At 40.1% G+C, this 115343-nt stretch carries 107 protein-coding genes, 1 rRNA gene and 1 pseudogene (1 of these 109 running past the window's edge); 103 read left to right on the forward strand and 6 right to left on the reverse strand.

The features are described from left to right. Positions 1 to 3: 3 nt before the first annotated feature. The 11 genes from rrf (at position 4) to RVY80_RS07270 (ending at position 13183) form a co-directional block, all read left to right on the forward strand. Positions 4 to 120: ribosomal RNA gene (gene rrf, locus RVY80_RS07220) — 5S ribosomal RNA — on the forward strand. Positions 121 to 709: 589 nt separating this feature from the next. Beyond that, on the forward strand, positions 710 to 1630 hold the full coding sequence (locus tag RVY80_RS07225) for a polysaccharide deacetylase family protein (protein WP_317330083.1): 921 nt from the start codon (positions 710 to 712) through the stop codon (positions 1628 to 1630). A gap of 137 nt (positions 1631 to 1767) precedes the next feature. After that, the gene (locus RVY80_RS07230; RefSeq protein ID WP_317330085.1) at positions 1768 to 2127 is read left to right on the forward strand and encodes a LysR family transcriptional regulator; all 360 of its coding nucleotides are present in this window, start codon (positions 1768 to 1770) and stop codon (positions 2125 to 2127) included. 546 nt (positions 2128 to 2673) lie between these two features. Next, the gene (locus tag RVY80_RS07235; protein WP_295191358.1) at positions 2674 to 3171 is read left to right on the forward strand and encodes a MogA/MoaB family molybdenum cofactor biosynthesis protein; all 498 of its coding nucleotides are present in this window, start codon (positions 2674 to 2676) and stop codon (positions 3169 to 3171) included. Between the two features lie 214 nt (positions 3172 to 3385). Then, positions 3386 to 4015 (forward strand): DUF47 domain-containing protein, encoded by a 630-nt coding sequence (locus RVY80_RS07240; RefSeq protein WP_317330087.1) that lies wholly within the window; start codon positions 3386 to 3388, stop codon positions 4013 to 4015. After that, positions 4008 to 5000 carry an inorganic phosphate transporter gene (locus RVY80_RS07245; RefSeq protein WP_295192367.1) on the forward strand — a complete coding sequence of 331 codons (993 nt, stop codon included), beginning with the start codon at positions 4008 to 4010 and terminating at the stop codon, positions 4998 to 5000. Before RVY80_RS07240 ends, RVY80_RS07245 begins: the two co-directional genes overlap by 8 nt. Before the next feature lie 299 nt (positions 5001 to 5299). Then, a complete protein-coding gene (locus RVY80_RS07250) occupies positions 5300 to 5749 on the forward strand; it encodes an RrF2 family transcriptional regulator (protein ID WP_295191366.1) in 450 nt (149 codons plus the stop codon). 102 nt (positions 5750 to 5851) lie between these two features. Beyond that, positions 5852 to 7240, forward strand: coding sequence for a cytochrome ubiquinol oxidase subunit I (locus tag RVY80_RS07255; RefSeq protein ID WP_295192365.1), 1389 nt, complete (start codon positions 5852 to 5854; stop codon positions 7238 to 7240). Next, entirely contained in the window at positions 7231 to 8250 is a 1020-nt protein-coding gene (gene cydB, locus RVY80_RS07260) for a cytochrome d ubiquinol oxidase subunit II (RefSeq protein ID WP_295191371.1), read from the forward strand. Before RVY80_RS07255 ends, cydB begins: the two co-directional genes overlap by 10 nt. Before the next feature lie 82 nt (positions 8251 to 8332). Continuing rightward, positions 8333 to 11932, forward strand: a complete 3600-nt coding sequence (gene cydD / locus RVY80_RS07265; RefSeq protein WP_317330090.1) for a thiol reductant ABC exporter subunit CydD — start codon at positions 8333 to 8335, stop codon at positions 11930 to 11932. Positions 11933 to 12007: 75 nt separating this feature from the next. After that, positions 12008 to 13183: a hypothetical protein gene (locus tag RVY80_RS07270; protein WP_317330091.1), complete on the forward strand. Its 1176-nt coding sequence runs from the start codon at positions 12008 to 12010 to the stop codon at positions 13181 to 13183. A 152-nt stretch (positions 13184 to 13335) separates the two neighbouring features. Here the strand turns inward: RVY80_RS07270 and RVY80_RS07275 are convergent, their stop codons facing one another. Together RVY80_RS07275 and RVY80_RS07280 are read right to left on the reverse strand one after the other, a co-directional pair. Then, the gene (locus RVY80_RS07275) at positions 13336 to 13893 is read right to left on the reverse strand and encodes a DUF805 domain-containing protein (protein ID WP_317330093.1); all 558 of its coding nucleotides are present in this window, start codon (positions 13891 to 13893) and stop codon (positions 13336 to 13338) included. A 212-nt stretch (positions 13894 to 14105) separates the two neighbouring features. Further along, positions 14106 to 14957, reverse strand: coding sequence for a pyridoxamine kinase (locus RVY80_RS07280; RefSeq protein WP_295190454.1), 852 nt, complete (start codon positions 14955 to 14957; stop codon positions 14106 to 14108). A 256-nt stretch (positions 14958 to 15213) separates the two neighbouring features. Between RVY80_RS07280 and RVY80_RS07285 the strand changes: the two genes are divergently transcribed. The 17 genes from RVY80_RS07285 (at position 15214) to RVY80_RS07365 (ending at position 29579) form a co-directional block, all read left to right on the forward strand. After that, a complete protein-coding gene (locus RVY80_RS07285) occupies positions 15214 to 16143 on the forward strand; it encodes an ABC transporter permease (RefSeq protein ID WP_317330094.1) in 930 nt (309 codons plus the stop codon). Further along, on the forward strand, positions 16143 to 17045 hold the full coding sequence (locus tag RVY80_RS07290; RefSeq protein ID WP_295190459.1) for an ABC transporter permease: 903 nt from the start codon (positions 16143 to 16145) through the stop codon (positions 17043 to 17045). The genes RVY80_RS07285 and RVY80_RS07290 overlap by 1 nt, the downstream gene beginning before the upstream one ends. Before the next feature lie 83 nt (positions 17046 to 17128). Next, positions 17129 to 18118, forward strand: coding sequence for an ABC transporter ATP-binding protein (locus RVY80_RS07295; protein WP_411040757.1), 990 nt, complete (start codon positions 17129 to 17131; stop codon positions 18116 to 18118). After that, positions 18115 to 19062 carry an ABC transporter ATP-binding protein gene (locus RVY80_RS07300; RefSeq protein WP_317330096.1) on the forward strand — a complete coding sequence of 316 codons (948 nt, stop codon included), beginning with the start codon at positions 18115 to 18117 and terminating at the stop codon, positions 19060 to 19062. Before RVY80_RS07295 ends, RVY80_RS07300 begins: the two co-directional genes overlap by 4 nt. Positions 19063 to 19072: 10 nt before the next feature. Beyond that, a complete protein-coding gene (locus tag RVY80_RS07305) occupies positions 19073 to 19891 on the forward strand; it encodes a serine hydrolase (RefSeq protein ID WP_317330097.1) in 819 nt (272 codons plus the stop codon). Positions 19892 to 20019: 128 nt separating this feature from the next. Beyond that, positions 20020 to 21582, forward strand: coding sequence for a peptide ABC transporter substrate-binding protein (locus tag RVY80_RS07310; RefSeq protein WP_411040759.1), 1563 nt, complete (start codon positions 20020 to 20022; stop codon positions 21580 to 21582). Between the two features lie 17 nt (positions 21583 to 21599). Further along, positions 21600 to 22538, forward strand: a complete 939-nt coding sequence (locus RVY80_RS07315) for a S66 peptidase family protein (RefSeq protein ID WP_317330098.1) — start codon at positions 21600 to 21602, stop codon at positions 22536 to 22538. Between the two features lie 124 nt (positions 22539 to 22662). Beyond that, a complete protein-coding gene (locus RVY80_RS07320) occupies positions 22663 to 23961 on the forward strand; it encodes an amidohydrolase (RefSeq protein ID WP_411040760.1) in 1299 nt (432 codons plus the stop codon). Between the two features lie 241 nt (positions 23962 to 24202). Continuing rightward, on the forward strand, positions 24203 to 25759 hold the full coding sequence (locus tag RVY80_RS07325; RefSeq protein WP_317330100.1) for an ABC-F family ATP-binding cassette domain-containing protein: 1557 nt from the start codon (positions 24203 to 24205) through the stop codon (positions 25757 to 25759). Positions 25760 to 25786: 27 nt separating this feature from the next. Continuing rightward, complete coding sequence (gene folE / locus RVY80_RS07330; protein ID WP_317330101.1) at positions 25787 to 26386, forward strand: GTP cyclohydrolase I; 600 nt, start codon at positions 25787 to 25789, stop codon at positions 26384 to 26386. After that, positions 26364 to 27206 carry a dihydropteroate synthase gene (gene folP / locus RVY80_RS07335; RefSeq protein ID WP_317330102.1) on the forward strand — a complete coding sequence of 281 codons (843 nt, stop codon included), beginning with the start codon at positions 26364 to 26366 and terminating at the stop codon, positions 27204 to 27206. The genes folE and folP overlap by 23 nt, the downstream gene beginning before the upstream one ends. Next, a complete protein-coding gene (folB, locus tag RVY80_RS07340) occupies positions 27206 to 27568 on the forward strand; it encodes a dihydroneopterin aldolase (protein ID WP_295190485.1) in 363 nt (120 codons plus the stop codon). The genes folP and folB overlap by 1 nt, the downstream gene beginning before the upstream one ends. Next, positions 27568 to 28041 carry a 2-amino-4-hydroxy-6-hydroxymethyldihydropteridine diphosphokinase gene (gene folK / locus RVY80_RS07345; protein ID WP_295190488.1) on the forward strand — a complete coding sequence of 158 codons (474 nt, stop codon included), beginning with the start codon at positions 27568 to 27570 and terminating at the stop codon, positions 28039 to 28041. Before folB ends, folK begins: the two co-directional genes overlap by 1 nt. 174 nt (positions 28042 to 28215) lie before the next feature. Next, on the forward strand, positions 28216 to 28341 hold the full coding sequence (locus tag RVY80_RS07350) for a hypothetical protein (RefSeq protein ID WP_295190491.1): 126 nt from the start codon (positions 28216 to 28218) through the stop codon (positions 28339 to 28341). 26 nt (positions 28342 to 28367) lie between these two features. Further along, positions 28368 to 28847 (forward strand): hypothetical protein, encoded by a 480-nt coding sequence (locus tag RVY80_RS07355; RefSeq protein WP_317330103.1) that lies wholly within the window; start codon positions 28368 to 28370, stop codon positions 28845 to 28847. 220 nt (positions 28848 to 29067) lie between these two features. Further along, complete coding sequence (locus RVY80_RS07360; RefSeq protein ID WP_317330104.1) at positions 29068 to 29361, forward strand: type II toxin-antitoxin system RelB/DinJ family antitoxin; 294 nt, start codon at positions 29068 to 29070, stop codon at positions 29359 to 29361. A 2-nt stretch (positions 29362 to 29363) separates the two neighbouring features. After that, the gene (locus RVY80_RS07365; protein WP_317330106.1) at positions 29364 to 29579 is read left to right on the forward strand and encodes a hypothetical protein; all 216 of its coding nucleotides are present in this window, start codon (positions 29364 to 29366) and stop codon (positions 29577 to 29579) included. On the opposite strand, the gene RVY80_RS07370 is transcribed toward RVY80_RS07365, so the two are convergent. Then, positions 29570 to 30517, reverse strand: coding sequence for an L-lactate dehydrogenase (locus RVY80_RS07370; protein WP_295190550.1), 948 nt, complete (start codon positions 30515 to 30517; stop codon positions 29570 to 29572). The genes RVY80_RS07365 and RVY80_RS07370 overlap by 10 nt on opposite strands. A 212-nt stretch (positions 30518 to 30729) precedes the next feature. On the opposite strand from RVY80_RS07370, the gene RVY80_RS07375 reads away from it, so the two are divergent. The 9 genes from RVY80_RS07375 to RVY80_RS07415 all read left to right on the forward strand — a co-directional run bounded on the left by RVY80_RS07375 (position 30730) and on the right by RVY80_RS07415 (position 38207). Next, positions 30730 to 31032 (forward strand): FtsB family cell division protein, encoded by a 303-nt coding sequence (locus RVY80_RS07375; protein WP_310746062.1) that lies wholly within the window; start codon positions 30730 to 30732, stop codon positions 31030 to 31032. Positions 31033 to 31222: 190 nt separating this feature from the next. Next, positions 31223 to 31768, forward strand: coding sequence for a S1 RNA-binding domain-containing protein (locus RVY80_RS07380; protein ID WP_295190503.1), 546 nt, complete (start codon positions 31223 to 31225; stop codon positions 31766 to 31768). 145 nt (positions 31769 to 31913) lie between these two features. Further along, positions 31914 to 32813 (forward strand): Ppx/GppA phosphatase family protein, encoded by a 900-nt coding sequence (locus tag RVY80_RS07385; protein WP_317330107.1) that lies wholly within the window; start codon positions 31914 to 31916, stop codon positions 32811 to 32813. Beyond that, on the forward strand, positions 32810 to 33991 hold the full coding sequence (gene tilS, locus RVY80_RS07390; protein ID WP_317330108.1) for a tRNA lysidine(34) synthetase TilS: 1182 nt from the start codon (positions 32810 to 32812) through the stop codon (positions 33989 to 33991). The genes RVY80_RS07385 and tilS overlap by 4 nt, the downstream gene beginning before the upstream one ends. Positions 33992 to 34012: 21 nt before the next feature. Beyond that, complete coding sequence (gene hpt, locus RVY80_RS07395; RefSeq protein WP_295190512.1) at positions 34013 to 34558, forward strand: hypoxanthine phosphoribosyltransferase; 546 nt, start codon at positions 34013 to 34015, stop codon at positions 34556 to 34558. Between the two features lie 190 nt (positions 34559 to 34748). Next, on the forward strand, positions 34749 to 36665 hold the full coding sequence (ftsH, locus tag RVY80_RS07400) for an ATP-dependent zinc metalloprotease FtsH (protein WP_317330109.1): 1917 nt from the start codon (positions 34749 to 34751) through the stop codon (positions 36663 to 36665). Between the two features lie 401 nt (positions 36666 to 37066). Continuing rightward, on the forward strand, positions 37067 to 37681 hold the full coding sequence (locus RVY80_RS07405) for a GNAT family N-acetyltransferase (protein ID WP_317330110.1): 615 nt from the start codon (positions 37067 to 37069) through the stop codon (positions 37679 to 37681). Then, positions 37678 to 37854 carry a hypothetical protein gene (locus tag RVY80_RS07410; protein ID WP_317330111.1) on the forward strand — a complete coding sequence of 59 codons (177 nt, stop codon included), beginning with the start codon at positions 37678 to 37680 and terminating at the stop codon, positions 37852 to 37854. The genes RVY80_RS07405 and RVY80_RS07410 overlap by 4 nt, the downstream gene beginning before the upstream one ends. A 50-nt stretch (positions 37855 to 37904) precedes the next feature. Continuing rightward, on the forward strand, positions 37905 to 38207 hold the full coding sequence (locus RVY80_RS07415) for an MFS transporter (RefSeq protein ID WP_317330112.1): 303 nt from the start codon (positions 37905 to 37907) through the stop codon (positions 38205 to 38207). 141 nt (positions 38208 to 38348) lie between these two features. Here RVY80_RS07415 and RVY80_RS07420 read toward each other — a convergent pair whose 3' ends face one another. Continuing rightward, on the reverse strand, positions 38349 to 39779 hold the full coding sequence (locus RVY80_RS07420) for a threonine/serine exporter family protein (protein WP_310746061.1): 1431 nt from the start codon (positions 39777 to 39779) through the stop codon (positions 38349 to 38351). A 247-nt stretch (positions 39780 to 40026) separates the two neighbouring features. Between RVY80_RS07420 and RVY80_RS07425 the strand changes: the two genes are divergently transcribed. The 61 genes and pseudogenes from RVY80_RS07425 to RVY80_RS07725 all read left to right on the forward strand — a co-directional run bounded on the left by RVY80_RS07425 (position 40027) and on the right by RVY80_RS07725 (position 109714). After that, positions 40027 to 41001 (forward strand): biotin--[acetyl-CoA-carboxylase] ligase, encoded by a 975-nt coding sequence (locus RVY80_RS07425; RefSeq protein ID WP_295190121.1) that lies wholly within the window; start codon positions 40027 to 40029, stop codon positions 40999 to 41001. Between the two features lie 22 nt (positions 41002 to 41023). Continuing rightward, a complete protein-coding gene (locus RVY80_RS07430; RefSeq protein ID WP_295190118.1) occupies positions 41024 to 41791 on the forward strand; it encodes a type III pantothenate kinase in 768 nt (255 codons plus the stop codon). Continuing rightward, positions 41775 to 42770 carry a tRNA dihydrouridine synthase DusB gene (gene dusB / locus RVY80_RS07435; RefSeq protein ID WP_295190115.1) on the forward strand — a complete coding sequence of 332 codons (996 nt, stop codon included), beginning with the start codon at positions 41775 to 41777 and terminating at the stop codon, positions 42768 to 42770. The genes RVY80_RS07430 and dusB overlap by 17 nt, the downstream gene beginning before the upstream one ends. A gap of 110 nt (positions 42771 to 42880) precedes the next feature. After that, on the forward strand, positions 42881 to 43354 hold the full coding sequence (gene greA, locus RVY80_RS07440; RefSeq protein ID WP_295190112.1) for a transcription elongation factor GreA: 474 nt from the start codon (positions 42881 to 42883) through the stop codon (positions 43352 to 43354). 35 nt (positions 43355 to 43389) lie between these two features. Continuing rightward, complete coding sequence (gene lysS / locus RVY80_RS07445; RefSeq protein WP_295190109.1) at positions 43390 to 44916, forward strand: lysine--tRNA ligase; 1527 nt, start codon at positions 43390 to 43392, stop codon at positions 44914 to 44916. 130 nt (positions 44917 to 45046) lie between these two features. After that, on the forward strand, positions 45047 to 46333 hold the full coding sequence (gene serS, locus RVY80_RS07450) for a serine--tRNA ligase (protein ID WP_317330114.1): 1287 nt from the start codon (positions 45047 to 45049) through the stop codon (positions 46331 to 46333). 9 nt (positions 46334 to 46342) lie between these two features. Next, complete coding sequence (fsa, locus tag RVY80_RS07455; protein WP_295192341.1) at positions 46343 to 46987, forward strand: fructose-6-phosphate aldolase; 645 nt, start codon at positions 46343 to 46345, stop codon at positions 46985 to 46987. Between the two features lie 132 nt (positions 46988 to 47119). Continuing rightward, positions 47120 to 48082, forward strand: a complete 963-nt coding sequence (gene glpX, locus RVY80_RS07460; RefSeq protein ID WP_317330115.1) for a class II fructose-bisphosphatase — start codon at positions 47120 to 47122, stop codon at positions 48080 to 48082. 330 nt (positions 48083 to 48412) lie between these two features. Beyond that, a complete protein-coding gene (gene murA, locus RVY80_RS07465) occupies positions 48413 to 49675 on the forward strand; it encodes a UDP-N-acetylglucosamine 1-carboxyvinyltransferase (RefSeq protein ID WP_295192339.1) in 1263 nt (420 codons plus the stop codon). Between the two features lie 121 nt (positions 49676 to 49796). Beyond that, positions 49797 to 50870 carry a rod shape-determining protein gene (gene mreB, locus RVY80_RS07470; RefSeq protein ID WP_399416904.1) on the forward strand — a complete coding sequence of 358 codons (1074 nt, stop codon included), beginning with the start codon at positions 49797 to 49799 and terminating at the stop codon, positions 50868 to 50870. A gap of 308 nt (positions 50871 to 51178) precedes the next feature. Continuing rightward, the gene (locus RVY80_RS07475; protein ID WP_317330116.1) at positions 51179 to 52522 is read left to right on the forward strand and encodes a phosphodiester glycosidase family protein; all 1344 of its coding nucleotides are present in this window, start codon (positions 51179 to 51181) and stop codon (positions 52520 to 52522) included. Between the two features lie 99 nt (positions 52523 to 52621). Next, entirely contained in the window at positions 52622 to 52906 is a 285-nt protein-coding gene (locus RVY80_RS07480) for a biotin/lipoyl-binding protein (protein ID WP_317330117.1), read from the forward strand. Positions 52907 to 52918: 12 nt separating this feature from the next. Further along, positions 52919 to 54916 (forward strand): SpoIVB peptidase S55 domain-containing protein, encoded by a 1998-nt coding sequence (locus tag RVY80_RS07485; RefSeq protein ID WP_317330118.1) that lies wholly within the window; start codon positions 52919 to 52921, stop codon positions 54914 to 54916. A gap of 68 nt (positions 54917 to 54984) precedes the next feature. Then, positions 54985 to 55746 (forward strand): MlaE family ABC transporter permease, encoded by a 762-nt coding sequence (locus RVY80_RS07490; RefSeq protein ID WP_317330119.1) that lies wholly within the window; start codon positions 54985 to 54987, stop codon positions 55744 to 55746. A 15-nt stretch (positions 55747 to 55761) separates the two neighbouring features. After that, positions 55762 to 56517 (forward strand): ABC transporter ATP-binding protein, encoded by a 756-nt coding sequence (locus RVY80_RS07495; protein ID WP_317330120.1) that lies wholly within the window; start codon positions 55762 to 55764, stop codon positions 56515 to 56517. A 2-nt stretch (positions 56518 to 56519) separates the two neighbouring features. After that, positions 56520 to 57800 (forward strand): MlaD family protein, encoded by a 1281-nt coding sequence (locus RVY80_RS07500; protein WP_317330121.1) that lies wholly within the window; start codon positions 56520 to 56522, stop codon positions 57798 to 57800. Positions 57801 to 57839: 39 nt separating this feature from the next. Further along, positions 57840 to 59315 carry a TolC family protein gene (locus RVY80_RS07505; RefSeq protein WP_317330122.1) on the forward strand — a complete coding sequence of 492 codons (1476 nt, stop codon included), beginning with the start codon at positions 57840 to 57842 and terminating at the stop codon, positions 59313 to 59315. 257 nt (positions 59316 to 59572) lie between these two features. Then, positions 59573 to 63877, forward strand: a complete 4305-nt coding sequence (locus RVY80_RS07510; RefSeq protein WP_317330123.1) for a translocation/assembly module TamB domain-containing protein — start codon at positions 59573 to 59575, stop codon at positions 63875 to 63877. 205 nt (positions 63878 to 64082) lie between these two features. Beyond that, entirely contained in the window at positions 64083 to 66254 is a 2172-nt protein-coding gene (locus RVY80_RS07515; protein WP_317330125.1) for a BamA/OMP85 family outer membrane protein, read from the forward strand. Positions 66255 to 66450: 196 nt separating this feature from the next. Further along, positions 66451 to 66948, forward strand: coding sequence for an OmpH family outer membrane protein (locus tag RVY80_RS07520; protein WP_295192324.1), 498 nt, complete (start codon positions 66451 to 66453; stop codon positions 66946 to 66948). A 143-nt stretch (positions 66949 to 67091) separates the two neighbouring features. Then, a complete protein-coding gene (locus RVY80_RS07525; protein WP_310746280.1) occupies positions 67092 to 68072 on the forward strand; it encodes a hypothetical protein in 981 nt (326 codons plus the stop codon). A 10-nt stretch (positions 68073 to 68082) separates the two neighbouring features. Then, on the forward strand, positions 68083 to 68553 hold the full coding sequence (locus tag RVY80_RS07530; RefSeq protein ID WP_295190061.1) for an OmpH/Skp family outer membrane protein: 471 nt from the start codon (positions 68083 to 68085) through the stop codon (positions 68551 to 68553). Positions 68554 to 68597: 44 nt separating this feature from the next. After that, positions 68598 to 69629, forward strand: coding sequence for a UDP-3-O-(3-hydroxymyristoyl)glucosamine N-acyltransferase (gene lpxD, locus RVY80_RS07535; protein WP_317330126.1), 1032 nt, complete (start codon positions 68598 to 68600; stop codon positions 69627 to 69629). A 7-nt stretch (positions 69630 to 69636) separates the two neighbouring features. Next, the gene (locus RVY80_RS07540; RefSeq protein ID WP_295192320.1) at positions 69637 to 70542 is read left to right on the forward strand and encodes a lysophospholipid acyltransferase family protein; all 906 of its coding nucleotides are present in this window, start codon (positions 69637 to 69639) and stop codon (positions 70540 to 70542) included. 129 nt (positions 70543 to 70671) lie between these two features. Further along, positions 70672 to 71511 (forward strand): UDP-3-O-acyl-N-acetylglucosamine deacetylase, encoded by an 840-nt coding sequence (gene lpxC / locus RVY80_RS07545; RefSeq protein WP_295192373.1) that lies wholly within the window; start codon positions 70672 to 70674, stop codon positions 71509 to 71511. Then, entirely contained in the window at positions 71508 to 71933 is a 426-nt protein-coding gene (fabZ, locus tag RVY80_RS07550) for a 3-hydroxyacyl-ACP dehydratase FabZ (protein WP_295190621.1), read from the forward strand. Before lpxC ends, fabZ begins: the two co-directional genes overlap by 4 nt. Positions 71934 to 71950: 17 nt before the next feature. After that, on the forward strand, positions 71951 to 72763 hold the full coding sequence (gene lpxA, locus RVY80_RS07555; RefSeq protein ID WP_295190618.1) for an acyl-ACP--UDP-N-acetylglucosamine O-acyltransferase: 813 nt from the start codon (positions 71951 to 71953) through the stop codon (positions 72761 to 72763). Positions 72764 to 73012: 249 nt separating this feature from the next. Further along, on the forward strand, positions 73013 to 73837 hold the full coding sequence (locus RVY80_RS07560) for an LpxI family protein (protein ID WP_295192318.1): 825 nt from the start codon (positions 73013 to 73015) through the stop codon (positions 73835 to 73837). Between the two features lie 21 nt (positions 73838 to 73858). Then, on the forward strand, positions 73859 to 75001 hold the full coding sequence (gene lpxB / locus RVY80_RS07565) for a lipid-A-disaccharide synthase (RefSeq protein ID WP_295192316.1): 1143 nt from the start codon (positions 73859 to 73861) through the stop codon (positions 74999 to 75001). Continuing rightward, positions 74994 to 76727 (forward strand): lipid A export permease/ATP-binding protein MsbA, encoded by a 1734-nt coding sequence (gene msbA, locus RVY80_RS07570; RefSeq protein ID WP_295192313.1) that lies wholly within the window; start codon positions 74994 to 74996, stop codon positions 76725 to 76727. Before lpxB ends, msbA begins: the two co-directional genes overlap by 8 nt. A gap of 2 nt (positions 76728 to 76729) precedes the next feature. After that, positions 76730 to 78034, forward strand: a complete 1305-nt coding sequence (locus tag RVY80_RS07575; protein WP_295190606.1) for a 3-deoxy-D-manno-octulosonic acid transferase — start codon at positions 76730 to 76732, stop codon at positions 78032 to 78034. A 30-nt stretch (positions 78035 to 78064) separates the two neighbouring features. After that, positions 78065 to 79177 carry a tetraacyldisaccharide 4'-kinase gene (gene lpxK / locus RVY80_RS07580; RefSeq protein WP_295190603.1) on the forward strand — a complete coding sequence of 371 codons (1113 nt, stop codon included), beginning with the start codon at positions 78065 to 78067 and terminating at the stop codon, positions 79175 to 79177. Between the two features lie 41 nt (positions 79178 to 79218). Continuing rightward, positions 79219 to 79953: a 3-deoxy-manno-octulosonate cytidylyltransferase gene (kdsB, locus tag RVY80_RS07585; RefSeq protein ID WP_317330128.1), complete on the forward strand. Its 735-nt coding sequence runs from the start codon at positions 79219 to 79221 to the stop codon at positions 79951 to 79953. Further along, a complete protein-coding gene (kdsA, locus tag RVY80_RS07590) occupies positions 79950 to 80768 on the forward strand; it encodes a 3-deoxy-8-phosphooctulonate synthase (RefSeq protein WP_295190597.1) in 819 nt (272 codons plus the stop codon). The genes kdsB and kdsA overlap by 4 nt, the downstream gene beginning before the upstream one ends. Before the next feature lie 12 nt (positions 80769 to 80780). Continuing rightward, complete coding sequence (locus RVY80_RS07595; RefSeq protein ID WP_317330129.1) at positions 80781 to 81752, forward strand: KpsF/GutQ family sugar-phosphate isomerase; 972 nt, start codon at positions 80781 to 80783, stop codon at positions 81750 to 81752. After that, complete coding sequence (locus RVY80_RS07600) at positions 81752 to 82273, forward strand: KdsC family phosphatase (RefSeq protein ID WP_295190592.1); 522 nt, start codon at positions 81752 to 81754, stop codon at positions 82271 to 82273. The genes RVY80_RS07595 and RVY80_RS07600 overlap by 1 nt, the downstream gene beginning before the upstream one ends. 16 nt (positions 82274 to 82289) lie before the next feature. Next, on the forward strand, positions 82290 to 83222 hold the full coding sequence (locus tag RVY80_RS07605) for a lysophospholipid acyltransferase family protein (protein ID WP_295190589.1): 933 nt from the start codon (positions 82290 to 82292) through the stop codon (positions 83220 to 83222). Then, a complete protein-coding gene (gene lptC / locus RVY80_RS07610; protein ID WP_295192308.1) occupies positions 83209 to 83751 on the forward strand; it encodes an LPS export ABC transporter periplasmic protein LptC in 543 nt (180 codons plus the stop codon). The genes RVY80_RS07605 and lptC overlap by 14 nt, the downstream gene beginning before the upstream one ends. An 11-nt stretch (positions 83752 to 83762) precedes the next feature. Next, positions 83763 to 84485: an LptA/OstA family protein gene (locus tag RVY80_RS07615; RefSeq protein ID WP_295190583.1), complete on the forward strand. Its 723-nt coding sequence runs from the start codon at positions 83763 to 83765 to the stop codon at positions 84483 to 84485. A 9-nt stretch (positions 84486 to 84494) separates the two neighbouring features. After that, positions 84495 to 85214: an LPS export ABC transporter ATP-binding protein gene (gene lptB / locus RVY80_RS07620; RefSeq protein ID WP_295190580.1), complete on the forward strand. Its 720-nt coding sequence runs from the start codon at positions 84495 to 84497 to the stop codon at positions 85212 to 85214. A 16-nt stretch (positions 85215 to 85230) separates the two neighbouring features. Beyond that, the gene (locus tag RVY80_RS07625) at positions 85231 to 86319 is read left to right on the forward strand and encodes an LptF/LptG family permease (protein WP_295190577.1); all 1089 of its coding nucleotides are present in this window, start codon (positions 85231 to 85233) and stop codon (positions 86317 to 86319) included. A 21-nt stretch (positions 86320 to 86340) separates the two neighbouring features. Next, a complete protein-coding gene (locus RVY80_RS07630) occupies positions 86341 to 87519 on the forward strand; it encodes a DUF3084 domain-containing protein (protein ID WP_317330130.1) in 1179 nt (392 codons plus the stop codon). A 225-nt stretch (positions 87520 to 87744) separates the two neighbouring features. Continuing rightward, positions 87745 to 88305: a RuvC family protein gene (locus tag RVY80_RS07635; RefSeq protein WP_295190571.1), complete on the forward strand. Its 561-nt coding sequence runs from the start codon at positions 87745 to 87747 to the stop codon at positions 88303 to 88305. Positions 88306 to 88376: 71 nt separating this feature from the next. Next, complete coding sequence (locus tag RVY80_RS07640; RefSeq protein ID WP_317330132.1) at positions 88377 to 89249, forward strand: YitT family protein; 873 nt, start codon at positions 88377 to 88379, stop codon at positions 89247 to 89249. Positions 89250 to 89263: 14 nt separating this feature from the next. After that, positions 89264 to 89857, forward strand: a complete 594-nt coding sequence (lepB, locus tag RVY80_RS07645) for a signal peptidase I (RefSeq protein WP_295190565.1) — start codon at positions 89264 to 89266, stop codon at positions 89855 to 89857. Between the two features lie 669 nt (positions 89858 to 90526). Then, on the forward strand, positions 90527 to 91789 hold the full coding sequence (locus RVY80_RS07650; protein WP_317330133.1) for an S-layer homology domain-containing protein: 1263 nt from the start codon (positions 90527 to 90529) through the stop codon (positions 91787 to 91789). A gap of 288 nt (positions 91790 to 92077) precedes the next feature. Then, on the forward strand, positions 92078 to 92461 hold the full coding sequence (locus RVY80_RS07655) for a helix-turn-helix domain-containing protein (RefSeq protein WP_317330134.1): 384 nt from the start codon (positions 92078 to 92080) through the stop codon (positions 92459 to 92461). Beyond that, complete coding sequence (locus RVY80_RS07660; RefSeq protein WP_317330135.1) at positions 92448 to 93005, forward strand: transposase; 558 nt, start codon at positions 92448 to 92450, stop codon at positions 93003 to 93005. The genes RVY80_RS07655 and RVY80_RS07660 overlap by 14 nt, the downstream gene beginning before the upstream one ends. A gap of 224 nt (positions 93006 to 93229) precedes the next feature. After that, positions 93230 to 93979: pseudogene (locus RVY80_RS07665) on the forward strand (S-layer homology domain-containing protein). A 415-nt stretch (positions 93980 to 94394) separates the two neighbouring features. Further along, entirely contained in the window at positions 94395 to 95672 is a 1278-nt protein-coding gene (locus tag RVY80_RS07670) for an S-layer homology domain-containing protein (RefSeq protein WP_317330136.1), read from the forward strand. Positions 95673 to 95838: 166 nt separating this feature from the next. Further along, positions 95839 to 96651: a Cof-type HAD-IIB family hydrolase gene (locus RVY80_RS07675; protein WP_317330137.1), complete on the forward strand. Its 813-nt coding sequence runs from the start codon at positions 95839 to 95841 to the stop codon at positions 96649 to 96651. Between the two features lie 20 nt (positions 96652 to 96671). Then, entirely contained in the window at positions 96672 to 97586 is a 915-nt protein-coding gene (gene rapZ, locus RVY80_RS07680) for an RNase adapter RapZ (RefSeq protein WP_317330138.1), read from the forward strand. 15 nt (positions 97587 to 97601) lie between these two features. After that, positions 97602 to 98951, forward strand: coding sequence for a gluconeogenesis factor YvcK family protein (locus RVY80_RS07685; RefSeq protein WP_317330139.1), 1350 nt, complete (start codon positions 97602 to 97604; stop codon positions 98949 to 98951). Between the two features lie 15 nt (positions 98952 to 98966). Then, positions 98967 to 99932 (forward strand): DNA-binding protein WhiA, encoded by a 966-nt coding sequence (gene whiA, locus RVY80_RS07690; protein ID WP_317330140.1) that lies wholly within the window; start codon positions 98967 to 98969, stop codon positions 99930 to 99932. A 94-nt stretch (positions 99933 to 100026) separates the two neighbouring features. After that, the gene (locus tag RVY80_RS07695; RefSeq protein ID WP_317330141.1) at positions 100027 to 101292 is read left to right on the forward strand and encodes a hypothetical protein; all 1266 of its coding nucleotides are present in this window, start codon (positions 100027 to 100029) and stop codon (positions 101290 to 101292) included. A gap of 214 nt (positions 101293 to 101506) precedes the next feature. Then, positions 101507 to 102457, forward strand: coding sequence for an aspartate carbamoyltransferase catalytic subunit (locus RVY80_RS07700; RefSeq protein WP_295191292.1), 951 nt, complete (start codon positions 101507 to 101509; stop codon positions 102455 to 102457). Beyond that, entirely contained in the window at positions 102441 to 103730 is a 1290-nt protein-coding gene (locus RVY80_RS07705) for a dihydroorotase (protein ID WP_317330143.1), read from the forward strand. The genes RVY80_RS07700 and RVY80_RS07705 overlap by 17 nt, the downstream gene beginning before the upstream one ends. Further along, a complete protein-coding gene (gene carA, locus RVY80_RS07710) occupies positions 103727 to 104794 on the forward strand; it encodes a glutamine-hydrolyzing carbamoyl-phosphate synthase small subunit (protein ID WP_317330144.1) in 1068 nt (355 codons plus the stop codon). Before RVY80_RS07705 ends, carA begins: the two co-directional genes overlap by 4 nt. Before the next feature lies 1 nt (position 104795). Next, the gene (gene carB, locus RVY80_RS07715; RefSeq protein ID WP_295192281.1) at positions 104796 to 107990 is read left to right on the forward strand and encodes a carbamoyl-phosphate synthase large subunit; all 3195 of its coding nucleotides are present in this window, start codon (positions 104796 to 104798) and stop codon (positions 107988 to 107990) included. A 6-nt stretch (positions 107991 to 107996) separates the two neighbouring features. Next, positions 107997 to 108764, forward strand: coding sequence for a dihydroorotate dehydrogenase electron transfer subunit (locus RVY80_RS07720; protein ID WP_317330145.1), 768 nt, complete (start codon positions 107997 to 107999; stop codon positions 108762 to 108764). After that, positions 108764 to 109714 (forward strand): dihydroorotate dehydrogenase, encoded by a 951-nt coding sequence (locus RVY80_RS07725; protein WP_317330147.1) that lies wholly within the window; start codon positions 108764 to 108766, stop codon positions 109712 to 109714. The genes RVY80_RS07720 and RVY80_RS07725 overlap by 1 nt, the downstream gene beginning before the upstream one ends. 405 nt (positions 109715 to 110119) lie before the next feature. Here RVY80_RS07725 and RVY80_RS07730 read toward each other — a convergent pair whose 3' ends face one another. Continuing rightward, positions 110120 to 111010 carry a LysR family transcriptional regulator gene (locus RVY80_RS07730; protein WP_317330148.1) on the reverse strand — a complete coding sequence of 297 codons (891 nt, stop codon included), beginning with the start codon at positions 111008 to 111010 and terminating at the stop codon, positions 110120 to 110122. A gap of 213 nt (positions 111011 to 111223) precedes the next feature. Between RVY80_RS07730 and RVY80_RS07735 the strand changes: the two genes are divergently transcribed. Further along, complete coding sequence (locus tag RVY80_RS07735) at positions 111224 to 111391, forward strand: hypothetical protein (protein WP_295192273.1); 168 nt, start codon at positions 111224 to 111226, stop codon at positions 111389 to 111391. 17 nt (positions 111392 to 111408) lie between these two features. Here RVY80_RS07735 and RVY80_RS07740 read toward each other — a convergent pair whose 3' ends face one another. Further along, entirely contained in the window at positions 111409 to 112083 is a 675-nt protein-coding gene (locus tag RVY80_RS07740; protein WP_317330149.1) for a YigZ family protein, read from the reverse strand. A 312-nt stretch (positions 112084 to 112395) separates the two neighbouring features. Here RVY80_RS07740 and RVY80_RS07745 point away from each other — a divergent pair, with 312 nt between their 5' ends. From RVY80_RS07745 to ffh, 4 genes are all read left to right on the forward strand, one after another. Next, positions 112396 to 112911, forward strand: coding sequence for an ECF transporter S component (locus tag RVY80_RS07745; protein ID WP_317330150.1), 516 nt, complete (start codon positions 112396 to 112398; stop codon positions 112909 to 112911). 112 nt (positions 112912 to 113023) lie between these two features. Continuing rightward, the gene (locus RVY80_RS07750; RefSeq protein ID WP_317330151.1) at positions 113024 to 113839 is read left to right on the forward strand and encodes a vWA domain-containing protein; all 816 of its coding nucleotides are present in this window, start codon (positions 113024 to 113026) and stop codon (positions 113837 to 113839) included. Between the two features lie 154 nt (positions 113840 to 113993). Continuing rightward, positions 113994 to 114317 (forward strand): YlxM family DNA-binding protein, encoded by a 324-nt coding sequence (ylxM, locus tag RVY80_RS07755; protein ID WP_295191141.1) that lies wholly within the window; start codon positions 113994 to 113996, stop codon positions 114315 to 114317. A 1-nt stretch (position 114318) separates the two neighbouring features. Continuing rightward, on the forward strand, positions 114319 to 115343 hold the 5' portion of the coding sequence (gene ffh / locus RVY80_RS07760; protein ID WP_295191137.1) for a signal recognition particle protein. The gene runs 328 nt beyond the window's last position; only the first 1025 of its 1353 coding nucleotides appear in the window; it begins with the start codon at positions 114319 to 114321; its stop codon lies beyond the right edge, outside the window.

The raw sequence follows: 115343 nt of genomic DNA on the forward strand, positions 1-115343 counted from the left end.
AGATTCAGTGGCGATAGCTACGAGGCTCCACCTGTTCCCATCTCGAACACAGTAGTTAAGCTCGTAAACGCCGAAAGTACTTGGCTGGCGACGGCCTGGGAGGATAGGAAGCTGCTGATTAAGCGAAAAAGAACGCTCACCCTTATAGGGTGGGCGTTCTTTTTTGCCTAATCCGTAGGCACTTTCAATCCTTCTAGTGTCGTTCCAGCCCATTTTGTAGCTATATAATCTATATTATATTCACTATAACGGCCTGTAAGGAGGGAAATAGGGACCAGAGGAGCCATGCGATGTATGCGACCATTGCATCGCTTAGTTCCGAGCGTAAGATTTCTCGAAGAGAAATCCACAGCGAGGAACATACTGAGTTGTCGAACCGTAACTAGGTTATTTATAACGAAGTGACGCATTGAGTCATTGCATCACTTTCCCACACTGAGCGAAGCGAACGGCGGGTGATAGGGACCGTAAGCTCGTAAACTACTACCGCAGCAACGAGCGAAGCAACGTTGCGGACAGCACAAAGCTTTCTATCCGACCAGGCTTGCCCTACTCTAAAATATCTCATCCTTTCATATTCCGTATGCCTCATTGCGTCTATATTCTTGTATTTATCGCCACACTATGATATTCTCAATTAAGATGTTTTAGTAATAAAGAATCTTAACTTAGTGACTAAATATAGACACAAAATAGGGAGTGTTTTCGTATGCTTAGTTCAAATGATGTTGGTTATGATAATAAATTGAATTATCGAAAGTGCGATGTCAAAAATAAGAAAATAAAGCGCCGTTGTATTTTCACTATAACGGCTATAATTGCAGTAGTATTATCGTTTATAGTGGTGTTCCTTGGGTGCTGGACTATATCTAGCTATTATAAAATTGGTGGTGTACCTGTGATGAATTATCATGCTGTTAATGATATTAGCCATTCTTCACTTGTAGTAACTACCAGTGATTTTCGTGATGATATGAAGTATTTGGCAAATAATGGTTACACTAGTATAACCATGGATGAGTTATATAATTATTTAGTTCATAATGAATCCTTGCCTGATAAACCAGTATTAATTACTTTTGATGACGGTTATACTGACAATTATACGAATGCCTTTCCTATATTAAAGGAATATCATATGCAAGCAACGTTGTTTATGATTGGTGATGCTATTGGCACAGATCGTTTTTTATCAGCGGAGCAATTAAAAGAAATGGATGCTAATGGATTTCATATAGAAGCTCACACGTATTCACATAAGCGCTTAACCAATCTTGATGATATGACATTACAAGCCGATTTAGCTAAATCTAGAACTGTTTTAGAAAGTCTTTTACAGCGTCCCATACGATATCTTGCTTATCCACAAGGATTTAATAATGAACTAGTACAACAACGTACAAAAGATGCAGGCTATTTAATGGCTTTCACAGTGGCGCCAGGAACGGTTAAACCTGGAGATAATTTATTTGCTTTAAATAGATTATCTATATTTGAAGGTCTTGATCACTGGTGGATTTTGCGACTACGTATGCATGTACCAGAAATCATTAGAGTGACTTGGCATTTGAGGGATATATTGAAAGATAATGGATTTGTATTTTTATCCCAATTAGTACCTTTATTCTAAATTTGGGGTCAATGGTTTTCATTTCTATATATAATTATAATTTCGACCGCTATTGGTAATACTAATGGCGGTCGTTTGTTGTTGAAATATCGTGTATAATAAAACAATATAAGTAAATTTACAAATGAGGTATCACTATGGATGAAAGAGATTGGAGTATATTATTAACCTTGTATGAAGAGAAAAATATTACAAGGGCTGCTAAAAAATTATTCATTTCTCAGCCCTCATTGACAAGCCGCATTCACGATATAGAAGCACGTTTTGGCGTGAAAGTAGTAGTTCGGAGTAAACAGGGCGTTACTTTCACCGAAGAGGGAGAATATCTTGTTCAATGTGCTCGTGAGATGATAGAGAAATTACGAAGTATTGAACAGACTATCCAAGGTTTTGGCACTGATGTTAAAGGAACAATTCAATTGGCAACTACTGGATTGTTTACAAAACATGAGTTGCCTTTAATTATAAAGGGTTTTTTGAATTATATCCAAATGTAGAATTTAAAGTTAGGACGGGGCTTAGTGAACATATTTTAAGTCTGGTTAGTGAAGATAGTAGTGATGTAGGTTTTGTCCGCGGTGACTATGATTGGAAATAAATGGCTTAGGATACGCTTTTTTACCAGATTCACTGATACAAGGTGAAGAATTTGAGTGTATTCCCATGATACAAGCAGATGGCAAACCTTTGCTACGTCGCACATGGATGATGTATAAGTCTAGTCAGATTAAATCGGCGGCTACGAGAACCTTTATAGAGTTTATGTTAAGTTACTATCATCATTAAAATAACTGATTGAAACCATATGTGTTTCGTATTATCTTTTTAAATCATTATATAATAGAATTATATTAAGCTTTAGATAGTCCCTATATACATGGTACATTTAGTTTGCCTAATGGCGAGCTAGATACTTGCACAGTACCATGTATATGGGGACTATTTTTATTGTATAAATTTGATATATAATGGATATATTCTAATAATTTATAACAGTATAGAGTGGCTAGGCCACATAGTGTTGAAAATAAAGCGAGGTTGTTATGTCTCAAGAAGAAATTAAAGATAGACCTTTACGAGTATGTGTCTTAACTGTATCTGATACTCGTACGGTGGAAACTGATAAAGGGGGAAATACGGTTATTCAGTTTCTTGAAGAAGCTAATCATATAGTCGTAGATCGAAGTATTGTAATCGATGATTATGATCAAATCCGGTCGACTATGATTAAGTGGTTAAAATACGGTGATATTGACGTTATTATTAGTACTGGAGGTACCGGTATTGCTAAACGAGATGTGACTATAGAAGCTGTAGATAGTTTAGTTGAAAAAGCTATCCCTGGATTCGGTGAAATTTTTAGATACTTGAGCTATACAGAAGATATTGGTACACGTGCTATTGCATCTCGGGCCACAGCAGGGATAAATGGTAACACTATTTTGTTTGCCATACCAGGATCTGTAGGGGCAGTGACATTGGCTATGACTAAACTCATTATTCCTGAAATGGCTCATTTTGTAAGAGAGGCAACCAAGTAAATATATTAGTATTGTCAAAATAAGGTAAAAGCGAAGTAAAACGGACTGAATATGTCAAATGATAAAAATAGATAAAGTATATAAAACTGATAACATTAGTTTGTAAAATTATATGTAATCTCTAAGACTATCTATTTTTTCTATGCTATAATGAGAATATCAGTGACAGATAGTTACGATTTATTGATGGGACAAATTCTATCGGGAGGTTTCCATGGCTTTCAAACTAAAAGGGAAAGAAGAGAAATTCTTTGGCATTTTAGAAGAACATGCACAATTATGTCAAGATGCAAGCTTAATTTTGTTATCTGTTTGTAAAGGCGAGCTTGATAAAGCAGCAGGTTTTAGGGACATTGATGTAAAAGAAAAACGTGCTGATGAATTAGTGAATGAAATAGCAGAGCGTTTGCGTAAAACTTTCATCACGCCAATGGATCGTGAAGATATTCAATTATTGATTGAGCAATTAGACGATACAATTGACATTGTAAAGGATATTGCAGATAAAATGTTGATGTATCAAGTAGGAATAGCTAGTGAAGGTGTTGTACGTTTAGCGGAAATCGTTGCAAAATGTTTGAAACACATTAATAAATGTATTTCTTATATGGATAGTCTCAAGAAAAACTATATTAAGGTTGATGGACGTGTTCATGAAGTAATTCGATTGGAATCTGAAGCAGATACAATTTACCATGAAGAAATGGCAAAATTATTTAAAGAATGCTCTGATCCTATTGAGATTATCAAATGGAAGGAAATTTTGGCAGCTATGGAAGATGTTATCGATGGTTGCGAAGATTTGGTGGGAACATTCCGCCGGGTTGTGTTAAAGTATGCTTGATCATTATTTAGTTTGGGCCGTTGTATTTTTAGCATTAGCGTTTGATTATATCAATGGGTTTCATGACACCGCTAATGCCATTGCAACGTCTGTTTCTACTAGAGCGATTAATCCTAAAACGGCTGTTATGATGACGGCTGTCCTAAACTTTTTAGGTGCGATGATTAGTACTGGTGTCGCCAAGACAATTGGTGGCGACCTTGTTATGGATGCCAAAATGATTGACAGTGGCGTCATTTGTGCTGCTTTAATTGGTGCCATTGCATGGAATTTATTAACCTGGTGGTGGGGCATTCCAAGTTCTTCCTCTCATGCGTTAATTGGTGGCGTTATTGGTGCAGTTGGTTTCTCTGTAGGCTTTGATGCACTTAATGAGGCCGGTATCATTAAGATTTTTCTATCTTTAGTTATTTCCCCAATTATTGCAATGGTGGGCGGGTTCATTATTATGAAAGTCTTGCTATTGTTATTTGGTAGATTTTCACCGATAGCTTTGAATGATCGATTCCGTACGATGCAGGTTTTATCTGCAACGTTAATGGCCTTCTCTCATGGGTCTAATGATGCTCAAAAAGCTATGGGGATTATTACATTGACTTTGTTAAGCGGTGGTTATATCGACACTCTTGATGTACCAACATGGGTTAAAATTTCCTGTGCTATGGCTATGGCCCTTGGTACTGCTGCAGGTGGGTGGCGTATTATTTCCACAATGGGGAATAAAATCTTCAAAATGGAAACTATCAATGGCTTTGCCGCTGATTTAAACTCTGCTATTACCATTTTTACAGCTACATTTTTACACTTGCCTGTTAGTACAACACACGTTGTGAGTGGTTCTATTATGGGGGTAGGATCTTCTAAACGAGTGAAAGCTGTTAACTGGGGTGTTGCTCGTTCTATGGTTATGGCATGGTTTGTAACCATTCCATTATCTGGTTTGGTAGCAGCTTGCACATATTGGATTGGTTCTGTAATTTTCTAATATTAATACAAATATTTTGATGAGTGTTTGTTGTCATCATCGATAGAGTTCGCGTGCTATACTTAATCTTCTATTTTCAAGAGATTAAATATAGTGTTTAAGCGGACTCTATATTTTTTTCTTTCATAGTAAAAAGAATGATTTTTAATGCCTGTAAAGTGTGTATAAAGCTAGTAAATTGGTGAAAACTTTAAAACATTACAATTGCAGTTAAAACATTACAATTGCAGTATTATTTTATTTAGTTTATACTAATACTAAGCAAAAGAAGTATCCTAAGAGGAGAGGTAGGGGATGTAATGAGATTGAATCAGGCGACTGACTATGCGTTCCGCATGGTGTTGCATATGGCCGTATTACCAGAAGGCTCTAAAATAACTGGTGGTGTACTCGCGAGAGAACAAGTAATACCTGAACGGTTTTTATTAAAAATTATGAGAAGTTTAATTGCTGCAGGTATTATGAAGTCCTATCGAGGTGTAGATGGTGGCTTTTCACTTAACAAAAAGCCTGAAGACATTACATTGTTTGATGTAATTGTAGCTATTGAAGGTGATACATATCTAAAACGATGCTTGTATGATCAGAATAGCTGCTCTAAAGCTTGCTGTGGACATTGCTCTGTGTATGAAGTAATGGCCCAGATTCAGCATAATTTGACGAAAGATTTAAAAGCAGTAACCTTTGATAAATTAGCTGCTCGGGAAGTCGAAATTGCTGGTGAAGCATCAGTTTGTAATTGTCAATAATACCATTTTCACTAATAGTCTATAAACACTTGTTTGAGGCTTTCTTGTATTTTTATTTGCTACAAAATAAGTATTGTATTTAGGGTTTTAAGGAGGACGATTATGTTTGAAGCAGTGGACTTAGCTCGGTTGCAGTTTGCTCTAACATCTATCTATCACTGGTTATTCGTACCTTTCACATTAGGGATGACTGTGATTGTAGCGATTTTAGAGTGGACATATGTATCCACAAAAAATGAAGTGTACAAAAAAATGGCGAAGTTTTGGGGGAAATTATTCCTTATTAACTTTGCAATGGGTGTTGTAACTGGTATCGTACAGGAATTCCATTTCGGTATGAACTGGGCAGAATACTCTCGTTTTATGGGTGATATTTTTGGCGCCCCATTGGCTCTAGAAGCATTAACAGCATTCTTCTTGGAATCTACATTTATGGGCGTATGGATTTTTGGTTGGGATAAATTGTCCTCAAAAGCACATGCTACTGTTGCTACATTAACAGCTCTTGGCACTAATTTATCTGCATTTTGGATTCTAGTAGCTAGTTCATTTATGCAACATCCTGTGAGTTATGTGATTCGTAATGGCCGTGCTGAGATGGTAGACTTTTTGACGATTGTTCAAAATGGTTACCTTCCAGGTCAATTCAGCCATATCGTATTGAATGGCTCTATGACAGCTGGTGTTGTTATTATGGCTATTAGTGCATGGCACCTATTACGTAATAATGCCACTGATTTTTATGCTAAATCTGCTAAATGGGGGATTGTAGTGACAATCATTGCTGGTATATTAGGGGCTGGTGCTGGTCATTTCCAAGGTCAATACATTACAAAAGTACAACCAATGAAAATGGCTGCTATCGAAGCATTGTGGGAAACTCAAGATCCAGCACCATTCTCCTTGGTGGCTAATATCGATACAAAAGCACAAACAAATACAAGTGCAATTGAAATTCCAGGGGGCTTGTCCTTCTTGACTCAAGATTCCTTTACTAGCGGTAAAGTAGAAGGGATTAAAAATCTACAAGCAAAATACGAAGCAGAACATGGTCCTGGTAATTATACACCAGACGTACCTTCTATTTTCTGGTCCTTCCGTGTAATGGTGGGTGCTGGTTCTCTTATGATTTTAGTAGCATTACTTGCATTGCTTAAAGTTAAAACAGGTACTTTGGCATCTAGTCCAACTATGTTGAAAGCAATGTTCTGGATGTTACCATTACCTTATCTTGCTAACTCCACAGGCTGGTATGTAGCAGAAGCTGGTCGCCAACCATGGCTTGTATATGGATTGCAATTAACAGCTGATGGGGCATCTAAATCTGTAACTGCTCCTGAAATTTTGACTACAATCATTGGTTTCACATTGGTATATGTTGTAGCCGCTATTGCAGCGATTTATTTAGCTGTAGAGCATATTAAAAAAGGTCCAGAAGGTAATCATGCTCACGATGTAGTAGAAAAAGAGGAGGCAAGATTATGGAACTAATTACTAATAACCTTAATGTTGTCTGGTTTATCCTATTATGTGTGCTGTTCGCAGGATTTTTCTTGCTTGAAGGCTTTGACTATGGTACAGGCATCTTGTTACCATTCATTGGTAAAACTGACGTTGAACGTCGTCAAATGATTAATGCATTAGGTCCAGTTTGGGATGGTAATGAAGTGTGGATGATCACTGCTGGTGGTGCTATGTTTGCATCTTTCCCACATGTATACGCTACACTATTTAGCGGGTTCTACATGGCTCTATTCTTGATGCTTGCAGCATTAATTATTCGTGGTGTATCTTTTGAGTTCCGTAGTAAAAGTCCAAATTTGCTTTGGAGAAAAGGTTTTGACTACTGTATTTTCTTCGGCTCTTTGATTCCTGCTTTATTATGGGGTGTAACTGTTGGTAACTTGATTCAAGGTACTCCAATTGATGAATCTATGACATATGTAGGTACATTCTTTGACTTGTTGAGCCCTTACACATTATTGTGTGGTGTAGCCTTTGTATTGGTATTTACATACCATGGTGGTTTATTTACTTCTATTAAAACAAGTGGCCCAATTTCTGAACGTGCTCGTGCAGCATCTTTAGTTGTAGGTGTTCCCACTGCTGTTGGTGCATTAGCATTAGTTGGTGCAACCTATGCCTATACTGATTTATTTGATAGTACATTAGGAATTGTAGCTTTTGCGGCAGCTATCGTGTTTTTCCTAGTATCTTGGGGCGCAGCACGTACTCGTAATACTAAAATGGGTTTCCTATTTAGCTCTTTGACTGTTATTATGGTAACAGTAGCATACTTCGCTGGTTTATTCCCACGCATTATGGTTTCTAGTTTAAATCCTGCTTGGGACTTAACCATCACGAATGCATCTTCTTCTCCTTATACATTATTGTTGATGACTGTGGTAGCATGTATCTTTGTTCCAATTGTACTTGTTTACCAAATCTGGACATACTGGATTTTCCGTCATCGTGTAAGCGAAAAAGATCTACATTACTAATTGGCACATGATTAGCATGATCCAATTAATTAGGCGTGCTCATTGAGCACGCCTTTTTTATAGTTTATTTGAAAGGATTTACATGCTGAATCGGTTAGCAATTAAAGAAATAAAAAACTGCAAGTCTCAAACTATTATGCTGGGACTCACTAGCTTACTAGGGAGTATTTCCATCGTTGGTCAAGCTTGGAATTTTGCAAACCTTATTAATAATTTTATATTCCATGAGGCTACATTGGAATCTGAAACAGATAACATTATAGGCTTAGCTGTTTTCGTGATATTACGCCTCATATTTCATTATTTACAAGAAAAAGTAGCCAATCAATTGGCGCATGCCACGAAGGCTTCTCTACGTCATCAAGTATTGATACATATGTTTAGCCAAGGCTTACAACATAGAGAATCCCATGGGGATATGATTCATCTAATTGCAGATGGTCTAGACCAAGTAGAGGCATATATTGCTCGCTACATTCCACAAATATTATATGCTGCAATAATACCTCTCGTGATGGGGGTTGCTATTATCGATTCTGTACCTTGGATTGGTATTATCTTACTCTTAACGGTACCACTTATTCCGTTCTTTATGATACTTATCGGCAAGCAAGCCGAGAAAATGAATCAAGAGCAGTGGGAGCGTATGAGTTTCCTATCAGGTCATTTCCTTGATATGCTACAAGGTTTAGCCACTCTGAAGGTGTTTGGTCGTTCCAAGGAGCAAACGTCTGTTATAGGTCGTTTATCTGGAGAATTTAGGGATTCTACATTAAGGGTGCTACGAGTGGCCTTTTTGTCAGCCCTAGTGCTTGAATTGGTGAGTACTATCAGTACTGCACTAATCGCCGTATATCTAGGGGTAACTTTGCTTTATCGAGGCATTGAATTTCTACCAGCCTTCTTTATTTTGCTATTGGCACCAGAGTTCTATACACCATTTAGACAATTAGGTGCTGCCTTCCATACGGGCATGGCAGGGCAGAGTTCATTACTTAAAATTGATGAATTTTTGCAGAGCCCAGGGCAATTGCACGAAGGTGGTTCCATCGAACTAGCGGATCCTATACATAGTATCGAATATAAAGAGTTATCATACACGTATCCCCATAGTCACAATGGTGTTTCTGACATTACTATTTCTCTTACGAATGCAGAGCGTGTGATGCTTGTCGGTGAAAGTGGTGCTGGTAAAACTACGTTAGCCCATCTCTTAGCTGGTTTCCTAAAGCCAGAGAGACATACTTTGTTTGTCAATGGAGTAGATCTTTGTGATATATCCATGGAGTGGTGGCGTGAACAACTTGTGTACGTATCTCAACGACCACATATTTTTAAAGGAACTTTACGTGAAGCTATTACGTTTGGCCTTACTGTATCCGATGAGGACCTTATTGAGGCTTGTAAAGCTGCTGAAATTTATGACCTTATCCAATCTAAGGATGGACAATTTGATTTTGAAGTTGGCGAAGGTGGATTAGGTCTCAGTGGTGGGGAAAAACAACGGATTGCTTTAGCTCGTGCTTTTCTCAGGAAAGGTTCGGTTCTTATCCTTGATGAAGTAACAGCCCACTTAGATGTAAAAACGGAAGAGTCGATTTCTCGGGCATTACAGCGTTTAATGACAGGTAAATTGGTATTACTCATTGGACATCGCTTACAAACTATGTCCTGGGCTAATACACTATATGTTTTGCGTCAAGGGAGAGTAGAAGAATCTGGAACTTACGATGAGCTTATTGGTAAACACGGGTATTTCTATGAATTGATTAAGGCCGGTACAGGACGATTTGTAGAGGATATGACAGAAAAGCAGGATACTGTGGAACGTCAATCTGTAGTAAAGGGCTCTCTTAATACGAACTCTCTTGCTAATAGCAGGCCTAATACAGTAACGTCCTATCCTATAAGTGTAAAACCAGTTGTAGATACGGTTTCTAAGCAGTCCTCTTTTATGGGAAAATTAGGTCTCTTATTCTCCGTACTAAGTCCGGCTAAATGGTCTTTAGTATTAGCCTTTATTTTCTCCTTCCTTACTGTATTTATGAACGTAGGTTTATTAAGTACATCTTCCTGGTTATTGGCCAGTGCCGCATTACATCCTGGCATTCACTACCTCAGCATCTCCATCGTAGGGGTTCGATTCTTTGGCATTAGTCGTGCCGTATGTCGTTATTTTGAACGATATACATCACATCATATGGCCTTTCAAGGGTTATATGGACTTCGTGTATGGTTCTACGAGCATTTAGAGCCTTTAGGTCCTGCCATATTTAAACGATTTGGTGCAGGTGACTTGCTTGGTCGTATTATGTCAGATATCGAAGTCTTACAGTTTTTCTATTTACGTGTATTAATTCCACCTATGGCAGCCGTTGTATTGACAATTCTTGTCATGATGGGCGTAGGATATATTTCGACAACCTTGATTTGGATTGTATTAGCTGCATTTGTTATAGGCGCAATTTTGATTCCTATCTATGTGTATCAATTTAACAAAAAATCCTTAGTTACTGTAGCAACTGTACAAGGGCAGGTAAAGCGGGAGATTACGGATATGCTTGATGGATTGGGGGATATTATTGCCTACGGTCAACGTCAGCATGCTTATGAAAGTATTACAAAGGCCTTTCAAGTAGCTGAGGATGCAAAACATAGAATTAGTGAGGGCACAAATCAGGGAAATATCTCTTTTATGGGTCTCGTTCAAGTGACTATGATTATTACTGCTATAGTGGCAGCAGGTGTCCTTGAAGGTACGTGGGCTAGCGTGTATGTAGCTGTGGCTGCTATCGGTGTACAGGCTTGGTTTGAAGCATTACAGCCAATGACTATAGCCTTGCATCATGGTTATGAGAGCGCCGTAGCAGTAAATCGGTTGCATACGTTAGGTACATCTAGACCAGCTGTAGTAGAGGCGACGAATCCTTTACTGATAGATAGCGGGGTGCAAGCTATAGATGATATTGTGTTAGATCATCTATCCTTTGGCTATGATGATACAAAGGTTTATAATGATTTATCTATGACTATCAAGTCTGGGGAGTCTGTAGCTATCGTTGGTGCTAGCGGTTCGGGTAAAACAACGCTTATCAATATTCTAGAACGATTTTATGACTATGAAGGTTCTATTCGGGTGAATAACCATGATTTAAAAGACTATGATATTGAGTCTTGGCGAAGTCAAATTAGTGTTATTTCTCAAGATACGTATATTTTCCATGCTACGGTAGAGGAAAATATACGTTTAGCGAATCCCTATGTAGAGGAGTCCGTATTACGCGATGCTATTGAATGGGCATCATTAACAACGCTTGTCAATCGATTACCCAATGGATTGCAGACTGTCGTTGGTGCTGGTGGAATGGGCCTTAGCGGAGGGGAACGTCAGCGTATCGCTTTAGCTCGTATGTATTTACGTCAAAGCCCAGTACTATTGCTTGATGAACCATTAGAAGGCCTTGATCAGGTAACTCGTAATGACATTCATCGCAAATTAATGACTTTCATCAAAGGTCATACAGCCATTTATATTACACATCATTTGGAAGGTATTGACCAAATGGATCGTATCGTATTTATGGAACAGGGGCAAATTATAGAATCTGGCACATATGAAGAACTCATTGCATTACGTGGTAAGTTCTGGGAATATTGTTGCTTGTCCATGGCTCGAATTTAGAGCGAGTGTATTCTAAGATATAGCAAAATGTGGTATAATCCATATGTTATAGGACATATTAACCCTGGAGGGGCTATGAATACATTTTTCGCCAATCTCAAGTCGTTACTGACTGATGGTGAAAATTCTCAGGATCATACAGTCGAACAAAATACACCCGTAGTTAGGGACGATGTGCCTGTACAGCGTGAATTGTTCGATCATCAAGTACTGACCATAGAAGAAGATGTGATCAATCGCATCCTTCGTGCTAGCATTCGTAAGCACTGGTTCTTTTATTCCGTGACCTTTGAATTTGAGCCAAATAATCATGTGTTCCTATCCATTATTTCGAAATGGGGGAATGTGATTAATGTGGAGTATACAATTGAAGACTTGTGGTTTGATGATTATACATCGTCATTTGCCATTAAATTAGATACCAATAATATAGATACAGGCGGATTTATTTTAAACTCTATTCTTCATCTCATCGGTAATTGGAGTCTCAATTTATTTGGGGTATTCTTCAATCCTATTGAGCTCGGTGAGAATGGATCAACACTTCGTTTTGAGAAGAATGGTATTATCCAGTTTGATCTCAATAAAGATACGAGTTTGAAAAAAATGATTCCGTTCCCAGAACGTGAAGTGGGGAGTAAAGGTCCAGTATTACTGGCTAACCCTAAAACGAGTCAGTCCATACTGCAATTGGACTATTATTCCTTCCATGATGAAGTGGATACTTTTGTGGCGCCTGATGTGCCCACAAAAACGAGCTGGTTACGTTCTGTTGATATTGCAGCAGTGTTGTTGTTGCCAATGGGGGTGTGGATTACATTCCTCATTTTGCATCACTATTTGCCAACGGAAACGCTAGACTTCTCATTCTCCACGTACTTTTTGATTTCACTGGGGATTTTTGTCATTTCCTTCTTGGTGATGAATATTCCGCGATACATTTATATGTACTTTGATTCGCGAAAACATTGGCAAAGTGCATTTGTGCACAACAATATTAAAATACAAATGCGTAAGCTTCATCGTCGTATTTTCACATATCAAGCATCATTGACAACGGATTGTGAAATGACAGAGGCTGTTGAAAGCCAAGAACGTATTAAAAATTTGTTATTACAAATTCGTGATAAGCGATTTCTTGTGCAACGCCTCAAATTGGCTGATGATGACCGGGACAGAAAACAAAAGGTAAAATTTATCATCGCCTATATTGGCTGTACATTATTTGAATGGATGCTGTTGGTGAGATAAATAAAGACTAACTATTGCATCTATATACATTAATGAAATGGAAATCTAAATATAGTAAAAAACCTTGCTACTCAGATGAATAGCAAGGTTTTTTTATAACTCGTATATTATGTTGTAGCTCCGTCGTGGGACTGAATCAACATAGTACAAATTTATTTGTTTTTAGAAATAGCAGCTTTACGGTGGGCTAAATTTTCTTTATCCCGTCTTTGTTTACGTCTAATAGATTCTGGGGGCAATCCAAATTTATTTTTTCTTTTATCACCTGGTAGAATCATTAATAGAAAAGACACAAATGCTAAAATACTATGCAAGATAATCGATGTAGAAGGCAATGCATTATAGGTATACACAAAGGTAATGAAAAACGGCCAAATTAATGCTGGTAAGGCGGGGGCATTTAAATCCTGTAGTCGTCTTGCGAGTACTGTACAGAGCAATGGAAAAATTAATGCTTGGCAAAGTCCAATAAAGAGTCTGAGCCCCCAATAGGCAGGTAATGTAACGATGATATTAATCATATTTTGATAGAAACTACCTAGTATATGAAATACAATCATCAGTCCCATATAGCCAATGATGAACTGCACTCGATTTATGCGTCCCTGTAAATTAAAAATAGGGATATTTAATTGTCGTCCTTGATAGGCAATAAACATACCAATAAAACCGATTACTAATGCACGGCCTATGGCGTAAACGATAACCATATATACTCCCGAATATTACGTGTCATATACAAACAGTCCAATACATTCTATCAGTATAACATAAATGAGTAAATTCTGTACAATTTGGCCGATTTTCATCGAGTTTTACGATGAAAGACCCCATACATAATCTGTATGGGGTCTTTCATCATTGTAGCGCTATATGTCTTGTACAATATGTTGAATAGTATAAGTTAGGGCTACTCCATTAATTAGGTACGCTCTGGATTTGGTAAACTAATTAATTCTGGTAACATTAATTCAAAGGCGATGCCGTGTTGCATGCTTTTGATATTGTCTACGGTAGCTTGAATGGAATGCGTTGTAAATGTCATGGCAATACGAGCTGCTTCATATGGTGTGTAGCCGCGCATGACACAGCCAGCGAGGACGGATGTAAAAATATCTCCTGTGCCGGTGGCTTTCACAGGTACAAGGGGAATAGATAATTTTTGTAAATCATCATGAATGCCGTCGTACACGGCCACAACAGCATGCGTTTCTGATGGTACGCTTGTCATAATGACCATGTCTGGTCCCATATCGTGTAGTAAACGACAACGGCGTTTTAGTTCATCGTCGCTGATTGGATCAGTGGAGAAGGAGATATCTAGGAGAAAGCAGGCCTCAGTATAGTTGGGTTTTAAAATGTGGGCATGGGAAATGAGTTGACGCATAGCATCTACCATGGTTGGTGTATAGATGGAATAGAGGTGGCCATCATCCGCCATAGCTGGATCGACGATGACCATTTGGTTTTCCTTGCCAAATCGTGCAATAGCCTCCTCAACGAGATGTATTTGTTCTGGTGTTGCTAAAAATCCGCTCACGATAGCTTGGAAGTCAACGTGATTTTTTTCCCAACAATCCATAAAATCTTTGAGGTGGTCGGACAAGTCGACGAGTTCGTGGTAAGGATATTCTAAATGGTTGCTGAGCACTGCAGTGGCTAATGGCACTGCTTGTGTTTTGAGAGCACTTAAAATCGGGAGCATCACGGTCAGTGAGCAACGACCGATGGAGCTCATATCTTGTATAGTTAATATGCGTGGCACAGTATTCATGGATTACCTCCTAATAAACATTAGTTTTATTGTAATTCATAGGGCATGGTGTGTAAATACAGAAGGTCACATTATAAGTGAAATATTCAAAGTTTTACATTTATAAACTTGAGAAGTTAGAGAAAACCCTTTTTTACAACGAATGTATAAAATGTATATGTTTTTATGTATACATGCGCTAAATAACTGTATTATTAGGTAAAGCATGATAAAATAAGGTGTATCTATATACATACTAATAGAAAAGAGGATGACTATGGGTCGTTACATATTACAGCGCTTAGGTAGCTCATTAATTATCATATGGATTATTATTACCATCACATTTTTGTTGATGCACGCCATTCCAGGCGGTCCTTTCACGGCGGAGAAAAAATTGCCGCCTCAGGTGAAAGCCAGCATTGAGGAAAAATATCATCTCAACGATCCGTTGTGGAAACAATACACGGATTATATGGGGCGCATCGTGCAATTTGATTTGGGGCCGTCCTTTAAATATGAGGGGCGTTCCGTCAATGAAATTATCGATGAATCCTTCCCCGTGTCGGCACAACTTGGTTTTGGTGCCTTGCTAGTGGCCATTATCGGTGGTATTACAGCGGGTGCCATCAGCGCCATGAGACCTAATTCTTGGATTGATTATCTCGTGACCATTGGGTACACCTTAGGAATTTCGGTGCCTACATTTATCATTGGTGCATTGCTCGTATATTGGTTGGGATTTACTTTCCACTGGTTCCCTGTAGCTTTGTGGAAGGGACCGTCCTATATGGTATTACCGGTATTGACACTAGCGGCGCAACCGATGGCATTCATTGCGCGATTGACACGTAGTGGTTTGCTGGATGTGTTTGAACAAGAATACATTAAAACGGCTCGAGCAAAAGGCCTAAGCCAATCTGAAATTTTATTAAAGCATGCCCTAGGAAATGCGATTTTACCGGTTATTACCTATATTGGACCATTGGCGGCGGCATTGCTGACCGGTAGTTTTATTGTGGAAACGATTTTTGCCATACCAGGATTGGGCCAATACTTTGTTACATCCATTTACAATCGTGATTACACGGTGATTTTAGGGATTACCGTATTTTATAGTGCTCTCGTAGTGGGACTTAATTTGGTAGTAGATATGATTTACCCAATGATTGATCCACGGGTGACGATGCAGGAGGATAAGGATTAATGGAAAATACAGATTTTTTACCATTACAACGAACTGATGCCTCGGCGGAGTCCGTCTATGTGGCGAGACCGAGTGCATGGTATCGATTGCAACAAAATAAATTAGCCTTAGTAGGCTTAGGGATTATCGTTGTTATGATTATCCTGGCTATCGTAGGGCCTATGTTCTCTAGCTATACTTATGCGGAGCAAGATTTGATGGCGGCCAACCAAGGCCCTAGCAGTGCCCATTGGTTTGGAACCGACACATTGGGGCGTGATCTCTATACACGTGTTATGTATGGGGCACGTATTTCCTTAACCATCGGTTTTGTGGCAGCCCTAATCAATTTAGTGATTGGCGTGATTTATGGTGGTGTGTCGGGCTTCTTCGGTGGCAAGGTAGACCGCGTTATGATGGGCATCGTGGACATTCTTTACGGGATTCCACTATTACTATATGTCATTTTATTGATGGTGGTCCTAGAACCAGGCTTGACGTCTATCTTTATTGCCTTGGGCATTGCCTACTGGCTCACAATGGCTCGTATTGTGCGTAGCCAAATCATCAAAATCAAGAAGGAAGAATACGTTATTGCCGCTCAATCCATGGGTATTCCTTCATGGCGTATTTTATGGCGTCACATTTTGCCTAATTGCGCGGGACCTATCATTATCACTATGACACTAGCCATTCCAGAGGCTATCTTTACAGAGGCCTTCTTGAGCTTTATCGGCCTTGGCGTGAGTGCGCCGATGGCTAGTTGGGGCGTCTTGGCGGCAGAGGGCATCAATAGTATGCGCAGCTATCCATTCCAATTGATTTTTCCAGCCTTAGCGATTAGTATTACCATGCTAGGATTCGCCTTCTTTGGGGACGGACTTCGTAACGCCCTCGATCCAAAGGGAGGTGACAAATCATGATGAATGTAGATATGCACGCTAATCGTGATGCGGAATCAGTTGCGTCAAACATGATGCAACCGAATATGAGTGGTATGGAACATATGAATGAACATACTGATGTACTTGTTAACGTAGATAATCTCTGTGTCACCATCGATACATTCCGCGGTCCATTACAGGCGGTGCGCCATAATTCTCTCACCGTTCGAGCCGGGGAAATACTCGGCATCGTTGGCGAGTCCGGCTGTGGTAAATCTGTAACGGCCAATGCTCTTATGGGTTTGTTGCCCCTACGAAATACGGTTGTGACGGCGGATACGCTTATGGTGGATGGTCATGATTGTCGCAATTATACGGAATCCGACTGGAATACTCTTCGCAGCAGTACGGTGGCCATGGTGTTTCAGGATCCTATGACTGCATTGAATCCAATTTTATCTATCGGCACTCAATTATACGAGGTCATCACTCGTACGCCAGCCTATGGTGAAAGTTACGACAAACGAGCTATAGCCATCGATTTATTAACTAAAATGGGGATTTCTTCCCCAGAAAAACGATTAAAACAATATCCTCACGAATTAAGTGGCGGCATGCGTCAACGCGTAGTCATCGCCATGGCGTTAGCGGGTAAACCAAAATTAATCTTGGCCGATGAACCGACGACGGCCCTTGATGTGACCACAGAGGTGCAAATTTTAAAACTATTGCAACAATTGGCGAAGGAAGAAGGAATCGGTGTTATCTTTATTTCCCATAATCTTCGTGTGGTAGCACAACTTTGTGACCGCGTTATGGTTATGTATGCCGGTCAATGTGTAGAATCAGGTTCTGTAGAGGATATTTTCCTTAAACCGTCTCATCCCTATACACAAGGTTTACTACGGTCTTTACCACAAGGAAAAGCACGAGGCGAGCTCGTGGCTATCGAAGGGCAACCACCAGATGTGTATGTATTGCCAACTGGTTGTGCCTTTCACCCACGGTGTCCAGATGCTATGAATATTTGTGCCAAAGAAGAACCGTTAATGTCTGGTCAAGTGCAACATGTATACCGGTGCTGGCTTGCGAGAAAGGAGGCATCACTATGAGTTATTTATGGGAAACCAATCAATTAGTGAAAACCTTCTCGGCTGGTTCTAGTTGGGGTCAAAAACAACAGGTCTATGCGCTGCAAGGTGTTAGCCTCTATCAGAATCAAGGCGAAACCTTGGGTATCGTTGGCGAATCTGGCTGTGGTAAATCTACCTTTGGTATGACATTGATGGGATTGCACCAACCTACCTCGGGAACTATTACCATGAATGGACAGGTCATTAATCCTGTCAGGAATAAACAAATTATTCAACAGACTATGCAAATGGTGTTCCAGAATCCCTATGCATCCTTAAACCCACGCATGATGGTGCGGACGATGTTAGAGGAACCTTTATTGGTACATACCAATCTATCCCAAGCGGAACGTCGTGACCGCGTAAATGAGGTGCTTTCACAAGTGGGAATGGGACCAACACAGGGCGAGCGTTACGCTCATGAATTCAGTGGCGGTCAGCGTCAACGTATCGGTATTGCTAGGTCTCTCATTATGAACCCTAGTTGCATCATTTGTGATGAGCCTATTTCAGCGCTGGACGTGTCTATCCAAGTGCAGATTATGACGCTCTTGGAACGATTACAACAGAATCAACACATGTCATACGTGTTCATTTCACATGATTTGAACATGGTGCGATATATTAGTCATCGCATGGCCGTTATGTACCTCGGGGCTGTGATGGAGGAGGGTTCGGCTGAGACGATTTACGCACGACCCCTACATCCCTATACCAAGGCGCTCTTGGCGGTGAATGGCCCGGTTGTACCACATATGCCATTTGGCCAAATTTTAGAAGGAGAACCGCCAAATCCAATTAGCCCACCTAAGGGTTGTTTATTTAGCGGGCGATGCCCTGAGGTTGAGCCTCGTTGCCTCACTGAACGGCCAACGCTCAATACCGTAGATGGCCGACAAGTGGCTTGTTTTCATTGTGAATAGGAGAATTCATATGGAACGCATTTTAGCTGGGAAATCCTTGGAACACGCGCTGCAGGCGCTCATTGATGAGCGTGCGCCTCAAGGCAAGGTTTCCTATTTACTAACAACATTGGAGGATGACGAGAATATGCGCATCGTTGCAGCCCGTCATGAATCCCATATTCATACAGGGGCGAGCATGGTGAAAGTCCTCATTATGGAGTATTTATTCCACCTCTCTCGTGAAGGTCAACTCGATTTGGCTGATTCTATTTCCTTGAGCAAAACGCCTCGTGTAGAAGGGGCAGGCGCATTGCAAGAAATTAGTTCTAAACATAGTTTCACCTATCTCGAGTATTGTCGTCTCATGATGGTACTCAGTGACAATTGGGCTACGAATATTTTGATTCAAGCCCTTGGTATGGAAAATATTAATGCTCATGCAGAAAAACTAGGCGTATCCAATGTGACTATCAATCGCATGATGATGGATATTGAGGCACAACAAGAGAGACGGGAAAATACCATTTCTGCTCTCGATTTGGCGTTATTGTATCAACACATATATAATCTTCGCGATGAAAGCCTTTATGGTAGTGAAATGTGGAATATTCTTGGTCGTCAACAATATCGCGATGTGATTCCATTCCATTGGGGAGACCATGTGAAGTTTTATCATAAAACAGGTTCCTGGGATCAAGTGATTCACGATGGTGGTATTTTGCAGACTTTGCGTGGCGATTTCTGTATTATCGTCCTAATTAGTGATGTGCCAAATGATACGGCAACAGAGCTAGGTGCTGCCATGGGTAAAACCATTAAGGAATTTATTGAGGAAGCATTGCCATGAGTGTATTACGTAAATTACGAAATATAATGGTAGGAGACCAGTTGGCACGGACACAGAAATGCTCAGGAACAACCGCATCAGGGTCCGTTATACGTGGTCATGTATGGCGAAATCTATTGGTAGTAATGATGGCTAGTACTTTGCTATTAGTAGCCGGTTGTGGGCAGCAGCAAAGTTCTAAAGATAGCAAGGTCATTCGCTATGTATTGGAACAAGAACCGTCTACATTAGATCCTGCCAAGTCGCAAACATTACCAGAGTCCACGGTGCAATTGCAACTCTTTGAAGGTTTAACTCGATTGGATGAGCAAGGTGAACCACAACCAGCAGCGGCTATGTCGTGGGAACTTTCACCAGATGGAACGGTGTATACATTCCACATGCGACCACATATGAAATGGTCCAATGGGGATGTGTTAACAGCGCAGGATTTTGAATATGCTTGGAAGCGCGCCTTGGACCCTAATGAGGATGCAGGCACGTCGTACATGTTATATCCAATCAAGAATGGGGAGGCCTATAATTCAGGCGAGGCTAAAGCTGATGACGTAGGAGTGAAGGCCGTTGATGATAGCACATTAGTGGTTACCCTAGAACAACCAACACCGTATTTCTTGAAATTATTGGCCTTCCACGCGTTCTATCCTGTGAACGAACAGGTAGCGAAAACACATCAATACTGGGCCTCCAAAGGGGAAACCATTGTCGGCAACGGACCCTATAAAGTAACGGAATGGCGCCATAATGGGTACATTAATTTCGCAAAGAATGAAAATTATTGGGATGCTAACTCTGTCGTGACAGATGTGATGAACTGGCCTATTAGTGAATCCCAAAGCACGCGCCTCACCCTCGTTGAAGGGGGCGAAGCGGACATGATGGTGGAACCACCTGTGCCGGACCAACATCGATTGGAAAAGGAAGGTCTATTACAAATTGGTCCTATGCTTGGTACCTATTATTATGTGTTTAACGTGACGGCGGAGCCATTTACGGATGCTCGCGTGCGCAAGGCCTTTGCTATGGTTATTGATCGCAAGGCCATCGTAGATAATGTGGTGCATGGCGGAAAAATTCCAGCCTTTGCCTTTGTACCACCAGGGATGTTGAATCCTGCTACAGGGAAGGATTTCCGCGCTGAAGGTGGTCCATTGGTGACTGAAAATCTAGAGGCAGCGAAGGCACTCCTGAAGGAAGCCGGTTATGATGAACATCATCCTTTGCCACAAGTATCGATTTTGTATAATACCAATGAAATGCATAAGGCCATTGCCGAAGCCGTACAGGCGACGTGGGCCAAGGCCTTTGGTGTCAATGTATCATTGCAAAACCAAGAATCCAAAGTATTCTTGGCGAGCCGTGAGGAAGGGAGATATCAGGTGGCCCGTGCGTCCTGGATTGCGGACTTTGGGGACCCACAAAATTTCCTAGAGGTATTCTCCGCATCAGATAATGATGCACAGTTCCACAATGATGCGTACAATGACTTGATTAATAAAGTTCGTTCCACACAGGATGGATCATTACGAAATCAATATATGCACGATGCGGAACAAATGATGTTTGACGAAGGCCTTGTGATGCCAATTTACTATACAACACAACCGTATGTATCGAATGGCAAGATTAAGGACTTCTATTGGACGGCGCTAGGTTTGATTGATTTCAAGAAAGCCTACCGCGTGGAATAAATACATGAGGATTAATTATGGAATGGGTATTACCCAAGAAGCTACAAAAAGGCATGACACTAGGATTTCTAGCGCCGGCTAGCAGTAGTTCAGAAGATATAAAGCACATAGAACATGTGGCTCATGACTGTGGATATAAGGCCGTATTTGCATCATCCTGTACGTCTAAGGGCCTCTATGGTGGTGAACCAGACGAGCAAGCCGCTGAATTTAATGAGTTCATGACAAATGATACTTGTGATGCGGTCATAGCTCTTCGTGGTGGTTATGGCACGATGCGCTATGTGGAACAACTCGATTATGAGGGCATCCGCAAGGCTCGAAAGCCATTTGTGGGATACAGTGATTGCACGGCATTACACATGGCCATTGGTCGTTACAGTCGTCTCGTTACCTATCATGGTCCTATGGGCGTAGATTGGAAAGAGGGTCGCGACGAGGATATTAAACATCTCTTTGAGTGTCTCGAAGGGAAATTGCAGGTTGTAGAACCATTACCAGAACCACCGAGAGGCGCCATTGGCGTTGAGCTCGGCGATGGTATTTTGCGAGGCGGTAATATGACACTGCTCTCCATGCTGATGGGCACACCTTATGGATTTGAACCCGATAGCTACGAGGGCACTATTTTATTTCTTGAGGATGTGGGGGAAGCGCCATATAAACTAGATCGCATGCTACAACAATTGCGGTTGAGTGGGATGCTGTCTCATATCAAAGGACTGGCCTTGGGGACTTTCACAGATTGTGAAGGAGATGATGACGAGGCCGATTATGATATTGGTTATGAGGCTCTTCGGTACATGGAGCAGGATCGACCTGACCATTTGCCAAAGCCCTTCGTGTGTTATGTGCCGACCGGTCATGGCACGCCACATCAGACGCTGCCATTAGGGGCGCACGTGCATTTTAGATATATTTCGAATACATTGGTGATTTCGCCATATTCCAAATGATGACATATTGCAAATGATGACATAATGCGATGGGGCAAATGTCCGCGCGTTTGTTACAGTCATCGTGATGTGATGAATTGTAATAGGGGGAAAAGACCATTTTTACATAGAACTGTGAGATATGATGACATTATTTGAACGAGAGCAACAGGCTTGTAAAATCATTGACTCCATGCGTCAGGAATTAATTGGCATTGCCAAATACCTTCATGAAAATCCTGAGTTGGGCCAAGAGGAGTACAAGGCGGTTGCGAAAATTAATGAATTTTTTGAAAGCAAACAATTCCAAACGGAAATTGGATTAACCGATTGTCCAGAATTAAAAACGGCCATGCGTGCTGATGCGGTGGGGATTCATTTGGTGAAAGATGACACTGCATTAGCGGATACAGCTGGTGCACAAAGTGAGGTTTCTACCGCAGAGGGTATTACTGTAACAGACGTAGCGGATATTACTGCAACAGGTACAGTAGATGGACAGATGGATGATGCCTCTGAAATCTATAAAATGGCTTTCTTAGGCGAGTATGATGCTCTTCCAGGACTCGGTCATGGCTGTGGTCACAATTTGATTGCCCTTATGAGCATGGGGGCAGCCGTAGCATTCGCTTGTGTGGCAGGTTCTAATTGGCAGACTACATTCTTTGGTTGTCCTGCAGAGGAAACCATTGGTGGCAAGGTGTACATGGCGGAAGAAGGTCTTTTTAAAGGCTATGAAGCAGCCCTCATCATTCATCCTGGTGGAGATAATGAAATCGGTGGCACGTCCTTGGCGACGCATCCACTTGAGGTAACGTATCATGGCCGCTCTGCGCATATTGCGTCTCTAACGGACTCCGGCATCAATGCATTGGACTGTGCCGTGGATTTATATCAGGCTGTGAAAGAATTAAAGAAAACATTCCCACCACATGCTATCGTAGGAACAATCTTTACAAAGGCTGGGGAGGCACCTAATGTGGTGCCAGATACAGCGACATTGCGCATGACTGTGCGCGGTGGTACCGTAGAGGATTTAGAGAACATTATTTTGCCAGCCATCAAGAAAGAGGCACAACGCATTGCGGATGAATATGAAGCAACAGTGGATATGCATCACTATGAACCTCTATTCAAAGATATGCGCCAAGATCCAAGACTATTACAAATCTTTGGACAAACTATGATGGAGTTTGGCAAGCGTCCACGTGTGTTACCTGATGATGAAGCCGATGGTAGTACGGATGTGGGCAATGTGTCCTATGAAATTCCAACGGCGCAACCAACATTGAGCATTGGTTCCGGTCTTGAGGCGCACACACCAGAGTTCGCCTGTGCAGCGGGTTCCGACTTTGGATTTGAACAGGCCATCAAGGGCGCTAAAATCATGGCCATTACAGCATTACGCTTTGCACATTATTGTGTAAATACTAATACAAAATAATGTAAACGATGTAAATCTGTTTGTGTGTTGCTGTTCCCGCGTGTATGCTATAAATGGCCTTGTCATTAGGTGAAGACTTTGTAAAATCTAGGGCTGATTTTCTAGGGCTGATTTTTGACATACATTTTTGACATACTACATTTTTGACATACACTGTGTAACAATGTAAAATAGATAGGTAAATAAGAACGTTCAAGAGCCGTCTTTCACAAGACGGCTTTTATTCCAGTGGAGACAAATAATGAGTGTATTAACAGTATCCCATGTGACACATGGATTTGGAGCTCGACAAATTTTAGATGATGCCTCCTTTAGATTGCTCAAAGGTGAGCACGTAGGTTTGATTGGCGCCAACGGCGAAGGCAAGTCTACATTCCTAAATATTATTACCGGCAAATTGCCACCTGATGAAGGTAAAATTGAATGGTCCTACCAAGTAACGGTGGGCTATTTGGATCAGCATTCTGTGCTTGAAAAAGGTATGACCATTCGTGATGCATTGCGTCAAGCCTTTGATGATCTATTTGAAATGGAACAAAACATCACGGATGCCTACGATGAAATGGGCGATTGTGACGAAGATAGAATGAACAAACTCCTCGAACAAGTAGGGGAATGGCAAGAAATCCTCGAGCAACGTGGTTTCTATGAAATTGATGCGGTCATCGAACGCGCTGCAGCAGGTTTAGGCCTTATGGATATCGGTCTTGACCGCGATGTGACAGAGCTCAGTGGTGGTCAACGTACAAAGGTATTGTTAACAAAACTATTGCTACAAAAACCGACCATTCTATTATTGGACGAACCGACAAACTATTTGGACGTGGAACATATTCATTGGTTGCAAAATTATTTGCAAAACTATGAAAATGCATTTATCTTGATTTCCCATGACATGGAATTCCTTAATTCCGTAGTCAATGTCATTTACCATATCGAGCAAGCGGTCCTTACTCGTTACACCGGAGATTATAAACAATTCCAAGCGGCTTACGAGGTTCAAAAGGCGCAGGCTGTGAAAGCTTACGAACGTCAGCAACAAGAAATTGAACGTATGGAGGATTTCATCCAACGTAATAAAGCGCGTGTAGCTACACGTGGTATGGCAAATTCTCGGGCTAAACGTTTGGAGAAAATGGAAGTCTTGGAAAAACCAAAGGAATATATCAAACCTTCCTTTGGCTTTAAAGAGGGGCGCACACCAAGTCGCTTTATTGTAGAGGCCTTTGGTTTGGAGCTAGGCTATGATGAAGCCTTAACGCGTCCAGTGGACTTTCAGATTGAACGCAATAAAAAAATCGCCATTCGTGGTGTTAATGGTTTAGGGAAAACCACATTGTTAAAAACAATCCTTGGTTTGATTAAACCTGTCAGCGGTGAACTCGTAAAAGGCGATTTCCTGCAGGTTGGTTATTTTGAACAAGAGGATAGTCCTCAAAATAATGTAACGGCCCTAGATTATATTTGGGAAGCCTACCCATCGATGACGAATGCTGAAGTGCGTGCTGCACTAGCGCGTTGTGGTCTCAACAATGATCACATTACGTCACAAATGCGTGTGCTTTCAGGGGGCGAAAATGCAAAGGTACGCCTCTGCAAATTGATGCAAAATAAATATAATGTTCTCGTGCTCGACGAACCGACGAATCACTTGGACATTTATGCAAAAGAAGAATTAGCAAGAGCCCTTAAGGAATTTAAAGGGACTATTATAGTCGTTAGCCATGAACCAGAATTCTATGAAAACTGGGTAACCGATGTATGGAACATCGAGGATTGGACAACGAAAATCGTATAAGAAGGGAGCGTATGGCAATCGTACAGATTGCCATTAGATACCATGAATCGGGATGCCAAAGAAGCAATAGCTGCATTTTTACAAGCCCTCCAAATCGATACAACGACGCCGGAACTGGCTAAAACGCCGGAACGCGTGGCGTCCATGTACGAAGAATTATTTCAGGGTGTACAACAACATACGAAAGACATTTGGGGCGAGGTATTCTCGACAGATTACACAGGTCTAGTGGCCGTTACGAATATTCCTTTTTACTCTATGTGCGAGCACCATTTATTGCCGTTTTTTGGCACCGTAGATATCGTCTACCAACCAAAGGAAGGTCGCGTGGTGGGGCTCAGTAAATTTGGCGATGTGGTCAATGTCTTGGCGCGTCGACCTCAATTACAAGAGCGATTAACGAGTCAAATCGCGGATGCTATCGAACAAGATTTGATGGCGGATGGCGTTTTCATTCGCATGAAAGCAACGCAATTGTGCATGTTGATAAAAGGTGAAATGCAACAAGGTACACAAGTGGTTACCATAGAGAGTCGAGGCATATTACAAGAAGGCGGCCCGCTTCGGGATGAAGCGATTGCCCTTATGGGAGGAATACAGACGGATGTTCAAACGCAGACATTATAAATGGAACGATGGTAAAGAGCTACAATTACATGACGGCACATTAATCATGGGAATTTTAAATGGCACACCAGATTCATTTTCTGATGGTGGTTTATACAACTCCGTGGACGCTGCCGTGCAACATGTGAAAGATATGATTGTAGATGGTGCGGACCTCATCGATTTAGGGGTAGAATCCACTTCTACATATCGACCAGGATTTACACCACTCACGGCAGAGGAGGAAATCGAACGATTGGAATCATTACTTGAACCAGTTCTCGGGGCATCTACTGTACCAGTATCCATCGATACATACCACGCTAAAACGGCAGACTACGCCTTTAGTAAAGGAGTCCATATATTAAATGATATATGGGGACTTCATTATGACCGCGATATGGCAGACGTCGCTGCGAAACATCGTGTGCCTGTGATTATCATGCATAATAGCAATGACACTGATTATGGCGATATCATTGAAGACATGAAAGCCTTCTTCTTTACCGCTGTAGACAAAGCTTTAAAAGCGGGCATTATGCCACAAAATATTTGGCTCGATCCAGGCATTGGTTTTGGCAAAACAGAGGCTCAAAATATTGAGGTTATGCAACGATTGGGTGAAATTACAGCTCATGAATTCCCTGTATTATTAGCGCCTAGCCGTAAACGTTTTATTGGTGCTATGCTTGGTAATGTACCACCAGAAGAACGCGACGAAGGAACGGTAGCTACTTGTATCACTGGCGTGTTCCAAGGTGTTGATATGGTGCGCGTACATAATGTGAAAATGCATAAACGTGCTCTAGCTGTGGCTGATGGATTATTACGAGGTGAATAATGGACCGTATCGTACTTAAAAATATGGGCTTTTATGGCTATCATGGTAATTTAGAATCCGAACAATCCCAAGGTCAACGTTTTTATGTGGACGTTGAGGTGAAAACGGATTTAACCAAGGCCGGCCAAACCGATAATTTAGAGGATTCCATTAATTATGTGGAAATCTATAATACCGTTAATGCCGTGATGACAGGGGAACCTCGTCACTTGTTAGAAAAACTTGGCGCTTTAATTGCCGATGAATTGTGGAATAACTATAAGGGTATCGTAGGGTTATCCGTTACTGTCCGAAAACCGTCCGTGCCTATCGCAGGCATGTTAGACTACGTTGAGGTTATTACCACACGAGGCCAATTCTAATGTACACCTATTACATTAGCGTAGGCTCTAATCTCGGTAAACGTGAGGGGTACATTCAAACAGCTCTTGATACATTGCAAACTGTGGACGGCGTCATGTCCGTTATATCATCAACACTGCTGGAAACAGAACCGTGGGGCAATACTGATCAAGGTGTGTTCCTCAATGGTGTGTTCCGTTGTGAAAGTACCATCGAACCAATAGATATGCTCCATCTGTTGCAAGGCTTAGAACAGGCGGCCAATCGGGATCGGAAGGTGCACTGGGGACCTAGGACGCTGGATTTGGATATCATATTGGTTTTTGATGAAAGTGGAGCATTACTTCAAGTTAATACGCCTGAATTAATCGTGCCACATCCATATTTCTGGGAACGAAATTTTGTGCTTGAGCCATTGGCGGAATTATGGCCGGAATTTTCTTATCAAGGGCAATCGATAAGGCAACGTGCTCAGGAGCTACAGGAGGCATAAGATTCGCTATGAGTAAAATAGGAAAAATCTTATGCTCCAGTATGTAACATTTTTACAACTTAAAGAGAAGTGGGACCATATGGGCCAATATACGAAAAAAGACCATTGAATGGCAGTTATTAGAACTGGCTTCAATGGTCTTATCAACCATGGCGTTGGGGCCTCGATGAGGAAATGCCAGAGGAAGTGACTGTATCCAATTACGATAAAGATTCCACCTATGCATTAAAATACGGTAAAATTTATCGCGCTACTGATTTTGTGAAAGACTATGAATCCTACCAAGCTGCTAAAAAGTAGTAGATGGTATTTGAAGGGAATATAGTATGTTGAACAAAAAATTATTACAACGGTTAACGGTAGCAGGTTTAATTGCGGTCACTACCATAGGATTCGCAGGTTGTGGGGACGAGAAAAAATCCATTACACCTGAACAAGCGGTAGCACAAGCAGAGCAACAACAATTAGCGGAACGTAAAGCGGTACAAAGTATTGTGATGGATGGAGCACAATTAAAAGCCATTATGGAGGAATTAACCAATCGTCCTGAATTAAAAGGTAAAGCACTTCGCGTATTTCAAAGTGCAGAGTTTGATATTACAAACAAACGAATTGATATTCCGCTCCTAAAACCAGATTCACAAATGGACGTTGTCAATTATACATATAATTTCGATACTAAAAAATGGGGAGATCCTACACCAGTTAAATTAGAAAAAAAGGCTACTCCTGAACTCGTGATGAGTTTTTGCATTGTGAAAGCCTCGCAATATAAGTTAACGCTTATGATTGCGAGGCTTTTATAGTTAACTTTTTAATCGAGCAATTGAGTGCATTGTTCCGCTAATGACTAACTATTGTTCCGATATTATGAAATGATTGTGGAAAATGGACCGATATAGTAATGGGGATTAGAATATTTATCGAGCATGTTAATCTGACTACAGAAAAAATAACTTGTATTGCGAACTGTACTGCAAACTGCGTTACAAAAGCGTACAATATTAGTAAGAAGAAGGTGTTTTCATGAAAGACTCAACAGTAAGCGCTCGTGTTGAATATGCTGTTAAAATAGAAGCTAAAGAAATATTACGTCAGTTGGGCATTCCTGTTTCTGTCGTCATTAATTCCCTCTACCGACAAATTATTTATAAGAACGGAATTCCTTTTGCATTAACGATTCCAACTAGACCTAAAGCACTAGATGAATATACAAAAGAGGAATTGGATGAAAAATTAATGCGTGGCTATAAAGAGGCACTTGCAGGACAAGGAGAACCTTTTGAAGCTGTATTTGATGAGCTTGAGCGAGGTCTGTAATTATGGACATCTATAAAATTGTTATTACGCCAACTGCTAAAAATGATCTTATAGAACTTAAGCGATATATTAACGAAGTGATTTTAGCACCTGAGACGGCCAAACAATATATTCGAGCAATAAGGGTGGCAATTCAAAAGTTGTCATATACAGCTGGAGCAATGCCTCTAATATATGAAGAGCTATGGAGAAGCAAAATTGTCTTTATTTACATTTGATTCGCTTTTTCCACATGTTCCTTAATCACAGAACAGGAATGTTGGAATGCTTCTAATTCTTCATCAGTTAAATGTAATTCAAAGATTTCTTCGATACCGTCCTTGCCAATAATAGCAGGTACAGATGCGAAGATACCGGTTACGCCATATTGACCATCAAGGTAGCAAGAGCAAGGTAATACTTTCTTTTCATCATGGAAGTAGGCACGGATTAATTCAGTGACAGCACTAGCAATGCCAAATTCGGTAGATCCTTTACCTTCCAATACTACATAACCGCCAATTTTAACATCGTCTAATACCTTAGCATGATCAAGCTCAGGGAATCGATGTGGCATTTCTTCTTGCAATTCTGTTAATTTTTTGCCGCCCACAGCCACATGAGACCATGGAATCATAGCGCTACCGCCATGTTCCCCCATGCAATAGGCCGATAGGGAACGACGGTTTACGTTTAAGCGAGTGGATAATTCCTTTTGGAAACGAGCGGAATCAAGGGCTGTACCAGAGGAAATGATTTTGTGAGCTGGATAATCAAGGTGTTCGCGTAGGTAGGTTACCACCACGTCCGCAGGATTGGAAATACTGATGATGAATCCATTGAAACCAGATGCTTTGATGCGAGGGATAACGTCCTTTAATACCTCAACGGTGTTACCGAGACTTTCAAGACGATCTTGATAAAAATCAGGTAATGGACCAGCACTGAATACGAGAACATCGCAGTCTCCACATTCCTCAATAGGGCCAGCTGTAGCCGTTACATGATGTGGTAGATAGCTGACTGCATCCATTACGTCAAGCGCTTGTGCTTGTGCTTTTTTTGTGTCGATATCCATCATGTATAATTGATTGACTTCGCCTTGTAATGCCAAAGAAAATGCTACGTGAGAGCCTACGTGCCCTGTACCGATAATGCCGACCTTGCGTAATGAAATAGACATAGAATTACCTCCGATTTCTCAACATATGAGGGCCTAATGTAGAAAATGAAATTAGGTCCAAAATTTACATAGAATTGAATAAATTTATTATAGCATATAAGCTGATTTATGGTATAATTTATAAACGTTCATAGGTATAGACAAACTACATGTGGACCTATGATTTTAGTGAAAGTTTAGCACTGGCATACTGGAGCGTGACATACATGCCTGAAAAACGTCGAGATCGACAGCAAAAAGTACAACAATTACAACGCCAACGAAGGTTGACTATCATAAAATGGGCTGTGTTTGGGTTGATGGCACTTTATTTAGTGGTACAAGGTTATAACCTTGCCGTACTATACCAAGAAAAGGCTCACGTTGAGCAACAATTACAAGAGTTGCAACAGCGTAATGAAGAATTGGAAAAGGAAAAGGCAAGTTTACAGGATCCATCGAATATTGAAAAGGTGGCACGTGATGAATTGGGGTTGGTAAAACCGGGAGAAGTTCCGTACGTGAAGTAAAAATAGACTAGGTTATAGTCTATGGGGTATCTGATAAAGGCCTATATTTTATAAATTACATAGGCATAATATAGGCATAATTTTTACGATGTTTGTCATTGACATGGCCATTCATGCCACATATAATGGCAAATATAGTTTATTATATGTTCTAATAATAAGCACCGTAACATGAGTTGTAGGAGGCTACATGGCAATCGAAGTTGGTAACATTCTTGACGGAACAGTAACCGGTATTACGAAATTTGGAGTGTTTGTTGATTTAGGGGAGAAACAAACAGGTCTAGTTCACATTTCAGAGGTGGCTCACGGCTACGTAGAGGATATTAATGATGTTCTTAAGGTACAGGACCCTGTGAAAGTGAAAATTTTATCTATTGAGGGTAATAAAATTGGTTTGTCTATTAAACAAACACAAGCAAAGCCTCAATCAGAACGTCCTCGTGAACGTTCTGCAAAGTCTTTCCCGAGTGATCGTCCTAAATTTAGCAATGATAGACCTAAATTTAATAGTGATAGACCCAAGTTTGAACAAGGTGACCGCCCACAAGAGCGTCGTGAATCTAATGGTAATCGTGAATACGCTGATCGCCCACGTCGCGCTAACAATAAACAAAGCTCTGCATCCTTTGAGGAAAAAATGAAAATGTTCCTTAAGGACAGTGATGAACGGTTACATGATTTGAAACGCAACACAGAGTCTAAACGTGGTGGCCGAGGCGGTCGTCGCGAATAATTTTAGTGATAATTGCTCTGTTTTGTTAGTTTGAGATGGCAATGTGACGAGCAGTACAATTGAATACATAAATGAGATGATGCAATGCATCATCTTTTTTATTATAATGAAAGAATGAAATAGGATTAATATGATAGGAGTAATCATGAAAGATATAGAGAACGGTACGAAACTAGCCATTATAGACATGGGCTCTAATTCCATTCGTTTGTTGTTAGGGACTTTCACAAATGGAGAGTGGCACAATGAACCAAAAACATTATGGACCACACGTTTAGGTAAACGAACTACAGAAGGCTTGTTAAGCGATGAATCCATCAGCGCATCATTGACAGCATTAGGAGAGATTAAATCTGTTATTGAGGCCTATGGAGCTACCGCAGTCCATGGTTTTGCCACAAGCGCTGTGCGCGAAGCGCCTAATGGACAAGAATTTATGGTGGAAGCAGCTAAGGTGTGCCCTATGGAATGGTCCATTTTGAGCGGTGATGAAGAAGCCATTTGGGGCTTTAAAGGGGCTCTCGTAGATCAATTACCATCAGGAAAACATTATGCCACTATCGACATTGGTGGGGGCAGTACAGAACTTGCCTTGGGTTCCAAGGACGGTGTGTATTGGAGTAAATCTTATCCAGTAGGTGCAGTGCGCTTTCAACATATATCTGAAGATGGACCACAACGCGTGTGGGAGGAAACTCAATTTATGTGGGACCCTATGCCCATAAAGGGGGAATTTGACGAGTTCGTTGCCATTGGTGGGACAGCTACCTCATTGGCGGCCATTGATTTAGGCCTTACAGAATATGATGGTACCAAGGTGCAACATCATAAAATGACACGGGAACGCGTGGAAGGGCTCGTAATGGATCTTCGCTATATGTCCCGTGAGGAACGTCTAGAGGTACCCGGATTGCCAGCAGGACGCGCAGATATCATCGTGGTGGGCGCTGAAATTTTGACATCCTTCATGGATGCCTATGAGGTACCACATGTATTCGTCAGTGACAAGGACGGTATGGAAGCATTGCAACAAGAATTACTATGACTGAATCTAAGGAATACATTCAAAGAAATATGAGCAAATCTAAGGAATACATTCAAAAACAATTTCATAGAACCGTATCAGAAACGCTGAAATCACACAATCTATTTCCTGATGGTTCTCGTATTTTGATTGGCTGCTCTGGCGGTGCTGATTCGCTTGCATTGGTGAAAGCCCTTCAAGGTGTGGCAAAACATCGTCATATGGATTGGGAGTTGGGTATCATCACTATCGACCATATGATTCGCCCTGAATCCGCTGATGAGCTAGAGGGGGTACGTCGATGGGCAAAGGAGTGGAAGGTTCCGTTTTTTAGTAGTGCCGTAGATATTCCCGCGCTAGCCAAAGAACGTCAAGAATCTTTAGAAACGGTGGGGAGAGATATTCGTTATATAGAATTTCAATCTGTTGCTGATGAAGAAGATTACGATTATATCGTTGTGGCCCATCATAAGGATGATCAGGTGGAAACTATATTGGCTCATCTCATTCGCGGTAGTGGCCTCAAGGGATTACTTGGTATGGATGTTATACACCAAGATTATGATCACGAAGTGCCCATCGTACGACCATTACTAGACGTTACAAAGGCGGAGATTAGGGAGTATCTAGGTACTTATGACATAGTGCCTTTCGAGGATCCTAGCAATGACGATATTACGTACACACGCAATAATATTCGTCACCAGGTGGTGCCTGCATTGCAGGCTATTAATCCGAATATTGTGGAAACGCTCTGCGGATTTAGCGGGCGTATGCGTGATATAGATGCATATTTAGAGGAACAAGCCAAGACTGTTGCAAAACGTGTTGTGACCTATAGTGATGAAGATTTAATCACGATAGCACAGTATAAAATGGCCATGAATATAGCAACTACGGATCGATTGCGACCAGGCGAACCTATTATTACCAATGATAAGGGCATCTTATTGGCCAGCATTAATCGTAGGGAACTGCGTAAGGAATCGATTGTCATGCAAACACAAGTATTGCAACAGGTGTGGTCAGCGGTGGAAGCTTTCACTAATGTAGATGTCACATTGAGTGCGACGCACATTAAACAATTATTGGATATTGTGAAGACAGGAGAACCGAAAACTTTCACCATAAAAGGGATTCATATGGTGGCTCAATGTGATACAATATGTGTATATGAAAATATGGAAAACATTCGATAAATGAATTTTGTGGAGGTTATGATGCATAACGACGTAAAAGAGATTTTATTATCTGAAGAACAAATTGCAACGCGTGTTCAAGAGTTAGGGGCGGCGATTGCTGTTGATTATAAAGACCAAGAAGTTGTTCTGGTTGGTGTTTTGAAAGGTGCTGTTGTATTTTATGCAGATATTGCTCGTGCTATCGGCGAAGACATGGACGTTAAACTAGATTTCATGTCTTGCTCTAGTTATGGTGATGGCACAACAAGTACTGGTGTAGTTCGTATTTTGAAAGACTTAGATCGTTCCGTGGAAGGTAAACATGTGCTCGTTGTAGAGGATATCGTGGATACAGGTACAACATTGCATTATTTATTAGATAATTTGAAAGCTCGTGGAGCAAAATCCGTTCGCTTGGTGGCATTGCTGAACAAACCAGAACGACGTAAAATGCCGGTACATGTAGATTACGTTGGTTTTGAAGTGCCAGATTATTTCGTGGTTGGATATGGTCTTGATTATGCAGAGAAATATCGTCAATTGAAATACATCGGTATTTTGAAAGAAGAAGTATACCAAGCATAAGAATAGTAAAGACCTATGAAAATGTGAATGCTAGTATGATATAGTGGCATTTCCTTGTACTATGATAGGATTTTATGAAATAGATAGGCATAAATTGAATATTTATGATATAATAGATAAGTCCATTCACATTTGGATGCACTTATCGAATTTTGAGGAATAGAATAGTTTAAATGAAAGGGGTAATACATTGGGTCGATTTGCTAAAAATATACTCCTGTATTTACTGATCATAGCAGCCTTTGTCATTGCCATTGACGCGTTCTCTACGCAAGGCACTGCCAAGTCTGAAATGAGTTACACTGGATTTATTCAGCAGGTACAACAAAAGAAAGTTGAAAAAGTAACAATTACGAACGATCACGCTATCGTTGGTACATTGAAAAACGGAACGGCATTCAGTTCCTATGCGCCAAAGGATGATTCCTTAATTAAAATATTACAAGATAATGGCGTTGAAATCACAGCGGCTCCTCCAGAATCTCCATCTTGGTGGATGACGCTTCTTACTTCCTTATTACCAATCGTAATTTTGGTAGTATTCTGGTTCTTCATCATGCAACAAACCCAAGGTGGTGGCGGTCGTGTCATGAACTTTGGTAAAAGCAAAGCAAAATTGCTCGGTGAAGACAACATTAAGGTTACATTCAATGATGTAGCTGGTGCAGAAGAAGCAAAACAAGAATTAGCAGAGGTGGTAGACTTCTTGAAGGATCCATCTAAATTCACAGCTATCGGTGCTAAAATTCCAAAAGGTGTTCTACTATCTGGACCTCCAGGTACTGGTAAAACTTTATTGGCGAAGGCCGTTGCTGGTGAAGCAGCTGTTCCATTCTTCACAATTTCCGGTTCTGACTTCGTAGAAATGTTCGTTGGTGTCGGTGCTTCTCGTGTGCGTGACCTCTTTGGTCAAGCGAAAAAGAATGCGCCTTGTATCATCTTCATCGACGAAATCGATGCGGTAGGTCGTCAACGTGGTGCTGGTCTTGGTGGCGGTCATGATGAACGTGAACAAACATTGAACCAATTGCTCGTTGAAATGGATGGCTTCGATGCTAACGAAGGTATCATCACTATTGCCGCAACAAACCGTCCTGACATCTTGGACCCAGCGTTATTGCGTCCAGGTCGTTTTGACCGTCAGGTTATCGTTGGCCGTCCTGACCTTCGTGGTCGTGAGGCTATTTTGAAAGTTCACGCTCGCAACAAACCATTGGCGGATGACGTAGACTTGAAAACCATCGCTAAAAAGACTCCAGGCTTCACTGGTGCTGACTTGAACAACTTATTGAACGAAGCTGCCTTGCTCGCTGCCCGTAATAACAAAAAAATTATTACTATGGCAGAAGTAGAAGAAGCTAGTGAAAAAGTTAGCATGGGCCCAGAACGTCGTAGTCATATTGTTAGCGATAAAGAACGTCGTTTGACAGCTTACCATGAATCTGGTCATGCTATCGTAGCGCATTTGCTTCCTGATGCAGATCCAGTTCACAAAGTAACAATTATCCCTCGTGGTGGCGCTGGTGGTTACACTATGATGCTTCCAACAGAGGAGCAAAATTACGCAACAAAATCTCAATTGTTAGCACGTATTCGTGTAGCCTTGGGTGGCCGTTGTGCAGAAGCGTTGATTTTGAAAGAAATCAGTAACGGTGCGTCTGGTGATTTACAAACGGTAACCAATATTGCTCGTACCATGATTACACAATGGGGTATGAGTGATACGCTTGGTCCTATCGTGCTTGGGGAACATCAAGAACAAGTATTCTTGGGTCGTAGCCTCGGTCATGAACGTAACTACAGTGAAACTGTAGCAGCTAAGATTGATGAAGAAGTACATAATTTAGTAGCCTCTGCGTATAACGATGTTATGAACATGCTTGCTGAAAATGAACAATTCTTGCACAATATGGCAAATGCCTTGTTAGAAGAAGAAACTATCGATCATGTAGCAGTGGAAAACTTGTACAAATATGGTACAAGTAAAGATCCAAATGCAACAGATGATAATAAATCTGCTTTAGAGGCAGCTGGAATCATTGTTCCAGAATCTATTGAAACTCCAGTAGCAGAAGCAACTGTAGTGGATGAAGAAGAAACTAAATAACTAATATACCCGCTATATACCTACTAGGCTCCGAACGCTAAGGCGTTAAGTCGCTACGTAGGCATATAGCGGGTATTTTTTACTTACATTGAGATAAAACGGTTGTGTAGAGATTATTTAGTTTCTTCTTTTTTCCGCAGAGTTTTATCTGAATAGGCGTTTCAAAAGGATTCGGTCAATGTCTCTGTAGCTGCCTATAAAGTAGATTCATTAGAGGGGAGACAAATGGGGATGCACCAGTCGCATCTAGGGTAGAGGCTGTCTAAATGGCGGTGAAGAATGGGGGATAATTTAGGTACAGGAATTTATTGCTATTCTGCTTTCACAATGAGGAAATTGCTATAGACAAATGTGTGTATAGAATGTACTATTGGGTGTATATATTATGAAGGAGTGAGGATATGAGTCAAATTTCATTGGATAATGTAACATTTCGCGTGGCGTCAGTAGATGATGCACAGGCGTTATTAGATATATATGCATATTATGTAAATGAGACGGCCATAACGTTTGAGTATAATGTACCAAGGGTTGAGGAGTTTCAGGGACGAATTCGTCATACATTACAGCGGTTCCCGTACATTGTGGCAGAGCTTAATGGTAAGATTGTGGGCTATGCTTATACGGAGTATTTTAAGCCTCGTAGTGCTTATGATTGGGCAGTGGAGACGACGATTTATTTGCAACATGATTTACAAAAGATGGGGCTCGGTAAAAAATTATATAGTTTAATTGAGGAGATTAGTCGAGCACAACATATTATTAATTTAAACGCTTGTATTGGGTATCCCATTGAAGAGGATGCGTATTTAACAAAAAATAGCGTGCAATTTCATGAGTATTTAGGTTATCGTTTGGTGGGCGAGTTTGTGAAATGTGGTTATAAATTTAATACGTGGTATAACATGATTTGGATGGAAAAATTTATCAATGACCATCCAGATCATCCTGAAACAGTTATTCCGTTCCTAGAACTACCTGATGACGTATTTTGCGAGTTAGGTATTGCACGATGAGCGAAAACATTCTAAGTAAACAAAATATATCGCCACAGTTTTCTAAATGGTGGATTTTGCTCATTGCCATGGCCGGGGCGGCGTGGGCCTTTGCGGTGTATGGCATTGCTACCATTGCTGGGGCCTTGTTGTCAGGCCTATTGAGTAATTATTGTGATAAGGCAAATTGTTAGGATTTTACTATGGATTCCGTGGAATATGGGTATTGCTATATCTATTCGTGATGCCTAAAACATTTGTAACTGCCGTCCTATTTAGTTTTGGCCTTGGTATGACAGGCGATGCTACTGTGTCACCTACGTCGGGTTTGATGCAGCAAATATTCCGTTGGAAATGGATTGCCACATTATTAGGTTTCTTATTCCTGTACCATCAAATTGGTGCCTTCTTGAGTGCTTGGATTGGTGGTATCTTTGTTGATGCCACGGGTACTTATACGGTGGTGTGGTGTCTAGATGTGGTCGTCTGCTTGTTTGCCAGTGCGGTTAGTTTTATGATTCGTGATGAAAGCTTGAAAACAGCATAGTTTGTGATATAGAGCCTTGAAATCTTATATGGTCTTGAGTTCTTCGGAGTGGTAAAATATAACCGCCCTGTAGTATAGCAGTAGTTGCTAGCCTACAGGGCGGTTTGTTTATCATATGCAGTTGAACGAATTCTAATGTAATTAATCAATTATATCAGGATTAATTAGCTTATCAATAATATGACCAGCAGTATCTTTATTTTTAGAAGCATTAATGATTTCATATTTTTTCTTTTCCTCAAATTCGTGACGGCTACGGAGTAATTCCTCTAATCGAGCCTGTTTTCGTGTATCTAAATAGCGTTGGGCCAATACATTTGGAATGGCTACACCAACGGCAATGGCGATAATGGTAAGCACCCCAGTTACACCGTTTTGTATAGTGTGCAATAGCCCTGCTTCATTTAGATTGCCAATATGCAATATATCAAACAAGAAGCGATATAGTAGTACACCAGGCATAAGGGCAATAGCAGATGGCACGATGAGAACCGGTCCGGAGGTGCGTAACAACGGTGATAATCGCATAAAGATAATACTCATTACCGTAGCACCTACAAAGGTGGCGCCAGGAATGGCAAAGGCGAAATCAACGAGGAGCATGTTGCGGACACTGACACAGATGACACCACCTATACCGATATAAACAAGTACACGATAGGGTACATTGAATAACACTGCAAATGATGCGGCGGCCATAAATGATCCTATGATTTGCTCTATAGTAATAAGGTGTGGTTTGATATCTACATAGGCAAAACTTGGAACGGGACTGAAATGCAAGGCCATAGCCATACCTAGGGTCATAGCACTAACAATGAGAATTGTCCGAATACCGCGTGTAACACCAGAGAGAATATGGTTATTGATAGTATCAATAACGGAATTGATGAGAGGAACCCCAGGAATCATAAATAGAGTACAACATACGAGGGTATAAAGTAATGCTGTTTGATCGATAAAACTATAGCTGAGATAGGCTGACCCCATGGCGGTGAACGCACCACAAGCAATACTGACATAACTATCAAAGCCAATTTTCATACAGAAGGCTCGCGTGAAATAACCGAGGAGCGAACAAATAAAAGTCATAACAGCTGCGATAATTTCTCCACCAAATAAAATGGCGAGGCCACTGCAGCCGAGGGCACTGAATACACCTTTCACCCAATTAGGGTAAGAGCTAACCGAGTCAGGTAATTTATTTAATAATCTCTCGTAAGTGGTGAGGGAATAGTGGCGTTCTAGAGCACGCCAGGTTAGTTTTGATACGGCGCCGACCATGGCCATGTTGGGTTCATGTTTTGGAGTTTTACGGAATACCGTTAATGTCGCGTCATGATGCCGGAGGTTAATCATTAATGTTGTGTAACTGATGTGAATGTTTAAATATTCTTGGGGAATGCCTAGAAATGTAGCCGATTTTAACATTTCATCGGTAATTCGCTTAGTATCAGCGCCACATTCCATTAGTAACTGGCCAACGGTGAGTAAAATATCTAATTTTCTATGAATGTAGGTAAATGGCGTTTCTAGAACGGCATTTTTTTCTTCTAATGTGAATTGTTTCATGTATTTTACATCCTTAGGTGATACTGTTCAACGTATAAGAACTAATGAAAAGGGACGAGTCCGATCAGATGGATTCTATGTGAGTTGAACAGAAGTATGCTTTCATGTAATGGCTCAAAGTATTGTTTCAAGATATATTTTATTATACATGAAATGACCATGCATGATAACTGATACTTGCATTTTATAATCTATAACAGTACAATCGTATTGTAAACCATGGTTGACAAATAAGGAGGTCAATTCTATGCGTGATGAAGTACTAGAGTTTTTGAGAGAAAATCAAGGTGGTTTTGTATCAGGCCAAGATATGTCTGAAGCGTGTCATGTATCTCGTACAGCTATTTGGAAACACATAAAAGCATTGCGTTCTAAAGGTTATAAAATTGAGTCCTACACGAAAAAGGGGTATCGTTTGCTAGAGGAGCCAGATTTGTTGAGCCCCTTGGCTATGAAAAAGGTTTTAGATACGGATGTATTTGGTAAACGATATGTATATATGGATATTACAGAGTCTACCAATTTAGAGGCTCGTAAATTAGCACAGCAAGGTGCCGAAGAGGGCACTGTGGTGGTTACAGAGGAGCAATCCGCAGGCCGAGGTCGTCTATCGCGGGGTTGGTATTCTCCATTTGGAAAAGGCATTTGGTTCAGCATTATTTTGCGCCCTGAATTCTTGCCATCTGAAGCAGCTAAATGTACGTTGATGGCTGCCGTAGCATTGACTAAGGCCTTTCATAAAATGGGACTTTCTGCAGCAGGTATCAAATGGCCAAATGATATTCTTGTAAATGGGCGTAAATTAGTGGGCATTTTAACAGAAATGTCTGGTTCTATGGAAGAAATTAATTACATCGTCATGGGGATTGGTATAAATGTAAAAACGACACAAGAGGAATTACCTGAGGAGTTGAAGCACATAGGTACATCTTTGGCGATGGAAGGCATTGATATTGAACGTACAGAAGCTTTCAAAATTATACTTGGAGAGCTGGAACAACAATATTATGAAGTACTATCTAATGGATTTGAAGGTACATTAGAGGAATGGAAGCAGCTCAGTGTGACCTTGGGACAAGATATTGAGGTTCGTGCACCGGATCATACCTATGAAGGTGTAGCTATGGATCTTGATACCGATGGTAATTTGCTAGTTAAGGTGGCAGATGGTACAATAAAACGTATTGTGGCTGGGGACGTATCCATTCGTCCTAAGAAATAATTTATAATACCTGGAGGACTAGATGTTATTAGTAATAGATGTAGGGAATACGAATATCGTATTAGGCGTGTATGACAAGAAAAAACTTGTAGGCCATTGGCGTATTTCCACCGACCGCGTTCGTACTACTGATGAATATGGAATGTTGATGATGAATTTATTTTTCCATGACCGCAAGGTGGATGTGAAAGATATTAATAATATCATTATTTCTTCAGTAGTTCCACCTGTTATGCCGGCATTAGAGCGTGTGTGTACACGATATTTTAATGTAAACCCTATCATCGTAGGACCGGGTACAAAAACTGGTATTGCTGTAAAATATGACAATCCTCGTGAAGTTGGGGCAGACCGTATCGTCAATGCGGTGGCTGCTTACGAAAAATACGGTGGACCTCTTATTGTTATTGATTTTGGTACTGCTACAACATATTGCGCTATTTTAGAAAATGCTGATTATGTAGGTGGTGTTATTTCCCCAGGCGTAACAATTTCTGCAGAGGCGTTATTCCAACGAGCTGCAAAATTACCACGTATTGAGGTGAAAAATCCAGGGCAAGTTATTTGTAAAAATACCGTGTCCTCCATGCAATCTGGTATGTTTTATGGGTATGTGGGCCAAGTAGAGGGCCTTGTAGCTCGTATGAAATCAGAAATGCCACCGAATGTAACAGTGGTAGCCACTGGTGGATTGGCGCAATTGATTAGCAGCGCTACCGATTGTATTGACCATATTGAGCCTATGCTCACACTAGAAGGATTACGTTTAATTTATGAAAGAAACAAATAATACTACTTGGCACATCGGTTCTGTTCGAATCGATGGACAAGCTATTTTAGCCCCTATGGCGGGCGTGAGTGATATTGCTTACCGCTTGCTTGCGAAGGAGCAAGGGGCTGCTTTGGTGTGCACCGAGATGGTGAGTGCCATGGGCATTAAATACAAAAATGAACATACTCATGAACTGCTTCGTATGGAAGCTGTGGAACATCCAGTGTCCATGCAAATCTTCGGATCTGATCCTGAGGCTATTGCTATCGGTGCGAAGGTCGTAGAGGAGGCCGGTGCGGACATTGTGGATATTAATATGGGGTGCCCTGTGAAAAAGGTCGTATCCAGTGGTGATGGATCTGCTCTCATGAAAACACCGGACCTTGCAGCACGGGTGGCTGAGGCCGCTGTGAAAGCAGTTGGTGTTCCGGTGACCGTGAAAATGCGTCTTGGTTGGGATAATGACCAAAAAAACGTACTTGATTTTGCAAAACGCATCGCAGATACAGGTGTAGCTGCTATTGCTATTCATGGGCGTACGAAAGAACAAATGTATAGTGGACAAGCTGATTGGTCCTATATTAAGGCCGTGAAAGAAGCTGTATCAATTCCTGTCATCGGTAATGGTGATGTGGTGGATGCATTGAGTGCAAAAACTCTATTAGATACAACTGGGTGTGATGCGGTCATGGTGGGGCGTGGTGCCCAAGGTAATCCGTGGGTATTCAAGCAAATCCATCACTATTTAGCCACTGGTGAATTGTTGGACTTACCAACTCCAGTGGAACGCATAGAAATGTTGATGAAACATTTTGATTTGCTCTGCCATTACAAGGGTGAAAATCTTGGAGTTCGAGAAATTCGGACACATGCTGGTTGGTATATGAAAGGTCTTCCTGATTCAGCGTACTGGCGCAATAAAATTAATGCGGTACACACGAAAGAATCCTTTATGGAACAAATTAAAGAATACCATGAAAGACTGCATGAAATTTGACAATCCCTATACTGTTTTATATAATAGTAAAGACAATTTGTAACTTGTGAAAAAAGGTGTCATCGTATATGACACTTTTTCTTATTAGATAATAGAAAGAGTGAGAAGTTATGGCAGCAGTAAAAGAAACATTACTAACCGCTGAAGGTTTAAAGAAACTTGAACAAGAATTGGCTCATTACAAATCTGTACGTCGTATTGAAGTAGCAGAACGTATTAAAATTGCTATTGAATATGGTGATATTAGTGAAAACTCTGAGTATGATGATGCAAAAAATGAACAAGCTTTCATCGAAGGTCACATTTCAGAACTTGAAAATAAAATTAATACCGCTAAAATTATAGATGAAGCAGTAAAAAGTGACGTTGTATCCGTAGGTAGTAAAGTAACTGTTTTAGATACTATGTACAACGATGAATTAGAATATGTTATCGTAGGGTCCTCTGAAGCAGATCCTTTCAATAACCGTATTTCTAATGAATCTCCAGTTGGTGCAGCTATCTTGGGTAAACGTGAAGGTGATGAAGTCGAAGTGACTACACCTGACGGCCCTGTTACGTTCCGAGTATTGGCTGTCCAATAATTGTAATTCCCTGAATCTGGCTAGGAGACATGACCATGAGCGAAGAAACAAAAGTGCAACAAGTACAAGAAGATTTAAATGATCAAATGCTAGTGCGTCGCGATAAATTAGCTGAATATGAAGCAGACGGCGTTTATCCATTTGGACAACGTTTTGTTGTTAATGCACATGCAAAAGATATTAAAGATGACTTCTTGAACTTTGAAGATCAACCAGTCGTATTAGCAGGTCGTTTGATGACAATCCGTTCTCACGGTAAAACTGCATTTGCTAATATCCGTGATTTATCTGGTGATATTCAAGTATATTTCCGTAAAGACGTATTGGGCGAAGATGAATATAAACATGTTAAAATGCTTGATATGGGCGATATCGTAGGCGTGGAAGGTCATGTGTTCAAAACACACATGGGCGAAATCACTGTGAAAGTATCCAAATTGACATTATTGTCTAAATCTTTACGTCCATTACCTGAAAAATGGCATGGTTTGAAAGATACTGAGCTTCGTTACCGGCAACGTTATGTAGATTTGATTGTAAATCCAGAAGTTCGTGATACATTCGTAAAACGTACACAAATCGTTGCGAAAGTACGCGAATACTTGAATAGCCAAAAATTCATGGAAGTGGAAACCCCTATGATGCATGCTATCCCTGGTGGTGCTGCAGCTCGTCCTTTCATTACACATCATAATGCATTGGATATCGATATCTACATGCGTATTTCCCCAGAATTATATCTAAAACGCCTTATCGTTGGTGGTTTAGAACGCGTATATGAAATCAACCGTTCCTTCCGTAATGAAGGTATTGATAATCGTCATAACCCTGAGTTTACCATGATGGAATCTTACCAAGCATATGGTAATTATGAAGATGCTATTCGTTTGACTGAAAATATCGTGGCGTACTGTGCACAAGAAGTGTTGGGCACTACAAAAATCACGTACCAAGGTACTGAAATTGATTTGACTCCACCATGGAACCGCATTACTATGTCCGAAGGCATCAAAAAATACACTGGCGAAGATTTTGATGCAGTAGAAACATTGGAAGAAGCTCGTGCTATTGCAGATCGTTTGAACGTAGAGTATGGCCCTAACGATGGTATTGGTAAAATTCAAAACTTGTGCTTCGAAGATTATGTAGAAGAAAACTTAATTGAACCAACATTTGTATATGGTCATCCAAAAGAAATTTCCCCATTGGCGAAATTGAACCGTGAAAAACCATTAACAACTGAACGTTTCGAAGCATTCATTTATGGCCGTGAATTGGCCAATGGCTTCTCCGAGTTAAATGACCCAATCGATCAAAAAGAACGTTTTGAAGCACAATTGAAAGAACGTGAAGCCGGCGATGACGAAGCGCATCGTATGGATAACGATTATGTAACAGCATTGGAATATGGTTTACCACCAACTGCTGGTCTTGGTATCGGTATCGATCGTCTTGTTATGTTCTTAACAGATTCCGCATCCATTCGTGATGTATTGTTGTTCCCATTGATGAAACCAGAAGTGGCAGCTCCAGTGCAAGAAGAAACAACTGAAGAAGAGTAAGAATTTACTAAGTGTAGCTTGTATGAAAACGCATATAAGCTACACTTTTTTTGTGTCTTATGGTAAACTTAAATGTATTGATACTGAAAAGAGCCCAATGGGGCATAATGAAAAAAAGAGGTTATTGATTATGTTAGACATGAAATTTGTCCGTGAGAATATTGAAGCGGTACAAGCAAATCTTGATAATCGCCATACAAAAGGTGATTTAGACACATTTGTAAAACTCTATGATGAACGTAAGGAAATTATTCTTGAAGTAGAAGAATTAAAAGCATTACGTAATAAAGTAACAGAAGAAATTAGCCAATTAAAACGCAATAAAGAAAATGCAGACGATAAAATCGCAGAAATGAAAAAAGTAGGCGACAAGATTTATGAATTAGATCGTCGTGCTCGTGAAGTTGAAGAAGGCCTTCGCAATGTAGCATTGATGTTGCCAAATATGGTGGATGCATCCGTGCCAGTAGGTGCTGACGAAGAGGATAATCCTGAAAACCGTAAATGGGGTGAACCTCGTCAATTCGATTTCCCTATCCAAGCACATTGGGATCTTGGTGAAAGTTTAGACATTCTTGATTTTGAACGTGCTGGTAAATTGAGCGGTGCTCGTTTTACTATCTACAAAGGCATGGGCGCTCGTTTAGAACGTGCATTGATTAACTTCATGCTTGACCTTCATGTAGATAAACATGGTTACACTGAAATGATGACACCATACATGGTTACAGGTGAAACATTGACAGCGACTGGTCAATTGCCTAAATTTGCAGAAGATATGTACCAAGTAACCGGTGATGATGCAGATTACTATTTGATTCCAACAGCAGAAGTTACATTGACCAACTACTATCGTGATGAAATCTTATCTGAAGAAGATTTGCCAAAATATTTTACAGCTCACACTGCATGTTTCCGTGCAGAAGCTGGCTCTGCAGGTCGTGATACTCGTGGTCTTATTCGTCAACATCAATTTAACAAAGTTGAAATGGTAAAATTGGCGAAACCAGAAGATTCTTTCAAAGAATTGGAAGCATTAACAGATAATGCAGAAGAAGTATTGCGTTTGTTGGAATTGCCACATCGCGTAATTACATTATGCACTGGTGATATCGGATTTGGGTCCGCTAAAACATACGATGTTGAAGTATGGATGCCAGCACAAGATAAATATAGAGAAATTTCCTCTTGCTCCAATATGACTAATTTCCAAGCTCGTCGTGGTAATCTCAAATTCCGTCGTGGACCAAAAGGTAAACCTGAATTCGTTCATACATTAAATGGATCCGGTTTAGCTGTAGGGCGTACAGTAGCGGCTATTTTGGAAAATAACCAACAAGCCGATGGTTCGGTTCGTATTCCACAAGTTCTTGTGCCATATATGGGCGGTGCAGAAGTTATTAAACCTGCTAAATAAGGAGATACTATGAAATTTTTTATCGATACTGCAGAATTTGAAGAAATTAAAGCGGCCTATAAATTAGGTTTCGTCGATGGCGTTACAACAAATCCGTCCTTGATCGTTAAATCTAAACGTAATTTACAAGAAGTTATCAAGGAAATTGCTGCTCTTGTAGAAGGTCCAGTAAGTGCAGAAGTTATTGCTACAGAAGCACCTGATATGGTCAAAGAAGCGCATGAACTTGTAAAGCTTGGCGACAATGTTGTTATCAAAGTACCAATGACTCCAGAAGGTTTAAAAGCCGTTGCTATTCTTTCCAAAGAAGGCATTAAAACAAACGTGACATTGATTTTCTCCGCGAACCAAGCATTGTTAGCAGCTCGTGCAGGTGCCACATATGTAAGTCCATTCGTTGGTCGTATTGATGATATTAGCATGGATGGTATTACTCTTATCGAAGATGTCGCTGAAATTTTCATGGTTCATAATATCGAAACAGAAATTATCGCAGCTAGCGTACGTACACCAATTCACATTACACAATGTGCAAAGGCTGGTGCGCACATCGCTACTGTACCATATAAAGTATTATTACAAGCTATGAAACATCCGTTGACAGATGCTGGTTTGGCACGTTTCCTAGAAGACTGGAAACAAGCTAATCAATAAAACTACTAAAAACACAGTAACCTAACAACAATAGCTAGGCTATAAGAGCGGTACTAATCTACATGATTAGACCGTGCTCTTGTGTAATGTAATAGGTAGATAGATCTACCACTCATTTAAGGAGGCCCTATTATGGATCGTACATTATCTTTGGAATTTGCTCGTGTCGTTGAAGCGGCAGCTCTTCGCAGTGGTCGTTTACTTGGTCGTGGTCAAAAAGACGCAGCTGACGGTTTAGCCGTAGATGCTATGCGTCAAGCGTTTGATTCCGTAAATATCTCTGGTACAGTAGTTATCGGCGAAGGCGAAATCGACGAAGCACCTATGCTTTACATTGGTGAACATGTTGGTGCCGGCGGTCCAGAAGTAGATATCGCTGTAGATCCTATTGAAGGTACAAACCTAATTGCTAAAGGTCAAAATGGTGCTATTGCAGTTATGGCCATTGCTGAAAAAGGCGGTTTGTTACATGCGCCAGATATGTACATGCAAAAATTGTGTGTAGGCCCTCGTGGTGCTGGTGCTATCGACTTGAATCTATCCTTAACTGAAAACTTGAAAAATATCGCTAAAAAAATGGAACGCGACGTAGAGGACTTAACAATCGTTATGCTTGATCGTGAACGCCATGCTGGCCTTATGAAAGAAGCGCGTGATCTTGGTTGCCGTATTCGCCTCATCACTGACGGTGACGTTAACCCAGCTATGGAATGTTGTATCGAAGGTTCCGGCGTACACGTTGTTGTAGGTACTGGTGGTGCCCCTGAAGGCGTATTGGCAGCAGCGGCATTAAAATGTGCTGGTGGCGATATGCAAGCTCGTTTATTGCCTGAAACAGAAGCAGAAATTCAACGTTGCCATGATATGGGCATCAAAGATACAAATGCGATTTTGACATTAGATGATCTTGTTAAGAGTGATGATGTTATCTTTGCAGCAACAGCGATTACACAGGGGAATTTGTTGAATGGTATTAGCTACTTCCCAGGTGGCGCACGTACACATACCATTGTGATGCGTGCTAAAACAGGTACAGTTCGTTTCCTTGATACAATTCATATGGATAATAAACTAAAAACTTTAAAGGCTAAATAAATTGTAGGTTGAATGATTTAAATACGTCTTCCATAACACTTAATGAGCAATGATATATTTTGTGATTGCTCCTGTGATAGGGCCGAGATCCTCTCGATTCTCGGCCCTATTTCTGTGTTTCCTACTATATGTTGTGTAAAAGCTGGAGAAATTGGGATTATATGCTGGGCTTTTACTTGCTGAACAATATGTAAACATAGTATACTAAATAGAAGGCTTTTTATATTATTCGATATAAATTTATATACAACAAACTAAAATAGATAGTTAAACTGACACTATAATCGCTCGTTTGGTGTTAGGTATGAAAAATGACTAGGAGGAATTCTTTTGGAAAAGCTAATTATACAAGGGGGCAATCGCCTAAAAGGTCGTGTTCGCGTAAGTAGTGCAAAAAATGCTGTACTACCTATCATTGCGGCCACTATGTTGGGTACTACCCCAAGTACATTGCTTGAAATTCCAAACTTGGAAGATGTAGGGACAATTTGTAAGGTTATCGAATCCTTGGGGGTGAAGGTAACTTTCAAAAAAGAAAAAGATGAAATCATTTTTGATGCATCGGAATTAACTGCTATTGAGGCACCAGAAGATTTAGTACGTCGTATGCGTGCATCCTTCTTGGTTATGGGACCATTGTTGGCTCGTAAAGGGGAGGCAAAAATATCCCTGCCTGGCGGTTGCGCTATTGGCGCTCGTCCTATCGATTTGCATTTGAAGGCATTTGAAGCACTAGGTGCAAAAATTGAAATTACAGAAGATTATGTACATGCTACTACACCAAATGGTTTGCAAGGTAGTCAAATTTACCTCGATTTTCCAAGCGTAGGTGCTACTGAAAATGTAATGATGGCTGCTTGTATGGCAGAAGGTAAAACCATCATTGAAAATGTTGCAGAAGAACCAGAAATCGTTGATTTGGCGACATATCTTAACAGTATGGGTGCTAATATTCGTGGTGCTGGTACAAATGTCATTCGTATCGAAGGCGTGAAGGAATTGAAAGGCGCTGTTCATACAGTGATTCCTGATCGTATTGAAGCTGGTACGTATCTAATTGCTGCGGCTATGGCTGGCGGTGACGTGTATGTAGAAAATGCATTGTCTGAACATTTAAAACCAGTGGTAGCAAAGCTAAAAGAAGCTGGTGTAACCGTAGAAGAAGACATTGATGGTATTCGTGTTGTCAGCGATGGTAAACTAAAGGCGGTGGATATTAAAACATTGCCGTATCCTGGGTTCCCAACAGATATGCAAGCGCAATTTATGGCATTGACTACGATTGCTCATGGTACAAGTACTGTTACGGAAACTGTTTTTGAAAACCGTTTTATGCATGTTGCGGAACTACGTAAAATGGGTGCCCATATCGATATAGATAATCGCAAAGCGATTGTAGAAGGTGTGAATGGCTTACATGGTGCAGAAGTAAATGCTACAGACCTTCGTGCAGGTGCGGCCCTTGTTTGTGGCGCATTATCTGCTGAAGGAGAGACGAAAGTAGGACGTTTACATCATATTGATCGTGGGTATGATGATTTTGTAGGTAAATTACAAAGGTTAGGTGCGAACATTGTTCGGATTGACGAATAAGAAGCGTGTAGCAAAATCTGTTGGTGGGGATGATAAGTCTGCAGTTCAATCAGATGAGTCGGTTCAAGCGAAACGTAAGCTTAGACGAAGACCGACAACGATTGCCAAGACAACACCTACCATGACAATGAAACGCAATAAATCTGATACAGAGAAGTCAGCATCATTTCTAAGTAAGTTGCAAGGTGGCTTTGCCTATGATATTGGTATCGACTTGGGCACTGCCAATGTGCTGATCTATGTTAAAGGGAAAGGTCTCGTTCTTGATGAACCTGCGTATGTAGCGAAGGATGTTAAAACAGGAGATATTCTTGCTGTAGGTCAAGAGGCACGTCTTATGTTAGGGCGTACACCGGAAGGGGTGGAGGTAATTCGTCCATTACAGGCAGGTGTAATTGCTGATTATGACACGACGGAATTTATGCTTCGCTATTTTATCCGTTCTGTAGTTCCTGCATCGAGTTTGATGAAGACTCGCATCATTGTATGTGTGCCATCAGGTAGTACACCGGTAGAGAAGCGTGCTGTATTAGAGGCATTGCTCCGTACCGGCGCTAAGAAGACGGTGCTCATTGAAGAACCACTAGCTGCAGCTATGGGCACAAATCTTGATGAAGCTACACAAGTGGGGGCTATGGTTCTCGATATTGGTGGGGGAACCACAGATATTGCAGTGTTATGTGACTCTGGTGTAGTGGTGAGCGAATCCTTGCGTATTGGTGGGGATGTATTTAATGAATCTATTGTTCGCTATATTAAACGAAAACGAAAACTTGTTATCGGTATTTCTACAGCGGAAGAAATAAAAATGGCTATCGGTACTGTAGATCGTCGTGCTAAGGAGACCTCTATCGAGGTGCGTGGGCGCGATACAGCTACAGGCTTGCCTAAGATGATTGAGGTTAGCTCTCTAGAGGTGCAACGAGCCTTAGAAGCTCAAATGATGACGATTTTAGAAGGTATCAAAGATATTTTAGAGAAAACGCCACCAGAATTAGTGGCTGCTATTGCAGATCATGGGATTATTTTGACTGGTGGGGGCTCTCTCATCGATGGATTTGATCGTGTTGTGTCCCGATCTATTGGGATTGCAGCGTATCTCGTAGATGATCCACGATATGCAGTTATTAGAGGTGTAGCGAAGGCCTTGAATGAGATGTCTGCCTTGAAAGATACTCTAGAAGGATTACAATAAATTATAGTAATCGGTATCCAATTACTATAATTGGATACAAGCTAGTTGCACTTCTTAGTCATGTGTTTGTATGAAAAAATGATATATGAGCGGCACTATATGTTCTTCTTGTCCTTGAAATAAGCAAGAAAATGTATGGACCGCTCATTTTTCTTTCATCACCTTGTGATACAATATAAAGACAAATAAATATATTCTATGCGTGTTATTGATTTTTCACTAGAAGATTACGGTATGTTTATGGGCCACACTGATGACTGTCGATAATGCTGCATATTACAATTTTAATAGAAAGGGACGGTATGACTATGAAAAAAAGTATGTTAGTCGCCACACTGGCACTAGCGTTGTCAAGTTTTGCCTCCTTAAACGCCCTTGCAGGCGATTTAACGGGTATTCGCGTATCCAATTCCGATGGATACAGTCGTGTAGTTATGGACTTAACTAGTGAAGCAAAAAACTATACAACGAATTATAATAAAGAAACACATGTGCTTACATTCCTACTCAAGGACACTACGAATAAAATGGCTAAGCCCATCGAACAAAATACAACAAAAACAGGTGTCCTCACAGGTGTTGGATTACAGTCTAAGGATTCACAGTTACAATTGAATTTGAATGCAAACCAAGACGTGAACTATAATGCATTTGTGTTAAAAAATCCCAATCGTTTGGTAGTGGATTTATTCTCCAATTATGCACAAAAAACGACAAAATCTATTAGCCCGAATATCAATCTCGTGAGATGGAATACAAATATGAAAGAGGGGATGGTAAAAGCCGTAGCCATTACAGCTGATGCTACAGTACCGTTCAAGGTAGGTGTAGATGCTAATGGTAAAACATTGGGGCAAATCAGTCAGTCATATAAGGTGGCTGTAGGTGCTAAAGGTAAAGGGATTTCCTTCGGAGACAGATCAATTGCTCCAGGTACAACTATCACATCGGCGAAACAATTAGAGGGCGTGGCATCTTTACGATATAACCCACAACGGGGATATTCTATCGTGGATAAAGTGCCACGCGTCGAAGGGCAGACTCAAAAAGCTACGTTAGCTGTAACGAGTGTAGACGCACCACGGGTGGCTAACTCTTTAATCTTGTACACACCGTCTTATGGTAAAAATACAGGTACTAATAACTATGGCTATGAGTTGACATTAAAGAGCAATAAGGTCACATCTACTGGTGTGGGTAATTCATCCATCCCGTCAGATGGATTTGTATTGTCGGGTCATGGCACAGCTAGCACTACGTTGAAAGCGATTAAGGTAGGTGATACTTTAACGTTGAAGACCACAGACGAATTGGCTCAAGTTAGTGCAGATGGAATGACAATCCTTCAAGGTGGTAGTATAGTTTTAGAAGATGGCAGAGCCGTAGGTAAATCGAATGATGGCAACAAGGCTCGTACTTTTGTAGGAACTACTAAGGGGCGAGGGCTCGTGATTTTGACGATAGATAAACAAGAACCTCAATCTGTGGGGGTAACATCTGCAGAGGGGGCTAAATTATTAGCTGATCTAGGTGCCGTAGAGGGCCTAGAATTGACGAATCAAGGTGATGTAGATATAGCAGTCAATAAAGAAATGGTGAACCAATCGGGTGCTGCACCTACATTGTATGAACAAATCTTATTGTTGAAATAAGTATTTTACATTGTATACTATGTAATTGCCTTTGAATATAATTGATAAATACTGTATAATAGTACTATTACAAAAATAAATTTAAGGAGGGAGATCGTTATGAAAAAATTATTGTTCGCACTAGCTGCAATTAGCGCTCTTGGTGTGGCAACTGTAATGGCGGCCCCAATTGAGCATCATACTGTTTTAACTGGTAAAGTATCCACTGTAGTGGCTATTGGTACACCTGTAACTGAAGGTCAAACATTGATTACTGTTGAAACATTGGCGGGCCCTATGGCTGCGTCTAAAGCCGTTGTAAATGGTATTGTAACAGCTGTAAATGTGACTACTGGTACTGATGTAACTCGTGGTCAAGTTGTGGCAACTGTTGATAGCAAATAAAGGAGAAATAGAATGAAAGTAACTCATTCTTGGCGTCGGTATAGAAAGAGTATACTGGCGCTTTTCTTCTGTTGGTCTATGTCAATGGCGCAGGCCGTAGATTTTATGCCTGTGTCCGAAGTACAGACTGGCATGGAAGGAATAGCAAAAACTGTGTTGGTAGGTGACGATATTTCTACATTTAATGTGAAGGTGTTAGGTGTAATGGAAAATCGTGGGCCTTCTGGCGACTTGATTTTGGCCAAATTCTCTGGCCCTGTAATGGAACAAACGGGTGGTATCGCTCATGGCATGAGTGGTAGCCCGGTGTATATAAATGGCAAGCTCGTTGGCGCGGTGGCCTATGGTTGGGGCTTTGCTGATGGTACGGTGGGTATGATTACACCTATTGAAGATATGGTGAAATTGTGGAATATTCCGTATGAAAAAAATCTCAGTAATTCGTGGTCTGATGACCGATTAATTCCTATGGGAACGCCTCTTATGGCTTATGGATTTGATGCAGATTCCATGGAGTATATGAAGTCTAAATTACCTCAATACGGTTATGAAACATATGATACGGCTAGTGCTACCGGCGATAATGTGAAGAAACCATTAGTACCAGGTGGTTCAGTAGCGGCCCTCTTAGTGGATGGAGATTTGAAATTAGGTGCTATTGGTACTGTCACTTATGTAGATAATGATCAAGTAGTAGCTTTTGGACATCCCTTCCTAAAACATGGTGAATCTGATTATTTTATGCATAATGCAAGTATTTTCACTGTTGTTAAAAGTGTGAATTCTGCTTTTAAATTAGGCTCCATGGGTAGTGAGGTTGGTACTGTAACAGAGGATCGTGGTGCAGGTATTGCCGGTAAAACTGGTGTCATTGCCCATGGTATTCCGTTGAGATTCCAATTAGCTGATTATGATATGGGACGGGAACGCAATACATCTGTGAAGGTTATTGAGGATCCTGAGATGACCCCTACATTAGCGGCAACCTCATTCTATAACTTCTTAAATAAAACATTGGATCGTAGTGGATCTGGAACGGCTACGGTAAGTTACAAAATTACACCGAGGGATAACAAATATAAACCGTTGACGCGGACGAATATGTTTTACTCCTCTGAATCCATTAGTGAAAAAAGTGTAGATGAATTCTACAATGTTGTTGATGTATTGATGAATAACAGATTCATCGATTACGAAATTATGGATATTCAGGTGAAAGCAGATGTTACTAAATCTAAGGTGACTGCCAAAATTGTTGATGCTACTGCTTCTCCTGTAGTGGTAGCACCTGGTGATACGATTGTGGTTGACGTGAAATTAGAACCTTTCAGAGGTGAAGTGGTAACAAAAGAAGTATTCTTTAAGGTGCCAGAGGATCAAAAAATCGGTAAAGCAACATTGGAGGTACGTGGTGGTGGTGTAGTGCCATTACCATATGTATTGGAAAAGCAAAAATATAATTTAACCGATGAAATTATTCGTCGATTGAAAACGTATAAGGATTTTGATGAATTATTCAAAGAAATCCAAGATACAGATACGAATAATCAAATCGTCGTGGAATTCCTTGAAGACGGTGTGAGTATGGTTAATGATGGTTCTAGTGCTAAAACTGCTAAAAAAGCAAAATTGGAATCTGTAGAGCGTAATCCATTACCTGGGGATATTAAAAAGGAACCAACTGCTAGTGAATCCTTGTCTAGCGACAAAGACGAGAAGAAACAAGAGAAAACGGCTGTTGACACAGAGTATATCATTCAAGGCGATGGTCAATTCTCCATTGATGTAATGAGCCCAGCTAAACGTGATAAAGTGTTGGCAAAACGAGCTAAAGAAGCGAAGCAGAAAGCAAAATTAGAAAAGAAACTCGATAGAGATGCTTCTAATACTGTAAAAGCTAGTGATGATAAAGGTTCTAGTGTTAATAGTTCTGGCACTAACAATTCTAGCTCTAACGATTCTAGTGAAAATGATGCTAATAATAAAGCGTCTGGCAGCCACGTATCCTAAGATGCATTATTAGAAAATTTGTGAATTATGGTATAATTAAGGAATATTCAGAATAAGGGAGGTTTCTAGTGAACTGGCTAGAGAATATAGGCCGTTTTACCATGAAACGGTTTGAACAAACAGGGGATGCCATGATGTTATTGTGGCAAACACTGAAACAACTGAAAATGATTAATTTCCTTCATGTACTACAACAAATGGCGCATCTAGGGGTGGATTCACTGCCTATTATTAGTCTTACTTTGCTCTTTGCTGGGGCTGTAATGACATTGCAAATTGCTGATGTACTAGTTCGCTATGGTGCACAAAGTACGGTAGGAGGCATTATGGCTGTTGCTATGGGCCGTGAATTAGGACCAATCCTTGTAGGTGTAGTTCTAGCTGGTCGCGTGGGGGCCGCTATTACTGCTGAAATTGGCACCATGAAGGTGACTGAACAAATAGATGCGCTCCGTGTGATGGCTACAGATCCTGTAGGATACCTTGTAGTGCCACGGGTCGTGGCATGTATGATTATGGTACCTATTTTGGCATTTTATGGTGTAGTTATTGGTATTGCCGGTGGTTATTTTGTAGCGACGGCGATAAAAGGACTTTCACCATCTACGTATTTGGACTCCATCCAAATGTTTTCAACTATTTCTGATTTTACATTGGGACTGGTGAAGTCTAGTATTTTTGGTGCTGTTATTGCCTTGGTTGGTGCCTATAAAGGGATGAATACTAAAATGGGTGCTGAGGCGGTTGGTTTCTCTACAACGAGTTCTGTGGTCACTAGTATTATTTTAGTATTCGTATTGAATTACTTCTTATCTAGTGCATTGTTTTAATTAGAGAGTAGACTGATGATTGAATTACAAGATGTGGTAGTAGCCTATGATACACGGGTTATCTTGGATCACATTAATTTAACCATTCCTGATGGTGAAACCTTGGTCATCCTTGGTGGCAGTGGCAGTGGTAAAAGCACGCTGTTACGCCTCCTTATTGGATTACAACGACCTACATCAGGTAAGATTTTTGTGGATGGCACAGAAATCACTTCATTAAATGAAGAAGAATTTAATAAAGTCCGTCTTAAGATGGGAATGGTATTTCAATACTCAGCTCTATTTGACTCCATGACAGTAGGGGAAAATGTAGCATTTGGATTGAATCAACATTCTTATAAATCCAAAGACGAAATTAAAGCTATTGTGGCAGAACGTCTCGACTGGGTAGGTCTCGGAGGGTATGAAGATTATATGCCTAGCGAACTATCGGGGGGGATGAAAAAACGCGTTAGTTTAGCTCGCGCCATTGCACAAGATGCTAAATTTATTCTTTATGATGAACCATCTTCTGGTCTTGATCCCATTACATCTGGAACTATTAGCATGCTTATAAAAGGAATGCAATCGCGTTTGGGCTGTACGTCTATTGTGGTGACTCATGATATGCAATCTGCTTTTTATGTGGCAGACCGTATTGCACTACTGGATAAAGGTAGATTTATCGAAGTGTCTAGTGCAGAGGAGTTCAAACACTCCACTAATAAAAAAGTACAACAATTTATTAATGGTAAAGCAGAAGAATTGACGATTTCTGCAAGGGGAGTATAGATATGAAGTGGACAACGGAAGCGAAAGTTGGCGCTTTTACAATATTGGGCCTCATACTATTTGTGAGTTCTATTGTATTCGTAGGAAAAATGGATATTTTTGCCAAACCAGAAATGGCGATTACTGGTCAATTTGAGCAAGTTAATGGTTTAAAAACGGGGAATCAAGTTAAATTATCTGGTGTTGCTGTAGGTACTGTGGATTCCGTGGAAATCGTTCCTGGTGGTGTGGCAGTAGGTATGAAAATTAATGAAGGAACCGAAATTCCTAGTGACTCTAAATTTATGATGGGCGCTGACGGATTATTAGGGGACAAATTCATCCAAATTTCACCTGGCAAGTCTAAAGTATATTTACATGATGGCGATTCTGTTCGAGGCGAAGGTGCAGATAGCATGGATAAAGCTATGCAAAGCGCTCAAAAGTTGATGGAAGGTACTGAAAAAATGTTAGAATCCATCAATAATATCATTGGTGACCCTCAAACACAAGGTGCATTGCGTCATACATTGCAATCGACATCTGTTGTGGCCGACAATGCCGTAGCGATTACACAAAATATGGCGGACATGACGGCTCAACTTAATGCAGCGACACAACAGTTTAATGCCGATGGTCAAGCTGGTGCTGATATGCGTGGTATTGTGACAAATTTGAAAGAAACCACTGATAAGGTGGATAATATGGCTCGTGCGATGGGAGGTGTTGTAACGGACCCAACAGCGGCCGAGAATATTAAAGAAACACTGCACAATACAGCACAAATTTCTGCACGTATTAATAAAATTGCGGGTGGCAAGGCCTACGTTTCGAGTACTACCTCCTCCAATGGTAATGGTGGTACTGCCACAACGGAGGGGCAAGATTCCGAAAAAAAGTCGCAATTAAGTACTGAAACATCAGCAGATTTGTTGTATAATAATCATCAAGACGAGTATCGTGTGAATGTGCGATTCCGTTTGTTTACTAATAAAACACTAGGTGAATTAGGCTTTTCTAATATCGGTGATGGTACAGACTTTGACTTGAACGGTGGTAAATATATTGCTGACAAATGGTCTATTCGTGCCGGTTTGTTTGAAAGTGAACTTGGGTTTAGTCTTGATTACGGTCTTGGTGGCCCATTCTCCATTTCTGCAGCCATGTATGATTTAAATCATCAAAAATATCGAATTCGCAGTGAATTTAGATTAGCACAAGATACATATGGGATACTACAAATGACAAGACCATTTGGTTCTGACAATGGTGGTACATACTTTGGTATAAAACAAGTTTTTTAACATTCCAGAATATAGATTCTAAGTATGGAGGTTTTTTCTATGAATAAAAAAGCACTTACACTAGCCATTTTATTCTCAATGGCTACAACAGGTGCCTTTGCGTCTGATCTCGTAACAACAACTGTAAATAACAGTGGTAAATTAAGCAAATTGCAAGAGCAAGCAGTGCTTTTGACACAAAAACAATTGGCTGATAAAGCGGCAAAAGATGTAGCTACATTCCCATCTGCTTTGGCTTTGAACGAAGTGAAAACAGTGGATTTGGCATTGAAAAATAACCGTACTGCTAAACAATCTATGTGGGCTTATGAAGCTGCAAAATCTACTGTAAGCGCCACGGCGGCTAGTAAAAATCCAAGTGTAGGGTATTCTTACAGTGCTACTCGTGCTAGAGGCGCTACTGATGCATCTTCCGTGACTGAACGTGGTACTAACGGTTTTAGTTTATCCGTTCCTGTATACACTCCAAGTGTAGATGCAGCTATAGATGGTGCTCGTTATGACCGTGAAAGTGCTGGGGCTAGCTATGAAGAAGCCTTGCAAACAGCAAAATTAACGGCTATTAGCGATTACTATACATTGATTATGTACCGTAATCTCGTTGATGTAGCGCAACAATCTGTTCGTGATTATGATGGTCACGTGACTAATGTGCAAGCCCAATATAATGTTGGCTTGGTGGCAAGCTCTGATGTATTAGCCGCTAGAACTAACTTAGCAGATGCTCAAACTACTTTGATCACTCGTCAAAATTCTGCTGACGTAGCTGAAACTGATTTGAATATCGTTATTGGCTATCCTGTAAGTACAAGCATTGAAACGGCAGATAAAGAAATGCGCTATTTACCTTATAATGTAACATTGGAACAAGCTAAGGCTTATGCGTTGTTGCATCGTGCTACACTAGTAAAATCTGCTATGGATGTAAAATCTGCAGAAGAATCTGTAAAACAAGCAAAAGCAGGTTACTTGCCAACTGTATCTTTGACAGCGGGTAAGAATTATGCATCTGACGATAATTACCGTGGTACTAGTAATAATGGGTGGTCTGTAGGTGCTAATGCTAGCCTAGATATCTGGGATGGTGGTTCAACTCGCAATACTATTAAAGTGAGAGAAGCTCAATTAGAAAGCGCGAAAGAAGCAAATTTAGCAGCCGTAGATGGTGTGCTTTATGACGTGCAATCTGCATATTTGAACTTGCGTGCGGCAGAGCAAACGATTTCTAGTACAAAAGTTGCTGTAGAAGAAGGTCAAGAAAGCTTCCGTATCGCATCCTTACGTTATCGCGCTGGCGTTGGTAGCAACTTGGATGTGTTGGATGCAGAAACATCTTTGACAACGGCTCGTAATAACTATGTTCAAGCGTTGTATAACTACAATATCTATGTGGCTACATTAGAACAAGCTGTAGGTGTTCCATTGGAAACACCAGTTGGACACGGGGCTCCGTTAATCGCAAATAGCGATTCTGTTAACACATTGGCTAATTTAGCTGCTCAAGTAACAAAATAATATACATTAGGTCGTTGAGGCATTGCTTCAATGACCTTTTTTATCGTTTGCAAGACTCTCGTAATAGTAGATTATAGGTGTTAGAGATGCAAATTTTAATGGCTTTCATGAAGATAGCATGAACATTGAGAAAAACTATTACAATTTCCTTGAAGTCCTATGGTTATGCGTGTTTTTATGCTATTATAATGATGTAGATATAGAAAATTTATGCATACAATGCATAGTTTGATAAATTCAGATGTAGGAGTTCTTTGATGACACGGAAACAATTGTCTCTCATAGGGGCAGCGGTGCTAGGTTTAGGTGCTCTAACGAGTATTGGCATAACGGCTAAACCAGCGGCAGAAAATTATGTAGCACCGCTTGTAAAAGAACAAATAAATACGTCTATTAATGGCAAGGTAAATTATGATTCTTTAACAATTGGCATGGATGGTACTGTGTGGCTAGAGAATGTAGTGGTAAATGATACAGCGGGGCATAAAATTGCTACGGCACCAACTGTAGAAGTGGGCCTAAATGTGTTAAAAGCACCGACATTGCTTTTTTCTGATGCTGAGGCGATGTCTTTGATTTCCTCTGTTACTGTGGAGAATCCTGATGTTCATGTATGGCAGTTATCGGATGGCACATGGAATGTGCAACAATTAGTGAAATCCTCATCTACTAGTGATTCATCATCTTTTACCGGTTCTGTGATAGTCAATGATGGTACAGTAGCAGCGCGGCTATCTGACGGTACACGGTATGAAATGGAAGACGTAGACGGTACTATTTCTTTGCGTGATAATCCTGTTGTCGATGGTGCTGTGAAAGCTGTATTTGACGGCGAAGAAATTACGGCTCGTGGCAATATTAATACAAAAAATCTTAATGATTTTGCTGTGTATGTACAGGCTGATTCCATTAATGCAATTCATGTTAATCAATTATTAAAATCTAGAAATGATATTTCCATTTCTGGTGGATTTATTGATGATGTACATGTAAATATCAAGAGTGACGGCAATAATGGATATACTATGTCCGGCAATTTAAACCTCACTGATATTGATGGTGCCTATGTAAATGGTGGTACTAGTTATGCCATTACTGAGGGACAAGCTCGTATTATGCTTAATAAGAATCAGGCTATTATTTCTGCTAGTGATGCTCTAATTAATGGAGAAGAATTTCAAGTTGATGGTGTTATTGAATTAGCAGATGATACGAATTTAAACCTCACTGTGTTAGCGGATCAAGCTAGCTTATTGGCATTGGCACCTGATCAAGGTATTGATGGATTAGCATCAGCCAATTTACAAATTACAGGTACTACGGTATCACCTAAAATTAGCGGGCACATATTGGGTGAAAATATTTCCTATAATGGCTTGGTCATCGATTCTGTGGAATCTGATATTTCTTATACAGAAGGCAAAGCCGATTTAGGGAATTTAGAAGCCTATATGGGTGATGGTGTTCTAGCTGGGCGTGCTACTTATGATGTGGATAATACTGATTTTGAAGCACAATTAACAGCAGAAGCTTTAGATCTATCTGCTATTACAGCCGCTGTTGATATTTCTGCAACGGGCACTGTATCTGGCCTTGCTCACGTGAAAGGTCGCCAAAATCGTGTCACAAGTATTACTGGTGATGTGTATGGTGAAGATATTACCTACAGTGGTGTTGCTATCAGTCAAGCAAGGGCTACTTTCACCGGAGATGGTGAAAACTACACGGTGAGTCAAATTAATGCGCTTATTGGTGAAGGTGAATTTACGGCATACGGAACGTTACAAAATGGTGAGATGAACCTAAGTTTCAATGCTAATGCAATTCCAGCGGCATTGGCTAGTCAATATTTGAATAACACTGTAGATGGTAATATAACAGCTTATGGCACTGTTTCGGGTACTACGGATAATCCAACGGCAGAGGCCCATATTTCATCTAATGAAATTCATATAGCCGATGCACGGTATGATCAAATTTTGGCAGACGTGACATTACACGACCATGTGGCCACTATTTCCCGTGGGATCATTATTGATGGAGAGGGCGAATATACGGTGACTGGTACAGCTAGACTTGCTGGGACTAGAGCTCTCGATTTGTCTGTAAAAGCAGATAAGGTACGTCTAGAAAATGCCATTCGACCATTTGTAGAGTTTCCAATTACTGGTTGGGTAACAACGGAAAATCATATTACTGGAACGATAGATTCACCAGTGGTTAATGGCTATGCACATATGTGGGATGGCTCGATACAAGGTAAGCTCGTAACTGATTTATATGCAGATTATAACTATCAAGGAGATGTGTTGACCGTTACCAACGGTAAGGCACAAGCCTATGGTGCTACGGCTACAGCATATGGCACTATGGTAGGAAGTAACTTGAATTTCACCTTTGATGGGGACCAAATTGATTTAGGCCGTTTGCTCACAAATGAAGATATTAAAATTGATGGATATGCTGATGTAAAAGGTACATTAACTGGCACATTAGATAAACCGATGTTTGATGGTAGTGTTGTATCTAATGCGTTGCAATTGAACTCAGTGCCTATAACAAATGTTAAGGGGAATGTTTATGTAGATCCTAGTGTAGTAAATTTGCAAAATTTCTCGTTTACAGAAGATAAGTTTGGCAAATACACCGTTAAGGGTGGTGTTATGTTAGATGAACCACATCGCTTGTTTGGTACGATACAGGTAGAAACAGCTAGTATTAATAACCTCATTCATATGCTACAACAAGACACAGATAGCTTTGATGGACAGCTAAATGGTGAAATTGAGTTAGGTGGTCAATTAGATAATCCAAGTCTTGATGTAAATGGCACGATTACAGACTTTAGTATTGATGGCAATGTCATTGGTAATGCTGTAGTAGATGCAGATTTAACAAATCGCAAGTTTACGATTCGTAAATTACAGCTACCTGTGGAAGATGGATTGATTGCCGCCGGAGGTGTAGCTGATTTAGATGGGGATGCAGATATTCAGATTGCTGCCAATCGTGTGAATATTAAACCATTCTTACCATTAGTAAGTAAAGATATTGATGCAACTGGAATTGTTTCATCGGTCATTAACATTAGTGGTAAAACCAATAATCCAAAAGCAGAGTTATCAGCAGAACTTGAAAATGGTTCTTTAAATGGTATTGCATTGGATAAAGCATTTGCCTTGGCAACAATGGAAAACAAGGTTATTAATGTACAACGTATCATGGGGATTCGGGATAAATATCAAGTAAGCGCTTATGGTAAAGTCCCATTGGCAGCATTGTATACCTCGGGCTATTTACCTCCAGGGGATAATAAAGCAATGGATCTCACTGTTGATTTTAATGAAGCTGATCTTGCCGTTGTTCCATTGATGACAAACGCTGTTAAATCTGCTGAAGGACCGTTATCTGGTGCCGTTCATATTACTGGTTCTTATGATGATCCAGAGGCAACCGGGACTGTTACTGTTAGAAATGGTACCATGAAAATTGATACGATTGGTAATCCCATGGAAGAGATTAATGGGAATTTAATTTTCACGGGTAAACAAATGGACTTCCAATCTACTTTAAATATGGGAAAAGGTAATGCTGGTCTTGCTGCGAAGGTGACTTGGAATCATAGGGCATTAACATCTTATAATGCGGCTGTACAGCTTGATAAACTAGACCTAGCTAATGAATATGTAAGTGGCCCAATTAATGGGGAACTTTATATCACTGAGATGAAAGGGATTCCAACACTAACAGGGACTATTAATCTTGAAAATAATCAATTTAAGATTCCTCTTTCCTTTGAAAGTAGTGGCGAATCAACTAATCTTGGCCTCGATGTGACTGTACACGCGGGTAAAAATGTTAGATTGTATGATAAATTGCTATACAATATGCTTATCACTGGTGATGTACGATTCAAAGGTTCTACCAACAGACCAAATCCAGATGGATCGTTTAAAGTAGAGTCAGGTATCTTTAAATATTTAAATCATACATTTAATATCACTAAGGGAAATGCGAATTTTGAGCGTGGTTCGTTCTTGCCTAGATTATTATTAGAGGCAACAAATACAACTAGTAGCTATGATATTAAATTGGGTGTTTCTGGTACAGTGGATATGCTTGATATGACATTAACATCAGAGCCACAATTGTCCAGAGAACGTATTATATCTTTGTTGACCTTTGGTCGAGGGGCAGAAACGAATAGCAGTGCTGTCTCTAGTCAAGATGCCAATAATTTATTTGTTTCAGGTTTACAAATGCTGACATTTGGCTATGTACAAGATGCAGTGCAAAATTCATTGGGCCTTGATATGATTAATATCACTACGGGGTCATTAAATCCTGATGAGCCTGTAGATGGGGACATATCTGGTAATTATAATATTGAAATAGGTAAATATATCATTCCTAATTTGATGGTAACCTATGGCCAAGGTGTGAACAATAACATGAATAAATATGGTATTAATTATAAAGTGGACAAACATTTGAACTTTGCTGGTTGGCGGACGAATGATAATGGTGGTTATTTTGGTACTACTTGGACGCGTCAATTTTAATTAGCTTCTATGCAGGAATGTAAAATGGGATTGTAATGTCCTAAAGGGACGGAATAGGAACTTTTAGGACATTATGAAATATTATGTTTAGGTATCATACAACTTTCATAAAAGTTTGCTATAGTAGTACTCAATGCAAAGTGGATATGATATAATAACAAGGATGTATTACTCTGATTATGAAAAGAGTTTTTAGGAGGAATTTATGCTTACAAATAAAGCCTATAAGCGTATGCTAACAGCATCTGTGCTGACAGCAGTTATGGGGCTAGGTAGTGTGTATGCTGCAGACGTGCAAGCTGGATACACACCTGATATGACAACTACAACGACAACACAAACTGCAGATGTAGTTGATACAGCAGAAAAACAAGCTGTATACAATGCTACAGAAGGTAAAGTGTTAGATAAAAAAGCACAAGCTGAAGAGGATGCTCAAGCAGCAATTACAGCAGCTCGTGGTGATACTACTATCAGCCAAGACGGTACTGTAGTGCAAGGTACAGATGGTACTGTTGTAGTTAACAACTCTCAATTATCTACTGATGATAAGCAAGTAAAAATGGTATCTCGTGTTACCGCAGATACGGACCTTGATCGTGCTAGTGAAACAGGCCAAAATCAAGCTATTGCTACTGTAGAAGCACAATACGTATCCTCCGCTACGGAAGAAACAGTTAAGCCATTTGCTGACCGTGTTATCACATCTCTTGATATTGACGGTGTGGATGAACAAAATAAACCACAATTGTTGGCGTTGCTCACAGAAAAAGTAGGCGATAAAATCTCCTATGAAGGCGTTGTGAAAGACATTCAAAACTTGGGTAATACTGGTGTGTTCTCCGAAGTAAATCCTGTGTTCACAAATGTTCCTGAAGGTACAAAAGTAAGTTATAAATTAACAGTTAATCCTATTGTCAATGGTGTTACATTTGAAGGTAACTCTGTGTACACTACTGAAAATTTAGTTAATTACATGGCGATTCAACCTGGTACAGTGTTGAACTCCATTTACGTAGGTCAAAAAATTCAAGGCATTAATGCAGCCTACGCTCGTGACGGCTATATGTTAGCGCACGTAGCAGGTATTCGCGTTGATGATGCTGGCCTCGTTCATGTGGCTGTAGTGGAAGGTGTTGTAGAAGACATCATTCCTGCAGGCAACAAAAAAACGAAAGATAAAGTAATTACTCGTGAATTCGTTCAGAAAAAAGGCAAACCTTTCAATAAATTCTTGGTACGCCGTTCTGTAGAACGCGTTTATAACCTAGGTTATTTTGATGATGTTAACGTTCGTATGTTGCCAGGCAATGATCCTGACAAAGTTATTATCGAAGTTGACGTATTGGAACATAAAACTGGTACTGTTACATTAGGTGCTGGTTATTCTGAATCCGATGGTTTCGTTGGTATCATCGAATTTGGTGAAGATAATTTCCGTGGTACTGGTGATAAATTTAAAGTTCACTGGGAAATCGGCGGTTCCGATAATTACAAAAACGTTCAATTCTCCTACTTGAGACCTTGGATTGATAGTAAAGGTACATCTCTCGGTTTCACATATTTCAACCGTACAGATGAATACACTGACTACAATGAAAATGGTAATGAAGTAGCTGAATATGATAAAAAATCCCAAGGCTTTAACGTGTCCTTCGGTCGTCAAACAGGCGAGTACACTCGTGATTATTTGACATTGGAAACTCGTAAAGATGAATACGAATGGGATGATGACGATAGCTCCGGATACCGTTATGATCGAAATCGCGACTATGCGGGAAATAAATTGTACGATTTTGCAAATGATAACTACCTTGATAATAACTTTGGCCGCATCAACAGTGCTACATGGCAAAAAGTATATGATTCCCGCGATAACATCTATGATCCAAGTCGTGGTAAACGTATTTCCTATACAGCACAATGGGCTGGTCATGGTTTAGGTGGTGACTTCGACTTCTACAAATTTACTGCAGAAGCTCGTATGTACCGCAAATTGTCTGAAAAAGTAACTTTGGCATTCCGTGGCCGTGTTGGTTTCATCCAAGGTGATGCACCATATAGCCAATTGTTCACATTAGGTGGCGCAGACTCCTTGCGTGGTTATGAAGATGACCAATTCCGTGGTAAGAAAATGTACAATGCTACATTAGAGCTTCGTATGCCAATCGTTAAGAAGGTTACAGGCGTTCTCTTCGCTGATATCGGTGATGCATGGGATGCACCAAATGTAACTTGGTATAATAGCAAAAAAGAATTTAATGTTGGCGTAGGTGCCGGCGTTCGTATTACAACTCCGATTGGTCCAGTTCGTCTTGACTATGGTGTTGGTTCTGACGACAATAAATTCCACTTCAGCTTTGGTACACAATTCTAATAGCAAGATATTTATGGTGAAAGCCTCGTGAGGGGCTTTCACCAATATCCATATTAGGGCGAAAATTTTTTCATTCATAATTTTAGTTTGCTATGAGTTAGACAGATATGGATGAGATGATTTTCCTAGGCTATACAAAATGCCTATATTGTAAGAACTGATATATAATTCGATTAAGAAAAGAGGGCATTTTATTATGATGCGTATGATGAGCAACAAACATAACGTAAGAATCGTGTCTATCATTGTAGCCATAATCTTCGTTGTGGGTATTGGTGCATTGGCTTATACACAAATGGCTACGCCAGGTGTGAGTGATTCTGGCAATAGTTCTGTAGGGATTGTAGATCCAAGTAAAATTCAATCTGCTGAAAATCCTTTATACGTAGCAGCTGGTAAAGAATATCAAGAGTATTCTCAAAAATTGATTCAAGAGGCACAAGCTAAAATGGCAGCAGCTGCTGATGATCAAGCGAAAGCACAAATTAAACAAGAAACTGATGCTGCTTTAGAAGCAAAAGAAGCTGAATTGATGAAAAATTTAACTGATAAAACTGATGAAGCTGCAAAAGCAGTAGGTGAAGCAAAAGGTTTATCTGTAGTCATGAGCAAAGGTGCTGTCGTATACGGTGGCGTTGATATTACAGACCAAGTACTTCATAAATTAACTAGCGAGGCTAGTGCTAATAAATAATATAAGCTTCTATGACTTTAGAATTAAACGATTATATGCTGTACTTGTATAGCAATCAGGCGTTAAATTGATGTGATATTCGGATGTTTGTAATATGGACAACGGTTTGGCTTAGCTATTTCTTGCTCTAGGAAAGGGGAATTATGACAAAGAATTTAAAATTAATATTGCTTGCTGTGATTCTCCTTGCAGGTATTATGGCCATGTATGCAGGCTATAGTTTTGTTAAAAATCGTCAAACTTTAGGTTTACATAAAGGACCTTCCATTGGTGTCGTACAAATGGAGGAGCTAGCAAAGTTAAATCCATCGTATGGTGATTATGAGCAAGCTAAACAAGAGTTGGCACAATTACAAGCACAATATGAAGTTGAGCAGAAGGCATTGAATACAAAGTCGATGATGCAGGCTGAACAATTGAAGGCATTGAGTCAAAGTACAGATGTAACAGACTCTGTGAATATTGAATTAAAAACAAAAGTTACAGCTAAAGAAAATGAAATGAATGCACAGTTAGCCGAAAAACGCAAAGAGTTAATGAATAAGTATATGGCTGAGGCTAAATCGACTCCTTCGGAGAGTGATTTGGAAATTGTAAATTTGCAGCTAGATTTGTTCACGTATTTGCGCCGTATACCAGTTAATCCTGAAGCAAAAGCAAAGGTTGATGCAGAACGTAGTGCTAAAGAAGCTCGACTAAAGGAATTGTTAGCGGCTAAAGCCCCAGAACAAGGTCGTGATTTTACATCCATTCAAGCTCGCATTAATGAGGAATTAGCACCAGTCGTGGAAGCCGGTCAGAAGGAATTAAATGACTATGCAGCTTCGTTGCAACAAGAGCTCATGGCTAAGCGTGATGAAATGATGCAAGCAAAGGCGCAAGATATTATGACAAATACTCAATTGCCAGAAGCGGCAAAATGGAATTCTGAATGGAGCCAGCGCTTACATGATAAAGAGGCAGAGGTAGAAGCTTTGCATGAGGCTATACTAGAGGATATTCGCATGCGTGTATCCGTAGTAGCAAAAGAGCAAAGCCTTGATTTAGTTGTAATCGATCAAATTAGTAACATAAAAGGTCTAGATATTACAGATGCTGTAAAGGCAACGTACTTGGCCCAATAAGGAGATAGACATGAATAAAAAAATGATGAGAACAATAGCAATTTCTATGATGTTAGTAACATCTGTAGGTTTTCTTGCTGGTTGTGGATCCACACAACAAGTTGGTTATGTAGACGTAGCTAAAATTGCTAGCGATACTACAAAAGGTCAAGAAATTGATAAGAATCTTCAAGCTAAGAACCAAGAATTGATGCAAAAATTACAACAAGTAGCAGCAGCTGGTGACGAAGCAGCTACAGCACAAGTACAACAAGCTAGTGAACAAGAATTTTATAACTACCGTGTGGCACAAAATAAAGAATTCAAAACAGCTGTAGAAAATGCCACAGCAGAAATCGCTAAAGAGAAAAAACTAGATGTAGTATTTCAAAAGGCTGCTGTTGTTAATGGCGGTGTAGATGTAACTGATGATGTTATCAACAAATTAGGTAAAGCTGCAACGACTAGTACAGATACAGCCACTACTGCAGCAACTAAATAATACACTATAGATTCATCCATCTTAGACAGGGAAGGGGTTACCAAATGCAAAAGACAGTCAAAGAACTAGCACAATTGGTACAGGGGACAGTGTGCGGTAATGGTGAGGTTGTCATCGAAGAAACCCGAGGTTTAGAACAAGCATCACCCAATGCTATTACATTTGCCATTGGTGATTATGTAGAGTATGTAAGCCAGTGTAAAGCCGGTGCAGTTATCGTGGAGAAAGAGGTACCCAATGTATCAATTCCACAAATTATTGTAGATAACGCTAAAGTGGCATTTGCTCAAATTTTAGAATTATTCCATCCGCCAGTAGTAGTGCCAAGAACAATTCATGAAACCGCTATTATCGGAGAGAATGTAACTATTGGTAAAAATGTAGCTATTGGCGCATATTGTGTCATCAATGATAATGCTGTGATTGGCGATAATGTTACTATCCATCCGTATGTGTATATTGGGCATAATACTCGTATTGGTGAGGACTCTGCCATTTATGCGGGTGCTATTGTTCATGAAAACTGTAGTCTTGGTAAACGTGTAGTCTTGCGTGCGAAAGCTGTTATTGGTGGCGAAGGATTTGGTTTTGCTACCGAGAATGGTGTGCATACACATATCCCTCAAGTAGGCAATGTTGTCCTTGAAGATGATGTAGAAGTAGGTTCTTGCTCCTGTATCGATAACGCTACAATGGGATCTACCTTAGTGCGTCGTGGTACAAAAATTGACAATCTTGTTCACTTGGGCCACAATGTTGAAATTGGAGAGGACTGCTTCCTTATTGCTCAAGTAGGTATTGCAGGTAGCACAAAATGTGGTAATCACGTTATTTTTGCTGGTCAAACAGGGTGTACTGGTCATATTACAATTGGTGATAATGTTACCTTTGCGGGTAAAACAGGTATTGTTGGCAATGTACCATCCAATGGTTTGTATGCAGGCTATCCAATGAGACCACATAAGGAATGGTTGAAATTATCTGCTTATGAAAGTCGACTCCCGGATATGGCTAAGACTATTAAGCAATTACAAAAAGAAGTAGAAGCGTTGAAAGCACAGCTAAAGGAGAGATAATCTATAAATGTATAGGTTTATGAAGTTGTTTAGCGCGTTTATATGCCTCTTGCCAGAATCCATACAGTATGGAATTGGTGTGATTCTTGGTGAGTTAGGATGGTTATTATGTCCGCCTAAACGCAAGAAATTGGCCATTGAGCAGATATTGTTTTGTCGTATAACGGATGATTTAGATGAAGCTAAACGTATAGCAAAAGCTAGCACGACAAGGTTTGGTCGTATGATAATTGATGTATTGCGCTATCCAGAAATTAAAGATGGTGCTTACAAGAATATGATTGAATTTGTCGGTCGTGAACATCTTGATGATGCTAAGGAAACAGGTAAAGGTGCTATTGTTGCAGCTATGCATAGTGGTAATTGGGAGCTTCTTGGCGGTGTGTTGGCTTCTGAAGGGTATCCCCTGATTTCTGTAGCGATGCAACAAAATGGTGATGCTGATAAATTCATCAATGAATACCGCGCTATTATGCATCAACATGTGACATATAAAACGGGCATGCGAGAAATGATTGGAGAACTTAAAAAAGGTGGTTTTATTGGTTTGATTATGGACCAGGATCCAGGTAAAACTGGTGTGTTAGTTCCATTCTTTGGCTATGAAACACTGACGGCAACTGGGCCTGCTGTTTTGGCTCGATTGCAGGATGTACCAATTATTCCGGTTACGATTCATTATAGCCCATATAAAAAGAAGCATGTTATTACCGTCGAGGCTCCTATATATGCGGAGCATACCGATGATAAGAAACGAGATTCTGCGGTGACAACAACTAAACTAAATGAATTTATGGAAGATTATATTCGTCGACATCCAGAAGATTGGTTCTGGCTACATAATCGATGGAAATGGACACGTAGATGTTATGGAGATAAAATTGAAACTCCACCAGAAAATTTTTCTAAATAAAACAAGGGTGTGTAGGGGAAACTTTACATGCCCTTTTGGCTTTTACCTTGTAATGATTGTATAAAATACGGTATAATACTTATTGGTGTATAGTAAATTCTGGATTAGTTAATAGTGAAAGGACTCCCAATACGGATGCCACAACAAACAATTAAAAAGGCAATTCAATACAAAGGGAATGGCCTTCATAGCGGCGAACCAGTAACAATGGTGTTCAAGCCGGCGCCTGAACATACAGGAATTGTATTTGTTCGGACAGATATAGAGGGTGCTCCTTCTGTAAAAGCGCATATAGATAATGTAACAAATACAATGCGTGCTACCACATTGGAACATGGTGAAGCAAAAGTATTTACTGTGGAACATGTGATGGCGGCATTTTCTGCGATGGCAATCGATAATTGCTTTATCGAGTTAGATTCTCCTGAACCACCTGTTGCTGATGGTAGCAGTGCTGTGTTTGTAGATTTGATTTTACAAGCCGGTATTGAAATTCAAGCAGCAGAACGTCAGGTATATAGTGTGCAAAAATCTCATGCTATTTATGATGGTGATCGTTTTATTGCTATCTTACCTTACGATGGATATCGCATGACTTTTACATCTATCAATACTCATCCTTTATTGGGCACACAACAATGTGATTGTGAAATTACGCCGGAAAATTTCCAAAAAGAAATTGCGGCAGCTAGAACCATTGGTTTTATGAAAGAATTAGAACAATTACAAGCTGTGGGCCTAGCTAAGGGTGGGACGTTAGAGAATGCATTAGTCTATGATGATAAAAAATGTTTATCTGTTCCTCGCTTTGATGATGAATTAGTAAGACATAAAGTATTAGATGTTATCGGTGATTTGTTCTTGCTTGGACCAATCAAAGGACATGTAATTGCGTTGAAATCAAGTCACGAGTTAAATTCACGTTTATCTCGTAGTATTATGGAAGAAATAAGGGAGACACAACAATGATTCTTAACCATGAAGATATTTTAGAGATTTTACCACATCGCTATCCTATGCTTTTAGTGGATCGTATTATTGAGTTAGAACCTATGAAAAGAGCTGTAGGTATCAAGAATGCTACATTTAATGAATTATTCTTCCAAGGTCATTTCCCTGGTAATCCTGTAATGCCTGGCGTATTGCTTACAGAAGCGATTGCACAAGTAGGCGGTATTGCATTACTCTATCCTAAAGAAAACAGAGGTTTAACACCGATGTTTACGGGTATTGATAAAGTGCGTTTCCGTCATCCTGTAAAACCTGGTGATACAGTTCGTTTGGAAGCGGACATTGTAAAAATCAAAGGCCGTATGGGCAAAGTGGAAGGCCGTGCATTTGTAGGCGATAAACTTTGTGCTAGTGGCGAATACATGTTTGCCCTTGTGTAATAAAGGAGTGATTAGTAATGATCGTAGTTGGCATGGAGAATGCTGAGGTTAATATTCACAGCACTGCCATAGTTCATCCTAATGCTAAGCTGGGCAAAAATGTTATCGTTGGTCCTGGCGCGGTTGTTGGTGAAAATGTGGTCATCGGAGATGGCACGAAAGTTGGTGCAAACAGTATTGTCGGTGGGTGGACAACTATCGGTAAAAATTGTGAAATTTTCCCTAATGCATCCATTGGATTAGAACCACAAGATTTGAAATTTAAAGGCGAAAAAAGCTTTTGTAATATTGGCGATGAAACAGTAATCCGCGAATTCGTAACTATTAGCCGTGCAACTGGTGAAGGTGAAGAAACTCGTATTGGTAATAACTGTTTGTTCCAAGCATGTACTCATGTAGCGCATAATTGTATCGTTGGTAATAATGTTATCATGAGCAACTGTGCAGGTCTTGCTGGGCATGCTATCGTAGAAGATCGTGTTGTTATCGGTGGCTTAGCTGGTATTCACCAATTCGTTAAAATTGGTCGCAATGCAATGGTAGGTGGTATGGCTAAGGTTGTACAAGATATTCCTCCATATGTGATTGCAGATGGTCAGCCTGCTCGTGTTATTGGCCTAAATTCTGTTGGCCTATCTCGTGCCGGTATTTCAGAAGAAGTCCGTCGTGATTTGAAGCAAGCGTTTCGTATTATTTATCGTTCTGGATTCAGTTTGTCTCGTGCCATTGAAGAAATGGAAATGCAATTGAACTCCTCTGTAGAAATGGAAAACTTGTTGCGTTTCTTGCGTAATGCTGATCGTGGTATTATGCGTACACGAAGAGACTAATACAATTGTATATGAATATGCCCATAATACGGCATATATATGTGTAGTAGGCACATATTGCACCCCATTTTATCTGATGATAGAGTGGGGTGATTTGTTTTATAAAATTAAATTCAAAATATAGTGTTATTGTCCTTAAAATATGGTGTGAAAGCACTATAAAATGTAGTAAAATATTGAGATTTATAGTAAAATATACTGTATGTAAGTATGTCTAATCGTCATGGTAACAACATTGGAGGTGTACACGTGGCAAGAGTTGGATTAATCGCTGGTATCGGCATATTGCCAGTGGAGTTTATGCGTGCAGCCCATTTGTTGGGACATGAAGTCGTGGTGATTGCTGTTGTATCCGATTACGATACAACATTAGAACAAGAAGCAGATGTTTTTTATCACATTAGTGTGGCAAAGGTTGGTAAAATCTTTAAAACACTACAGAAGGAACAGGTTAAAGATATCACCATGTTGGGAAAGGTAACGAAGGAATTATTATTTAAAGGTCTTACATTCCCTGATATGAAAACATTGTCTATTTTAAATAAATTAAAGAACCGTAAAGATGACACCATTATGCTTGCCTTGGTGGACGAGCTAGAAAAAGAAGGTTTTACCATAGTCGATCAAACAACCTATTTAAAACCATTTATGCCAGCTGTAGGGGTGCTTTCAAAAAAACAACCTACTCAGGAACAATGGGAAGATATTAAGTTTGGTTTCGAATTAGCTAAACATATGGGGGGCCTAGATATTGGTCAAACCGTGGTGGTTAAGCATAAGGCTGCTATGGCTATTGAGGCTATTGAAGGAACTGATGCATGTATCAAACGGGGCGGTGAGCTTGGTCGTGGTGAATCGGTAGTTGTTAAAACGGCAAAACCAGATCAAGATGTGCGCTTTGATGTGCCTGCAGTGGGACGTAAAACATTGCAGTCCATGATTGATAGTGGCTGTACAGTGCTCGCTGTAGAGGCGGAGCGAACCATTTTTGTAGAACAAGAGGCTGTTCTAGATATGGCTAATAAAAAAGGTATTGTCATTTGTGCCGTTGATGAGGCATTTGTTGGGAAGTAATACATTTAGAAAGGGCTAGTTATGAAGATTATGTTTTCTGCCGGAGAGGCCTCTGGTGATACACATGCAGCTAGCGTTGCGAAAGCATTGCGAGAACTATATCCCAATGTGGATATGCTTGGTATGGGCGGTACGCTCATGGAACGGGCGGGCGTTCGAATTGTGTATGACATTAAAAACTTAGGCATTATCGGTATTGTAGAAATCATAAAATCTCTACCTAAATTTTTTGAACTGAGAACTTTTTTAAAGAGAACGATGATTAAAGAAAAACCAGATGTTCTCGTTTGTGTAGATTATCCTGGTTTTAATATGAAACTTGCCAAAGTCGCTAAGGAACTCAATATTCCTGTGGTGTACTATATTGCTCCTACTATTTGGGCGTGGCATAAAAGCCGTGGCAAAGATATTAAAAAATATGTTACAAAGGTAGCTTCTATTTTTCCTTTTGAAGCTGACGCATATCGTGAATTTAATTGCGATGTAGAATTTGTAGGCCATCCATTGGTGGATATTGTGAAGCCAACTATGACAAAAGAGACATCTCTAGAATTCTTTGGGGCTCGTCCTGAGGCAAAGAAGATTCTACTCATGCCAGGCAGTCGGAAACAAGAGGTATTATCTTTATTGGATACAATGCTCCAAGCCGGTGAACAGTTAATGGAAGCACATGAGGATATTCAATTTTTCCTTCCTCGTGCTCATACAATTGATCGTGAGGAATTAGAAGCCTTTATTGATGCTCATCATGTGCCAGTGACTATTACAGAGGAGCATACTTATGATTTGATGCAAATCTGTGATGTATGCCTAGCGGCATCTGGCACGGCAACATTAGAAACGGCGATGATGGAATTACCAACAGTTCTTTTGTATCAAGTGTCTCCAGTGACTTATGGTTTAGGGAAAATGCTGGTGAATCTTAATTTTGTAGGTCTACCAAATATTATTGCTGGTAAACAAGTGATTCCTGAAATTCTACAAGGGGATGTGAATATTACAAAAATTTTGGCTTATGTAGAGCCTTTATTAACAGATGCAGCAGCTAATGAGGCTATGCGTAGTGATTTACGAGCTGTCCGCGATGCACTTGGTGCACCAGGGGCAGTGAAACGCGTAGCACAAGTGATTGGCTCATTAGCTGAGGAGAAAATTCATGAATAATAGTTATGGTCGTTTATTATATTTTGTAAAGCCTTACATGAAGCGCATGATTTTTGCAATATTTTGCATGATTGTAGCTACAGCGGCTTACCTCGTGGTGCCGTGGCTCATTAAAAATGTAGTAGACCAAGTACTAACTGATAAAAATTTATATATGCTGAACCTCGTGGTTATCGCTATCGTGTTGATATTCCTTATTCGTGGCTTTGCTACTTATGGACAGACTTATAATATGTCTTATATTGGCGAACGAGTTATCATTGATGTGAGAGAGGCCATTTTTACACATTTACAGCGTTTGTCATTATCTTACTTTGACCGTCATAAAACGGGTGTTATCATGAGTAAATTGACAAATGACGTATCTGCATTGCAAACAGCAGTGGTAAGTAATTTAGTATCCCTTATTACGGAATCTGTTACGCTTATTGGGTCCTTGGTATCCATGCTCCTCATCGACTGGAAATTGACCATTGTAACTTTCGTCGTAGTGCCAGTTGTGTTACTAATTATCAATGTATTTGGTAAAAAATTACGTTATGCAGGTCATGATGTGCAAGGGCGTATTGCAGATATTACGGCATTGCTACAAGAAACAATTTCCGCGATTCGCGTGGTAAAATCCTTTGCTCGAGAAGGTTTTGAAATGGACCGCTTCCAGGTTGAAAACGAACGCAATTTTCGAGCTGTTATGAAAGCTACGAAGTTGACGAGCTTATTAAGCCCTATGGTTGAGTTCTCTGCATCAATTGCGATTGCTATCATCCTTTGGTATGGTGGGTATTCTGTTGTGACTGGCACTATTACTGCTGGTTCTTTGATTGCCTTCTTGATTTATGCCATTAACTTATCTAACCCTGTAAAACGCTTGAGCCAAGTATATGGTGCAATTCAAAAGGCTTTGGCCGCAGCAGATCGGGTATTCGAAGTATTAGATACAAAATCTGAAGTGGTAGAAAAAAGTAAGGCGAAAGAATTACCAACTGTACGAGGTGATGTTGATTTTTCCCATGTAGATTTTGAATATTCTCCGGATAAAAAGGCATTAAAAGATTTTACCTTATCAGTACATGCGGGTGAAGTTGTTGCCATAGTTGGTCCATCTGGGGCTGGCAAAACAACATTAGCTAATTTGTTGCCTCGATTCTATGATGTATCAGCAGGTGCTATCAAAATTGATGGACATGATGTGCGTGATGTTACTTTCAAATCATTGCGTGAACAAATTGGTCTAGTACCACAAGAAACAGTGTTGTTTAATGCGACGATTAAGGAAAATATTTTATATGGTCGTCTAGATGCTACTGATGCAGAAGTATACGAAGCTGCTAAAGCGGCGAATGTATTAGAATTTGTAGAGAAGTTGCCAAATGGATTAGATACAGTAGTAGGGGAACGAGGTAGTTCCTTATCTGGCGGTCAACGTCAACGGGTGGCTATTGCTAGGGCTATTTTGAAGGACCCCAAAATATTGATTTTAGATGAAGCTACATCTGCTCTAGATACAGAGAGTGAAAAGCTTGTACAAGAAGCGCTTGATCGTTTAATGCATGGCCGTACGGCTTTTGTTATTGCGCATCGTTTAAGTACAGTTAAAAATGCACATCAAATTATTGTGTTAAAACAAGGGGAACTAGTTGAACGTGGTACCCATCAAGAATTATTAGCTATGGAAGATGGCCTATATAATCATTTGTATTCCGTTCAATTTTCAAGTAAAGGATAAGTATGTATTGGATCTATAATGTACTGCTCATTATCTATTGGATAGGGCTTATACCGGTAATTTTATACCGTTTAGCCTTTGAAGAAGGTTTTTATGAGCGTATTAAACAAAGTGCAGGCTATATGCCAGTGTCACTATTAAAGAAAATTGAAGAGCGTCGTGCTATATGGATTCATGCAGCGTCCGTTGGTGAAATTGTAGCCACTAGTCCTTTGGTAAAAGATATTAAGCGGGAGTTTCCAGAGGCGGTAGTAGTTGTATCTGTGGTTACTGCTACAGGCCATGCTATGGCTCATCGTATTATTCCAGAAGCGGAAGGGATTATCTTCTTTCCCCTAGATTTGCCATATTTAACGCGTAAAATTTTGCATATTATAAAACCTATTACTATTTTGCTAGTAGAAACAGAAATATGGCCAAACTTCTTGCGTATTGCACAAGATGAAAAAATACCTGTTATGATGGTCAATGGTCGTATCAGTGACCGCAGTATGCGTCGATACAAGTTTATTCGTTCTTTCACTCGTGAAATGTTGCGTTCTATCAGTCGATTCTGCATGCAATCTAAATTTGATGCGGACTATATCAATCAATTAGGCGCACCTATCGTGAATATTACGGTGACAGGCAATATGAAATATGATCAAACCTATGCGACTGTTACGGCTGAGGAAAAAGCAGAGCTATTAGATGAATTTGGTTTTGGTAATAACCATCCCATTCTCATTGCTGGTAGTACTCATAAAGGGGAAGAAGAAGCCTTACTGGATACATTCAAACTAGTTTTACAACAATACCCACAAGCACGCCTACTCATTGCGCCACGTGAAATCTATCGCGGTCATGATGTACAAAACTTAGCCAAGCAATATGGTTTAAAAGCTATTTGTCGTAGTGACATGACCGAACCTGTTCATGAAGAAATTCCTGTGGTGGTATTAGATACGATTGGTGAATTAGGTCGTCTCTATAGTTTAGGTGATATTATTTTTGTAGGTGGATCTCTTGTTAAAACGGGTGGTCATAATATTCTTGAACCAGCAGCACACGGTAAGCCTATTGTAGTAGGTCCGCATATGTTTAACTTCAAGGAAATCTTTAGTTTGCTAAGTTCTCGTGATGCTTGTGTGCAAGTACAAAATGCTACGGAGTTAACAGCTATGGTTTTGAAACTATGCAGTGATAAGGAACTATCAGAGAAAATGAGTGCTAACTGCCTTCAAGTAGTTCATGAAAACCGTGGTGCTACACAACGTAATACGCAAGAACTGCGAAAATTATTTGAAGTATTCCATATTATTCCTTAATATCTTTGTTACCATGAAAGGGGAAACCTCATGAACGGTGAAGAAATTTTCAAAGATATCGTCAGTGGAAATAATGATACCATTCTTGGCGATGTAGCTCGTAAAGGGCTTGGATGGCTCAGCAAGGCTTATGAAAAAGGCGTGACGCTTCGAAATGATAAATTCGATGCAGGAAAAGGCGTAACACGTGTAAATGTACCTGTTATTAGTGTTGGTAATATTACAGCGGGTGGTACGGGCAAAACACCTATGGTTCGATTTATCTGTGATGCACTCATTAAACAAGGTAAGCATCCAGCTGTATTGAGTCGTGGTTATCGTGCTGAGGATAATAAGAAGAATATTGTCATTTCTAATAATGGAGAAATGCTAGTAGAACCAAGTATTAGTGGTGATGAAGCATGGCTACTGGGGAAAGTGCTACCTCATACTGGTGTAGTCATCGGACGTGAGCGCGTAGCGTTGGCTCATATTGCTATTAATGAATTAGGCGCAGATATTCTTGTGATGGATGATGGTTTCCAACACAGAGCGCTTGGTCGAGATAAAGACATTGTTCTTCTTGATGCATCGAATCCATTTGGTTATGACTATGTATTGCCTCGTGGTCTGTTACGTGAGCCATTGGAGGGATTAAAACGAGCTTCTATCATTGTGCTTACTAAGGTAGATCAAGTAACATCAGGTGTGATTGCATCTATCAAAAAAAGATTACAACAACTTGTGCCTGGAGTTCCTGTATTTGAGACAACTCATATGCCACAACGTGTCTGTACCTTAGAGGAATGGACAAATGGTGAAGAGGGAAGACCCGTTGATGCCTATATCAACCAACCTATTATGGCGTGTAGTGGAATCGGTAATCCAAAATCCTTTGAACTCACATTAAAAGGTATTGGTTACGATGTGGTACACATGTTGTCCTTTGGAGATCATCATGAATTTTCTAATGATGATGTAGTTGATATGTGGAAAATGGCCTTTGCTAAACAGGCGCAAGCTGTGATTATTACGGAAAAAGATGCCGTAAAGCTTAGCCAATTACGGGCGATTGATGATTTTAATTTGCCCATTTATGTATTGTGTATCGGCATTGAATTTATCAGTAATGAGCGAGATTTCATAGAACTTTTACATAATTAGTGTATAATAAAAAAATGTATATAAGGGAAGGAGCGAATATCATGAAATTTGCATGTGTTATACCAGCTCGATATGCTTCTACGCGTTTACCTGGTAAACCATTGGCAGATATCGCTGGTAAACCTATGATTGAACGTGTGTTTGATCAGGTAAAACTTGCTATAAAACCAGAAATGGTGATTATAGCCACCGATGATCAACGCGTATATACTACAGCAGAACAGTTTGGTGGTACTGTAGTGATGACCAATCCGAATCACCCCACAGGCACAGATCGACTAGCTGAAGTAGCTGAACAATATACTGATATTGATGTTATCATCAATGTGCAAGGTGATGAACCATTAATTGATGCGGCCATCATTGATCAACTAGCATCTCTCTTTGATGAAGATCCTACATTGCAAATGGCTACGGTGGCAACACCGTTATTGGAGGAGGAATATGATGAACCTTCTGCAGTAAAGGTTATTTGTAACAATCGTGGTGATGCTATGTATTTCTCTCGCTCCTTGATTCCATTTCCACGCCACGATTTTGTGAAAGCCCCATTAAAACATATTGGGATTTACGCATATAAACGTGATTTTTTATTAGACTATGCAAAAATGGCACCAACAGCGGCAGAACAAACGGAGTCTCTTGAACAATTGAGAGCTCTAGAAAACGGCCATACTATTCGTGTCATTATTACAGATAAACGTTTTGTTGGTGTGGATACACCAGAAGATCTAGTACGTGTCAATAAAATATTTGCACAAAAGGAGAATAAATGAAAACAGTTCAAATAGGTGATATTACAGTTGGTGGTGGCAAAGGCTTGTTCCTATTGGCTGGCCCATGTGTTATCGAAGATTATGATCGCACATTAGCTATTGGTAAACGTGCGAAGGCTATTTGTGATAAATTAGGGGTTCCGTATATATTCAAGGCATCCTTTGACAAGGCGAATCGCTCTAGTTTTAATTCCTTCCGTGGCCCTGGTATTGAAGAAGGGCTAAAAATTTTAAAGAGTATTAAAGAAGAATTACAAGTACCTGTAGTGAGTGATATTCATTCTATTGAACAAATCGAACCTGCTGCAGAAGTTCTTGATATCCTTCAAATTCCTGCATTCTTATGTCGCCAAACTGATCTCGTATACGGAGCTGCTAAAACAGGCAAATGCGTAAACGTGAAAAAAGGCCAATTTATGGCCCCAAAAGACATGGAAAATGTATTAAATAAAATGAAAGAATCCGGTAATGAAAATTTGATGCTCACAGAACGTGGGTTCAGCTTTGGTTACAATAATTTGGTAGTGGATATGCGTTCATTCCCAATTATGAGATCCTTTGATTATCCTGTTATCTTTGATGCTACTCATAGCGTTCAATTACCTGGTGGGGCCGGTACATCTTCTAGTGGTAATCGTGAATTTGTACCAAACCTTGCACGCGCAGCGGTAGCAAGTGGTGTAGATGGTTTATTCTTTGAAGTTCATGACAATCCAGCAGAAGCATTATCTGATGGTCCTAATATGTTGTATTTAGACCAATTAGAAGAAGTGTTAAGTGACTTAATTGCCATCGATAAAATTGTGAAGAAATAAGGGGTTTCTGTCATGAACATATTAGATCAAGCGGCATCTGTGCTTCGTCAAGAGGCACAAGCCATTGAGCAGTTAATAGAAACATTAGACTCTAGTTTTGTGAATGCTGTTAATATGATTCTTGAGTCAAAGGGTCGCGTGATTTGTACTGGTATGGGTAAATCTGGCCATATAGCTACAAAAATTGCGGCTACATTGGCTAGCACTGGCACACCAGCATTCTTCTTGCATCCCGCAGAAGGCGTACATGGTGACTTGGGTATGGTAACAGACAATGATGTGGTCCTAGCATTCTCCAACAGTGGAGAAACGGGTGAAATCATTTCTATTTTACCTTCCTTACGACGTATTGGAGCAAAACTAATTTGTGTTGTAGGTAATGCAGATTCTACATTGGCTAAAAATGCAGATATTGTATTATTGGCTAAAGTAGAACGTGAAGCGTGTCCATTAAATTTGGCGCCTACGACAAGCACTACGGTGGCATTGGCATTAGGAGATGCCTTGGCGATTTGCTTGTTGGAACAACAGCATTTTACACCAGAAAACTTTGCTATTTTCCATCCAGGCGGTTCTTTAGGACGGAAATTATTGCTCACTGTTAAAAATATCATGCATGGTGGCGCAGATAATCCAGTCGTTCATAAAGGGTCTACAGTGCGCGATGCATTGTTTGTGATGACTGATAAAGGCTTGGGTGCTACCAATGTGGTGAATGAATCCGGTAAATTAATTGGCTTAGTAACGGATGGCGATGTGCGTCGTGGCCTAGATTCAGGCAGTAATTTTTTAGAATGGCCTGTTGAGGACATGATGACAAAAATGCCACGTACTATTACACAAGAAAAACTAGCTGCAGAAGCTATGCATATGATGGAAAAGAATCAACCTCGTCCTATTACGGTGTTGCCTGTGGTAGACCAAGAGGGGCAATGTCTCGGTATCGTGCATATCACTGATTTACTTCGTCGAGGCATTGTATAATGGATATTAAATGGCTTGTACTAGATGTAGATGGCGTATTAACAAATGGTCATTTAATCTATACCTCTCATGGAGAGGAAATTAAAGAATTCCATGTGAAAGATGGGCTAGGTCTTACGGCAGCTCGTAGCTGTGGTATTAAATTAGCCATCATTACAGCTCGTGTGTCACCTATGGTAGAGCGACGTGCTACGGAACTACATTTTGATGCGCTCCAAATGGGAGAGGGCAATAAAACGAATGCTCTTCGCACTTTATGTGAACAGGAACAGATTGACTTATCCCAAGTAGCTTATATGGGCGACGATTTAAATGATTTAGGCTCATTGCAATTAGCGGGACTTGCTATTGCACCAGCGAATGCAGCTGCTGAAGTAAAATCTGTAGCAGATTATGTAACGACTGCTGAAGGTGGAGCCGGTGCGGTTCGCGAAGCTGTAGAATATATTTTAAAAGAACAAAACATGTGGTCTCAGGTTGTGGAAACATATAAACAAGAGGCGCATATGCAAGGTCAATAGATTGGAGGTGAGCAGAATGGGAAATCATTGGCAATATAATGTGTTAAAGGGTTTGAGTTGGTTAGTGTGTCAACTCCCATATAAAGTCATTTTGCTCATAGGTGCCTTTTTAGGTCCTGTATATGGACTGATTGCGAAAAAACAAAAACTAAGAGGCATTGAAAATGTTAAAATTGGCATGAATATGAATACTGAAGAATCCAGTCAATTATTGGATGAATTATTCAAAAATTTAGGACGTTCCGCTATGGAAATACTTTACATGCCCAATTTGACAAAGGACTTTATAGGTAAACACATTGAACTCCGTGGTGCTGAGTATTTAGATGCAGCATTACAAGAAGATAAAGGTGTCATCATACTAACAGCCCATGTGGGTAACTGGGAATGGATGGGGGCCGCTTTAGCAGCAAATGGATATCCAGCTACAACAATTGTTAAGAAACAACCAAATGCACAATTTACTCGGTTGATGAATGAATTTCGGGAAATGGTTGGCTTAGAGGTGTTTGCTCGTGGTGGTTCAGAAATGATTAAAGCTGCCAAAGCCTTGAAGAAAAAGAAATTGCTTGGCTTCTTAGCAGACCAAGATGGATACATTCATGGATTGCCAGTACCATTCTTGGGGCAAGAATCATCTGCTGTAGTAGGTCCTGCCACATTTGCTCAAAAATTTGGTTCCCCTGTAGTACCTGTATTTGCATCTCGTAAACCAGAAGGGGGCCATATTGTTCATATTTTGCCACCGCTTTATTATGTAGATTCAGGTAATCAAGATGTGGATATGTATCGTTTAACAGAGCAATGCTGTCAGGTTACAGAGAACTTTATTAAAGAACATCCTACTGAATGGTTATGGTTCCAACATCGTTGGAATACAAAATCTGATGAAATTATTGATTACGATAAAAAAATGGCAATTCGGGAGTTGGCGCATGAAAAACAATAAAAAATTAATAGCAATCGTAGCAGCCCTCGTGATTGCTATTGGAGGTTTTATTGCCTATCTAATGAGTAATAGCGGTGAGGCCGAGCAGCAGACTAAGGTTCCAACGGGACAATTAGTCAATTTCTCTGGTGCAGATCTGCGTGAAGAGAAGGACGGTAAATTGATTTGGGCTTTGTCAGCTGAAAAAATTGAATACGATCCAAAAACAAAAGCTGTAGTATTAACTAATATGAAGGGTACTTTCAATCAAAATGATGTAGTCACACAAGTTACGGCGCCACATGGTAAAATGACTGGCGATCGTAAGTCCATTGATATTGATGGTGGCATTCAAGCTACAAATTCTGAAGGAGCTACATTTACGACAGAGGCATTGCATTTAGATAATGTAAAAAAAATCTGGACATCTCAAGGTGCTTTTATTTATAAAGGCAAAGATGTAACCATTACTGGTGATAAAGTATCGGCAAATATGGCATTACAACAATTAAAAGTTGAGGGTAATGCAAAATTAACTAAAGGCGAATAGTGAGGATGAGTATGAATATGAGAAAAAAAGCAGGTCTATTAGCAGTAGTGGCGATGTTGACGCTCTCCATTTCTGCGGGTGCTGCTGATAATCCAAATAATTTAATGATTACTGCAGATAGTTTGTCCTATGATGGTACCAGTGGTAAAGCTGATGCAGTAGGTAATGTTGTTATTACGCAAGCTGACAAAACAATGACCGGTGCTTCTGGTTGGTATAATGTAAAAACTAGAGAGGCCGATTTAAATGGTGGCGTTAGTATGATTGGTACAGATATGGCTATGGCCGCTAGCTCTGTGCATAGTTTTAATGACAACCAATTCCAAGCTAAAGGGAATGTTCATTTGCAACGCCAAAACCGTCAAATTTATGGTGATACAGTGGACTACAATACGGCTACTGAATATGGTTTAGTGACGGGGAATGCTCGTCTCATAGCGGATGGAACTACACTTACTGGTAATACTGTAGAGGGGTGGATGAAGGAAATCCGCGCCGTAGCTAATGGCAATGTGACCTTTGATAGTCCAGCTCGTAATGCGTCGGGTTCCGCAGATCATGCAACATATACACAAACACCTAATCAGGATGATGGGGTTGTATTGCTCACAGGCAATGCAAAGGCTGTACAAAATGGTAATGTTATCAATGCACCAGAATTAAAGGTGACGCTGTCCGATAATTCTGCAGAAACAATGGGTGGACGCAGTACATTAATTATTGTTCCACGATAAGGAAGAATTATGTTTATAGAAACAAAAGACTTAGTAAAAACATTTAAAGGGCGTAATGTTGTAGATGGTGTCAGCATTCGCGTAGACAAAGGCGAGATTGTAGGCCTTTTGGGACCGAACGGTGCTGGTAAAACAACAACCTTTTATATGATTGTTGGTCTGGAAACACCTTCCGCTGGTTCTATAGCAATTGATGGGCACAATATTACCCATATTCCTATGCATAAACGTGTATTGGAAGGGATTGGTTATTTACCACAAGAAGCATCTATTTTTAGATCCTTATCTGTAGAAGACAACATCCGTGCTATGTTACAGACGACGGATAAGAAAAAAGATGAAATTGAGTCCATCGTAGAATCTCTTGTCAAAGAGTTTCATATTGAACATGTTCGCGATCGCTTAGGTATGCAGTTGTCTGGTGGTGAACGTCGTCGTGTAGAAATTGCTCGTTGTTTAGCACTAGAACCGAATTTTATTCTCTTAGATGAACCATTTGCTGGTGTTGACCCAATTGCGGTGGCGGATATTCAAGATATTATTCGTCAAGTAAAAGCACGGGGAATTGGTATTTTAATTACTGACCATAATGTGCGTGAAACATTAGGGATTGTAGATAAAGCCTATATTCTGAACAGTGGTAATATTATGTTAGAAGGATCTCCTGATGAAATTGCGAACAGTAAAATTGCTCGCCAATTCTATTTAGGTGAGAACTTTAGAATATAGGGGGTGGCACAATTACATGCGTATATTAGATTCATATATTTTGAAAGCTTTCGTTGGGCCATTCTTCTTTGGTGTATTCGCCTTTACGAGTATCTTCGTAGGTACAGGTACTCTATTCCGTATTGCACAATATATTACAGAGTATGGTGCTTCACTGTGGCTCGTGACAAAGGCTTTTGTACTAGCTTTACCTAGTATTGTTATTTTGACATTTCCAATGTCAGTATTGTTGGCGTCACTTATGACGTTTAGTCGTTTGAGTGGCACTAGCGAAATTGTAGTTATGCGGTCCGGTGGGCAGAGCTTTTTACGATTAGCTATGCCGGTGTACATTGTTGCTATGGTGATTTCCTTAGCAGCCGTAGCCTTTAATGAATACGTAGTGCCAAAGACAAATAACATGTACCAAACCATTGTACGTGAAGAAATTAAGAAAAATGCTACACCACAATCACAAGATCATATCGTATTAAAAACGATGGATGGTGATAATCTTGGTACATTAATGTATGCTCGTAGCTATGATAGTACGACAAAACAATTAAAACTAATCACGGTACAACAATTCACTAATGGTGAATTAACACAAGTAGAAAATGCGGATACTGCGGTATGGAATGGTCAAAATTGGATTATGCATTCTGGCATTATCTATGATTTGGCTGCTGATCAAGGTGTAGAACGAACTATGAAGTTTAAAGAACAGATTCTACCAATTACATCAGACCCTAAATCTATAGAGAAAGATCAACGTGAACCATCTGAGTTAACCATTAAGGAATTGCGACAACAAATCAAAGCCTACAAGGCGGGCTATACAAATACGAATAAATTAGAAATGGAAATGTACCAGCGTTTTACGATTCCATTGGCTAGCTTCGTATTTGCTTTGGTAGGGGCACCACTGGGTTTACAAAAAACAAGATCCAGTTCCTCTATTGGGTTTGGTATTAGTATTTTAATTATCTTTATCTACTATGGTGTAATGACCTTCACTGCTGCTCTTGGCAAAGGTGGCGCAATGCCAACATTATTAGCTGCTTTGAGTCCAGATTTGCTAGGAATTATAGCAGGTTTATATTTAAACTGGCGTGTTTCCAAATAATAATAAAGAAAGGAGCATATGATGTTAGTTGGTATACGAATTCTAATTATTATCGCCATTATGGGTGGCCTCATCGCATATATGGGCGATAAGTTAGGTACTAAAGTCGGCAAACGTCGTATGTCTCTATTTGGATTGCGGCCTAAGCATACATCTATCATCGTTACTATTGTTACTGGTCTACTCGTTGCAGCAGCCACTGTTGGGGTACTCACCATTACTTCTGATAGTGTTCGTACTGCATTGTTTGGCATGGATAAACTAAAGGCTGAAATGGCGGATCTTAGTTCTGCAGTAGAGGCTAAAAATAAGGAACTACAAGAACAGCAAGCAAAGCTCAATAAGAGTCGAGCAGAGTTAGCCAGTCGTACATCCGAGCTAGAAACGGTTAAATCCGAAGTGCAAGCTACACAAGCGGAAGTGGAGGAAGCACGTGCTGCTCGTGATTCTATGGGCGAAGAGCTCGTATCTATCCAACAAGCTTATTCTGAAGTGAATAACCAATTAGCTGACTTAGAGGTTACAAAAATGAATATGGAAAGTCATATTGCGTCTTTACAAGTGACCCAGAAGCAATTGGAGTCGGGCATTACCCAATTACGTGAAGGAACGATTCTTTTCCGTGTTAATGAACTATTGGCACAAGCTGTTGTCCGTCCAGGCCTAAGTGCTGCGGATAGTCAAGCAACGATTACCAATATTTTGAATGATACTAATGGCCTCATCCTTCGTCGTCTAGGCCTTGATGAATCTAAATCTGTTGTATTTGTGAGCAGAACAAATATTCAAGAGGCTACAGATGCATTAGCCAATGCACAAGTGCCAATGGTAGTACAAGTTATAGCAGCGGGTAATGTGATTGTGGGCGAGCCAGCGGTAGCTGAAATTCATGTATATCCACAAAATCTGATTTACAAACAAGGTGATATCATCGATAGTACTGTGATTGCAGCCGGTGGTAATGCACAATTTAGCCTAATTAATTTCCTTCGAGAGGTTAATTCTAAGGCTAAGTCTGAGGGTATTATACCTGACTCTCTCTCTGGGGATGTGGGGAATTTGCCAGCCGATGAATTATTTACGGCTATTAAACGGATTGACTCTATGTCAGGCAATGTGAAAGTAGATGCTGTTGTATCAGCTGATACATATTCATCAGGGCCAGTACCGATTCACTTGCGTATTACACAAGTCGATTAATCGTACATTAGCCATTGCTGTTTAAATTATATGATTCCAATAAAGTATATCTCATATAGTATGTATAGTTAGCACGCTTAAAAGGGTGAATTGAATTTTCAATTTGCTCTTTTTTTCGTTGTTGTGGTCCCGTTGATATCACTGGAAAGGGTTTAAACTATGATACAGAGTTTAAATATGATAAAATAAAGAGCACGACAAATAGAAAAAGGAGTTTGAAAATTCATGAGTAAAGCCTATGTATTGGCGGTGGATCCTGGTAATGATAAGACTGGATTAGCCAAACTTTCACGAGATGGTGAGTTAGTAGAACGAGCTATTGTTTCTACAGATAATTTACCAGAAGAAATCGATAATCGATTAAAGAAGCCAAGCACTATTGAACATGTTGTATGTGGCAATGGTACAAATCATAAGCACATTTATCCTCTTATACAAGAGGCAGCACGTCAACATAAGGTGACAACGAGTCTTATTGATGAATCCTATAGTACAGAAGAGGCAAAAAAGTTATACTGGGAATTTAATCCTCCTAGAGGATTAAAAAAAATGGTGCCTCAAGGTATGCGTACTATTCCTGAACCAGTAGATGACTTAACGGCCTTTGTCATTGGTACTCGATATATTAATAAGGAAATTAAAATAGCGGAACGAAAAGCCGCAGAAGAAGCTTTGGCAGCACAGCGCCAAGCAGAAAAACGCAAGGCTCAAGAAGCCGAGGCGGAAGAAATAGAATTTGAACAAGATGTGTTAGAGCACTATACAGATCAAGAGGAAAATAAATAAGTATATAGTAAATATATGTAATGAATCCTACTGACTAGCGGATTCTGAACTGCATATTGGATGGAGGTTACATGAGTAATGAAAAATCCCGCCGTAATTGGCGGAGTATCATCATGCGATGTGTGATGATGATTATTGGTGCATTAATTTATACGATTGGTCTAGATTTATTCTTAGTACCAAATAATATTATTGACGGTGGTGTGGTGGGTATTTCCTTGATGGCAGCCACACTATCTGGATATTCTTTCAGTATTTTCGTTGTATTAATCAATTTACCGTTTCTGTATTTAGGATATCGAGTGATTGGCAAGAGTTTTACACTATCTACTTTGTTTGCTATCGTGTGGATGGCTATATTCTCGCTATTTGCCCATGATGTTGCGCCAGTAACGACAGATCCATTTCTGGGGGCCATCTTTGGGGGCATTATCCTCGGTATAGGGGTAGGTTTGATTATTCGCAATGGTGGTTCCTTAGATGGTTCCGAGGTTGTAGCCATAATTTTTGATAACCGGAGTAGTTTCTCTGTTGGTGAACTCGTAATGGGCATGAACCTTGTTATATTAGGGGCCGCTGGTTTTGTGTACAGCTGGAATAGTGCTATGTATTCTTTGATTGCCTACTTCATTGCGTATAAAATGATTGATGTAACAATCACTGGCCTTGAGGAATCCAAAGGTGTTATGATTATTACGGATGAAAGCAACTCCCAAGCAATTGCAGATGCATTAAATGCACGTCTCGGTCGTGGGGTTACCGTATTATATGGTGAAGGTGGTTATTTAAAACAACCAAAACATGCATTGTATTCCGTAGTAACGCGTTTGGAAATTACTAAATTAAAAGATATCGTATATGAGACGGATTCAAGTGCTTTCATTACCATAAGTGATGTGCATGATGTATTTGGTGGTCAATTCAGCAAGAAAAATATTCATTAAATAAAGGAGCTAATATGTCTGATAAACATAGTAATATAGGCAATACCGTAGTCAAAGAAATTCTAGATTGGATATATGCCATCGTATTGGCATTAGGTATTGCTATGATTATTCATATATTTATTATTCAACCCACACGCGTATCTGGGGAATCGATGGAAAATACATTGCAAAATGGTGAATACCTAATTGTAACAAAATGGACTCACGTAATGAGAGAAACACCTGAGTATGGTCAAATCGTTATTATTGATAGTCGTGTGAATCGTGAAAGAACATGGGCTGATGATATTGAAGAACCTTTGATGAACTACGTAGCTGTTTTTAATAAAGATGCACAAGGTAGTGATGTTTGGGTAAAACGCGTTATTGGTCGTCCTGGTGACACATTAGAATTTAAAGATGGTCACGTATGGCGTAACGGTGAGGAACTACAAGAGGATTACACAAAGGATGCTAAAATGAATTATGTTCGTTCTACTCCTGTGAAAGTCCCAGAAGGCTATGTATTCGTGATGGGAGATAACCGTAATCACTCTAGTGATAGCCGATTCATTGGACCTGTGCCTGTAGATCATGTGCTTGGTAAAGTGGCATATGCTTTTTAGTAACAATATATTTGTTAGTGTATTTGTAGATGAAATATTGTGAAAGCTTAGATTACAATCCTCAGGATAGAAATAGTAGTTTCTGTTCTGAGGATTTTTTACGATTTATAGTTAGAATTTTACTGTGGACAAAATGAGGATACATATATTGATACTAGAGCGGCATATCGAGAAAAATCGTTGGTATAATCTTCGAAACACTATACTATATATGGTGGCTTAAGTTTTTTTGTTGAGAATGAAATGAAAAACACATAGATTTATTTATTATGATTTTTGATTAAATATACTGGTTTATATAAGTGGTGTTAAATAATTAAGTAAGTTTTTTGTAAAAATGTTTGTAAAATCAAATTTATATTCTTATAAAATGATTTTTGTTACATCTCTATAAATAGGCATTAATAAGGGAAATAAAGTGATTATGAGTTTAACATGAACGTATAATTTATAATTTTATAGAAAAATAGACTTTACAGTTAAAATAAAGAATGCTAATATCATCTTGCAACGAAGCACAGATACTTATGTGACGAACATAGACTGAGAATACATGGCGAGGAAACGTGGAAACTCCCAAGGTGATTTTCAAATCTCTGAACGAAACATGATGTAAATGAGCGGGATTGCCAATTTATATTATATTTTTTCAGAAAGAAGGAATTCACAATGAAAAAACAATTCGCAGCAATCTTTGCAGCAACAGCAGTATTGGGTGTAACAACTGCATTCGCAGCTAACCCATTCTCCGATGTAACTCCAGATAGCTGGGCATACCAATCCGTATCCCAATTAGCTAGCACTGGTATCATTAATGGTTACCCAGATGGCACTTTCAAAGGCCAAAACAACATCACTCGTTATGAAATGGCTCAAATGGTAGCAAAAGCTATGGCTAACCAAGACCGTGCTAACGCAGAACAACAAGCTATGATCAACCGTTTGGCTGATGAATTCGCTTCCGAATTGAACAACTTGGGCGTTCGTGTAGCAGCTTTGGAAAATAAAGTGGGTAATGTAAAAGTAACTGGCGATATGCGTTTACGTTACCAAGGTAATGAAAATGAAGGCGTATTAAAAGAAAATAGTAAATCTAAATCTTTATTCGATATGCGTGGTCGTGTACAATTCAATGCAACAGTTAATGAAAATACAGACGCAGTTGTTCGTGTAACTTCTGGTGATATGGAATTTGGTGATTCTAAGTCTAATGATGTTGAAGTTGATCGCGTTTATGTAACACATCGTTTTGGCGATAATGTTAAAGTAACTGCAGGTCGTTACAACCAAGTTATTGGTGCTGGTTTAGCATATGATGACACATTTGATGGTATTAATGCAGTAATCGGTAACGAAAAACTAAGCTTAGAAGCTGCTCATGGTTATATGGTTGATGGCGTAATTAAAGACCATGAACTTGATACTGATGAGAATGCTTCCATGACTTATCTTGCATTAAAAGGTAAAGTTGGTGAAGCAACTACAGTTGGTGGTTTCTGGTTGAACGTCAACAAAAACTTCGATGATAAAGCATACTTAGGTGATGAAGCATATGGTTTCAATGTAGATGCTAACTTCGGCAAAGTTTGGGTTGGTGGCGAATGGATCGATGTTAAAGATGCTGACGATTCCTCCGCATGGGTAGCCGGTATCGGTTATGGTGCGTTTGACCAATCTAAACAAGGTACTTGGGATGTAAAAGCTCAATACTTCGACCAAGACAAAAAAGCTCCAATCGTATCCTCCACTTGGAACCAATTCTATGATGCAACTAACACATGGGGAGAAGGTTATAAAGGTTGGATGGCAACTGTAGACTATGCATTAGCTAAGAATGTTGGCTTGTCTGCATACTATGGTTTCTCTGGCGAAACTCAAGATGGTAATGATCTTGGTGATTACTACCGCGCTGAACTTAACTACCAATTCTAATTTAGTAGTTACAAACTATACACCAGAAAAAAGAACCTCTTCGGAGGTTCTTTTTTCTGGTTCTATAATTAATGTTGGGGTGACACAGACTACTGTGTTACCTCAGCATTATTTTTTTGCACAATTAAATAGGCATATGATACATCTTCGTTTACAATTAAAGTGACCAAACCCAATTGCAAAAGAGATATCAATATGCCTATCACTCATTTTACAGAAAAGTTCTTCAAACTCAAAGCAGAATTTATAAAAGATCATATAATCAATGAATCAAAGCAAGAATATATATTGGATGTTCAGATTCCTGTAAAAGCACATAAATGCCCTTGCTGTAATGAGAAAACGACACAGATCAAAAACTACCGGTTACGAAAGGTTGAACTAGGAATTCAATACAACTACACTATTATCGCTAGATACAACCATAGACGATACATATGCAAGAGTTGTGGTAAAAGCTTCTCTGAAAGCAATCCGTTTGTTAAGAGATACCAACAACTAAGAACATTGTTTAAGCATTATTTAATCGAGTCTTTAGGCGAAATACTGTCTTATACGGCTATTGCTAAACGTTTTAATGTTTCAATTACAACTGTAATTCGCTATTTAGAGAAAATGAAATTGGCGAAACCAAGTAAATTTCCCGTCGTATTAAGTATTGATAAAATTTAAAGGGAACGCTGCTGGGCAAAAGTACCAGGTTATTCTTACAGATCGACAATCGGGAACCATAATAGATATACTTCCTAAACGTGATACTAAAGCCATAGAAGAGTATTTAAGAAGCTTTAATCGTAAAAAGAGACGTGCTGTAAGATTTGTTGTAATCAAGCTAACTGAGATATTAAATGCATTTTATGATATATGGATGGCATATAATCTCAAATTGCGATTTGGCTGGCTTAAAAGGACCTACGGCAAAGATAAAATCGATAACTATATTAGCCATTGGCTAGAACGGGTAAGAGCATCCAAGCTAGATGAATTTAGCCATCTACTAAAAACATTTAATACATGGCGTATGCCTGTAGTTAACGCCTTTCTATTACCATTCTCTAATGGTTTTACAGAAGGTTGTAACAACAAAATTAAAGTACTAAAACGCATAAGTTATGGTCTACGGAACTTCGAACGATTCAGAGTACGTATCCTTATTTTAGGTGCAAAAAATGGCACCAGTTGCAAAAAAGCAACTGATGCCAAAAAGTGTGCATAGTTGAGGTCACCTCAACATTTGACAGAGAACCTTTTTTCTTCTCAATTAAAAATCTAATTGACAGCGCTTTATAAAAATAATGTACTTTGCTTACAAAAAAATGTATATAGGGAGAATGAGATGACTAGGGGGCGCTTACAAAATACTGTACATGAAGGCGTTTGGATTTTTTATGTATTGTTTTTGGAAAGAAGGTTATTTAGTATGAAAAACAATTTGCAACAATCTTTGTAGCAACAGCAGTATTAGGGGTAATAACTGCAATCGCGGCTAATCCATTCTCCGATGTGACTCGAGATAGCTGGGCATACCAATCCGTATCCCAATTAGCATCTGCTAGTATAGTTAATGGTTATCCAGATGGTACTTCATAAATTCGATGATAATGTAGCTGCTTATGGCTATATGATGACTGGTACACAAGGTAATTCTATTCACACTAAATCTCTTGGCAAAGAAGAAAATATCGGAGCTACAGTAATCAATGCTAATGCTAAAGTTGGCAACGCTTTTGGTTTAGGTGCTTTCTATGCTAAATTACAAGACGGTAATGCTTGGCTTAATGGTGTCAAAACACCTGTAGAAGAGCAAGATTTTTATGGTTTCAATACTTCTTATAATTCCAATAAAGTATTTGTAGCTGGTGAATGGTTGAAATCTGATGATTATTCTAATTCTACAGCTTGGGTAGCAGGTATTGGCTATGGTAGTTATAACATGAGCAAAGCTGGCACTTGGGATGTGAAAGCTCAATACTTTGATGCAGAGAAAAATGCAGCATTAGTTTACCCAGCTTGGGATGTAGCTTATGATTTGACTAATACTCATGATGGATTCACAGGGGGTTGGCAATTGCTCGTTATGCAATTCAAAATAATGTAGGCTTAGTTGCATACTATGGCTTTAGCAATAAAACTCAACATGATGTAAATCTTCCTGATTATTATCGTGCAGAACTTAACTACAAATTCTAATTTGTTAGTTGCAATGAAAGAAACCTCGAAAGGGGTCTCTTTTTTCTAGTATCCCAAAATACATATACAGTCAATATACATATTGTAAAAATAGAACTCTATAATTACAGTTGCTTAACTTAGTTTATATCTATATTTTTGAATATTCATGTATTATAAATATGACTCTACATATAGTAGTTGACGATTATACCTTACAAGATATAGATAGAATAAGGACTTATGGGAAAAAGTTATAGAAAAAGCCTTTACAAAAATATACAAATCTTATACAATGATGAAAACAGGGACGTTTTCTATGGAATATGTATTGAATAGTATGAGGAAACATGGACACTCTACAATGAGGATACAGTTCTATAGCAAATGACTTGTACAATTATGTTATTTGTTTTTGTAGAAAGAGGTAATTCTCATGAAAAAACAATTCGCAGCAATCTTTGCAGCAACAGCAGTATTGGGTGTAACAACTGCATTCGCAGCTAACCCATTCTCCGATGTAACTCCAGATAGCTGGGCATACCAATCCGTATCCCAGTTAGCTAGCACTGGTATCATTAATGGTTACCCAGATGGCACTTTCAAAGGCCAAAACAATATCACTCGTTATGAAATGGCTCAAATGGTAGCAAAAGCTATGGCTAACCAAGACCGTGCTAACGCAGAACAACAAGCTATGATTAACCGTTTGGCTGATGAATTCGCTTCCGAATTGAACAACTTGGGCGTTCGTGTAGCAGCTTTGGAAAACAAAGTTGGTAATGTAAAAGTTACTGGTGATATGCGTCTTCGTTACCGTGGTTCTGAAGAATCTGATAAGGTTCTAAACAATGATTCGGATGTAACAAAGCGTACAAAATATGCTTACAAAAAACATAGTAAATTTGACTATCGTGGACGTATCCAATTCAATGCAACTGTAAATGAAGATACTCAAGCAGTTGTTCGTTTAAGCTCTGACAACATTGAGTTTGGTGACTCCGATACTAATGGTGTTATGATTGATCGTGCTTATGTAACTCATAAATTTGGTGACAATGTAAAAGTAACTGCAGGTCGCTACCAACAATTAATTGGCGCCGGTTTATTATACGATGACACATTTGATGGTGCTAATGTAAAAGTTGGTAACGAAAAAGTTCAATTAGAAGCAGCTTATGGTTATCTTATTGAAGGTAACAGTGCAAAGTATAATTTTGATAAGAATACCGAAGATACAAATACTGGATTTACATATGTAGGATTAAAAGGGCAAGTAGCTAATAATACTACATTAGGTGGTTTCTGGGGTTCCTTCAAAGGTAAGATCGATGACGATGTTTACGGCTTCAATTTAAATGCTAACTTCGGTAAAGTTTGGGTTGGTGGCGAATGGACTGACATGGACAATACTAAAGATGCTCAAGCATGGGTAGCTGGCCTTGGTTATGGTAACTATAACATGGCTAAAGCTGGTACTTGGGCGGCTAAAGTTCAATACTTTGATCAAGAATCTGGTGCAATCATTCCTAGCTCCACTTGGAACCAAGCTTACTATGGTAGAGATGTAGATGCTAAAGGTTGGATGGCAACTGCTCAATATGCATTACAAAAAAATGTTGGCTTAGCAGCTTACTATGGCTTCAACTGGGAAACTCAAAAAGGTGCTGATCTTGGTGATTTCTACCGTGCAGAACTTAACTACAAATTCTAATTTGTTAGCAGTACACTTTAATCAGGTAGATCTAAGTTCATATGTAAAAGAACCTCTTCGGAGGTTCTTTTTTTATGCAATATACTGATAAAATGCTATAATAATAGAATACAATTATTTTCAGTCGATACGGGATATCGATACTTTTACAATGAGGAAAATAGGTATGACAATGAAATTTACAGATACTCGTTTGTTAGCAATTGATCTCGATGAGACTTTGCTGCGTTCAGATAATACGGTATCTAATTATACAAAAGAGATTATGAATGCTGTTCGTGGTCGTGGAATAGATATTGTACTTGCTACAGGTCGTATGTATCAGACGGCAGAGCCCGTAGGTAAGGCCCTGGGACTTGGTAATGTACCGATGATTTTGTTTTCCGGCGGTGTGATTCAGGAATTAGAGTCCAAACATATGATATTTGAACGGACGGTACCTCTAAAGGCAGTTCATGAGGCTTTCACCATTGCAAAGTATCATAATTGGCATATGCAGTCCTATGTGAACGATCGACTGTTATGTCATCATCAAAATGCACAATCTGACCTATATGAACGTCAAACGGGGGCAAGGGCAGAGTTTTTAGGTGATTCATTATATGATATTCAAGAGGAGCCAAATAAGCTCATTGTTATCGAAGAGCCTGAGCATATTGATACCATCATTTCCGAATTAGGACCTACCGTGTATGAGTATGTGGAACTCGTACGTAGTCAGGCCAATTTCTTAGAAATTTTACCTAAACATGTTTCAAAAGGGCTAGCATTAGAACATCTAGTGCAACATCGCGAGTATGATACTAGTCATGTTATTTCCTTTGGTAATGCTGACAATGATGTATCTATGTTGTCACGTACAGGCTATTCCGTGGTAGTACAGAATGCAACGGCCTATGTGAAATCTGTAGCGAAGGATCGATGTGGGCATCATGATGAAGATGGTGTGGCTCATTGGATTGAGGAACATATATTATAAGAATTTAGGGAGAAAGAAGTATGGATACATTTCGTTTGCTCATTGTGACAGGTATGTCCGGAGCAGGAAAAACTCAAGTATTACAAGCATTAGAAGATATGGGATACCTTTGTGTTGATAATATTCCTCCCGTATTAATTCCAAAATTGAGTGATATTTGTCGTCAAGGTGGAGACCGTACGAGTCGTGTGGCCCTTGTGGTGGACATTCGAGGCGGGGAATTTTTTAAGGCCTTGTCTGAATCATTAGATACGCTGAAAGAAATGAAAGTGCCTTATGAAATAGTCTTTATGGACGCAACGGACGAAACATTGATTCGTCGATATAAAGAAACACGCCGTAGTCATCCGTTGGCTCCAAGTGGTCGTATTACTACAGGTCTCAAAAAGGAACGAGAAATACTTGATTCCGTCCGCCATCGTGCCGACTACATTATCGATACGACGAACATGAAAACGTCCAAATTAAAGGACTATTTGAAAAAACGATTTACCCAAGTAGAATCTGGTAGGGGCATGTCCATAACGGTAGTTAGTTTTGGATTTAAATTCGGTATTCCTCTTGATAGCGATATGATGTGGGATGTTCGTTTCTTGCCAAACCCATTCTACATTCCAGAATTCCGAAATAAAACCGGTCGAGTGAAGGAAGTAAATGATTATATTCATTCCTTCGAGATTACGGACGAATTTAAGGAAAAATATTTTGATACCATTGATTTCCTCGTACCTAATTATGAAAAAGAAGGTAAAACACAATTTGTGGTGGCTGTAGGCTGTACTGGTGGCATGCACCGTTCTGTGGCTATGGCTGAGGCGTTATATGCACATTTGCTGGAAAAAGGATACCGTGTGTCCATTGAGCATCGTGATATGATGAAAAATAACGTAGAAGAAGACTATAATCCTCATGAAGTGGAAACGTCTCTTGCATAATAGACTGGAGTAATTATGACTCGAAAACGATGGTTCCGGTGGTTAATTCCGGGACTCAATATTAAGCGATGGCTCGCCCTCTTTTCCGTAGGGGTAGGGTTACTCATCATCGGTATTTCTTTGATGTTTAACTATCAATGGCTCGCTGTAGTGGAAGACTTTGTGCTTCAATATTCTTTTGAATTAACAGGTTTTTATAATTATAATATCCTCATTGGTACCGGCCTATTTTTGTTGGCCTTTGGTATTTTGCTGATGTTAATCGGCACTAGTAAGGTTATTAAAACGATTATTCGTGCTGTCTTACCTGTACAAAACAGTAAGGTGTCGGATATGATTTTCCAAAATATCCGTTTAGAAAAAGGACCTAAAATTGTCGTTATTGGTGGTGGAACAGGGCTCTCTAACTTATTGCGTGGGTTGAAGGTTCATACCAATAATTTGACGGCTATCGTAACAGTAGCTGATGATGGTGGATCTTCTGGACGTTTGCGGGAGGATTATCAAATGATTGCCCCTGGGGACTTGCGTAACTGTTTGGTGGCGCTAGCTGAACAAGAGGGCGTCATGGAGGATATTTTTAAATTCCGATTTGATGGTAATGGCGATTTAGCAGGTCATAGTTTTGGCAATTTGTTTATTACAGCCCTTACCCAAGTGCATGGTGGTGATGTGGAGGAGGCCCTCAAGGCCGCTAGTAATTTGCTCCGTGTACGTGGTCGTGTTATCCCATCCTCTACGGAATTAATTAAACTAGTAGCAGAATTGGCAGATGGCTCTATTATCGAGGGTGAAAGTAACATTCCTACCGCTAACAGCCCTATTAAACGCGTCTATAGTCAACCAGCTAATCCGAAACCGGAGGGCGCTGCATTACAAGCCATTGATGAGGCTGATGCTATCATTCTTGGCCCTGGTAGTTTGTATACTAGTATCATTCCAAACCTCTTAACCGATAAAATAGCGGAACATTTACGTGCCAGCAAGGCCAATAAAATTTACATTTGTAATGTCATGACGCAACCCGGTGAAACCGATGGATACAGCGTGGCGGATCACGTAGATGCGCTGCTTCGTCATGGCGGTGAGGGAATTGTGGATACTGTTCTTGTTAATGAAAGCGAACTCACACCAGCTATCATTGAAAATTACCGCAAGGTAGGATCCACACCAGTTGAAATTGACTCTGACCGATTGAAAGCTAAACATATCCGCACTGTGAAGGCGAATCTTGTAGATAACAAAGATACTGCTATTCACAATCATGATCGCCTTGGTAAAGTCATCATGGATATTGTATATGCTATGAAATCAGATATGGAACCAAAGGTACTAGAATATTATTTACAACGTGATGATCATTAACAGAAAGGAGTCCCTATGTCCTTTGCAGAAGATGTGAAAAATGAGTTGTGTTCCTATGAATTTGATACTATTCGTGAATCTAAAGAAGACATTGAATTAGCAATGAAAATCGAAGCCTCTTGCTTGTTGCGCATGGGTGGCTCCATTTTGTTGGGCATGCGGGGCTCTGTAGGGATTCGATTAGCCACAGCCAATAATGCAGTAGCGCGACGCTTGCTTGGTACTTTGCGTAATACCTATGAATTACAGACTAATGTATTAGTACGGCAAGGTTTAAATTTACGTAAGAAAAATATGTATACCCTTACGGTGGAACCCAGTGAAAGAGGGCGTGCAGCTTTAGAATCATTAGCCTTGTGGCCAGTAACGGAACAAATTCCACGGACTTGGTTAAAGGGCATGGAGGCTCGTCGTGCCTTTCTTCGTGGCGCCTTTCTTGGTGGCGGTTCTGTGAATAAACCACAAAGTGATTATCACCTAGAGTTTATGACGGGAAATGAAGCCTTTGCTAAGGAAATTATATATGTATTACGCCTTTTTCACATTGCGGCACGCATGACGGAGCGGAAGGATGAATATATTGTATATTTAAAGGATGGCGATTCCGTTACGAGTTGTCTTCAAATTATGGGTGCCCCATCGGCATTGATGGAATTTGAAAATGTGCGCATCGTAAAAACAGTACGAAACCAAATTAATCGGCAAGTGAATTGCGAAACTGCGAATTTACAAAAGGTTGTAGATGCAGCGGTGCGACAAATTAATGCTATTCGTATTATCGAAGAGCATCAAGAATTATCTGATTTACCAGTGAAGTTACGGCAAGTAGCGATATTACGCAAGAAAAATCCTGAGGCTAGTTTAAAAGAATTAGAAGAAATCATGGATGGAGCTCTGTCGAAATCTGGGATTGGTCATCGGTTAAAAAAAATTGAGGCTCTGGCATTAGAGTATGATTCCCATGGGTTAGATGAAATATAAGGATTAAGGAGTGGTCAGAGATCACTCCTAATTATATGAAATGAAAAGTTACGAAGTTATAGAGATTCGTACTTGAAGGATAGAAAGGGATAGAATGTTTTTTAAGAAATTAGGGAAATGGATTACTACAATTATTGCTATGACAGGGACTTTTATGGGTGGTGCTCATGCGAAGAATATTGACCTTGTTAATTCTGGTTATTTTGGGTTTACCCCATTGCCAGTGTCTGTTGTGAGTGATCGATATACCTTGTTACTGTCAGATAGTCCGGAGTACGTTGGTCCAGAAGGTGGCGTATTGAGTGCAGGAACGCTAAAAGGACTAGGCAGGATTTACTTTTACCATGTAAATGACATGGTGGAGGATCATAAAATTGCCATTGTACTAGAAAATAAATCGGGTAAACAGAATACGGTAACCATTCATCGGATGCTCAAGACAAAACCGACAGAGGATTATTTTGCAGTGGGGCGTGAGTTATCCAAGCTCGATTTAGAGCAACCACTCAGTTCTGTATTAGGCACAAATCCATATGTAACACCAAAGGAAAAGAAAAAATTCAAAAGGAAGCAAGAAACAATTACCTTACAACCGCATAGTCGCCAATTGATTTTCAAAGACCTTGAAAAGGTTCATGTAAAAAAAGATAATTTGTTCTCAGGCCTCGTTGATTTCACATCTACTGATGAAGTGTATGCGCGCGTTATGATGTTACCGATGAAGGTGAAATCTCTAGGGGCCGCCTACACGGCGAAGGAATTACCTATTGATGAAGTTCGTTTGCGCGGCACTTATACAGGCATGCTACGAACCTTGGCGGTTAATAGCGTGTATGATTCTAGTCTTGGTGGCGCCTATGTAGAGGTGGCTAATGACCGGGAGGATCCATTTATTCAAGGTGTGGATGAAATGAATCACAATGATGCAGTGACTGACCGTGGTAATTATGGCGTATCTTATGATATGACATTGTATACAAAGGGGAATGAACCATTCCGTTTGTACTTTAATCCATTAGGTGGCGCGTACTCTGGTTCCTTTACGATCAATACGACACATTCTAAAAATAAAAATGCTAAGGTGACAACAGAAACGTATCAAGTGGGTGGCGGTGATGTGCCATACCTAGGTCATCAAACGGTTCTGGATTCTATGCAAATGGGATCCTATCACGGTGGTGATACATTGCACATTCAATTTATGCCAGCTGGCGCATCCAATTTGCCAGTTCGTTTCTTGTTGATTCCAGAGGCTCTTGTAGTGGACAAGTTTGAAATTCCTGTAACCCACTATGTGCCGGAAACACCAACGGTCGATAATACGGATGTAGGTAATGTAAACTTAGCGGATTTACATTGACTTTCACCAGTAATTTCAGTACAATAGATACAGGATAAATGCATAACATGGTACGAGAGACCATGGCATTTCACAACACCTTTTAAATTGGTCCAGAGAGGCTAGTAAAGGAACATAGTTATAGTGCCCGTAATGGGTTTCTTTGTGTAAACTATCAGACCTTTTGCCTCGGCAAAAGGTCTTTTTTACTAGTCAGATGCGTTAGGAGGCAATAATGGGACAAGTTAGCTTGAAGGGCAAACACTTATTGGGTTTGCAAAATGCAACGCCAGAAGAAATCAAATTGATTTTGGATGTGGCGAAAAAAATGAAAAAGGTTGTTTTGTCTGATGATAAAAAAATCCCTTATTTAAAAGGTAAAGCCATTATTAACTTATTCATGGAACCAAGTACACGTACACGCAGTTCTTTTGAACTTGCTGGTAAATATCTTGGTGCCGACGTTATCAATATTACGCCCAGTGGTAGCTCTATGGGCAAAGGTGAAAGCTTCCGCGACACACTATTGACATTGTCCTATATGGGTACAGATGCCATCGTAATGCGTCATAAAGCAGAAGGTGCACCTCTCTATGCTACGAAGGCAGTAGATCCAATCATCATCAACGCTGGCGATGGTGCTCATGAACATCCAACACAAGCCTTGTTAGATATGTTTTCTATTATGGAAAAGAAAGAAACATTAGAAGGTAAAAAAATTGTTATTGTTGGTGATATTTCCCATAGCCGTGTAGCGCGCTCTGACATTTACGGTATGACCAAAATGGGGGCGGACGTGCATTTGGCTGGTCCACGCACAATGGTATATCCAGAACTTGAAAAATTAGGCGTTACCGTTCATCATGACGTGCGTGAAGCTGTTGAAGGCGCTGACGTTGTGAACGTCCTACGCATTCAATTAGAACGTATCAATGCGGCTCTATATCCAACAAACCGCGAATATGCACGAATTTTTGGTATCAATCAAGACGTATTGAAATTGGCAAAAGACGATGTAATGGTATTGCATCCAGGCCCAATGAACCGCGGTCTCGAAATTTCTCCTGATGTAGCATATTGGGATCAATCAATGATTCAAGAACAAGTACGTAACGGTGTGTCCGTTCGTATGGCAGTATTGTACTTAACAATTCATGGAGGTGACGGTAGTGAGCTTGCTGATTAAAGGTGGCACGGTAGTCAATCCGGCAAAACAACAAAATGAAATCGCTGATGTATTAGTGGAAAATGGTAAAATTGCAGCCATTGGTCAAAATCTTGAGGCTCCTAATGCAGAGGTATATGATGCGACAGGTCTTATCGTAGCGCCTGGGTTAATCGATATTCATACACATCTTCGTGAACCTGGCCAAGAGGCGAAAGAGGATTTCCATTCTGGTACACAAGCGGCCGCTGCAGGCGGTTTCACACGGGTTGTGACAATGGCGAATACAACGCCTGTAGTGGATAATGCACCACTTGTGCGCGGTTTGCAAAAACAAGCGGAATTAACAGGCGTGGTGAAAGTAGAATTTATCGGTGCTGTATCTAAAGGGTTAGAAGGTAAAGAGTTGGCTGAAATGGGAGATATGGCTGAGGCTGGCGTTGTGGCTTTCTCTGATGATGGTCATTACGTAGAAAGTGCTGCGTTCATGCGTCGTGCGCTTGAATATTCGTCCATGTTCAATAAAATGGTTATCGACCACGCAGAGGACGTAACTATGTCTAAAAATGGTCATATGCATGAAGGCATTGTGTCTTATGAATTAGGTGTTATCGGTCGTCCTGCAGCAGCGGAAGATGTAGCGGTGGCTCGCGACATTTTGTTATCTGAAATGACTGGTGGTCATATTCACATCGCTCACGTAAGTAGTAAAAACACTGTAGATATGGTGCGACGTGCAAAAGCAAAAGGTTTGAACGTTACTTGTGAAGTAACGAGCCAACATTTATCTTTCACAGATGAATATTTACGCGAGTATAATCCAGCTTTCAAAATGGCACCGCCAATTCGTTCAGAAGATCATCGTCAAGCATTATTGGACGGTTTAAAAGATGGCACTATTGACGCTATCATCACTGACCATGCACCACATGCATTTGAAGAAAAAGACCAAGAGTTCTGCTGTGCACCGAATGGTTTCAGCGGCCTTGAAACATCCTTGGCTGGGGTCATCACAAATGCCTATGGCGACGGTAAATTAACCATCGACCAAGTGGTATATGCTATGAGTACTCGTCCAGCTGAATTGATGCGCCTCGATGCAGGTGTTCTTGAAGTCGGTAAAGATGCAGACATTACAGTATTTAGTACTACAGAACAATGGACTGTAGACCGAAATAAATTCTACACAAAAGGTAAAGTTAGCCCATTCGATGGTATGACTGTAACTGGTAAAGCAAAATTAACAGTAGTTAATGGCGAAGTTGTTATGAAGGAGGGAGTCGTACTTCAATGAAAGGTAAATTAGTATTAGAAGATGGTTCCGTATTTGAGGGAACTATCCTAGGCGGCGCCCCAGTAGTTGGCGAAGTTGTGTTTAACACAGGGATGACAGGATATCAAGAAATTTTGACTGACCCATCTTATGCAGACCAAATCATTACATTGACCTATCCACTCGTGGGAAATTATGGTACGCTCAATGCTATCACACAAGGGCCTAAACCATATTGCCGAGGCCTCATCGTTGGCGAATTATGTGACTCCCCATCTAACTGGCAAAATGAAGGTTTATTCAGTGAATACCTTCGTTTACATGGCATTCCATGCCTATATGATGTAGATACTCGTGCTATCACTCGCGCTATTCGTAGCCATGGTGTTATGAAAGGCGTGCTCGTACGTGCTGATTTTCCTGATGAAGAAATTCAAAAATATTTTAAACAAGAATTGCCAACAGACCAAGTTATGCGTGTTACTACAAAATGGCAAGGTATTCGTGGCGATAAAAATGCTGAATTTCATGTAGCAGTTATGGATTACGGCGTAAAAGAAAATATTTTGAAATCCTTAGAAGTAGCTGGTTGCCGTTTAACAATCTTCCCTGCAGATTCCAAAGCAGAAGACGTATTGGCAGTTAATCCAGATGGTATCTTCTTGTCTAACGGCCCTGGAGACCCTCAAGATCTTGGTTATGCTGTAGAAGAAGTAAAAAAAATGTTCGGCAAAAAACCAATCTTTGGGATTTGCATGGGGCATCAAGTTTTGGCACAAGCATTTGGTGCTAAAACATTTAAATTGAAATTCGGTCATCGTGGCTCTAACCATCCTGTACAAGACTTACGTACAAAACGCGTGTATATTACATCTCAAAATCATGGTTTTGCAGTAGATGATACAACATTACCTGATTATATAGAAGTAACACACCGTAGCGTGAATGATAATACTGTAGAAGGTATGCGTCATAAAGAACTAGATATCTTCTCCGTACAATATCATCCAGAAGCGTCCCCTGGACCTACTGATAACTTGTATTTATTTGATGAATTTGAAAATATGATGAGAAAGGGCAAATAAGATGGAAGCTAAAAAAGTACTCGTAATTGGATCAGGCCCAATTATTATCGGTCAAGCAGCTGAATTTGACTATGCAGGTACACAAGCTTGCCGTTCTTTGCGAGAAGAAGGCTACAAAGTTGTCCTTGTAAACTCTAACCCAGCGACCATCATGACTGATACTGACATCGCTGATCGCGTATATGTAGAGCCAATCAGTCTTGAATTCGTAACAGAAGTTATTAAAAAAGAACGCCCTTGGGGTCTATTGGCAACATTAGGTGGTCAAGTAGGCTTGAACATGGCTGTTCAATTGTCTGAAGCAGGCGTATTAGAAGAATACGGTGTAAAACTATTAGGTACTACACTAGAAGCGATTAAACATGCGGAAGACCGTGAATTGTTCAAAGAAGCAATGAACGAAATTAACCAACCAGTGCCTGAATCCGATATCTTTAACGATTTGGAAGAAGCCGTAGCCTTCGCTAATCGCATTGGTTATCCAATCATTATCCGTCCAGCCTACACATTAGGTGGTACTGGCGGCGGTATTGCTCATAACGAAGATGAAATGTATGAAATCACTCGTCGTGGTTTGAAACTTTCACCAATCCACCAAATTTTGGCGGAACGTTCTGTAGCGGGCTGGAAAGAAATTGAATACGAAGTAATGCGCGACAGAGCAGATAATTGCATTATCGTATGTAATATGGAAAATATTGACCCAGTAGGCGTTCACACAGGCGATTCCATCGTTGTGGCACCAAGCCAAACATTGAACGATTTACAATACCAAATGTTGCGTACTGCATCCGTAGATATCATTCGTTACCTAAAAATCGAAGGTGGTTGTAACGTACAATACGCGTTGAACCCAGATAGCAACGAATACATTGTTATCGAAGTTAATCCTCGTGTATCCCGTTCCTCCGCATTGGCATCCAAAGCAACTGGTTATCCAATTGCAAAAGTAGCGGCAAAAATTGCTGTAGGCATGACACTTGATCAAATTACAAATGCCGTAACAGGCGAAACAAAAGCATGTTTCGAACCAACATTGGACTATGTGGTAACTAAATTCCCACGTTGGCCATTCGAAAAATTCAACTTGGCTGACCGTACATTGGGTACACAAATGAAAGCCACTGGCGAAGTTATGGCTATCGACCGTACATTGGAAGGTTCCTTGCTCAAGGCTATCCGTTCCTTGGAAATCGGTTTAGACCATATTGAACTCAAAAAAATCTCTCATGAAAATATTGAACAATTGATAGAGCGTTTACATTTAGTCGATGACGAACGCATTTACGTAGTAGCAGAAGCATTGCGTAAAGGTATTAATGTAGAAAAAATTCACTACATCACTAAAATTGACACATTCTTCCTAGAAAAAATCAAAAATATCGTCAATGTAGAAAAAGCGTTGGCGAAAGATGGTTTAACACCAGATGTATTGCGTACAGCAAAACGCTATTCTATGACTGATGCGGTTATCGCTCGTTATGCGAACACAACAGTAGACGAAGTATTGAAAATGCGCGAACAAAACAACTTGTTCCCAACATATAAATACGTAGATACTTGTGCAGCAGAATTTGAAGCGCATACACCTTACTACTATAGTGCCTACGCGCAAGAAGACGAAGTAGTACCACGCGGTGAAAACAGCGTTGTAGTTCTTGGTTCCGGCCCTATCCGTATCGGCCAAGGCGTAGAATTCGACTACTGCTCCGTACATTCCTCTTGGGCGTTACGCAAAGCAGGCATGCAATCCATCATCATCAACAATAACCCTGAAACAGTAAGTACCGATTTTGATACATCTGATAGCTTGTACTTCGAACCATTAACAGTGGAAGACGTTATGGAAATCATCCGTAAAGAAAAACCTGTGGGTGTTATTGCTCAATTCGGTGGTCAAACAGCAATCAACCTTGCGGGTCCTTTAGCACAACGAGGCGTTAAAATCCTCGGTACATCCGTAGATAGCATCGACATGGCGGAAGACCGTGAACGTTTTGATGATCTATTAGCTGAACTCGGTATACCTCGTCCAGTAGGTGCTCTTGTAACATCTGATAAAGAAGCGCAAGAAGCAGCTAAAAAATTGAAATATCCATTGATTGTACGTCCTTCCTACGTATTAGGTGGCCGTGCTATGGAAATCGTATACAACGATAAAGAACTTGATGTGTACATGAAAGAAGCCGTAGTGGCATCTAAAGAGCATCCAGTATTGATCGACCGTTACATGGTAGGTATGGAAGTGGAAGTTGACGCTATCTCTGATGGTACAGACGTTTGCATCCCTGGTATCATGGAACAAATTGAACGTGCCGGTGTTCACTCTGGTGACTCCATGGCGGTATATCCAGCACAACATTTGAGTCAAGACATCATCGACCAAATCGTTGATTACACTCGTCGTATTGCAATCGGTCTAAATGTAAAAGGTGTGCTTAACATCCAATACATCGTGGCTGACGGTGAATTAAACGTAATCGAAGTTAACCCACGTTCCAGCCGTACCGTTCCTTTCATCAGCAAAGTAACTGGTATCAACATGGTAGAATGTGCGACACGCATCGCATTGGGTGAAACATTAGATTCCCTAGGATTACAAAAAGGTTTAGTGCCTAATAAACCATACGTGGCTGTAAAAGCACCAGTATTCTCCTTCTCCAAAATGGGCCTTGTAGAAATCGCCCTTGGACCTGAAATGAAATCCACTGGTGAAGTTATGGGGATCGGTCGTACCTACTCTGAAGCCTTGTTCAAAGCCATCAATGGTGCGAATATGAGAATTCCTGAGGATGGAACTATTATGATGACTGTGGCAGACCGCGATAAAGAAGAAGCTAGCCAATTGGCAAAAGGCTTCATCGAATTGGGTTACCATATCGAAGCAACTGGTGGTACTGGTAAATACTTCCAAGACCATGGCGTTAACTGTACAGTAGTTAACAAAATCTCCGAAGGTGATGACAACTGTGCAGACCACATTCGTCAAGACAAAGTTGACCTTGTATTGAATACATTGACAGCTGGTAAACGTCCTGAACGCGAAGGGTTCCAATTGCGTCGTTTGGCGGTGGAAATGGGTACACCTTGTTTAACTAGCCTTGATACTGCTCGCGAAGTATTGCGCGTAGTGGCAAGTCGTAAAAACAATGCTAACTTTACTGTAGAAGCATTACAAGATTTTGAAATGGAGTAATAGACCATGAGCGGTTATGTAGAAATGGGCGAAGTCGTTCGCAATGAACAAATTGGATCTGATGTGTGGGTCATGGATATTCATGCGCCTAAACAAGCAGCGGAAGCAAAAGTAGGACAATTCTGTAATGTGCGCGTGTCCGATTCCACGGCGCCGCTCTTGCGTCGTCCTATCAGTTACGCTGGCTTTGATGCGGCGAAGGGCATAATTACGCTTTTGTACCGCGTCGTAGGCAGTGGCACTGAATTGATGACGCGCCTTGTGGTAGGAGATACACTAGATTGCCTAGGACCACTAGGTGAACCATATAACACTACGGAGAACATGTTGTTAATCGGTGGGGGCGTTGGTATTGCACCAATGCTCTGCATCGCTAACAATTTAAAATTTGGTGAACAAGCGCAGGTGATTTTAGGCTTCCGTAATGAAAGTGAAACCTTCTGGGCTGATTTGTTCAAGGATTCTCCTGTGAAAGTTCACATCACTACCGATGATGGTAGCGTGGGCACAAAAGGTTTCCCTACAGCCATTATGCCTGAATTAATTGGGGCGAACCAATTTACGTCCGTCATGACTTGTGGTCCTACACCGATGATGAAAGGTGTAGCCAACGTGGCTAAGGAACTGAATGTACCATGCCAAGTGTCTTTGGAAGAACGAATGGGCTGTGGCACAGGTGGTTGCTTGGGTTGCGGTTGTGATGGTGCCGGTGGCAAACGCTACAAGGTATGTAAGGATGGTCCCGTATTCCCTGCAGAGGAGGTGTTCTTCTAATGAGTGAACGCGATTTACAAAACACAGTAGCGCCGAACCCTAAATTGGCGGTGGACTTCTGTGGTATCAAAATGAAGAACCCTATCATTGCAGCATCTGGTACATTCGGTAATGGTCCAGAATATGCAGGCTATTTGGATTTAACGAACCAAGTAGGTGCTATTTCTGTGAAAGGATTAACACCAAAAGGACGTCCTGGTAACTATGGTACACGCATTGCAGAAACTCCATCTGGGGTACTAAACTGTATCGGATTGGAAAATCCTGGGGCAGAACACTTTGTAGAGCATGTATTGCCTACATTGACTAAATATGATGTACCTTTGTTAGCTAATATGTCCGCTGGTACTATTGATGAATTTGCTTGGATGGCAGAAACATTATCCGTGCCTGGTATGTCTGGCCTTGAGGTCAATGTATCTTGTCCTAATGTAGAGTGTGAAGGTATGGCCTTTGGTGTTGATCCAAAGGTAGTGGAACAAGTAACCAAAGCCGTTCGTAAAGTTACAAAATTACCAGTTATTGTAAAACTTTCCCCAAATGTAACGGATATCGCTGAAATTGCAAAAGCCGTTGAAGCAGGTGGTGGAGATGGGGTCAGCCTCATTAATACATTGCTTGGTATGGCCATTAACGTACATACACGCAAACCAGTATTAGGTAATACCTACGGTGGACTTTCTGGCCCTGCTGTAAAGCCTGTAGCGCTTCGTATGGTATATCAAGTAGCCAAAGCCGTTAATATCCCTATTATTGGCCTTGGTGGTATTATGACCGGTACAGATGCCATTGAGTTTATGTTGGCTGGGGCGAGCTGTGTGCAAGTAGGGACAGCCACCATGGTTGATCCAACGGCCATAGGGCGCATTGCCGACCAAATGATAACATATCTTGATCAATACAAATATGAATCTGTAAATGATGTAGTTGGTCAATTGTTACCTTACTAAATTTGATTCTGTGGCTAGTAGTTTTCTAGTTACAATAAAAACACCCATAGATATAATTCCTAGCTCCGAACGCCTACGGCGTAAAGTCGCTGCGGAATTACATCTATGGGTGTTTGCTTTATTTATCCGATAAGGGGGCTTGCCACAGAATCTAATTTTATAGATAGGTAAGCAATTGTGCCTAGAATATATCTGTGTAGATTCATAATTGTATTAATCACTATAGCGATATCTGTGAAGAGGGTCGGTAATGCACGGCTATGGCCGAAGCGGATGTGCACCATGAATTAAAGGTTTGCGTGGTGGCGTAGTACGGCTAGGTACATTTCGGATGTGTTTGGTGTGCGTAGCGCCAAAGGATGAGTCATCTCCTTAAAAGGTCGCGGCTGAGCATTCAGGCACACCTTATATAAATGCCTTGTAGAAATCGACAAATTGTTGTGCCACAGGGGAGAGGCTGTGCCCTTTTAAGGTGATGAATGCTTTTTTAAAATCACCTGAGAATTCAGATAATTTAATGCGCATCATTTTACGATGGTTTACCATTTCTTTTTGGTCCATTGGCACGAGTGCCACGGTTCGACCGGAGGACGCCCACTCAATAGCAGAGCTCTTCGTAGTGGTAATGGCGATTGTATTAAGGTGTTCCATGTTAGTGAGACTTGTTTGTACAATCATGCGAACTGAACCACCGGAGAGGGATAGTGGACATTGGCGAATATCCTCCCAAGAGATCGTATCGATTTCACGATCTGTCCAAAATACGTCACGACGGTAGAGTGCGTATAGATGTTCTTCTTGGGTTAGAAGAATTTTAAATTTATCTGTATCTACCATTTGTAAGTTAGCAATACCGATTTCGGCACTGCCATTAATTAATTGGCTAACTACATTTGTCATGAGGCCTTCGTAAATCTCAAAGCGCACAGAGGGATGTTTGATAGAAAAGGCTGGTAAATATTGTTGCACAATTGGTGTAGATCGAGAGGCTGATGAAGCAATACGTAATGTACCTTCAATACGTGAATTCAACTGTTTTACTGCGTTATAGGTAGATTCCTCGATAGAACACAATTGTTGTGCTTTTTCGTAGAAAATTTTTCCCGCTTCGGTCAATTGCAGGTTGGAACCACGTTGACCACGTTTGATATTGATCAGTTGAGAGCCGAATTCTGCTTCTAAATATTTTAACTGTTTGCTTAATGCTGGTTGTGTAATATGCAATATTTCCGCAGCTTGAGTCATATTACCTGTTTGTACGAGTGTTATAAAATTGTGATAGTATGATGTATCCATAGTTGTCCTTACTAGTGATATGTCACTTAGATGTATGTAAAAAAATAAATAACGATTAGTTATATTTGAGATACAAACTATTATTTCACAAAATGATGAGCCTCCAATATAATGTAGTTATTATAAAGTTTTGTTATAATACATTAAAATCATTTTTTTTTGATAAATGGTTTTATGTATTAATTATTTGATATAAAAAGAGAGGTCATTATTATGAGTTTTTTAACAGCGACTATTAAACAATGGGAATCTAGAAAATTACGTACTGCACGTATTTCTGTAGCTGGTACAGCTACATCTTGTCCAGTGTGGGCACAACCATTGGCAAGTGAGTATCGTCAAGCCACAGGCCAAGGCTTCCGGGGATTGTTTAACAGATAATTTTGTATACTTTCATATTAAGAAGGGGCCGTATCCATAGTGATGGGGATGGTTACTTCAGAAAAACCAAGCTCTTCAAAATCGACAGCTCCACTAGTAATATCTTGGAGCTGCTTTTTTAATGGTTCTAAATCCTCTTGGGGCAGTAGAATGGTGAGTGTAACGGTATCACTAAACTCTTTGGTGAAAGTATACTGTTGGTCCGTTAAATAGCGTTCAATAGTTCCAAACGTAGCGTAGTCAACATTGGTTTGTAGTTGCATGCGAGTCGTATGCAATTCCTTAGGAGCCTTTTTTAAAGCTTCGCTCACGGAGTGCGAGTAGGCACGGATAAGGCCACCAGCACCGAGTTTGATACCACCAAAATAGCGTGTTACGACAACGGCAATATTAGTGATCCCAGTTTTTTTTAGTACTTCTAGCATTGGTTTACCTGCAGTGCCAGAGGGTTCCCCATTATCAGAAGACCGTTGTTGTTCTTGCTTTGGTCCTAAGGCGAAGGCGGTGCAGTTATGCCGAGCATCCCAGAACTCCTTGTTGATACGAGTAATAAAAGCTTGTGCTTCATCTTCGGTGGAACATGGGTAGAGGGTTGTAATAAATCTTGATTTTTCAATTACATACTCATCCCGGAATTCTTGTGAAATCGTAGTGAATTCAGGGCATGAACTCACGTGTTCTGATACTGGCAAACTGACACCCCCTTACTGTAAAAAATTCATCATCATTTCATTATTATATAGCATATAGAGGAGAAAAGTATATATAGAGTATTAAAGGACTATTCAAATTTTAGATACCTTTTACGAAGTTGCTATAATAACAATTTTGATATAGTGGATTGTAATATATTTTTAGAATGTAGAACATGGGGCTAATGATGTTGAGTAAATAATGTTGAGTAAATGTATAATAAATTTTACAATTTAAAAGGAATGTATATAAAGGGATATAATTAATATATGTCGAATTAGTAGTGTATAGTGAAAAAGGAGAGATATAGTGTGAAATTTTCTACAAGAGATATTATTTATATTGGTTTATTAGCCGCTCTATGTGCGGTGGCTACAACAATTCGCGTTGAAATTCCTGGTGGAGCTATGGTTCATATGGGAACTGCCGCTATTTTTACAACATCCATTTTATTTGGGGGCCTCTATGGTGGATTGGGAGCAGCCATAGGTTCAGCACTATTTGATTTAATCGGTGGACATACACAGTATTTATTTTTCTCTTTTGTTATTAAAGGTATTTGTGGTCTCATTGTGGGTTACATGACAGCTGGCTATTTACCGCCTACGGTAAAAGTACCAGTTGCATCGATGGGGCGTATCGTTACGGCTCTCCTTGTTGGTGCGATTTGGACAGCCTTTGGCTATTTCTTGGCATGGTGGTTTGTACTCGATAGCATTACTGTTGCCTTTGGGAACATTCAATTTAGTTTGATGACTAGTGCAGCTGGATTTGTAGTGGCGATGATATTGGCACCTAAATTACAAAAATATTTCCGCAAAGGATAGTATAGTTCTAGAATCTCCTCTGTTTTATTGATATTTTACAGAATACAAGAGGTAATTAAAACTTTCACTAATGATTATGAGCCTATCGATACGATTGATCGGTTCCCGTATTATGGTGTTTAAAAAAGATCATATCAACCCTTATACAAAACAACAAATTCAAGAAAACCAGCAAGTTAATCTAGAAATAGTACTGGATGCCAGTGGGTCAATGGCCACAGAAATTGGTGGACGACCAATGATGGATATTGCAAAACAATCTATTAAAGAAGTTGTACAATCCATGCCAGCAAATTCGAGGGTTGGTCTACGTGTATTTGGACATCAGGGAGATAATACGGATGCTAAGCAAGCAGAGTCTTGTGCAGCGAATGAATTAGTATATCCCATCGAAAAGGTAAATGTAGCTGGTATTGAAGCTGCTATGCAACCAATTCAACCGACTGGCTGGACAATCATTGCTTCATCCATTGAAAATGGTATTAATGATTTACAACAATTTAATAATACTAATGATTTGAATATGTTATACATTGTCACTGATGGCATTGAAACCTGTGGCGGCAATGCGAAGGAAGTTGCAAAACGATTAACTGATGGGAAAACGAATGTAGTGTTAGGTATTATTGGTTTTAATGTAGATGCACAGCAAGATGCATTACTTCGTGATATAGCTAAGGCGGGCAATGGGTATTATGCTCGTGCCAATGATGCAGCTCGTTTGACAGAGGAGTTACAGCGCATTAAGGAAACTGCTGATACTACATATAAATGGAAAACATTTACGCAATCTGACTGGACTCGAATTAGAAGTAATCATATAAGTGGTAATATGTACAATGGTTTTTTGAAAGGACTTAGAATCGAGTCAACAAGATTTAGAAAATTAAAAGATGAGGAAGCGGCAAAGCATCAGCCGAAACAATGATGGATTAATTGTTTATAATAAGAATAGTGCTGTTAAGTATTTACACTTGACAGCACTATTTTATCTTGGTATATTATATGTAAAGTTATTTGACTTGACAGTGGTAGGCCGACAAGATCGGCTTATTTATTTGTCTATTATTAGGAGGTGCGATATGGAAGAACGAGTGCTCACAAGTTTACTCATCGATTTCTATGGCCCTCTATTGACGGACAAACAGCGTCAATGCCTTGAACTTCATCATGAGGACGATATGTCCTTAGGTGAGATTGCTGAGGAACTGGGCGTATCCCGTCAAGCTGTACATGATAATTTACAACGCGCTATGCAGTTGTTAAATGGATATGAGGAAAAATTACATCTTGTATCTCAATACGAGAAACGTGAAAGTATACTTGAACAAGTACGTACTGCTTTAACGGCGGATGTAATTTCCAAAACTGAAATTCAAAGTTTGTTAGCCCGAATGGAGGGGTAAGATGGCTTTTGATAGCTTATCAGAAAAACTGCAGGAAGCCTTTCAATCCTTAAAAGGTAAGGGCAAAATTACAGAAGACGATGTCAATCTAGCGCTCCGTCAAGTGCGTACAGCTCTTCTTGAGGCTGACGTTAACTTTATGGTAGCAAAGGACTTTGTAAAAACCATCAAAGAAAAAGCGCTCGGTGAAGAGGTGTTTGGGTCCTTGAACCCTGCACAAACTGTTATTAAAATCGTAAATGATGAATTAACAGCGCTTTTGGGTGGTACACAAAGTCGTATCATGATTGCTTCTAAACCACCGACAATCATCATGCTCGTTGGTTTGCAAGGTGCTGGTAAAACGACTACAGCTGGCAAACTAGCTGTGTACTTGCGTAAGCAAGGCAAGCATCCAATGCTTGTAGCTGCCGACGTATATCGCCCAGCGGCGATTACCCAATTGCAAGTAGTAGGCAAACAGATTGATATTCCTGTATTTTCTGATGAAACGCCAGGTGCGAATCCTGTAGATATCGCTCGTAAAGCGGTAGAGCAAAGTACCCATATGTTAAAAGACGTGGTCATCATCGATACGGCTGGTCGTTTAGCTATTGATGAACCGCTCATGCAGGAGCTTTCAAATATTAAAAATACTGTTAGACCCCATGAAATCTTGTTGGTTGTAGACTCTATGATTGGTCAAGATGCGGTAACAACAGCACAAACCTTTAATGAAAAACTTGGTGTTGATGGCGTCATCCTCACCAAATTAGATGGCGATGCTCGTGGTGGTGCAGCCCTTTCCATTAAGGCTGTTACAGGATTGCCAATCAAGTTTACTGGCGTAAGCGAAAAAATGGATGGTTTCGATGTATTCTATCCAGATCGTATGGCATCTCGTATCCTTGATTTAGGGGATTTCAAAACCCTCATTGAAAATGTACAAGGGACCTTGGATGAAGAGGAAGCAAAAGAATTAGCTAAAAAAATGGCTAAAAATAGCTTTACTCTCGATGATTTCTTGAAACAAATGCAGCAAGTTCG

It is taken from the genome of Veillonella absiana (assembly GCF_032970865.1).
In the GTDB taxonomy this organism is placed as follows: domain Bacteria; phylum Bacillota; class Negativicutes; order Veillonellales; family Veillonellaceae; genus Veillonella; species Veillonella absiana.

Coding starts and splice junctions, on each gene's coding strand:
- RVY80_RS07425 (WP_295190121.1), top strand. CDS start 40,027: ATGCGTGATGAAGTACTAGAGTTTTTGAGAGAAAATCAAGGTGGTTTT.
- RVY80_RS07485 (WP_317330118.1), top strand. CDS start 52,919: ATGAAAGTAACTCATTCTTGGCGTCGGTATAGAAAGAGTATACTGGCG.
- RVY80_RS07310 (WP_411040759.1), top strand. CDS start 20,020: ATGGCTAGTACTTTGCTATTAGTAGCCGGTTGTGGGCAGCAGCAAAGT.
- RVY80_RS07495 (WP_317330120.1), top strand. CDS start 55,762: ATGATTGAATTACAAGATGTGGTAGTAGCCTATGATACACGGGTTATC.
- lepB (WP_295190565.1), top strand. CDS start 89,264: ATGTCTGATAAACATAGTAATATAGGCAATACCGTAGTCAAAGAAATT.
- whiA (WP_317330140.1), top strand. CDS start 98,967: ATGTCCTTTGCAGAAGATGTGAAAAATGAGTTGTGTTCCTATGAATTT.
- mreB (WP_399416904.1), top strand. CDS start 49,797: ATGACAATGAAACGCAATAAATCTGATACAGAGAAGTCAGCATCATTT.
- RVY80_RS07305 (WP_317330097.1), top strand. CDS start 19,073: ATGGAACGCATTTTAGCTGGGAAATCCTTGGAACACGCGCTGCAGGCG.
- lpxD (WP_317330126.1), top strand. CDS start 68,598: ATGCAAAAGACAGTCAAAGAACTAGCACAATTGGTACAGGGGACAGTG.
- lptB (WP_295190580.1), top strand. CDS start 84,495: ATGTTTATAGAAACAAAAGACTTAGTAAAAACATTTAAAGGGCGTAAT.
- RVY80_RS07475 (WP_317330116.1), top strand. CDS start 51,179: ATGAAAAAAAGTATGTTAGTCGCCACACTGGCACTAGCGTTGTCAAGT.
- RVY80_RS07315 (WP_317330098.1), top strand. CDS start 21,600: ATGGAATGGGTATTACCCAAGAAGCTACAAAAAGGCATGACACTAGGA.
- RVY80_RS07480 (WP_317330117.1), top strand. CDS start 52,622: ATGAAAAAATTATTGTTCGCACTAGCTGCAATTAGCGCTCTTGGTGTG.
- lpxK (WP_295190603.1), top strand. CDS start 78,065: ATGAACGGTGAAGAAATTTTCAAAGATATCGTCAGTGGAAATAATGAT.
- fsa (WP_295192341.1), top strand. CDS start 46,343: ATGAAATTTTTTATCGATACTGCAGAATTTGAAGAAATTAAAGCGGCC.
- RVY80_RS07540 (WP_295192320.1), top strand. CDS start 69,637: ATGTATAGGTTTATGAAGTTGTTTAGCGCGTTTATATGCCTCTTGCCA.
- ylxM (WP_295191141.1), top strand. CDS start 113,994: ATGGAAGAACGAGTGCTCACAAGTTTACTCATCGATTTCTATGGCCCT.
- RVY80_RS07510 (WP_317330123.1), top strand. CDS start 59,573: ATGACACGGAAACAATTGTCTCTCATAGGGGCAGCGGTGCTAGGTTTA.
- RVY80_RS07640 (WP_317330132.1), top strand. CDS start 88,377: ATGAGTAATGAAAAATCCCGCCGTAATTGGCGGAGTATCATCATGCGA.
- RVY80_RS07675 (WP_317330137.1), top strand. CDS start 95,839: ATGACAATGAAATTTACAGATACTCGTTTGTTAGCAATTGATCTCGAT.
- kdsA (WP_295190597.1), top strand. CDS start 79,950: ATGAAAACAGTTCAAATAGGTGATATTACAGTTGGTGGTGGCAAAGGC.
- RVY80_RS07505 (WP_317330122.1), top strand. CDS start 57,840: ATGAATAAAAAAGCACTTACACTAGCCATTTTATTCTCAATGGCTACA.
- RVY80_RS07515 (WP_317330125.1), top strand. CDS start 64,083: ATGCTTACAAATAAAGCCTATAAGCGTATGCTAACAGCATCTGTGCTG.
- RVY80_RS07430 (WP_295190118.1), top strand. CDS start 41,024: ATGTTATTAGTAATAGATGTAGGGAATACGAATATCGTATTAGGCGTG.
- folK (WP_295190488.1), top strand. CDS start 27,568: ATGTACACCTATTACATTAGCGTAGGCTCTAATCTCGGTAAACGTGAG.
- RVY80_RS07695 (WP_317330141.1), top strand. CDS start 100,027: ATGTTTTTTAAGAAATTAGGGAAATGGATTACTACAATTATTGCTATG.
- RVY80_RS07635 (WP_295190571.1), top strand. CDS start 87,745: ATGAGTAAAGCCTATGTATTGGCGGTGGATCCTGGTAATGATAAGACT.
- serS (WP_317330114.1), top strand. CDS start 45,047: ATGTTAGACATGAAATTTGTCCGTGAGAATATTGAAGCGGTACAAGCA.
- glpX (WP_317330115.1), top strand. CDS start 47,120: ATGGATCGTACATTATCTTTGGAATTTGCTCGTGTCGTTGAAGCGGCA.
- RVY80_RS07410 (WP_317330111.1), top strand. CDS start 37,678: ATGAGCGAAAACATTCTAAGTAAACAAAATATATCGCCACAGTTTTCT.
- RVY80_RS07355 (WP_317330103.1), top strand. CDS start 28,368: ATGTTGAACAAAAAATTATTACAACGGTTAACGGTAGCAGGTTTAATT.
- RVY80_RS07285 (WP_317330094.1), top strand. CDS start 15,214: ATGGGTCGTTACATATTACAGCGCTTAGGTAGCTCATTAATTATCATA.
- RVY80_RS07630 (WP_317330130.1), top strand. CDS start 86,341: ATGTTAGTTGGTATACGAATTCTAATTATTATCGCCATTATGGGTGGC.
- greA (WP_295190112.1), top strand. CDS start 42,881: ATGGCAGCAGTAAAAGAAACATTACTAACCGCTGAAGGTTTAAAGAAA.
- RVY80_RS07420 (WP_310746061.1), bottom strand. CDS start 39,779: ATGAAACAATTCACATTAGAAGAAAAAAATGCCGTTCTAGAAACGCCA.
- carA (WP_317330144.1), top strand. CDS start 103,727: ATGAAAGGTAAATTAGTATTAGAAGATGGTTCCGTATTTGAGGGAACT.
- RVY80_RS07275 (WP_317330093.1), bottom strand. CDS start 13,893: ATGGTTATCGTTTACGCCATAGGCCGTGCATTAGTAATCGGTTTTATT.
- kdsB (WP_317330128.1), top strand. CDS start 79,219: ATGAAATTTGCATGTGTTATACCAGCTCGATATGCTTCTACGCGTTTA.
- RVY80_RS07300 (WP_317330096.1), top strand. CDS start 18,115: ATGAGTTATTTATGGGAAACCAATCAATTAGTGAAAACCTTCTCGGCT.
- RVY80_RS07595 (WP_317330129.1), top strand. CDS start 80,781: ATGAACATATTAGATCAAGCGGCATCTGTGCTTCGTCAAGAGGCACAA.
- RVY80_RS07225 (WP_317330083.1), top strand. CDS start 710: ATGCTTAGTTCAAATGATGTTGGTTATGATAATAAATTGAATTATCGA.
- RVY80_RS07685 (WP_317330139.1), top strand. CDS start 97,602: ATGACTCGAAAACGATGGTTCCGGTGGTTAATTCCGGGACTCAATATT.
- RVY80_RS07375 (WP_310746062.1), top strand. CDS start 30,730: ATGCCTGAAAAACGTCGAGATCGACAGCAAAAAGTACAACAATTACAA.
- RVY80_RS07290 (WP_295190459.1), top strand. CDS start 16,143: ATGGAAAATACAGATTTTTTACCATTACAACGAACTGATGCCTCGGCG.
- RVY80_RS07525 (WP_310746280.1), top strand. CDS start 67,092: ATGACAAAGAATTTAAAATTAATATTGCTTGCTGTGATTCTCCTTGCA.
- lysS (WP_295190109.1), top strand. CDS start 43,390: ATGAGCGAAGAAACAAAAGTGCAACAAGTACAAGAAGATTTAAATGAT.
- dusB (WP_295190115.1), top strand. CDS start 41,775: ATGAAAGAAACAAATAATACTACTTGGCACATCGGTTCTGTTCGAATC.
- RVY80_RS07235 (WP_295191358.1), top strand. CDS start 2,674: ATGTCTCAAGAAGAAATTAAAGATAGACCTTTACGAGTATGTGTCTTA.
- RVY80_RS07405 (WP_317330110.1), top strand. CDS start 37,067: ATGAGTCAAATTTCATTGGATAATGTAACATTTCGCGTGGCGTCAGTA.
- carB (WP_295192281.1), top strand. CDS start 104,796: ATGGAAGCTAAAAAAGTACTCGTAATTGGATCAGGCCCAATTATTATC.
- RVY80_RS07270 (WP_317330091.1), top strand. CDS start 12,008: ATGAATACATTTTTCGCCAATCTCAAGTCGTTACTGACTGATGGTGAA.
- RVY80_RS07530 (WP_295190061.1), top strand. CDS start 68,083: ATGAATAAAAAAATGATGAGAACAATAGCAATTTCTATGATGTTAGTA.
- tilS (WP_317330108.1), top strand. CDS start 32,810: ATGACTGAATCTAAGGAATACATTCAAAGAAATATGAGCAAATCTAAG.
- cydB (WP_295191371.1), top strand. CDS start 7,231: ATGGAACTAATTACTAATAACCTTAATGTTGTCTGGTTTATCCTATTA.
- RVY80_RS07380 (WP_295190503.1), top strand. CDS start 31,223: ATGGCAATCGAAGTTGGTAACATTCTTGACGGAACAGTAACCGGTATT.
- RVY80_RS07735 (WP_295192273.1), top strand. CDS start 111,224: ATGAGTTTTTTAACAGCGACTATTAAACAATGGGAATCTAGAAAATTA.
- RVY80_RS07415 (WP_317330112.1), top strand. CDS start 37,905: ATGCCTAAAACATTTGTAACTGCCGTCCTATTTAGTTTTGGCCTTGGT.
- folP (WP_317330102.1), top strand. CDS start 26,364: ATGTTCAAACGCAGACATTATAAATGGAACGATGGTAAAGAGCTACAA.
- RVY80_RS07230 (WP_317330085.1), top strand. CDS start 1,768: ATGGATGAAAGAGATTGGAGTATATTATTAACCTTGTATGAAGAGAAA.
- lpxB (WP_295192316.1), top strand. CDS start 73,859: ATGAAGATTATGTTTTCTGCCGGAGAGGCCTCTGGTGATACACATGCA.
- RVY80_RS07730 (WP_317330148.1), bottom strand. CDS start 111,010: ATGGATACATCATACTATCACAATTTTATAACACTCGTACAAACAGGT.
- RVY80_RS07575 (WP_295190606.1), top strand. CDS start 76,730: ATGTATTGGATCTATAATGTACTGCTCATTATCTATTGGATAGGGCTT.
- RVY80_RS07320 (WP_411040760.1), top strand. CDS start 22,663: ATGACATTATTTGAACGAGAGCAACAGGCTTGTAAAATCATTGACTCC.
- RVY80_RS07280 (WP_295190454.1), bottom strand. CDS start 14,957: ATGAATACTGTGCCACGCATATTAACTATACAAGATATGAGCTCCATC.
- RVY80_RS07670 (WP_317330136.1), top strand. CDS start 94,395: ATGAAAAAACAATTCGCAGCAATCTTTGCAGCAACAGCAGTATTGGGT.
- RVY80_RS07725 (WP_317330147.1), top strand. CDS start 108,764: ATGAGTGAACGCGATTTACAAAACACAGTAGCGCCGAACCCTAAATTG.
- RVY80_RS07720 (WP_317330145.1), top strand. CDS start 107,997: ATGAGCGGTTATGTAGAAATGGGCGAAGTCGTTCGCAATGAACAAATT.
- RVY80_RS07605 (WP_295190589.1), top strand. CDS start 82,290: ATGGGAAATCATTGGCAATATAATGTGTTAAAGGGTTTGAGTTGGTTA.
- rapZ (WP_317330138.1), top strand. CDS start 96,672: ATGGATACATTTCGTTTGCTCATTGTGACAGGTATGTCCGGAGCAGGA.
- fabZ (WP_295190621.1), top strand. CDS start 71,508: ATGATTCTTAACCATGAAGATATTTTAGAGATTTTACCACATCGCTAT.
- RVY80_RS07365 (WP_317330106.1), top strand. CDS start 29,364: ATGGACATCTATAAAATTGTTATTACGCCAACTGCTAAAAATGATCTT.
- RVY80_RS07360 (WP_317330104.1), top strand. CDS start 29,068: ATGAAAGACTCAACAGTAAGCGCTCGTGTTGAATATGCTGTTAAAATA.
- RVY80_RS07295 (WP_411040757.1), top strand. CDS start 17,129: ATGAATGAACATACTGATGTACTTGTTAACGTAGATAATCTCTGTGTC.
- RVY80_RS07600 (WP_295190592.1), top strand. CDS start 81,752: ATGGATATTAAATGGCTTGTACTAGATGTAGATGGCGTATTAACAAAT.
- RVY80_RS07325 (WP_317330100.1), top strand. CDS start 24,203: ATGAGTGTATTAACAGTATCCCATGTGACACATGGATTTGGAGCTCGA.
- RVY80_RS07750 (WP_317330151.1), top strand. CDS start 113,024: ATGGTGTTTAAAAAAGATCATATCAACCCTTATACAAAACAACAAATT.
- RVY80_RS07255 (WP_295192365.1), top strand. CDS start 5,852: ATGTTTGAAGCAGTGGACTTAGCTCGGTTGCAGTTTGCTCTAACATCT.
- RVY80_RS07240 (WP_317330087.1), top strand. CDS start 3,386: ATGGCTTTCAAACTAAAAGGGAAAGAAGAGAAATTCTTTGGCATTTTA.
- RVY80_RS07700 (WP_295191292.1), top strand. CDS start 101,507: ATGGGACAAGTTAGCTTGAAGGGCAAACACTTATTGGGTTTGCAAAAT.
- RVY80_RS07520 (WP_295192324.1), top strand. CDS start 66,451: ATGATGCGTATGATGAGCAACAAACATAACGTAAGAATCGTGTCTATC.
- cydD (WP_317330090.1), top strand. CDS start 8,333: ATGCTGAATCGGTTAGCAATTAAAGAAATAAAAAACTGCAAGTCTCAA.
- RVY80_RS07650 (WP_317330133.1), top strand. CDS start 90,527: ATGAAAAAACAATTCGCAGCAATCTTTGCAGCAACAGCAGTATTGGGT.
- RVY80_RS07625 (WP_295190577.1), top strand. CDS start 85,231: ATGCGTATATTAGATTCATATATTTTGAAAGCTTTCGTTGGGCCATTC.
- RVY80_RS07245 (WP_295192367.1), top strand. CDS start 4,008: ATGCTTGATCATTATTTAGTTTGGGCCGTTGTATTTTTAGCATTAGCG.
- msbA (WP_295192313.1), top strand. CDS start 74,994: ATGAATAATAGTTATGGTCGTTTATTATATTTTGTAAAGCCTTACATG.
- folB (WP_295190485.1), top strand. CDS start 27,206: ATGGACCGTATCGTACTTAAAAATATGGGCTTTTATGGCTATCATGGT.
- RVY80_RS07350 (WP_295190491.1), top strand. CDS start 28,216: ATGCCAGAGGAAGTGACTGTATCCAATTACGATAAAGATTCCACCTAT.
- RVY80_RS07250 (WP_295191366.1), top strand. CDS start 5,300: ATGAGATTGAATCAGGCGACTGACTATGCGTTCCGCATGGTGTTGCAT.
- lpxA (WP_295190618.1), top strand. CDS start 71,951: ATGATCGTAGTTGGCATGGAGAATGCTGAGGTTAATATTCACAGCACT.
- lptC (WP_295192308.1), top strand. CDS start 83,209: ATGAAAAACAATAAAAAATTAATAGCAATCGTAGCAGCCCTCGTGATT.
- RVY80_RS07385 (WP_317330107.1), top strand. CDS start 31,914: ATGAAAGATATAGAGAACGGTACGAAACTAGCCATTATAGACATGGGC.
- RVY80_RS07500 (WP_317330121.1), top strand. CDS start 56,520: ATGAAGTGGACAACGGAAGCGAAAGTTGGCGCTTTTACAATATTGGGC.
- RVY80_RS07615 (WP_295190583.1), top strand. CDS start 83,763: ATGAATATGAGAAAAAAAGCAGGTCTATTAGCAGTAGTGGCGATGTTG.
- hpt (WP_295190512.1), top strand. CDS start 34,013: ATGCATAACGACGTAAAAGAGATTTTATTATCTGAAGAACAAATTGCA.